This window comes from Acidovorax delafieldii (assembly GCF_007993815.1).
GTDB lineage: Bacteria > Pseudomonadota > Gammaproteobacteria > Burkholderiales > Burkholderiaceae_C > Acidovorax > Acidovorax delafieldii.
In genome coordinates, this window is sequence record NZ_VJWE01000018.1 from 1 (window position 1) to 114,727 (window position 114,727).

Consider the following 114,727-nt stretch of genomic DNA (forward strand, 5'->3'; position numbering starts at 1 on the left):
ACCGACACCACCTGCGCCAGGTGCTGTGCCTGGTCACGCATCGAGGCAGCTGCCGCCGTGGACTCTTCCACCAGCGCCGCGTTCTGTTGCGTCATCTGATCGAGGTGTGTGACGGCCTGGTTGACCTGCGCGATGCCATCGCGCTGTTCTGTCGAGGAGGCCGTGATCTCGCCGATGAGGTCGCTCACCCGCTGTACGCTGGCAACGATCTCTTGCATGCTTTGCCCTGCCTGCGCCACCTGGGCCGAGCCCGATTCCACGTTCTCCACGCTGGCGCTGATCAGGGTCTTGATCTCTTTGGCCGCCTCGGCGCTGCGCTGCGCCAGGCTGCGCACTTCGCTGGCCACCACCGCAAACCCACGGCCTTGCTCGCCGGCCCGGGCGGCTTCCACCGCTGCGTTCAGCGCCAGGATGTTGGTCTGGAAGGCGATGCCGTCGATGGTGCCGATGATGTCGCTGATCTTGCGGCTGCTGTCGGTGATCTGCTGCATGCTGGTGACCACCTGGCCCACCACTTCGCCACCCCGCGCTGCGGCCTGGGCTGCCGTGCCGGCGAGCTGGTTGGCCTGGCGGGCCGTGTCGGCCGACTGGCTCACGGTGGCCGTGAGCTGTTCCATGCTCGCTGCCGTCTCTTCCAGGTTGGAGGCCGTCTGCTCGGTGCGCGCCGACAGGTCGTGGTTGCCGTTGGCAATCTCCACCGACGCCGACGAGACCGAATCCACCCCCTGGCGCACTTCGCTCACCACACCACGCAGCCGTGACGACATGGCCGACAGCGCCCGGGTGAGCACGCCCAGTTCATCCTTGCGGTCATCTTGAATGTCTTGGGTGAGGTCCCCGGCCGAAATGGCTTCGGCCAGCACCACGGCCCGATCCAGCGGCCGCGTGATGGAGCGCACCAGCAGGGCCGCCAGCAGCATGCCCAGGGCCACCACCGCGATGGCTGCGGCAGCCCCGATCAGCACCAGGTTGCCGCGCGTGGCACGTGCGGCCTGCACCGCATCGTCACGCTGGCGCTCCTGCACGGCCACGAACTTGTCGATCGACTCCAGATAAGCCAACACCTTGGGCCGGTAAACCTTGTCCACATAGGCCTGCTTGGCGGCGGCATCGCCCGCATCGGTCAGCTCCTTGAGCTTGTCGGTCTGGCCCCGGACATCGGCACGCGCAGCGGCCACCGCGGCCAATGCCGCCTTGTCCTCGGGGGACACCGCCGCCTTGTTGATCTTTTCCTGCACCGGGGTGATGCGTGCGGTGAGTGCAGCCACCCGGGTATCAAAATCTGCCTTGAGCGCCTGGTCGGTGGTCACAAACCCGGCCATCGACATGGTGACAGCCACTTCCGCCAGGCCACGCCAGCTGACCGCCGTGGTGATGGCGGACTCGTATTTGTTGACGGACTCTTCGGTCGCAGCAGTGACCTGCCGCCCATACCACTGGGTCCAGACGGCGGCCACCAGCATCAGCGCCAGCAGACCAAGAATCACGCTCCACATCTTGTGGGCGACGCGCAGGTCATTGAATTTCATGGTTGCTCCTGATGCTCTGCAAAAACCCCGAGGTTCCGCGTTGTTGTATCTTGCCCAAGGAAAACCACCACACTGCCGGCGTTCGACCCGGCTGAACACCCGCCAGCCAGGCGAAATGTGCATGTAACAAGTGTTAATGGATTCCGTGGGGCGCGTTATCAGTACAAGCCCTAAAATGAATCGGTGACCTCCATACTCAACGCCGACCTGCACTGCCATTCCGTCGTCTCCGACGGAACCCTGACGCCCGAAGACCTGGCCGCGCGGGCCAAGGCCAACGGGGTGGAGCTGTGGGCGTTGACGGACCATGACGAGATCGGCGGCCAGCACCGTGCGGCCGCTGCCGCCCGCGCCCAAGGCATGGCCTACCTCACCGGGACCGAGATTTCGGTCACCTTTGCCGACACCACTGTGCACATCGTGGGTCTGGGCTTTGACCCTGACGACACCCAGCTGGCCCAGGGCCTGGCCGCCACACGCGGCGGGCGCGGCGAACGGGCGCAGGAGATGGCGGCCCAGCTGGCCCAGGTCGGCATCAAGGGCGCCTACGAAGGGGCGCTGCAGTTTGTGGGCAACCCGGCACTCATCTCACGCACCCATTTCGCGCGTTTTCTGGTGGAAACCGGCGTGTGCAAGGACACCTCCGAGGTGTTTCGCAAATTCCTGACCGAAGGCAAACCGGGCTATGTGCCCCACCGGTGGGCCAGCCTGGGGGATGCCGTGCGCTGGATCACACAGGCAGGGGGCATGGCGGTGATCGCCCACCCGGCGCGTTACAAGTTCAGCGCCAATGAAGAGTTCGCGCTGTTCTCCGAATTCAAGCAGCACGGTGGCCGGGCGGTCGAGGTCGTCACGGGCAGCCACAGTGCAGCCGAGTACGTGACCTACGCCGACATGGCGCAGGAGTTTGGCCTGGCCGCATCGCGTGGCAGCGACTTCCACAGCCCCGACGAGTCGCACACCGACCTGGGCACGTTGCCCCTGCTGCCCGGCGCATTGACCCCCGTGTGGGAACTGCTGTCCGACCGAATTTTGCGATGACCCCGCGCTGCCGCAGGCGCGCCAGCCGCCCTCTGGACGACCTGCCACCAGGCAAGGCACCCACGCGCAGCGCCACGCATCACTGAGAACCTGCCTCATGGCCCAGTATTTCGAAGCCCATCCCGACAACCCGCAGCCCCGGCTGCTCAAGCAAGCCGCACTGCTGCTGCAAAAGGGCGGCATCGTGGCCGTGCCCACGGATTCGAGCTATGCGCTGGTCTGCCACCTGGACGACAAGGACGCAGTGGACCGCCTGCGCCGCATCCGCCAGGTGGACGAAAAGCACCACCTCACGCTGCTGTGCCGCGACCTGTCGGAGCTGGCCAACTACGCACGGGTGGACAACCGGCAGTACCGCCTGCTCAAGCTGGGCACGCCAGGCCCGTACACCTTCATCCTCGAAGCCACCAAGGAAGTGCCCCGCCGCGTGAGCCACCCCTCGCGCAAGACCATTGGGCTGCGGGTGCCCGACCGCAAAGGCCTGCAGCTGCTGCTGGAGCTGCACGGCGCCCCGCTGCTGGCCACCACGTTGATCCCTGCGGGTGAGACCGAGCCCCTGAACGACCCGCAGGAAATCCGCGAGCGCTACGAAAAGCTGGTGGATGCCATCGTCGATGCCGGGGCCTGCCCCCTGGAGCCCACCACGGTGGTGGACCTGACCCCCATGGGCACGGGCGGCGACCCGGTGGTGGTGCGCGAAGGCCGGGGCAGCCTGCAAGCGCTGGGGCTGTAAGAGCCCGCCGAAGCGGCGCCACCCCCAATATATTCGCTGCCGTGCAGCGGGCTTCACTCAGCCGCCGGTAGCGCGCCTTGGAGGGGAGAGCCGCGCAGCGGCTCAGGGATTCGTCAGAGCTTGAACGCCCCCACCGCCTGCTCCAGGTCGCGGGCTTGTGCCGACAATGCCGACGCCGTGCTCACCGCATGCTGCACCAGCGAGGCCGTCTCCTGCGTGCTGCCGTCCATGTGCGACACGGCCACGTTGACATGGCTGATGGCTTCGCTCTGCTCGCGCAGGGCGGTGGAGATTTCGCCCAGCAGCGCGCTCACCTGGCCCACAGCGCCGACGATCTCTTCCATGGTCTTGCCCGCCTTGCCCACCTGACCGGCGCCGCTTTCCACCTGTTCGACAGACGCGCTGATCAGTGCCTTGATCTCACGCGCCGCCACCGCGCTGCGCTGGGCCAGGTTGCGCACCTCGCTGGCCACCACGGCAAAACCCCGGCCCTGTTCGCCGGCACGCGCGGCCTCCACGGCAGCATTGAGTGCCAGGATATTGGTCTGGAAGGCGATGCCCTCGATCACCTGGATGATGTCCACGATCTTGCGCGAACTGCCACTGATGGCCTGCATGGTCTGCACCACCTCGCCCACCACCGACCCGCCCTGCTCGGCAATCGCCGACGCCTGCACGGCCAAGCCGCTGGCCGAATGGGCGCGCTCGGCGTTCTGGCGCACGGTGGCTGTCAGTTGCTCCATGCTGGCTGCCGTCTCGGTCAGGGACGACACCTGGTCTTCCGCCCTGCGCGACAGGTCGGTGTTGCCATGGTCAATGTCTGCCGCAGAGGCCGTGATCGAATCGGTGCTTTGCTTGATGCGGGACACCAGGTCGGTCAGCGTGTCCTCCATGGTGCCCAGCGCGCCCAGCAGGCGGCCAAAGTCGCCCTCCAGGTCGGAGTTGAATTCCTGGCTCAGGTCCCCCGAAGCCACGGTTTCGGCAATCAGGATGGCCTGGTTGAGCGGCGCCACGATGCTGGCGCGCAGGCTGAGCGTGGCCACTAAAGCCAGCACAAACACCACCACACTGCAACCGATCACCCAGGTGCGCGCACTTTGCAGCTGCGCCAGCGCCGCCTGGGCGGGGGGCGTGGCGCCCTGCAGCGCCTGCTCGGCGCCGCCGATGCCGGACAGTGCCATCACCATCAGCAGCAGCACCACGAGTGCGAGGCCACCAAACGCCAGCAACAGGCGCGTTCCGATCTTCAAGTTGTTCCACATGGCTTCAATGTCTCCAGGCCTGTTGTATGTCGTTGTGGGAGGGGCCGCCGCGGAGCGCTGCGCGCCAAAGGGCACAAACTTGCACAAACTGGCACGGGCTGCGGGCAAGAGGTTGATGCTAGCAACGAACACCCAGCCTGGAGACCCATCGGCATACGTACAACCCACAATACGCGGTTGCCGCCGGGCGCCTGAACACCCGCCGGGTCACCCTGGCAACGCCGGGGACAGCGGGGCGTCTGAGACAATCCCGGCGTGGACACCTCCAATCTCATCCAAACCGTTCTGATCTACGCCCTGCCGGTGCTGTTTGCCATCACCGTGCACGAGGCGGCCCATGGCTATGCGGCGCGCCACTTTGGCGACAACACCGCGTACATGATGGGGCGCATCACGCTCAACCCTTTCAAGCACATTGACCCGGTCGGCACCATCCTGATGCCGCTGCTGCTGTACTTTGCAACCTCGGGCGCCTTCCTGTTTGGCTACGCCAAGCCGGTGCCGGTCAACTTCGGCAATCTGCGCAACCCCAAGAAGCACATGGTGTGGGTGGCCCTGGCGGGGCCCGCGTCCAACTTCATCCAGGCCATCGCCTGGGCCGTGCTGCTCGTGGTGCTGGTGGGCACGGGGATTGAGGAGCGCTTCTTCCTGGAAATGGCACGCGCCGGGGTCATGGTCAACCTGGTGATGTGGGCCTTCAACCTGTTTCCGCTGCCGCCGCTCGATGGCGGGCGCATTCTGGTGGGCCTGCTGCCCTGGAAACAGGCCCACATGGTGTCGCGCATCGAGCCTTGGGGCTTTTTCATCGTGATGGGCCTGGTGATCGCCGGGGTGGTGGGCACGCTGTGGCTGCGCCCCCTGATGGCCGTGGGCTACACCGCCATCAACCTGTTGCTCACCCCGTTGACGGCCTTGCTGCGCTGAGCGCAGCACAGCCTGTGAGCCCGCCACTTCCTGTTCATTTGATCTGCTGAGTTTTTGTTTCCCATGAGCACCACCCGTTTTCTCACCGGCATCACCACCACCGGCACCCCCCACCTGGGCAACTTCGTCGGCTCCATCCGCCCGTCGGTGGCGGCCAGCCTCACGCCCGGCGTGCAGAGCTTTTACTTTCTGGCCGACTACCACGCGCTCATCAAGTGCGAAGACCCGGTGCGCATCCAGCGCTCCACGCTGGAGATCGCGGCCAGCTGGCTGGCCGCAGGGCTCAACCCTGAAAAGGTCACCTTCTACCGCCAGTCCGACATCCCCGAGATTCCCGAGCTGACCTGGCTACTGACCTGCGTGACCGGCAAGGGCGTGCTGAACCGTGCCCACGCCTACAAGGCCAGCGTGGACAAGAACACCGCCGCCGGGCGCGAGCATGACGACGGTGTCACCGCAGGCCTGTTCATGTACCCGGTACTGATGGGCGCGGACATTCTGATGTTCAAGGCCCACAAGGTGCCGGTGGGCCGCGACCAGATCCAGCATATCGAGATGGCCCGCGACATGGCGGCCAGCTTCAACCACCTGTACGGCGAGCACTTTGTGCTGCCCGAGGCGGCCATCGACGACCACGTGGCCACACTGCCCGGGCTGGACGGCCGCAAGATGAGCAAGAGCTACGACAACACCATCCCGCTGTTCAGCTCGCGCGCGCAGCTTCAAAAGCTCATCGGTGGCATCCTGACCGACTCGCGCGCGCCCGGCGAGGCCAAAGAGGTCGAAGGCTCGGCCCTGTTCCAGATCTACCAGGCCTTTGCCACGCCCGAAGAGACCGAGGCCCTGCGCAAGGCCTATGCCGACGGCATTGCCTGGGGCGACGCCAAGCACCTGCTGCTGGAGCGCGTGGACCAGGTGATCGCCCCCATGCGCGCGCAGTACGAAGAACTCATCCACAACCCCGCCCGCATCGAACAGACCCTGCTGGCTGGAGCCGAGCGCGCCCGCGCTCTGGCCACGCCGTTCATCCGCGAACTGCGCAGCGCCGTGGGCCTGCGCAGCCTGGTGCAGGCCAGCACAGCCGCCAAACCGGCCAAGGCCGCCAAGGCCGCACTGCCCGCTTTCAAGCAGTACCGCGAGGCCGACGGCAAGTTCTACTTCAAGCTCGTGGCCGCCGACGGCCGCCTGCTGCTGCAGAGCACGGGATTTGACGCACCCAAGGAGGCCGGCCAGGCGATTGCCCAGTTGCAGAAGGACAGCGCAGCCCTGCAGACCCTGGCCCCGCGTTTGGCCCCCGTGGACGGCGTGGAAGCTGCCGAAGTGACGGCCGCCCTGCAGGCGCTGGCCGAGGCCGCCGCTGCATAAGCCGGCGCGCCACCGAGCGCAGCGTGCAAGACACACAGCCCGAGCCGCAAGGCTGCGGGCTCTTTTTTGTACGCCTTTCAACGCCTATTCGCTACATTTTTGATAGCTACTTGGGCATATCGCACTAGCGCTACCGGCCAAAAAGGCCTCACACACCCTTCCATCACCCGGTAAAGGCGCCCTCTGCACACTGGGCGCCCCTTCAGTCCCGGTACCGCACCAGGGCCCACAGCGTGGGCCGCTCCCCGGTGCGCAGCCCGGTCTGCACCGTGCCGGTGAAGCTCCAGCGCCGGTCCTGCGACTCCCAGCCATGGGCCAGGGCCAGGCTCCAGCCCGAGGCGCGTTGCACGGTGTTGGCCTCATCGCTGTAGCGCATGCCGCGCCAGGTCAGGCGCAGCAGCGAAAAGCTGCGCGCCTCGTGCCGCCACGTGGTCTGGCCCAGCACCACATGGCGCGCAAAGCCCGGCAGCCAACGCCCCTCCAGACCCGCCCCGGTGTTGCGCGATGTGGTGTGGATGTAGCTGCCCAACACGCTCCAGCGCGGGCCCAGCAAATGGTTGACAGACACCGTGGCCTGCGCCAGCTGCCCCTGCCCGAAGACAGGAGTTTCCTCATAGGTGTTGAGCGTGGTCTGGGCATTGAGCACCACGGGGGCGATGGTGGCCACGTTGTCGAACAGCGCCCCCGTGTTCTGCGCAAACAGGCGACCGTTGGCGGCCACCAGGTTGCTGATGCGCTGTCCCGACAGGCTGGCGCCCCAGAACGTGGTGGAGCTGGCCTCCCAGTCCAGTTGCACCGCGTGCTTGCGGGCGTAGCTGCCCGCCAGCAGGTACTGGTTGTCCACGGCAATGGCACCCGTGGCGACGGGCGACAGGGTGTGCGTGCCGGGCGCTCGCACGCTCTCCTGCCAGGCCCAGTGCAGGGCGCGGCCCGGGCCCAGGCGCAGGCTGGCGCCCAGGCGCGGCAGCAGCCGGTGGCGGTGCGCCGCGCCGTCGTCCTGCACGGGCAGCAGGTCTTGTCCCGTCGCTGTGTCGGCATAACGGTCGCGCTGCCGGGTGGTGAACCGGGGCCAGTACGCCTCGGCCATCCAGGTCCAGGCACCGCTGCGCCATTCGCCCGCCACCCAGGGCATGTGGTAGCGCTCGGTGTTGGTGCGCGGCGTGGTGATGCCGGGGTCAGAGATCGCGCTGACGGTATCCCTGTCCACGCCCTCCCAGCCCACGCTCAGGCGGTGCGCGCCCCACAACACGGTGTGGCGCAGGAACAGGCCCTGCTCGTCACTGGCATAGCGGTAGTCCTGGGGGCCCCAGCGCGCATCGTCCAGCACCAGGCCGGAGGTCTGGCGCCCGCTGTGCACCTTGAACCAGGTCTGGCTGTCGGCGGACCAGCGCCACGCAGCGCCCAGGTCGGTGCGGCGGGTGTGCGTCTCGGCGCCGCCGGTGAAGGTGATGCTGTTGCCGAAGTCCAGGCCTTGCGGAAAGCGATAGCGCAAGGTGGTGTCACCATGCAGCGCGAACAGCGTCAGGCTCTCGTTGGGCCGCGCACCCAGCGCCAGGTCCACCCCGGGCGACGACAGGCGGTACTGCGTGGTGGCGGGGCCTTCGCGGGGCCACATCTGCACGTCGTTGGCGCGCACCAGCCAGGCCACGGGCACGCTGCTGGAGGCAAAGCCGCGGTAGCCCACACCGGCCGTGGCGTTGTGGCGCAGCGGGTTGCGTTCAGCGCTCGCGCCCATCGACCATTCACTGCCTGCAGACAGCAGGAGCGGCGCGCGCTTGTCGCTGGCGCCAAACACGGTGGGGTCGGTGAGGTAGCCCTGGAACAGCTCGGAGCGGCGGCTGAAGTCGCTCTCGTACCGGTCGGCCAGAAAGAAGTGGCTGCCCGCCCACAGCGGGTAGTACGACGCGCTGGCGTAGGCCCGCGCCCAGTGCTCCATGCCGAAGTCGCCCAGCGCCTTGCCCAGGTTGGCCGAGCCCTGGCTGTCCGAGGCCAGCGGGTTGAGCGACTTCAGGTAGGGCAGCCGGGTGAGCGCCTCGCGCGCTGCGGCCATGGCCGCCACGGGCTCGCCGCTGTCGTTGCGCAGCATGGCCTCCACCTGCCAGGGCAGCGGGTCGCGCGCGTCGGCCAGGCGGGCGCGGTCCAGCGCGTCCAGCGCTGCAGCGCGCTCGCCCAGCGTGTATTCGGCCACCGCCAGCCACACCTGTGCGCGGGCGTATCGCGGCTCAATCACCAAGGCCTTGAGCAGCGCGGTGCGGGCAGCCTCGGCATCGCCTTGCCGCAGCGCCAGGAGTCCGGCAGCCGCCAGGGCCACGTAGTCGTCGCCCGACTGCGCCAGGGCGGCATCCAGGGCGGTGCGCGCCTCGGCAAGGCGCAGGGCTTCGATGGCCGCCGTGGCGGCTTCGCCCCAGTAGGCCGCTTGGTCTGGCGCCAGGGCCACGGCCTGCGCCAGTGCACTGCGGGCCGCACGCAGGTCTCCGCGCTCTTGCAATGCGCGGCCCAGCCCTGCCAGGGCGGCGGCCCGCTGCGCATCATCCTCCGCGTGGGCCACTGCCTGCTGGTACAAGACCAGGGCGGCGTCGCCCTGCCCTTGCAGCCGGTGCCAGTCGGCGTCGACCTGCAGCAATGGCGCAAAGCCGGGCGACGCGGCCCGCGTGGTATCCATCCAGGTGCGCGCTTCTGGCAGGCGGTCCAGCGCCATCAGCAGGGCGGCGCGGCCCGCAGCGGTACGGGGGTCTTGCGTGCGCCGCCAGGCCAAGGCCAGGCGCTGCTGCGCGGCGTCAGGCTGGCCGTCCAGCACCTCCAGGTCCGCCAGGGCCAGCTCGACCACGGCCCCACCATTCCCCTGAGCCGACAGCGTCTGCAACAGGGCACGCGCCTGGGCCCATTGCCCCGCGCGCAATGCGGTGCGAACCTCTGCCAGAGCGGGTGGTGCCGTCTGAACGGGCTGGAACTCGGTCCAACGCGTCAGGTCGCCCGGGTAGGCGGCCACCCACTGCACCCGCTCGCGGGGGTTGACCAGCAGGCGCTTGACAGGCGCCTGGCCGGGCTCGGCCACGCCCTGCTCGGCGGGTCCCAGTTGCACGCTGCCCAGGTCGTTGCGCAACTCCACAGCGCCGGACAGCACGGTGAGCGTGGTCCGCCCCGCTCCGTCCACCTCCACGTCCCAGTCGGTACCCCGCACTACGGCCAGCGCCGCAGGCGTTTGCAGTTGCAGGTTGGCCGGGGCCTTCTTGGTGCGCGCCCACAGCCGGCCCGCAGCCAGTTCCAGCAGGGTGCGCGCTGGCTGGGCCTCGCACAGCCGCAATTGCGCGTTGGCCGACATGCGGATCTGCGTGCGGTCTGCCAGCAGCAATGCGGCGGATGACAACGCCAGTGTGCGCATGTCTGCCCCCGGGCCCAACGGCTGGGCGAGCGTGGCACGCAGCCAGGGCTCGGTGCCGGGGGGGCGCGTTTCGCCTTGGCCGCTGAGCGCCACAATTTGCGCAGCCACTGCGTCAGGCGCCAGAGGTACACCGGCACATTGCGCGCTGGCACTGGCAGCACTCCAGGCCGACAGGGCGACACCCACCGGCGTAAGCCACACCAGGCGTGACGGGGATGACACAGGAGGGATGGGCATAGTGGGCCTCTCTGGGGGAGTCTTGCGCCGGGGAATCAGGTCTTGTCCAGCGCCTGCGCGGTGAATACGGCTGTGGCGCCCGCTACAGGGCCGTCCGCCAGCGCAGTGTCTGCCTGGGCATGCACCCGGGCATGCCAGCGTAGCGCCTGTCCGTGCCACTGCGGGGCATGTGCGGGCGCGTGCGCGCACGCATCAGCACAGCATTGCAGAGCCTGCGCCCAACGCGCAGCGTGAAGGTGGTCCCGCAGCGTGTGGCTGATGGAGGCCAGCGCGGGGTCGTCACACGGCGTGTACACGTCCACACCAGTGCTGCGCCCAGCCAGCACCACGGTGTCCAGCCACATCAGCGGGACCTTTGGGGCAGCACCCGCTGGCACTGCCTGCAGCGCATCGTGTGTGGCGCCCGACAGCAAGATGCCTGTGCCAAAGGCCTTGTTGGCGCCCTCCAGCCGCGCGGCGGTGTTCACCGCATCGCCCACAGCGGTGTATGTAAAGCGCTCATGCGACCCCAGGTGTCCCACCGCCGCCTCGCCCGTGTGCAGGCCAATGCGCAGTTGCACCTGGGCAAACGGTGTGCCCTGCCACTGGACCCGCAGGTCCACCATGTCGGCCTGCATGGCCAGTGCGCAGGCCAGAGCCCGGTCCGCATGCCGGGCATCAGGCAACGGTGCGTTCCAGAACGCCATGACGGCGTCGCCGATGAACTTGTCCAGCGTGCCACCGTGCTGGTGCACCGTGTGGGTCATGCGGGAGAAGTAGGCATTCAGCGCCTGCGCCACGGCCTCGGGCGGCAAGTGCTCGCTGGCGGCGGTGAAGCCTGCCAGGTCAGAGAACAGCAACGTCAGCACGCGGCGCTCGCCATGTAGTTGCGGCTGGGCTCCGTCGGCCACCAGGGCGTCGACCACAGCGGCAGGCACGTAGCGGGCAAAGTCCGCGCGCAGCTGTTCGCGGCGGCGGTGCTCGCGCCAGTAGCTCTCGGCTGCACCCACGTTCAAATGCAGCGCCACGCCCGCCAGCGTGGGCAGCGCCGTCCACCACACCCCTGCCAGGTAGGCCCAAAGCCCACCCAGCAGGGCCAGCACTGCCAATGCTGCGCTGAACAGCACCGCCCGCCCACCGCGCCAGCGCCGGGTCAAAGCGGCCACACAGCCCACGGCCAGAATGGCCTGCAGCCAAGGGCCTGCCGGGTGGGCGGGCACCACCCAGTCCCCCGCCAAGCCGTTCATCAGAGCCGTGGCGTGCACCAGCACGCCGGACTGCGTGCCCGCGCCCAGCGCACGCAGGGGCGTGGGGAACTGATCAACCCCGTCCACTGGCGTGTTCTGCCCCAGCAGCACCAGGCGCCCCTGCACGGCCGCAGCCGGTAGCGCCTGGCCGGCCTCCAGCGCCTGGGTGTAGTGGGCGTAAGGCAGCGGGACCTCGGGGGCGTAGTAGCGCAGCAGCGCGCCCGGCGGTGGGGGCTGAAAACTGCGCCTGCCGCTGCGCGCCAGCTCCTGCCACAGGGCATCGCTCCGAGCGGGTGCAAGGCGCAGCACGCCATCGTCGTCCGGCTGCACCGCCACACTGCCCTGGCGGGCCATGGGAAACACCGAGGGCACGGTCTGCCGGTATTGCGCCACCTGCGAGGTGTTCACCGCCACATCGGCCGCAGCCAGCACCACCGGCATACGCCCTTGCAAGGCTGCCGCAAGCGCCGCATCGTCCGCAGGGGACTGGGGTGCGGCAAACAGCATGTCGATGCCCAGCGCCGAGGCGCCCGCCGCAGACAAGGCCTGGACCAGTTGCGCGTGCAGGCGGCGCGGCAGGGGCGGGGTCAGGTTCAGCGCCGCCAGACTGGGTTCGTCCAGCCCGACCACTAGGACGCCCACATCGGGCGGCGGCGCAGCGGTCCAACTGGCCAGCAGGTCATGCTCCAGCCGCTGCAGCGGCGTCCACACCGGCAAGGCGGGCAGCAGCGCCAGCAAGCCCAGCGCGAGCAGTACCCGCAACGCCCAGGGCCGCCAGGCGTCTTGTGTAACCGGTGCTCGCGTACTTGCACTTGCCATCCCGCCCCTCCACCGCTGCATGCAGCCGAGCATGCAGCGCCCACTGTAGTGGCTGTGCCTGCGCGTGCACAGTGGGGGCTTACACGCATGCCCCACGCCACGGACGCCTCGCACAACGCCTATGGGCAGCCACCGGGCATGTGCGTAAACTGGCCTTTTGATCGGCTTGGGAGACTTCCATGAAACTGCTGTGTGCCTCCGTGTCCGTGCTGGCCCTGCTGGCGGGCTGCAATGCGACCAACCCCTACGGCCCCTCAGGCCCCATGGCCTCGGGCCGCGACCGCACCTTCAGCGTGCCGGTCTATGGGCCCGACACTTCCCAGGCGTATGCGGCGGCCAGCCGCGAATGCCAGCGCATGGCCTTGCACGCCAAACTGTTGCGCAACGATGGCTCGCGTCTGGTGTTTGAATGCGTGAGCGAGTTGCAGGACAAGCCTTGAGGCCAGCCGCCCCACCAGCGTGCCGCAGCTGGGCGAGCGGTGCGGCCTTGCTGGCGCTGTCCGCGCTGCTGGCAGGCTGCCAGCACACACCGTCCACCCAGGCGGGCACGGTGACGTCGCCCTGGGTCAACAGCCTGGGCATGGCCTTTGTCCGTGTGCCTGCGGGCACCTTCTGGATGGGGGGCGTGCCCCCCGTCGAAACGCTGGAAAAGAACTTCCCGCTGCTGGAGCGCAAGCGCCTGACCGACCTGGCAGATGAATCGCCAGCGCACGAGGTGCGGATCACCCGCGATTTCTACCTTGGCCAGCACGAGGTCACGGTGGGGCAGTTCCAGCGCTTCCTGGAGGCGTCCGGCTACCGGCCAGAGTCTGAGGCTGACGGCACTGGGGGTTATGGCTACAACCCCGCCTACGACCCGGCCACCACGCGGCGCGGCGATGCGTTCGAGGGGCGCGACCCGCGCTACTCGTGGCGCAACCCCGGCTTTGCGCAAGGGCCGGATCATCCGGTGGTGAACGTGACCTGGAACGACGCGCAGGCCATGGCCCAGTGGCTCAGCCGCACCGAGGGCCACCGCTACCGGCTGCCCACCGAGGCGGAGTGGGAATACGCCTGCCGCGCGGGCGGCCGCAGCCTGTACCCGCATGGTGACAACCCGCAAGAACTGGTCTCCGCAGGCAACACCTTCGACCAGGCCGCGGCACCTCAGTGGTCACGCTGGCGCCAGCATGCGCTGGCGGGCAACGACGGATACGCGTTTACCGCGCCGGTAGGCCGCTTTGCCCCCAATGCCTTCGGGCTGTACGACATGCTGGGCAACGCCTGGGAGTGGACGGGCGACTGGCATGGCGACACCTACTACGCCGAGTCTCCACGCAATGACCCCACCGGTCCGGCCGAGGGCAGTGTGCGTGTGCGCCGGGGCGGCTCGTGGCACACCTGGGCGCTCTATGCACGCTGCGGCTACCGCAACTGGAACAGCCCGGAGACCCGCTACACGCTGGTCGGCATGCGGCTGGTGCGTGAGACTACGGCAGAGCCCCCCGCGCAGTGACCACCACAGGCCGGGAGGGTTAACAAATGTCAAATCCCCTCGCGCTCCGCTCGGCGCGAGCCCGCGCCGTGGTAGTTATGGCCAATAATCCGCAGTTCGATTTTGGATGGGGAGAACCATGCGCATAGCCGCTTTGGACGACGATGCGCTTCAGCTGGATCTGATCAAGCAGGCCACGGAGGCGATGGGCCATGTGTGCCATACCCACCTGACGGGTGCGGAGCTGATGCGCACGCTGCGCCGCGAAACCTTTGACCTGCTGATCGTGGACTGGCACCTGCCCGACACCACCGGGCCCGAGGTGGTGCGCTGGGTGCGCCAGAACGTTGCAGCCCGCGTGCCCATCCTGTTCGTCACGCACCGCCAGGAGGAGCGCGATATTGTGGAAGGCCTGGGCAGCGGGGCGGATGACTTCATGGTCAAGCCCGTGCGCATCGGCGAACTCAATGCCCGCGTGGCCGCCCTGCTGCGCCGCGCCTACCCCGACAACACCGGCGGCGTGATGGAGTTTGGCCGCTACCGCTTCCTGCCCGAAACCCGGTCCATCGAAATGGACGGAGTGGCGGTGGAGCTGAAGAACCGCGAATACGACCTCGCATTGTTCCTGTTCCAGAACATGGGGCGACTGCTGTCGCGCGACCACCTCAAGGAAGTCGTCTGGGGCCAGGTAGCCGATGTGATGTCGCGCTCGCTGGACACCCACATCTCGCGCCTGCGCACCCTGCTCGACCTGCGCCCCGCCAACGGTTTCATCGTGACAGCGGTGTATGGCGTGGGCTACCGTTTTGAAGCCGTCGAAGCCCAGCACAAAGGCTGAAGGCCGCGACAGAGTCCGGCGGGCTCTGCCACCAGCACGCCTGCCCGTACCGTGCCCCATGAAGGAGACATGACTTGATCACCCCCCTGCCGTTTCGCATGCACTCGCTTGCTGCAGCCCTGTTGTGCCTGGCGGCGAGCACGGCCTTCTCGGCCCAGCCGGTCGCTACCCCGGCAGCCCCCCAACAAGGCGATGAAATTGCCCACGCCGTGAAAGAGGGCGACACCCTGGAAGGACTGGCCCGCAGCTACCTCGCCAACCCACGCCAGTGGCCGTTGCTGCAAGCTCGCAACAAGGTGGCCGACCCCAAGCGTCTGCAGCCAGGCTCGTTGATCTTCATCCCCGTGCGGCTGCAGCCCAGCGAATCGGCCACCGTACAGTTTGTGCAGGGCGAGGTCACGGCGCAGGCGCGGGGCAGCGGCACGCCCGCCCCCATTGCGACCGGCAGCAAGCTGGAAGAAGGCACCGAGCTGAAGGTGGGCCCCGAGTCGTTCGTGGCAGTGCAGCTGGCCGATGGCACCGTGGTGCGGGTGCAGGCGCAGTCCGAGCTGCAGCTGCGCCAGCTGCGTCGGCGGGGGCGCGCTGGCAGCGTGCAGTCAGTGCTGGAGATGCACAAGGGCGGCGTGGAATCGACCGTGCCCCCCAGCGCCGAGCCCCTGCGCCGCATGGAGATCCGCACACCGCTGGCGGTGACCAGCGTGCGGGGCACGCAGTTCAGCGTGGCACTGGCCGATTCGGGCCAGACCACGGCGTCGGTAGAGCATGGCTCTGTCGCGGTGCAATCGCGGCGTGACACTGACAGCGAGCCCGGCGCTGCACTCAAGGCACCGACCGCGCTGCTGGCTCCGGGCCAGGGTCTGGCAGTGGCCACGGATGGCACGGTGGGCGCCCCCCGTCCTTTGCTGCCCGCCCCCGATACCTCCGGCATGCCCACCACACTGGGCGATGCGGGACTGCTGGCCATCGACCTGCCCATGGCCTCCGGGGCCACCCGGTATGTGGCGCAGGTGGCGCAGGACCCGGCGTTCACCCAGGTGCTGCGCCATGGCAGCTTCCCCGACGGCCGCCTGCGCTGGAAGGCGCTGGACGATGGCCGCTACTACCTGGCCGTGCGGGCGCTGGACGATGCAGGCATCGCGGGCCTGCCTGCCGTGCAGCCGTTCACCGTGAAGACACGCCCGGTCGCACCGCTGTACCAGCACCCTGCGCCCGGCGCCGTCGTACCCAGTGGCGCGGCCGAGCTGCGCTGCACGGAAGTCCCCGGCGTGCGCTGGTACCGCGTGCAGGTGGCCGCCGACGCCCAGTTCACCCAGCCCCTGCGCGACGAGCAGCGCCTGACCGAATGCCGCCTGCCCCTGGGGGCGCTGCCCGCAGGCAGCTACTTCTGGCGCATCGCCAGCCTGCTGGCACTGTCCGACGGGCAGGCAGACCAGGGGCCGTTTGCACCGCCACAGCCGTTCACGGTGGCCGACCGGCCGACCGCCTTGTCCCTGCAAGCCCTGCAGGCGGAGGACGGAGACCCGACGGTGCGCCTGCACTGGCCCGCCCAGGCCGGCCAGCGCTTCCGGCTGCAGCGCACTGTGGCTACCGATCTGGACTTTGCCAAGGTCGCAGAGGACACCGTGCTCGACGCCCCGACCTGGACGGCCAGCAACCTCGCTGCCGGCGAGTACCTGGTGCGCATCCAGGTGCTGGACGCCAGCGGGCTGGAGAGCGATTTCTCCCCCCCGCGCAAGATCCGCGTGGGCACTGGCATCCGCACCGGTGCGGGTTTGCCGGTGTCCACCAGCAGCGGCACGCCCGTGGGGCGCCCTTGAGCGGGGCATGGAGCCCGTCCAGCCCAGCCGTGCGGGTCGCACCAGCACGCGCAGCGGCCCTGGCATGCGCTGAGCAGACGCCCCGCATCCCACCACCCCTTTCATGCTGACCATCGCCCACCTGCGCCGCCGCCGACGCCGCCTGGAATGGGCGCTGCTGGCCTGCGCGCTGATGGCGCTGGTGGCCTGGCTCAGCACCGCGGATAGTCTGAGCCGCGTCAACCACCTGGTGCAGGATGCAGGCATGCGACTGGTCTCGCGGCCCGCACACCCCGACATCGTGATCGTGGCCATCGACGACGCCAGCATTGCCGCCATCGGCCGCTGGCCCTGGCGCCGGGCGCTGCATGCCGAGCTGATCTCGCGCCTCACCGCCCAGAACCCCCGTGCCATCGGCATGGACGTGCTGTTCAACGAAGCCGACCTGGACTATCCCGAGGACGACGTGCTGCTCACCGACGCCATCCGGCGCAGCGCCCGTGTGGTGCTGCCCGTGCTGCGACGCGGCTATGGCCCGGTCAGCAACCAGACCGACCTGCCCTGGCCCGCCTTTGCCGAGGCCGCCGCAGGCCTGGGCCATGTGCATGTGGCGCCCGACAGCGATGGCGTGGTGCGCAGCCTGTACCTGCAGGAAGGCCCGGCAGCCGCCCCCTGGCACCACTTCAGCATGGCGCTGCAGTGCGTGGCAGACCGTCAATCTGTGGCCGCCTGCGCGCCCTCGCCTGCCAGCGCATCGGATACCAGCCCCTGGCAACGCAATGACCCCACGCTCATCGCCTACGCCGCCGGGCCATCGCCCTTCACCACCTACTCCTACATTGATGTGCTGCGTGGCCAGGTGCCAGCCGGAGCACTGGAGGGCAAGTACGTGCTGGTCGGCGCTGCAGCCTCGGGTCTGGGCGACATGTTTGCCACGCCCGTCAGCCAGCAGTCGCGCCTGATGCCGGGCGTGGAGGTGGTTGCCCATGTGCTGGATGCCCGCCTGGCCGGCGAACACATCGTGCGCGCACCGCAGGCCTTGAACATCGCCTTCAACCTGGTGCCTGTGGCCTGTGCGCTGGTGGCCTTGCTGCTCATCGGCCCCCTGGCCGCCTTGCTGACCAGCGCCGGGCTGGCCCTGGCCACCTTGCTGCTGAGCATGGCCCTGCCCTGGTGGGCAGGTCTGCAGTTCGCTCCGGCCGCCGCCTTGCTGGGCCTGGCGCTGGCCTACCCGCTGTGGAGCTGGCGGCGCCTGAGCGCGGCTGCGCACTTTCTGCGGCTGGAGATGGAGAACCTGCAGCGCCAAGGCCTGGCCATGCGGTTGCGTAGACGGCCCGGAGACTCCGCCGACTTTCTGGAACGCCGCATCAACGCCGTGGAGCGCGCATCCCGCCAGCTGCGTGACCTGCACCAGTTCGTGAGCGAGAGCCTGCAGCAGTTGCCCTCACCCACCATCGTCTGCGCCCCCGACGGTGAAATCCTGCTGGCCAACCAGGCGGCCCGCCAACACCTGGGTGGGCCCGCCCAGCCCTCCTTGCAGGGCCTGTCCGTGGTGGACCTGCTGGCCGACCTGGTGCAGACAGGGACTCAAGAGCCGATCGTTACCCAGGCAGCCTTGCACCATGCTGTCTTGCCAGAACAGACCGAGGGCACCGACGCCCGGGGCCGCAGTCTGCTGGTGCAGTGCAAGCCTTTCACCAACCTGGCCAATGCAGGCTGGCTGCTGACTCTGGTGGACCTGACCGAGATGCGCCGTGCGCTGCAACAACGCGACCAGGCGATGCACTTCATCTCGCACGACATCCGCGCGCCCAACGCGTCCATCCTGACGCTGCTGGAGATGCAGCGTGCCTACCCCGGCCGCCTGTCGGACCAGGAGTTGCTGGAGCGCATCGAACGTTATGCACAGGCTTCGCTGGGCATGGCCGAAAGTTTTGTGCAACTGGCCAGCGCGCAGACGCAGGAATACCGCATGGCGCCGCTGGACCTGGCTGCCCTGCTCTCTGAAACCACCGACGACCTCTGGACCCTGGCCCGCGACCGCAACGTGGACGTGCGCACGGTGTCCACCCCAGACACTGCGCCCTGCCTGGGCGACCGCGCCCTGCTGTCCCGCGCGCTGACCAACGTGATCCACAACGCCATCAAGTTCAGCCCCGATGGCGGCACGGTGCAGTGCGCCATCGTGGCGCGGGGTACGCACTGGGTGGTGTCGGTACGGGACCAGGGCCCGGGCATTGCCCCCGAGCAGCAAGGCCGCCTGTTCACGCCCTACCAGCGGTTGCACGACCACAGCCACCCGGCCATAGCAGGGGTCGGCCTGGGCCTGGCACTGGTGCAGACCGTCGTGCTGCGCCACGGCGGGGCGCTGGAGGTGGACAGCGACCTAGGGCGGGGGGCCGAGTTCCGGCTGGTGCTGCCGCAGCGGCTGGATGCGCCGCCGGACGACGACGAGCAATAGCTAGCGGCGAGGGGCTGACTGCGACTGCAGAAAATCGAGCACCGCCCGGTGGTCGCCCTGGAAAACGATGCGATCAGCCCGGCTTTGCCGCTGGTAGGCATACATCGGGTCGTAATAGTCGCGCATGAGTGCAGCAATCCAGCCGCGGTGCAGCGACAGGTCACCCTGATTGCGTTGCTGTACCAGCGCTGCCTGCATCGACCCACGAAGCGCCTGGTAGCGGTCGCCCCCAAGGCGCTTGGCGAGTTTGCCCAGGCTGTCGAGCAGCCGCGCTGCAAACAGGTTGAGACCCGCTACCTCGCCATGGAAGGCCACAAAATCTGCGCACTGCTGCCACACATAGTCGCGCAAGATGCGCTCCACACGGGCATCGAAAGCGTCCTCCAGGCAGACGATGGGCACCTGCTCCAGCCGCTGCCGCAGCTCCAGGGGCACCGAGCAGCTGCCCACATGGCGCCCCTCGTCCTCCAGCACAAAAGTCGCATGGCCCCGTGCTCGTTTCTTCAGCACGTCGATGGCCAGCCGGTTCTCAAAATCGATCTGCGTCGGCTGGCCGCTCACGCGCTGGCCAAAACTGGAGCCACGGTGGTTGGCATGGCCTTCCAGGTCCAAGCCGTTGGCCAGCTGCGCAATCACCTCGGTCTTGCCGGTGCCGGTCAGGCCACTGAGCACCACAAACCCACACTCCGCCGCCGCAGCCTGCGTGGTGCCGATGAGGAAACCCCGCATGGCCTTGTAGCCCCCCACCACGCGGGGGTAGTCCATGCCCGCTTCGTTCAGCAACCATTGCTGCACGATCTGCGAGCGCAGCCCGCCACGAAAGCAATACAGCACGCCTTGTGGATGCGCTTGCGCAAACTGCGCCCACGCCTCAATGCGCTGGCGCTTGATGCCGCCAGACACCAGCTGGTGCCCCAGCGCAATCGCGGCCTCCTGGCCCTTGTGCTTGTAGCAGGTGCCCACCTGCTGGCGCTCGCCATCGTCCATCAGGGGAAGGTTGGCAACCCCAGGAAACGCGCCCTGCCCAAACTCCACCGGCGCGCGCACATCCATCATGGGCACATCGTTCAGGAAGATGTGCCGGTAGTCCGTCAGGTTGTCGGGCATGAGCGCAACTCGACGGCAAAGGCCTGTCGCGGGGTGAGCTGGCCGATGGGCTGCAGCGCCAGGCCCAGTTCCGCGGCCACCTGCAGGAACTCGGCCTCGCCCTCCGGACTCACGGCCACCAGCAGCCCCCCACTGGTCTGGGGGTCGCACAGCAGGTGCTTTTGCACCTCCGTCAGGGGCGCAATCTTGGCGCCATAACTGTCAAAGTTGCGCACCGTGCCGCCGGGCACACAGCCCTGATCCATGTAGTAGTCCACCCCCTCCAGGCGGGGCACGGCTGCGTAGTCAATCACGGCGCTCAAGCCGCTGCCCTCGGCCATCTCGACCAGGTGCCCCAACAGGCCGAAGCCGGTCACATCCGTCATCGCTTGCACGCCGGCCAGCCGGCCGAATCGGCTCCCTGGCCGGTTGAGCGTGCACATCAGGTCGCGCGCCACGCCCACATCCTCGGGCCGCAGCTTGGCCTTTTTTTCTGCGGTGGTCAGGATGCCGATTCCGAGGGGCTTGGTCAGATACAGCCGGCAACCCGCCGTGGCCGTGTCGTTGCGTTTGAGATGGCGCTTTTCGACGATGCCCGTCACCGCCAGACCGAAAATGGGCTCCGGCGCATCGATGGAGTGACCGCCTGCCAGGGGAATGCCTGCTGCGTCGCACACCGCACGCCCCCCGCGCACCACCTCACGCGCCACCTCGGGCGGCAGCACATTCACCGGCCACCCCAAGATGGCAATGGCCATCAGCGGATCGGCACCCATGGCGTAGATGTCGCTGATCGCATTGGTGGCAGCAATGCGCCCGAAGTCGTACGGGTCATCCACGATGGGCATGAAGAAATCGGTGGTGGACACCACGCCGCGCTCGGCATCCAGGGCATACACCGCCGCATCGTCCCGCGAGGTGTTGCCCACCCAGAGCCGGGGGTCCAGGTGCTGCGCTCCACTGCCCGCCAGGATCACGTCCAGCACCTTGGGGCTAATCTTGCAGCCACAGCCCGCGCCGTGGCTGTACTGGGTCAGGCGGATGGGGGATGTTGTCAGGGTCTCAGGAAGCATGCGAGGTTCTTTCGTGGCGTCACGCGCGGGGCGCGCTACCCGTATTCTGGCGCTGCGCGGAACGCGGCCATGCATTGCAACGAATACCCTACCCCTCCTGCGCCCGCACAGCGATACGAACACCATGGCGAATCTGCGAGCCGCTTCACCTGGGACATCCGAAGCGGGCCAGCGAGCCGCCTGAGTTGTTCCAACGGACCCAAAGAAAAAGGCCCTGTGCTATTAATTAGATAGCTACAGGGCCTTGATGCTGGCGGAGAGGGTGTCTGCCTGATTGAGATTCAATGATACCCAATGACATCTAAAGATTTTCTGCAAGTCATTGTTTTATATAGGCAATTATCTAAAACGATCTAAAATCATCCAACAACAGCAATTGCTTGATGGCATACTGGATGGCATACCGGAACGTAACTCCAATGGCCACCATTACCGATACCAAAGCCAGGAACATCAAACCCTCTGACACGGCCATTCCCCATGGAAGCGTCACCGGTTTGGCTCTACATCCTTCCAACGTGAAGGGCCACGGAAAGTGGGTCCTCCGATACGTAAGCCCCGTTTCTGGCAAACGTCGAAACGCGGGTTTGGGTTGTTATCCAGAGATCAGCATCGCTGAGGTAGGCAAGCGTGCGACTGCCATGCGCATTGAACTAGCAGAGGGCAAGGATCCTCTCGAAGAAAAGGCAAAGCTTGCAGACAAGCCCAAAATTCCTACATTCAAAGAGGCTGCTTTGGATCTGCACAGTGACCTTCTTCCTGGCTGGAAGAACCCAAAGCATGGCCGACAATGGATCAACACCTTAGAGGAGTACGTTTTCCCAAGGCTTGGAGGGAAATTTCTTCATGAAATCCAACCAGGTGATGTCGCAGAGGTCCTGAAACCCATCTGGCTCACAAAGGCAGAAACAGCAAGCCGGGTCAAACAGCGCATTCATGCTGTGATTGCCTGGGGCTGGGCCCACGGATACTGCCAATCGAACCCTGTTGACGTGGTTGGACACCTGCTCGCGCAGCAGCCAGGCAAGGCTGTACGAACTCAGCATCATCCCGCTATGCCATGGCGCGAGATTCCGAAGTTTGTGCAGGAACACCTCTGGCAAAGTACTCGACCAGAGGTGACGCGCACAATGCTTGAGTTTGTGATCTTGACGGCCAGTCGCTCAGGGGAAGCACGAGGAATGCGCTGGAGCGAGCTTGATCTGAAGAACAAAGTATGGACGATTCCTGCGGAGCGAATGAAGGCAAAGCTTCCCCATCGCATTCCCCTCTCCCCACGTGCAATGACGTTAATTGAAAGGCAGAAGGGTCAACATGAGAACCTTGTCTTTCCGTCGATTCGCGATCGGGTTGAGCTCTCGGATATGGCTCTGACTTCACTACTTCGAAAGCTGAAAGCACGGAGCGACACGCCAGGAAGAGTCGCGACTACCCATGGGTTTCGGTCCAGTTTTCGGGATTGGTGCAGCGAGATGGGCTACTCACGAGATCTGGCCGAGCGGTCCTTGGCCCACACCATCAAAGATAAAGTCGAAGCGGCCTACCATCGCACCGATTTGTTGGAACAACGACGAGAGGTTATGAATGCTTGGGCAGCATTCGTATCTGGCAAGCTGTCTTTAGGAATTGCATCAGAAAGCCCGATTTGACAGCGAATTCGCGAGACATTTTGTCAACTTGAAAATTCTCCCAACCAGCTAGATCCGCCTCATTTTTGCCGGGAGTTCGTGGGAGGTTTGCAGTAAGCGCTCACGGAGATTCTGAGAAGCCAACGATTGGCCTGAGGGGATATGCGAAGGCGATACCAAAGTTGTGGGGTCAGGTTTAGGCTGGTTGCTGTCGTTCAAACTGAGCGTTTGAATGTCCGTTAAAGCGGATACCGGACATTGCTAAGTCACCGACCGCCTTGGCGGTGTAATCCCGGGTGAGCAGCTGTTCAGCCGTGACCTCGCCGTGGACCGATCACTTGCGAAACCTGTCCGCTTGACATGGATTTTGCAGGTGAGCATTCCAGTATAGCTATGATTGCGATCAGCTCCCAATAGCCCGTTATCTACTTCATGCGCCGACTGCTCGCAGTCATCCTGTTGCTCTCCTTCTTCTGCCAGGCCTTCGCAACGGCCCGCCAGACGGCTGCGTTCGACCACGATGGGGAGTTCCAGGCGATGCATGCTGAAATGCATCTGGAAGGCTCCGCGCACCACCATGACGAACACGGTGTGATGCACCAAGACGACTCTCTGGAGTCGATTCAGCACATGCTTGCAGAAGCAGGCCCAGGGACCGCAGCACTTTTCCACTTCCCCCAGCTGTCGCTTCCTCTCGACCGCTCGCCCGCACCGGCTGTGACCGCCGAATCCGTCAGCCCGTCCCCTCATCTGGACGGTTTACGACGACCTCCCCGACTGATTTCCTGATCCACCCTTAGCGCCGCGCTTTCCACACGAAAGCGGGGTTGTTCATCGGTGCGGTACTACTTTGATCAGGCGCTGATGCGTCAACGATCCTGGTTTGCCGCCTTTGATCGGTCAGGAATCACGTGCGTTTTGTTATTTCCGGGCTTGCGGTGCGTTGTGCCGCAGGCTGTGCTTTGAGCTGCGTCCTCGTTGGCGCTGCGGTTGCGCAGTCCAATACCGCCCCATCGCTTTCAGCCACGGCATCGCCCATGGCTCCCACACTGGCACAAGCTGTCGAGGCTGCATGGCAGCGCGCCACGCAGGCAAGAGAAGCCGAAGGTCAGACACAGCGGGCTACTGCCGAACGGGTGGCGATCTCCAGCCTGTGGGCGGCCCCCCCTGCAGTGGAGTTTTCCTACCGGGACGACCGCTGGCAAACGTCGGTAGGACGCAGAGAAGCCGAGGCCGGCCTGGCGTGGCCGCTGTGGTTGCCTGGGCAGCGCAATGCACGCGGCGCTGCTGTGGATGCCGACGTAGAGCTGTCACAGGCTGCCATTCAAGCGGGGCGCCTGCATTTCGCGGGACTGGTGCGGGAAGCCGCCTGGGGCATTGCCGCGCAAAAGGCCGAGTCCGACCTGGCGGACGCCCAAGTGCGATCTCTGCACGAGATCTCCGACGACGTACGGCGCCGTGTCAAAGCGGGTGATCTGGCCCACGCGGATGCGCTTGCCGCTCAATCCGAAGCTCTGGCGGCGCAATCTGCACAGTTGGCGGCACGCCAGCGTCTGAGCGCCAGCCAGTCTCAATGGATGACCCTGACGGGCATAGCCATAGCGCCTGACCTCACGTCTGTCTCGGTTTCTGATGGCGCTGCAGTTTCACCGGGCGAGGCGCACTTCGCCGTTGAAACCCACCCTGATGCGCGTGTTGCTGCACTGACGGTTGAGCGCGCTCGCAAGCGGCTGGACGTGGTGGCCGCCACTCGGCGCGACCCTCCAGAGCTCTTGCTGCGGATCCGACAAGACACCCCCGGGCGGGGTGAGTCGGCTCAAAACAGCATCGGCGTCGGCGTGCGCATTCCCCTGGGCACAGCGAGCCGCAACCAACCGCTGCAAGCTGCCGCACTGAGTGAGCTGGATGTAGCGCTGACCACGAAACAGCGAACTGAGGAGCGGCTGGCTGCTGATGCAGCGATGGCGCAGGCTGCGGTGCACACGGCCGAGCAGCAACTGGAGGCGGAGCGCCAGCGCTCGGCACTCCTGCGGGAGCGTGCCATGCTCATTGAACGGTCTTTCAAAGCCGGAGAAACACCGCTGCCGGAGTTGTTGCGCGCGCTCGCTGCAGCTACCCAGGCCGACACCAGCTTCGCGCGCCAGCAAGTGGCTCTAGGCCTGGCCCGCGCCCGCCTCCAGCAATCTCTCGGAATCCTTCCATGAATCTCTTGAATCTATTCCCCTCTCGTTCCCGCCTCTCATTGCTGGGGGCAGTCTTTGCCGTGCTGGTGCTTGCCGGTACACCCAGCTATGCCGCGCCAGGCGCGCACGGTCCCAATGGTGAGCACCTGGATGCCCCCGCTCAAGCAGGTGCCAACAGCGGCCCCGTGCCTAGTTTTGAAGCGCGCTCGGAAGCCTTCGAGCTGGTGGGCCGACTGCAGGGCGGAGAGTTGTCCATCCTGATCAACCGCTTTGCAACCAACGAACCTGTGCTCAACGCCACGGTCGAAGTGGAGACGGGTAATCTCAAGGCGCCTGCCAAGTTCCACGCGGACATGGGGGACTACGCGATCGACGATGCAAACATGCTCAAGGCCCTGGCTGCGCCCGGTGACCATCCCATGGTGGTCACCGTACTGGCGGGCAATGACTCCGACCTTCTGGACGGCACCCTCACGGTCGCGGGCGCCGTGCTCGATGACCATGGCCACTCCCACGACGACGGTCACGCCCATGGGCCCTCCCGAACGGTCTGGCTGGCTCTGGCCTTGGTCGTCTTGGCGGCGGTCGGTTGGTTCTTTGGTCGCACGCCAAAGGCTGCAGGTACGTCCTCCAAAGGAGGTGCGCTGTGAACTCATCGACGCAAAAAACCAAGGCAACCAGCATGCTTCATGTTTTCGGCTTGAGTGTCATCACGTGCATCGCGGCGATGTTCCCACCTGTTGCCGTCGCAGCGCCGGGTGCCCATGGTCCGAACGGTGAGCATCTGGATGCCCCCACGGCGGTCAACGCATCCGGTTTGATGCGGTTGCCAGACGGTAGTGTCAACGTTCCGATGCTCGCCCAACGGCGCCTGGGCATCCGCACGCAGTTGACCCCGGAAACCCAGGCCGCAGCCACCATCGAATTGTCAGGGCGGGTGGTGATGGACCCCAATGCGAGCGGTCGTGTCCAGGCAATCCATGGGGGCCGGATCGAAGCGGGCCCTCGCGGGCTACCGGTCGCCGGCCAGACCGTGCGCCAGGGGGAGGTGTTGGCCTATGTGGCTCACCACGCAGAGCCCTATGCCTTGGCAAACCAGCAGGCCCAACTGGCAGAGTTGCGCAGTGGCCGTGAACTGGCTGCACAGCGTGTGCAGCGGCTGCAGTCCCTCGAAGGCACGGTGCCGCGCAAGGAGATCGAGGCGGCACGTGCTGAGCTGCAGAGCCTCACCGCGCGCGAAAAAAGCATTGGCGCGAGCCTTGCTGCACGAGAGGCCTTGCTGGCCCCCGTCTCCGGGGTGCTTGCAAGGGCTGATGCGACCAAAGGCCAGGTGGTTGAGGCCCGCGAAGTGTTGTTCGAGGTGATTGACCCAGCACGCGTGCTGGTGGAGGCCACTACGGCAGATCCTGGCTTGCCCGCACGCACGGGTACAGCCCACTTGCAGGGGGTGCCTGGCGTCAAGTTGCAGCTGATCGGCGCTGCGCGTAGCTTGCGCGATGGCGTGCTGCCAATGACCTTCAGGGCGGTCCCTGAGCAATCGGGCAAGGCTTTGCCGCTGGCGGTCGGACAGCCCGTCACCGTCGTGGCCTCGTTGAACGAGCAAGTCAAAGGCTTTGTCCTGCCTGCGCAGGCCGTCGTGCGCAACAGCGCCAACGAACCGGTGGTCTGGATCAAGTCCGGCGCAGAGCGCTACATTCCCCAGCCGGTGCAGTACCGGTCCCTGGACGCCGCCACGGTGGTCGTCACACAGGGCCTGGGCGCTGACAACCGCGTGGTGGTGCAAGGTGCGCCGCTGATCGCACAGATCCGCTGAACGGAGCCCACGCAATGTTCAATTGGATCGTAAGGAACAGCCTTCACAACCGCCTGTTCGTCCTGGCGGTCGCGGCGCTGCTGATGGTCTACGGGGCTATCACCGCATGGCGCACGCCAGTCGATGTGTTTCCCGACCTCAACAAACCCCTGGTCACCGTCTTGACGGAAGCAGGAGGTATGGCGCCCGAAGAAGTCGAGCAGCTGGTGACCTTCCCTCTGGAGACCGCGCTCAACGGCATGCCGGGGGTCACGCGGGTTCGCTCTACATCTGGGGTTGGCCTGTCCATTCTCTATGCCGAGTTCGATTGGGGGACGGACATCTACCGCAACCGCCAGCTCGTGGCGGAGCGCCTGGCACTGGTGCGGGAGCAACTCCCAGGGGGCATCACGCCCGTCATGGGGCCAGTGTCTTCCATCATGGGCGAAGTCATGCTCATCGCACTGCCGTTGGCAGCAGGCGATGGTGAGGCCGCCGCAGCGACACCCATGCAGGCCCGTGAGTACGCGGACTTCGTGCTGCGCCCAAGACTGCTGTCGATTCCAGGGGTTTCACAGGTCATCCCCATCGGCGGCGAAGTGCGCCAGTTGCGGGTGGAGCCGGACACGGCACGCATGGCACAGTTCGGGGTGACATTGACGCAGATCGAGCAGGCCCTTCGAGGCTTTGCGGGGAATGCGGGAGGTGGCTTCATCGACCTCAACAGCCGTGAATTCCTCATCCGCCACATCGGCCGTACCAGCCGTGTCGAGGACCTGCAGGGTGTGGCGGTGGCCTGGAAGGATGGCCGAGCCATCTTGCTGGAACAGGTGGCCAATGTCCGGTTCGCTGCCGCCATGAAGCGCGGTGACGCCGGATACAGCGGCGTGCCTGCCGTCATCGTCAGTGTGCAAAAGCAGCCTGCGGCCGATACCGTCAAGCTCACCCACGCCATCGAAGCGGCATTAGGGGATCTCAAACAGGGGCTGCCCGTGGGCTTGGCTGCTCCGAAGGTGTTGTTTCGTCAGGCGGACTTCATCGAGGCGTCCATCGGCAACGTGACCGAGGCTTTGCGGGACGGCGCCATCATGGTGGCCATCGTGTTGTTCGCCTTCCTGTTGTCCGCGCGAACCACTTTGATCTCGCTCGTGGCAATTCCCTTGTCGCTGGCCGTGACGGCCATGGTCTTCCGGCTGCTGGACCAGTCCATCAACGTCATGACTCTGGGTGGCCTGGCCATTGCCATTGGCGAACTGGTGGACGATGCGGTGGTCGATGTGGAGAACATCCTGCGCAGGCTGAAGCAAAACCGTGCCCAGGGCAATCCACTGTCCACGCTGGAGGTCGTGCGCCGGGCGAGCGTGGAAGTCCGCTCGGGCATCGTCTACGCCACCGCTATCGTGGTGCTGGTGTTTGTGCCGCTCTTTGCGCTGCCGGGCATCGAGGGCCGCCTGTTCACGCCCCTGGGCATCGCCTACATCGTGTCGGTGCTGGCGTCGATGCTGGTCTCAATGACGGTTACGCCCGTGCTGTGCCTTTACCTGTTGCCGGGGATGAAACGGTTGGACCATGGTGACAGCACCCTGGTCGCCTGGCTCAAGCGGCGGGATGCGCAAGTGCTCAGCTGGTCGTTTTCTCGCGCCAAGGTGCTGATGGCTGTCGCTGCACTGGCGGTAGCTGCAGCATCTGCAAGCGTCCCGTTTTTTCCACGCGCCTTTCTGCCTGCCTTCAATGAGGGTTCGCTGGTGTTGGGCATGGTGTTCAACCCAGGCACTGCGCTGGCGGAAGCCAATCGCATGGGGGCGTTGGCCGAGACGCTGATCGCTGAGGTTCCCGAGGTCACCCAGGTGGGGCGCCGGACGGGGCGGGCCGAGCTGGATGAACATGCCGAAGGCGTGCATTCGGCCGAGATTGATGTGGACCTGAAGCGGTCCGCCCGGGACCGCGAGGCCGTGATGGCAGACATCCGTGCCCGTTTGGCCGTCCTTCCAGCCCAGGTGGCCATTGGCCAGCCTATCTCCCACCGCCTGGATCACCTCTTGTCAGGGGTGCGGGCGCAGATCGCGCTCAAGATCTTCGGCGACGATACGGACACCTTGCGGGGCCTGGCCGAACAGATGCGCCAGGGACTCTCGGGCGTTCCAGGGCTCGTGGATCTGACGGTGGAAAAGCAGGTGCTGATCCCCCAGATCACGGTACGGCTGGACCACCGCAAGGCCGCGCAGGTTGGGCTGTCTCCGGGCGAGGCGGTGCGGGTGCTGCAGGCCCTGACGGATGGTGCCCATGGTGCGCAGATTGTGGACGGCCTGCGCCGCTATGAACTGGTGCTGCGCCTGCCCGATGACAAACGCAGTCCTCAGGATCTGGCTCGCACGCTGATCGACACGCCTGCGGGGCAGATACCGGTGTCTGCCATCGCCACGGTCCAGGAAACCGATGGACCCAACCAGATTGGCCGAGAAAACGGTCGTCGGCGCATCGTCGTTTATGCCAACACGGACGGCTCCGACATGGGCCGCGTCATTGCAGACATTCGTGCGGTGATGGCAAAGACGCCATTGCCACCGGGGACCTTTCTGAGTCTGGAAGGCCAGTTCCAGGCCCAGGAGCAAGCGATGCAACTGATCGTCGGCTTGTCGCTGGTGTCTTTGGCAATGATCTTTCTCGTTCTGTATGTACGCTACAAGTCGGCTGTGTTGGCCGGGATCATCATGGCCAACATTCCGCTTGCGCTAATCGGCAGCGTAGTAGCGATGTGGCTGGCGGGGGTGAGCCTGTCTGTTGCATCCATGGTGGGCTTCATAACACTGGCGGGCATTGCCACGCGCAACGGGATTTTGAAGGTCAGCCACTACATCAACCTGTGCAAGTTCGAGGGAGAGGTCTTCGGCCAACCCATGATCGTGCGCGGCTCGCTGGAGCGGTTGACCCCGGTGTTGATGACGGCGCTGGTGGCTGCCTTTGCGCTGACCCCGCTGCTGCTAGCGGCCGATGCACCTGGTAAGGAAATCCTGCATCCGGTGGCGGTCGTGATTTTTGGTGGACTCGTCAGCTCGACCTTGCTGGACACGCTGCTGACGCCCGTGATGTTCTGGCTTTTCGGCGAAAGTGCCACCCGGCGCTTGATTGAGGGCAGCAGCGCGCAAGCCGAAAGCGAACCCATAGGCCAGGAGGCCTTCTGATCCCAGGCTCCAGCTTAATTCTCACCCACTTTTTGATAGGCCTTGGTGCGCTGCCTTTTGAAGCGCGCCAGTGAAACAAACTCAACGGAAGGAAACCCAAATGACCATGAAAAAGAACTTCTCCCAACTGCTGGCAGCCACCGCAATCGTGATGGCATCCCTGACAAGTGCGCCTGCTGTAATGGCCCATGGTGCAGCCGAGCCTGCTCACGGCGGCGTGGTGCAAACCGCCTCCGACCTGTCGTTCGAGTTGGTCGCCACCGCTGACGGCGCGGCAATCTACATCGTGGACCACGACGAGGATGCGGACGCATCCAAGTTTGGCGGCAAGGTCACCGTGCTGAACGGCACTGAAAAGGCAGAGGCGCCCCTGAAATCTGCAGGCGGCAACAAGCTGGAGGCCAAGGGCGTGAAGTTGGTCAAGGGCACAAAGGTGGTTGCGCTGATCACGACCAACAGCAAAAAGACCGTCACTGTACGATTCACGGTGAAGTAAGGCCCATGGCGCGCGGCTCTCTGTCCTTGCCTGCACTGCGAGGCGGTCTGCTGGCCTTGCTGGCCGCAGCCTTGTTTGGCATCAGCACCCCGCTGGTTCAACGGCTGGGTGCTGGGCTGGGGGCGTTCACGACGGCTGCGCTGCTGTATGCAGGGGCGGCTGTCGTTGGTGCCTTGTCCCTGCGGACCGCTGCCCACGAGGCAAGGTTGCAAAGATCCGACGCCTGGCGCCTCATCGGCATGGCGGGGTTTGGCGCTGCCCTAGGTCCTGTCGCCCTGTCCTGGGGTCTGCAACACACGAGTGGCGCCAGCGCGTCGCTCATGCTCACGCTGGAAGCGCTGTTCACAGCCACTCTGGCGTGGTGGTTGTATAGCGAGACCATGGACCGCCGTGTGTGGGCAGCCATGCTTCTTTTGCTGGCCGGTGGCATGGCTTTGGTCATGGACCAGGGCCTGCAGGGCGGCACGCAGCTGCTCGGTCTGCTTGCCGTGCTACTGGCGACGGTGGCCTGGGGCGTGGACAACACCCTGTCCCGGGGACTGGCCGAGCGCGATCCCAGCCAGGTCGTAATGGCAAAGGCCTCGCTGGGAGCCGCTGCGACAGCATGTCTTGCCATGGCGTGGGGCGAGCCTTTGCCCACCCTGACGGCAGCTCTAGGGCTCTTTGCCGTGGGGGCCACGGGGTATGGCTTGAGTCTTCGGTTCTACCTTCTAGCGCAGCGGGCTTTTGGGGCGGCGCGGACTGGCTCCGTGTTCGCCTTTGCACCTTTCATCGGTGCGGCTGTAGCGTTCGGCTTCGGTGAACGGTCTGCGGGGTGGCTGATGCTGCTCGGTGGTCTTCTGATGCTTGCGGGGGTGCTGCTGCATTTGGCTGAAAGTCACGGGCATGAACATGCGCATGACCCGCTGGAGCATGAGCATGCCCACCGTCACGACGATGGACACCATACGCACTCCCATGACGTGATGCCCACTGGGAGCCATAGCCATGTGCACTTTCACGAGCCGGTGACTCATGCCCATCCCCACGCGCCCGATGTGCACCATCAGCACAGGCATTGACTCATTGAGCGGTACCGAGACAGCGGCTAAGGAAATTTCATGATGAAAAAATCAATGCTCTTGTCAGCTGCTGCGCTGACATTCCTTGCGATCTCCGGCTGCAGCACACCTGTCTACGAGGACCGGTACGCTTGGTCCGAAGGCTGGAGGGTCGGCAAAGTTACCAAATTAATCCAAGCGGACGAATTCTTGAAGGTGAGCGGCTCTCGCTGCCGGCAAATGGAGCTCGGCCCCACCGACCAGATTGCAGTCATCCGATGGCGGGAAGTCACCCGAACCCGTGGGCACTTCGCCAGAGTTGACGCGGGCTCCGGCATGGCCGTGGGCGATGAGGTTTACTTCAACGCGTGGAAGTGTGACCAACCTCCAATAGTGCCGAAGGCCCCGCGTGGGGCCAAGGCGGGGCAAACGCCGTAGAGACTGACGAGGAGCCTCAACGAGACGGACTCTTTCTGACCGTGCCTGCGTACACCACACTGCCCGCATCGCGATACTGCAATTCCTCCCCCACGCGCACCACGTCAAAGCAGACGGGCGAGACCTTGCTGACCTCGGGCAGCAGCAGGCAGAGTTGGTTGTTCTGCGTGCTCCAGCGTCCGGCGCGTGTGCGGCCGTTTTCTGAACGCTCTAGGCGGCCGTCCAGGAAATAGTCATGCCCCCAATGGCGTCCGTCGGTGACATGGTGCCCGCCCAGCGTGGCGCGGATCTGCGCGGTGGTCAGTTTCGTTTCCGGGGGCGCCGCGCAGGCCAACGGAGCAAGCGTCATGCACAGGAAATGCGCTCACAACGCCTTGGTAAAGCGGCTGAGCCACCGCCTAGCACCCGCCGTCATGCGGCCATACTCGGGGGCCAATTGTGGGTTTCTGCCTAGCAGGACTTACACCAAGCATGGAGCGCGTTGTACATCACCATGCCATGCCCTAGCATCTCAAGGTCATCGCTGAAGGTCTTGCACAGGCCAAGCGACAGCGCCTAGAGGCCCGCAGACTGCGGCGCCAGGTCCAGCCTGGATGTGTCTGCGCCCCGCACGATCACGGTCAGTTGCTGTAGGACGGGATCGGTGAGTTCGTACTTCTTGAGAAAGGCGTCAAAGCTGCACAGGTCACCGTCGTGGGTCAATTCGACGCCGCGCACGTCGTAGGGGATCGCTCCCGTGTCCTGGGCCACCTGAAGCACCGAGGCTGTAGGCTTATAGAGGAATTCCGGCTCTTTGTCGATGAACCGGGCAATCAGCCAGGGGCAGGCAATGCGGTCGATCTTGGGCCGCTCGCGGGTGACCCATTTCATGCGGCACCTCCTTGCGTTTCCAGAGGCAGGGCAGCGGCTTGCCAGGCCTCGATGCCGCCCACGTGGTAGCGCGCGTTCATGCCGCGTGCCCGCAGCGCCAGGAACGTAGAGCGGCCAATGTCCTTGCCGCGCAAGCAATACAGCCGCACAGGTTTCGTGGCGTCCAGTTCCTGGCTCCACTCCAACACGCGCGACGGATCGCGCGAGGACACTCCGGCAATGACCTGCGGGCTCTGCAGATAGTCCTCCTCAAGTCGCAAGTCAAACGCACCTGCCGCACCGGCCAGCGCAGAGCCTGTGTCGATGCCAAATGCCAACGCATCCGCCTCGACAGCAGCGCCTTAGCGCTTGTAGACCTTGTCCCACTGGATTTCGCCATGTAGGCATCCACATAGGCGCCCGCCTTGGCCCCGAAGTCCAGTTGGTACGCATGCTCGTACATGTCCAGCGCCAGTACGGGCGTTGCGCCGGCCAGGAGGTGCGTGTGGGTCGGCCGCCCAGTGGTTGATGAGGCGGCTCTCGCGGGAGGACCAGGACAGCAAGGCCCATCCCGATCCGCCCCCCCATGGCCTTGGCCAGCCCAGTGAACTGGCTGCGCCAAGCGTCCACGGAGCCAAAGTCACGCGTGAGCGCAATGGACAACCCGCAGGAAGGCAATACACCGTTGCCCCCCAGATTGTCGAAATACTGCTCGTGCAGGAATGCTGAATTTGCGGCGATCAACTCCCCGCGCTTGAGGCCATTGATGGTGAAAGTTGCAGCATTGCTCCAGTCCAACGCTGCGAGTTCGTTGCGTATGGCATTCAGGCGCTTGACCGCACCCGAGTAGTTGTTTTCGTGGTGGCTGGTGATTAGACGGTTCGAAAAGCCAGAGAGTTGATCGGGGTTCAGCGTCAGCGGACGGATTTGGTAGTTAATGGGGTTCTCCGTCAAATGGTCAGGGTTGGACGTGGGCCACAAGCGGATACACGGCCAGACCCATCAAGGCAGCGGCAAGCAACACCACAGGCGCGGGCAGCTTCTTGAACCGCCACAGGACGGCAGCGGTGGCAAGAAACAGCGCAGCTGTGGGTAAATCCACAACGGATCGCTGGCCCAACACCACCACCGCACCGGCAATGGCGCCCACGGCAGCAGCAGTCACTTCGTCAACGAACGCCAGCACACCAGGATGTTTGCCATGCTTCTCGAAGTACGGCGCGGGAATCACGGTGAGCAAGTAGCAGGGCATAAAGGTTGCCAACGCCGCGACGACCGCGCCCCAGAAGCCGCTGATGAGGAAGCCGATAAATCCTGTCGTGATAACCACCGGGCCGGGGGTGATCATGGCCACGGCCACGGCGTCCACGAACTGGCGATCCGTGAGCCATGCGTACTCCTTAACCACGGGAGTGGTACTGCACTTGGCGGAAGGCCATGGTCACGAGCACACACACGAAGTGCTTGAGCATGAGCATGCCCACCGGCACGACGATGGGCACCATTCACATACGCACGCTGTGATGCCAAAGGGCAGCCACAGTCACAAGCACACCCATGAACCTATGACCCACGCCCATCCCCATGCTCCTGATGTGCACCATCAACACGTTCACTGAACCCCCGGTATTTTTTTGTCTGCTCCCCCGAGGTCACTTGACCGTCAGGTCGGAGACCAGGCGAGCCTTGTAAGCCCTTTCCCGAATAGCATCCTCGCCGTCAGTCGCCCATACAAACGTGCTCTTCCACGCCCAAACCGTTCCATCGATACGAAGAAATCGTAGGTCACCGGCTTTGCCATCCACAGTTGCGACTTGACGCTCTCCTTCGAAATCCAAGGTGAACGTATGCGTTCCTGGCTTCAACTTGAAGCGCACCATCGTGTTAGGGAGTGTCTCTGCGGTCATTTCGTTATCCGCGCTGATCTTGACAAAGCGCCCGCCATCTCCCCAGTTGCGCCGCACGACATAGACGGTGAGCGCATTCGGATCGGGATTAAAGCGCTTCGCCTGAGCGTCGGCATTCAGGCTGGGTGCGGGCACCCGAGTGCATGCGATTACTCGACCCTTCCTGGCTTTGTAACAGTATGGCGCTTCTGCGGAAGGATCGGCCCCAGTAGGGGTAGCACAACCCGCCAGCAAGCTAGCAGCCAGCACAGAAGTCAGGATCACGCAGAGGCGGCGGGTGCCGGAATGTGCAGGAGTTTTTGTCATGGATCTGATTCTTTGCTGTGGAGGTTGTTGATCAGCGACTGCAGGTTTGTCAGCGACTCCGGCACTTTTACCCACGGTCTGTTTCCTTGGATTGCATCTGGCGGTGCCGCGATTTCGGTGTTTTTCGGTATTTCAAACGCATTGCCTGCCGATCCCTCAGTCTCTTGGCCAAGCGTCGGCTGTACTTGAGTCTCACGTCCAATGGCGGGTGGCGTTTGAGCCAGATACGCCGCAACCTCCAAAACACAAACACGGAGGTCAACAAGCCGATCCAAATCCAGAACAGCTTGGCAAAAAGCGCGACCTGTGCCGCTGGCATTGACATGGATCGCTCCTTTTTGCCTTCGGCATAGGTATATTGCCGATGGGCGGATCGAACTCGTTGCTCTGTGGTCAGTTGTTTTGACGTGAACGGACTGCGAAAAATGGATCACCACTGGGGCGTCGCGAAGGCGATCCCCCCGGCCAGGCTTCGTACTACTTCAGCGTGAAACGCACGGAGGCAACCGACTTGCCGGCCTTCGAGACGACGATGACGGCTTTGGTACCTGCGGGAACCTTGAAGCTGCCAGACGCTTCCAGCTTGCCGTCGCCGGCCTGGAGCTGAACTTCCTGCTTCTCGCTGCCAGCCAGTAGAGTGACCTTTGCAGTCATCCCCGTCACAGCAACGGGCTTCCCGTGGTCGCGCATATAGAGCTGCAGCTTGTCGGCGCTGGCAACTAATTCGTATTCGACCTCCTTGGCTTCTGCAACAGCACCACCGTGCATCGGCTTTAGGTCGTGGCCGTGATTGTCCGCAGCGAAGGCTGCGCCCGAGATCGACACTGACAGGGCAAGAATGAGTTGTGAGAGTTTCATGACAGTTCCTTAGGGGTTGGAGAAAGGGGACGGTCCCGCAATTAGCGAGCGGGACCGTTTCAACTACACGGGCGCAGACACGTCCGGGGGATGCGATGGCTCAGCAGACACATCCTCATCTTCCTCATCGGGTCGGTGGGCCAGACGGTAAAGAATCGGCAGTACGAGAAGCGTGAGCAGCGTGGACGAGAGAATTCCGCCGATCACTACAGTGGCCAGGGGACGCTGGACTTCAGCGCCGGTACCTGTCGCAATGGCCATAGGAATGAAGCCCAGCGAGGCCACAAGGGCAGTCATCAGAACCGGCCGTAGCCGGGTGAGCGCTCCGTCACGGATTGCTTCGTCAAGACCCACACCGCCTTCCCTCAAGCTGCGGATGTACGAAATCATCACCAGACCATTGAGCACGGCCACCCCAGAAAGCGCGATGAAGCCGACCGCCGCAGAGATAGACATCGGAATGTCGCGAAGCCAAAGCGCCAGGATGCCCCCCGTCAAAGCGAATGGGATGCCGGTGAAGACCAGCAGACCATCCTTGACGTTGCCGAACATAGCGAACAGCAGCACGAAAACCAGCAGCAGGGACACCGGCACGACGATCTGCAGGCGCTGCGTGGCCGACTGCAAGTTCTCGAAGGTTCCGCCCCAGCTCGTCCAATAGCCGGTAGGAATCTTGATCTGGGCCAGGCCTTTCTCAGCCTCTGCGACGAAAGAGCCCACATCGCGCCCGCGCACGTTGGTGCTCACGACGATGCGGCGCTTGCCGTTTTCTCGGCTCACCTGGTTGGGGCCAGGAGCAAGCTCGAATGTTGCTACCTCGCCCAGCGGGATGAAGTTCGTTTTGGCCTCTGTCCCATTGGCAGAACGCGGCAGCGGGATAGGAAGGCGCTTCATCCCTTCGAGATCGTTGCGCAGGGATTCAGGCAGACGAACCAGGATGTCGAATCTGCGGTCGCCCTCGAACATAGTGCCGGCCTCGCGTCCACCGATAGCGGTGGCCACGGTGTCTTGAATGTCGGCAACGTTCAGACCATAGCGAGCAGCCTTCTGGCGGTCGATGTTCACGGTGAGCATCGGAAGCCCCGTCGTCTGCTCAACCTTCACCTCAGAGGAGCCCTGAATCTTCTGCAGCATTGCGGAGACTTCTTCTGCGGACTTGTTCAGGACATCCATGTCGTCACCGAAGATCTTCACGGCTACGTCACTGCGCACCCCGGAGATCAGCTCGTTAAAGCGCAGCTGAATGGGCTGGGAGAACTCATAGTTGTTGCCCGGGATTTTCCCGATGACTTCCTGAATCGCCGCGAGTAATTCGTCGCGGGTTTTTCGAGGTTCGGGCCATTCGGCCATTGGCTTGAGCATGATGTACCCGTCCGAAATGTTCGGCGGCATGGGGTCCGAGGCAATCTCCGCAGTACCGGTTCTGGCGAAGATGCGCTCGATCTCGGGGAATTTCTCTTTCAAGGTCCTTTCAATTTGCTGCTGCATTTGGACTGACTGGGAAAGGCTGGTGCCTGGGATGCGCAGCGCCTGGATCGCAAAGTCGCCTTCATTGAGATTGGGTACAAACTCGCTGCCCATACGCGTGGCGATCAACCCGCACAAGATCACCGCAACTGCAGCTGCGGTCAGTACGACCGCCTTGGCGGCCATGACACGGTCGAGCAGTGGACCATACAAGCGCTTGGCATGGCCCAGCAGGAAGTTTTCCTTCTCGCTGACCCGATTGCCGATGAACAGGGCCACCGCTGCGGGGATGAATGTCACCGACAGAACCATGGCGCCCAGCAGTGCCGCGACCACCGTGAATGCCATGGGGTGGAACATCTTCCCTTCAACGCCTGTCAGCGCGAAGATGGGCAGGTACACCACCATGATGATGAGCTGTCCGAACAGCAATGGACGCCTTGACTCCTGGGATGCCAAAAACACCTCATGGAAGCGCTCAGCCCGCGTCAGTGGCCGACCGTGGTGCGCTTGTGCATGGGCAAGTCTCCGTACGCAGTTCTCAACGATCACCACCGCTCCGTCGATGATGATGCCGAAGTCCAACGCTCCCAGGCTCATCAGGTTGGCGCTCACCTTGTACTGAACCATACCCGTGAAGGTGAAGAGCATCGACAAGGGGATGACCATTGCCGTGATGATGGCGGCACGGATGTTGCCCAGAAAGAGGAACAGGATCACGATCACCAGAACCGCGCCTTCCAGCAGGTTCTTCTTCACCGTACTGATGGCTTTGTCAACAAGCACGGTACGGTCGTAGACAGTCACCGCGTGCACCCCCTCTGGGAGGCTCTTGTTGACTTCCAACATCTTCTTGTCCACCGCCTGCGAGACAGTCCGGCTGTTCTCGCCGATCAGCATGAACACCGTGCCGAGGACCACTTCGCGTCCGTTGTCTGTTGCAGCACCTGTGCGCAGTTCCCGGCCAATGCCAACTTCTGCCACGTCGCGAACGCGCACAGGAACACCGTTGGCGCTGCTGAGGATCACGTTACCGATGTCTTCCAGCGACTTCACCTGACCAGGTGCACGAATCAGATACTGCTCGCCACGCTTTTCGATATAGCCCGCGCCCACATTGCCGTTGTTGCGGTCCAGCGCAGTGACCACATCCTGCAGTGTCACGCCCAGAGAAGCCAGGCGTTCAGGGATGGGCGCGATCTGGTATTCCTTGGCAAAGCCGCCAATGGAATTGATCTCGGTCACGCCAGGAACATTTCGCAGCTGTGGCTTGATGATCCAGTCCTGAATCTCGCGCAGGTCTGTTGCGGTATAGGGTGAGCCATCGGGCTTCTTCGCCCCGTCCTTGGTTTCGACAGTCCAGAGATAGATTTCGCCCAGCCCGGTCGAGATGGGCCCCAGCGCTGGCGTGATGCCGGCAGGCAGCTTGTCGCGCGCCTCCTGGATACGCTCGTTGACGAGCTGCCGAGCAAAATAGATGTCGGTTCCGTCTTTAAAAATGACGGTCACCTGCGACAGACCGTACCGCGAAAGCGACCTGGTCTGCTCCAGGTTTGGCAGGCCAGCCATGACCGTCTCAATGGGGTATGTAACCCGCTGCTCAGTCTCCAAAGGCGAGTAGCCTGCGGCCTGGGTGTTGATCTGAACCTGGACGTTCGTGATGTCAGGGACCGCATCGATAGGCAGCTTTTGGTAGCTGAAGACGCCAAGCGCCACCATGCCCAGGGCCGCTAGAAGCACCAACCATCGCTGTTCGATCGAGAATCGAATGAGTTTTTCAAACATGTATGCGCTCCGCGATCAGTGCGTGTGTTCGGCAGATCCCTTGCCGAGTTCAGACTTCACGACGAAGCTGCCGGTCGAGGCGTAGGGCATACCGGCTTTGAGACCCGAGAGGACTTCGACCCGCTTGCCATCGCTTCGGCCCAGCTTCACGGGTTGAGCGATAAAGCCTCCATCAACCTTGAGGAAGACCACCGGCTTTTCCCCGACGTTTTGGACGGCGTCGGCCGAGATGGTTACAGGCGCTGCCGCTTCTTCGGACACCACCTCAACATTGACGAACAGGCCGGGGCGCCAAGCGCCCTTGGGGTTGTCAAGAACCACGCGGGCTTTTGCCGTGCGGGTTTGCTCGCCAATGAGCGCTCCTACAAAAGCGACAGTGCCTGTGGCCGAGGCGTCAAAGGCTGTGGCCTTGATCGTGACCTTTTCGCCCACGCGCACCGATGGCAGATCTTTCGCAGGAACATTGATCTCAGCCCACACTTGGGAAAGGTCCGAGATGGTGAAAACCGCAGTATCTTCCTTCACGGCTTCGCCGAGACTGAGGTGCTTCTCGATGACAATGCCATCAAAGGGCGCTCGCAACTCGATACGGTTCAGTCCTGCTACCGACGAGGCGGACAGGCCCATCGCGCTCAGTTTCTGATTGGCGTTGGCTACTGCGACCTCTGCTTCGCTCAAGGCCTGCTTGGCCTGCAGGTAGTCCTGCTCGGCAGACACCTTCTGCTCCCACAGCTTTTTTTCTCGCTCGTAGGTGGTCTTTGCCAGCGTTAAGCGCTTTTGGGCCGTCTGCAGCTCGCTGCGTTGCTCGGAAGCAGTCGGGCTCGCGATCACCGCCAAAACTTGTCCTTTCTTGACCACTTGGCCCAAGCTGGCATTGACGCTTTCCACGACTCCCGCAAGCCGGGGAACAACGTGAGACGTGCGATCTTCGTTCAAGCGTATCTCCCCGGGAAGGAGCAACGCCGTCTTGATGTTGGCTTTGACCGCATTGTCCAGGCTGATGGATGCAGCCTTTATCTGGGCATCGGTCAGTTCGATCTTTCCTTCTTCCTTGCTCATCACGAACATGAAAGGCTCTGTGGCAGTCTGCGCAATGATCTCGATGTCGAACGAATGGGGTTCAGCAACGATCTCTCGGCTGACAAGACTGTCTTTCTCAGCGGCAAACGTCAGTTTCTGCTTTTCATCTGTCGGGCGGGTCACAGTTGCCGTGACCGTTGCAGCATTCAGGGGCAGCGGTTTATCTTTGTCGGACAGCCAGATTCGCAGTCGAGGCTCGCCACCGTCTTCAGACAACAATGCTTCCAAGCTGAAGTCGCCTTCCTTGAACACGGTACCGCCATGTGGTCCCTTGGCTTCGCTCTTTTCATGGTGTTCACCATCGGCATGCCCCTTGTCATCGTCGTGGCCCTTTTCGCTACCCTTGCCATGGTGCTCGCCGTCGCCGTGTCCCTTGGCCTCGGCATGGCCGCCGTGCCCGTGGCCATCGTCCTCGGTGGCTGCGGCTCTGGGCTTGCCGCCACCTTGCAAGATGAAGGTTCCCGCGCCGACCCCTATTGCGAGGACTACTGCAATGGCGATCAGGTGTTTTTTACTGATGGTGGATTTGCTGGAGTTCGTGTTCATGGTCATGCTCAGTGTTGCGTTGCGATCAGGCCGGGAACCATGCTGGCCCCGAGCAGGCGGTCGATATCAGCCGCTGCACGGTGTGCTTCGCCAAGGGCTTTGAGGTACTGGGATTTGGCTATGAAGTAAGTGCGTTGGGCATCGAGCACTTCCAGGAAATTGAACTTACCGTTCTCGAAACCAATGGTGGCGGCGTCATAGGCCGACTTCGCACCGGGCAGAACGTCCTGCTGCAGTGACTGAACCTCTGCGGTGATCGTGGAAAGGCGCTCTTGTGCCTGCGCCACTTCGCTGTGCAGGCGCACGGAGGCTGCTTGCAGCTCATCGCGGGCCTTGTCCTCAAGTTTCAGCGCCTCCAGGAGGTTGCCTTGGTTGCGGTCGAAGACGGGAAGAGGCACAGAGACCCCGAAAAGAAGGACGTTGCGCTGCGTTTCGTTGCTGCGCTGCATGCCGACGCTGACGGTGACATCGGGCACGCGCTTGCTTTGCTCCAGGGCGGTCAATGCCTTGCGCCGATCCACCTCGATTCGCGCAAGTACCACGCCTGGCGCAGAAGAAATCAAGGGCTGGAGATCGGCGAGGCTCGGGACCGAGGGCAGTTTCTCGGCCTTGCCCTCCAGCACGGTGTAAGGCGCATCGATCTGTCCCAACAGCGCGAACAGGCGGGACAGAGCATTGCGTTGTTCGCTCGCGGCCTGGGCGAGTTCGACGCGAACGCCGGCTTCTGCAACCCGGGCCTTGGACTCTTCCACAGGGGATACTTTGCCAGCGGCTACACGCTTTGAGACGGTATCCGTTGAGGATTTGGCCAGCGCTGCGCTGTCTCTGGCCAGTACCAATCGTTCCTGCGCAGTCAGAACATCAAAGTAAGCGGCAGCGACATTGGCCCGCACGGTGGCTTGCAGCTCGGCGAGTTGGGCTTGTGCTTGCTCGCGCGATTTTTCGGCCGCCTTGGTGCGCGCCGCACGTTTCCCACCCAGTTCCAAGGGAAGATTGAGTTGCCAGCTTTGCGTACGCGTCTTGGAGCGTGCGTCTTCCAGGGAGTACGCAAGCTCTGGATTGGGGCGCGAGCGTCCTTGAAGAACCTGTCCTTCGGTTGCCTCCAATTGGCGTTTCGCCGCAGCCACCTCCGGATTTCCCTCCAGGGCCAATTCGATGGCCTTGGCCAACGACAATGGCTCCGCAGTGGCGGCTGCAGCAGCCTGAGGTGCTCGTTCTCCAACGACGTGCCCTGGTGGCAAGCCCTGCGAAAAGGCACCGCCCGAGGCGCTCAGCCATATAGCTGCGGCGCCTGCCGCGAGCTTGATCTTCCTACCGCCGCGCCATGCGTGCGGCATCTCTTGAAGGTAAGTACCCTTGAACATCCGATTCTCCAGTGATTTCAAAACACGAGGGAATCGGCGGACTGGCAACCGTGCAGCTGCCTGGCAACTCGTCAGTCACTTCAGCTGCAACACACGCAACTGCTTCCGCCGCGATGGCGGACAAGACTGAAAAAGAAAAGTGAGATGCCCCCGCCGATCAGGCGAGGACGGACCACTGAGGGCGGTCTGGGGGCGTGGGGGTTACAGCCAGCAGGCGCTTGCCTGAAGGAGGCTCCACGCGGCTTTCATGGGCGAAGGCTGGCTTTGCATCTGACCAGTTCAAGGCCCCGATACCCGCGCCATGACAGACTGAACAGTCAACATCAAATGCATCGGTTCCCTGGCTGGACTTTTCGGCCTGACCATTCCCGCCCTTGGCTTCATGCTTGTGTTCGTGATGCCCAAGGTGCTGAGACTGCGCGGCTGAGCTCTCATGCATGCAATAGGCAGCCACCGCAGACCAGCTGAACTGGAACGGAAGCAATGCAAGCATAAGAACGGCGATCAATCGGCGCATTTTTGAAGTCTAGCATGCGTCATGAAGGGCGCACTGAGGCTTTGATGGCCGCTGAAGGGCACTGGGTTGGGAAATCAGCGAGCGCCGCCGTTCATGTCCAGAAGCGCCTTCTTTTCAGCTGCCGACATGTTGAGAAACTCCTGTTGAACCTGCTCACGCGTCTTTGTTGAGCCTGTTGCTTTGACTGGCAGCGCACCTCCGCGCGAAAGGATTGCCAGCGTGCCATCCTTGCGCGCTACTTCGACAGCCTGAAGCACATCGCCACGGGACATCGCGCTCTGCATGTGGTCGGGATGTGTGGTCATGCCCACTTCGCCACCAGCCGGATGGTACAGCGACGAGGCAGATGAAAATCCTGGAGCCGCAATTGCGAAGGCGATCAGAGTGAGTGCGAGGGGTTTGCGAGCAGTCATGGTGTTGTCCCTTGATATCAGTTAGCCCTCGGCGATCTGCCGGGACTATGCCTTTCGACACGGAGACACTGTAAAAATCCGCGCGCGACACGGCGCCAACAGCCAGATTACAAATTTGTAAACTACGAACTGACCGCATTCTTCGAGAATGGCAGCATGAAAATTCTGCTCATCGAAGACGAAGTCAAGCTGGCTGAGTACCTGCGCAAGGGCCTGGGAGAGGCCGGCTACGTGGTGGACATTGCGCACAACGGGGTGGATGGCCTGCACATGGCTCTGGAAGGCGTGCACGATCTGCTGGTCTTGGACGCGATGCTCCCAGGGATCGACGGCTTCAGCCTTCTAACGGCCTTTCGCAAGACCAAGCAGACCCCGGTCTTGATGTTGACAGCAAGGGTCAGCGTCGAGGATCGGGTGTTGGGACTCAAGACCGGTGCCGACGACTATCTGGTCAAGCCCTTTGCGTTTTCCGAACTGAGCGCCCGCATCCAGGTGCTGCTGCGGCGGACCCATGGCGCGCGGGATGCCGCAGAGCCCACGCAACTGCGGTTGGGCGACCTGGAATTAGACCTGGTACGGCGCAAAGCGTCCCGGTGTGGCCAGCGCTTGGAGTTGACTGCGAAGGAGTTTCTGCTGCTGACTCTGTTTCTGAGAAGAAAAGGCGAAGTGCTTTCTCGCACTGAGATCGCTGAGCAGGTGTGGGACATGAATTTCGATAGCGATACCAGCGTGGTGGAAGTCGCGATCCGGCGCCTCCGTACCAAGATCGATGTTCCGTTTGGCACTGCGCTGCTCCACACCATTCGCGGCATGGGATACGTGATGGAGGACCGCAACGGATGAAGGAGCTGGCCCAACATCGCTCATTGCGCCAGCGGTTGTCTTGGTGGCTGGCGCTGCAGAGCTTTGCCGGACTCGGGGTGGTCTGTCTGGCGGTGTATCTGGTGACCGAGTTCAACTTTCGTGATCGGCAAGAGGAAACGCTGGCGCAAAAGGAATACGTCATTCGGCATTTGCTGGGAGATGGCAAGGAGCATGGGGATTCGGAAGACCTTGCGCACAAACTTGATGACTTCCTTGTGGGGCACGGAGATCTGTCGCTCGAAGTCGCGCAGGCGGACGGGATGGTTATCTACGCCCACACCCGCAACCAGAATGCGAAGACGGTTTGGCGCCAACGGCAGTTCGAAGTAGCACAGACTGCGGACCAGACTCTCCCAAAGAACTTGCGCGTCCAGCTGTCGCTGGATATCCAAACCGACAACCAGTTGTTGCACCGACTGGCTCTTACTTTGCTGGTCGCGGCCATCGGTGGGGCCGTCGTCGTATCACTGGGCGGATTCTCCCTGGTCAACTTGGGCCTGGCGCCTGTCCGAAGACTGGCCAGCCAGACGCGTGCAGTATCGGCTGACAATCTGCATCAACGTCTCGACAGCGCCGAGCAGCCCCTTGAGCTCGTGCCTCTGATCGACCAGTTCAACGCGCTCCTAGCTCGCATTGAGAAGGCCTACTCCCAGATGGAAGGCTTCAATGCGGACGTGGCGCATGAGTTGTGCACGCCTTTGGCCACGCTCATTGCCAATAATGAACTGGCTTTGCTGCGCCCTGAGCAGGCGGATATTCGCGAGGTGCTGGCGTCCAATTTGGAGGAGCTGCACCGCCTGACGGGCATCGTCAATGACATGCTGTTCCTGTCCCAGGCGGATCGGGGTGTGGGAGCACGTCGGGCCCCCGTTGCGACTCTTGCATCGGTGGCTGCTGACGTACTGGATTACCACGAAGCGGCACTGGCCGAGGCTGGTCTCACCGCTAAGGTGGTCGGCGATGCGCATGGCGCTTTCGACGTGCCGTTGTTGCGTCGGGCCCTGTCGAACTTGCTCGGCAACGCCACCCGATACGCGAACCCTGGCTCAATCGTCCAAGTCAACCTCAGAACTATCGATGAGGGCCGTGTGTTGATCAGTGTCACCAACTACGGCAGCACTATCGATCCCGAGCTACTCCCGCAGCTGTTTGACCGATTTTTCCGTGCAGATCCTGCTCGCAGCCATGGGCAGAGCAACCATGGCCTCGGGCTGGCCATAGTCGCTGCTATTGCACGCATGCATCAGGGCAAGCCAGTCGCATCGTCAGAGAACGGGGTGACAAATGTAGGAATCGAAATCCGTCCTAACTGATGGCGATTTCGACAGACTGGGATCGCTTGTGACGCGGCCACGGAGCGCGGCGCGTCACAAGCGATCCGATTTACGTAGGACGAAGCAGCGATATTTTCATTGCCGCTTGACTTTAAAGTCACTTCAAGGTTTCCAATTGCGCTATGAAATCAGAAACAAGCATACCTCCCACCACTGTTGACACCTGCTGCTCCTCGGGCTGTTCCAGTTCCGCAGCAGTGGTCCCTGCCGCCACAAGCCGCCCGGGCCAGGGCAAGCTGTTCCGAATCGCCACCATGGACTGCAGTGCCGAAGAGTCGGAGATCCGGCGGGCGCTGGAGCCTCTGGATGGGATCCGCTCTCTGGGTTTTCAGCTGGGCGCGCGGACGCTGAAGATCGAGGCCGAGGAAGGCACCTACCCGTTGGCACTCGAAGCCATCCGCAATGCGGGTTTCGATCCGCAACCAGTGGCAGACGCGGGCGAAGCCAAGGGGGGACACGTGGTTGGATCCGCCGAAGGCGACGACCATGGACATGGTTTTGCAGGCGGCATCTCACGTTTGGTTGCCGCACTCGTGTTCGCCACGGGGGCTGAGGTTCTCGCGTTCTTCGCGCCAGACCAGATGGCTTGGAAAGTGGCCGGCATGGCGATTGCCGCTCTGGCTATCTGGCTGGCCGGCATCGACACCTACAAAAAAGGCATTGCGGCGCTGCTGCGCGGCAAGCTGAACATCAATGCGCTGATGTCGGTGGCCGTCACCGGCGCATTCCTCATTGGTCAGTGGCCAGAAGCCGCGATGGTGATGGCTCTGTACGCGATTGCGGAGCTCATCGAAGCCAAGGCAGTGGACCGGGCCCGAAACGCTATCAAGGGCTTGCTGGAACTGGCGCCCGAAGAGGCTTTGGTACTGGGCACCAACGGAGCATGGACCGCTACACCGGTGGCCTCGGTGGCCATTGGAGCGACCGTGCGCATCAAGCCTGGCGAACGCGTGCCGCTGGATGGTATGGTGACCAAGGGCAACGGCGCCATCAACCAGGCCCCTGTGACTGGCGAGAGCATCCCCGTGGACAAGGCACCTGGAGACCAGGTGTTCGCCGGCACGATCAACGAGACCGGTGAACTGGAGTTCGAGGTTACGGCCTTGTCGAGCAATACCACCTTGGCCAGGATCATCCAAGCTGTCGAACAAGCGCAAGGAACGCGCGCTCCGACGCAGCGATTTGTGGACCGGTTCGCCTCTATCTACACCCCCGCAGTTTTCGCCATTGCCGTGGCGGTAGCTGTCCTTACTCCTTTTCTGATGGGCCTTACCTGGCTGGAGGCGCTCTACAAGGCCCTGGTTCTGCTGGTGATCGCCTGCCCGTGCGCTCTGGTCATTTCCACGCCGGTCACGGTGGTCAGCGGATTGGCTGCAGGAGCGCGCCGCGGGATCCTGATCAAGGGCGGAACCTACCTGGAAGATGCCCGGCTCCTTAAGGCGGTGGCGCTCGACAAGACCGGCACCATCACCGAAGGCAAACCCAAGCTGGTGAAGTGGCAGGTGTGGGGTGGTGCTGATGAGACGGAAGTCCAGCAAATGGCTGCCAGCCTTGCGGTTCGGTCCGACCACCCTGTCTCTAAGGCAATCGTCCAGGGACTGGAGATCAAGGGGCCCGAGGCTGAAAACTTCAAAGCGCTGCCCGGGCGCGGCGTCGAAGGCATGGTCAATGGTGTGCGGTTGACGCTGGGCAATCACCGTCTGATCCATGAGCAAGGACTGTGCGGTCCGGAGTTGGAGGCGGAGCTGGCCATCCAAGAAAAACAAGGCCGCACGGTCACCCTCCTGGCGGACGAATCGCGCGTCCTGGCGCTGTTTGCGGTAGCGGACACCATTCGCGAGACGTCGAAACAGGCCATCGTCGACCTCAAGGCGCTGGGAGTGACGCCGGTGATGCTGACGGGTGACAACGCGGCCACGGCAAAGGCCATCGCTGCCCAGGCCGGGATTGATGAAGCCCGTGGCGATTTGCTCCCCGAAGCCAAGCTCGACGCCATCAAGGAAATGCAAAAGCGCTATGGCGCCACTGGAATGACCGGCGACGGCATCAACGATGCGCCGGCGCTAGCGCAGGCTGACATCGGTTTTGCCATGGGTGCGGCGGGAACCGACACGGCCATGGAAGCAGCCGATGTGGTCATCATGAACGACGATCTGCAGCGTGTAGCCGAGACGGTGCGACTGTCCAAACATACTCACGCCGTTCTGTGGCAGAACATTTCTTTGGCACTGGGTATCAAAAGCGTCTTCCTGGTGATGGCGGTGGTCGGCACCGCGACCATGTGGATGGCGGTCTTCGCAGACATGGGGGCCAGCTTGCTGGTCGTGGGCAATGGCCTGCGCCTTCTTCGAAGGGCACGAAGGTAGCCAGACCGCATAGCTGGCTGAACATGCTCACTTCCACTAGCTAGTTTCGGCGCTATGAGCCGACCGCCTTGGCTCTTGAGTGGAAGAGTTGGCCACACGAAAAATCCAAGACTTCATACTATCCACTGCAATACGCACCAAAATGACAACGGCCATTTCGGGAAGTCTGTTGCGGGAGGTCGCCCGTTTGTTCACACAATCGCAAAGTAGGTCAGTGGAACGCAACAGCAAGATGAACAGCCAATGCAATCTGCTCGCCGAACTGGAGCGCTCCGGGACGCTTGCGATGACTGAACTGGGCAGGCGGGTTGGACGCGAAAAAAGTTGGGTGTCGCGTTCTGTTGACGCACTGGCGACCCGTGGTCTGGTCGTCAAGGAGCCCAATCCCGCCGATTCCCGGAAATGGTTGGTCACGCTCACCGACGAAGGGTTTCAGTCAGTCAATCATTGGAATGCTGCCCTGGATGACCACGCAGTGCAATTGCTTGCCTGCCTGAGTGAGCGGGATCGTGCCGCAGTCGAGAAATCCCTTCTGTTGTTGTTGACGGCCCTGAGAGAAGACCAATCAGTCTACTGACTGATTCCTTCAATCAAGGATTTCGGATGCAAGCCGCCACCCCTGACCGATGCTGGCGCCTTTTGGACTGCGTACCTCGATGGTCGAGCCAGGGTGTGTGATTTTGGAGCGTGCCACTCATCACGGCCATTGGGGCGAATCGCATTTCCCGAGCCGCCACTCGCCATGCAAATAGGAGTGGATTTAGCCGGCTTATATTTCAATAATTGGTGTATTATTGAGAAATGAATGAGCCTGAAGTTGTCCGCTCGCTTGCAGCGCTTGCTCAAGAGGTACGCCTCCGTGTCTTCCGCGCACTCGTCGTGGCAGGCAAGGATGGTCTCACCCCTGGCGCAATCTCCGAGCAGCTGGGAGTAGCCTCCAACACCCTGTCGTTTCACCTCAAAGAGTTGGCCCATGCTGGCCTGGTGAGCCAGGAGCGCCACGGGCGCAACCTGGTGTATCGCGCCTCGTACCAGACCATGAACGGTCTGCTGGCCTACCTGACAGAAAACTGTTGCCAGGGTGCGCTATGCCTCACTGAAGAGGCCGCCTCCTGCAACTGCTGAGGGTTCCCTGTAGGGCAATCCATGCCCCAAGCGCCTGTGCGCTCAGCCCAGATTCACCTATCTCACCACCATTGACCCTGGAGTTCACCATGAGCGCAACCCCACAACCCTTGAAAGTTCTCTTTCTTTGCACACACAACTCGGCGCGCAGCATCCTGGCCGAAGCGCTGCTCAATGACATGGGTGCCGGTCGGTTCAAGGCCTACTCCGCTGGGAGCAGCCCACGCGACAACCAGCAGCCCAACCCCCTCGGACTGCAGGTGCTGCAAAAAGCAGGCATTTCCACCGAAGGCCTGCGCAGCAAGAGCTGGGATGAGTTCGCCACGCCCGACGCGCCCCAGATGGACCTGATCATCACGGTGTGCGACAACGCGGCGGGCGAGGTCTGCCCCATCTGGCTAGGCCACCCCGCCACAGCGCACTGGGGCTATGCAGACCCCAGCGAGGGCGACGGCACGGACGAGCAGCAACTTGAAGCCTTCCGCCAGACGCTGCACGCCATGAAGCGTCGGCTCGAACTGCTGGTTAGCCTTCCCGAAGACAAGCTGGCCAAGGCGGTGCTTCAGACCACCGCTCGCCAACTGGTCACAAACTGAGAAACGGGATGCAGAAATCCAGCATGAGCGTGTTCGAGCGCTACCTCACCGTTTGGGTGGTGCTGTGCATCGTGGTGGGGATCGGGTTGGGCCAGGTGTTTCCTGGAACAGCACGCGCGATTGGTGCGTGGGAAGTCGCCCGCGTGAACATTCCGGTGGGCCTGCTCATCTGGGTGATGATCATTCCGATGCTGCTCAAGGTGGACTTCGCCGCCCTGGGCGAAGTGCGCAACCACATGCGCGGCATCGGGGTCACCTTGTTCGTGAACTGGCTGGTCAAGCCGTTTTCCATGGCTTTTTTGGGCTGGCTGTTCATACGTCAGTGGTTTGCCCCATACCTGCCAGCTGACCAGATCGACAGCTACATCGCTGGCTTGATCCTGCTGGCCGCCGCCCCGTGCACCGCCATGGTGTTCGTGTGGAGCCGTCTCACGGGGGGCGACCCGCTGTTCACGCTGTCCCAGGTCGCGCTGAACGACAGCATCATGATCGTCGCGTTCGCGCCGCTCGTGGCTTTCCTGCTGGGCCTGTCGGCAATCACGGTGCCGTGGGACACGTTGCTCACCTCTGTCGTCCTGTACATCTTGATTCCCGTTGTGCTGGCCCAATGGTTGCGCCGGGCACTGCTGGCCCGAGGTCAAGCCGTGTTCGACGCTGCGCTGCATCGCATTGGTCCCTGGTCCATTGCTGCGCTACTGCTCACCCTGGTGCTGCTGTTCGCGTTCCAGGGCGAGGCCATCCTGCAGCAGCCCCTGGTCATCGCATTGCTGGCCGTACCCATCCTGATCCAGGTGTTCTTCAACTCGGCACTGGCGTATTGGCTCAATCGCGCAGCGGGAGAAAAGCATGCCATTGCCTGCCCATCAGCATTGATCGGTGCTTCCAACTTCTTCGAGCTGGCCGTGGCGACAGCCATCAGCCTGTTCGGTTTTCATTCGGGTGCGGCCCTGGCCACGGTGGTGGGGGTGCTCATCGAGGTGCCGGTCATGCTGCTGGTGGTCAAGGTCGTGAACTCTTCAAAGGACTGGTATGAATCCGGATCTTCCCAACGTTGATGCCACGCTCTTCGAGCAGGCCGATCTTGAGCGACTGGTGCCCGCACAGCGTTCTACCCATGCACCCCGCATCCTGCTGCTCTACGGCTCTGTGAGAGAGCGCTCCTATAGCCGATTGCTGACCGAAGAGGCTGCGCGACTGCTGCGCGCCCTCGGTGCTGAAACCCGCATCTACGATCCGCGAGGGCTGCCACTGCCGGACGCAGAGCCCGACAGCCATCCGAAGGTGGTGGAGTTGCGAGAGCTGGCCCAATGGGCGGAGGGCATGGTCTGGACCTCACCGGAGCGCCATGGCGCGATGACCGGCATCCTGAAGATGCAGATCGACTGGATACCTCTGTCCGTGGGGGCCGTGCGGCCGACACAGGGCAAGACCCTGGCGGTGATGGAAGTCTCGGGTGGCTCGCAGTCGTTCAATGCCGTCAATCAGATGCGGGTACTGGGTCGGTGGATGCGCATGATCACCATCCCCAACCAGTCGTCGGTCGCAAAAGCCTTTTTGGAGTTCGACGAAAGTGGCCGCATGAAGCCATCAAGCTACTACGAGCGTGTGGTGGATGTAATGGAAGAGCTGGTGAAGTTCACGCTGCTGACCCGCGATAGTGCAGACTATCTGGTGGATCGGTATAGCGAGCGACGCGAGAGTGCAGACGCGCTGTCAAAGCGGGTGAATCAGCGCAGCATTTGACTGGCAGTGCTCAGGGCGCCGGCAGGCAGCTGGAGTACAGCTCCTCCGTGCGAAGAATCCTTGTCATTTGCTTGATATTGCTGGGCAGCGTTTTCCTGACCCAGACGGTATCGGCAAATCGAACAACCTTAACACTCCAGGCCCCAGATCAAGGAGTGGATCGGCCAATGCAATGGGGTGACACACGCCGTCGGCAGTTAAAAGCGATAGCCGAGCGCCATTTGGCGGAAGCTACGGGAAATTGTCGAGATGAAATCGGCGTTAGAGCAGTTGGTTTCTGTGTGCGCAGGTGACGATCATGCCCATTGCGCGATTCTGGAAAACCTCGCCGCAGACAGTCCCTCGGCCCCCAATCACAGTGCTAGCTTTGTCAAACCGAAGCGTCGCGGTGCCAAGGCCGCCCCCGCTCACTCTGGGGTAACCAACAAGCCGACAACCAGTCATTTGGATCTCATGACATGGATGCGTGGCGTACACGTGCATCGGAGCGGGCATTGAACTAGGCCGTGAGGTGGCTTGCAGAGCCATCACCTTGCACCACGATTGCGGCCAGCCCGTACTTGGGCGGGCCACGCTTGTGGCCCACCTGTTTGCATTACTTAGGCGTGGAGCCCGGAGTGGCTTCCTTGTGCGGCATGGCTTCACGCGCATTGGCCTTTTCCTGACCACGGGCTTCGGCCTTGCTGGTGTCCGCAAGGCCAGAGCCTTCACCCCGCGCTGTACCGCCATCCTTGGTCCGCTTCACACCGGTTGCAGGACGGGCTTTCTTGTGGTCTTCGCCATGCGCTTGCGCCTTGGAGTTGGTATAGGGCGTGGCTTCCTGGGTGTCGCCAGCGGCGAATGCGGACGATGCGGCCGTCAGAGTCAGAGCAATAAGGAGCGTTTTCATGAATTTTGCTTGGTAGTTTGAGGTATGAGCGAAAGCGCACCCCCTTCTTGGGGCGCCGTGAAACACTTCTATCCCTACTTGGCAGGTTCGATGGCAGTGACGACCATCTTTCCACCCTCGTTGATCACCATGAAGCGGATCTTGTCGCCAACCTGAGCCTTGTCGAGCAGGGCCTTGTCCTTGGCTGTGAACACCATGGTCATCCCCGGCATCTCTAGATGTTTGATGTCACCATGCTTGATGGTGATTTTTCCAGCGTCCTTGTCGATCTTTCGTACCTCTCCATCAGTCATAGAGGCCGCAGCCATGGCAGCTGGCTTGCCAGCGTCGCCCGTGGCCTGTGCCGTGGCCGACAGCGGCATGAGGGTGATCAGCGACAACATCGCGCCGATTAAAAGACTGTTTGCGTTTTTCATAGGAACTCCTTGTTCAATCGCGTAGAAGACTTTTCCGCTTACTTCTTCACCACCGTGACCTGGCCTTTCATGCCCGCGTCGTAATGACCTGGGTAAAGGCAGGCAAACTTGACTTCACCAGCCTTTGTGAACTGCCAGATGATTTCCCCTTGCTTGCCTGGAGCCAGCGACACTTTGCTGGGTTCGTCATGCTCCATATCCGGGAACTTCTTCATCGTCTCGTAGTGTTCCTTGAGTTCGGCATCGGTACCTAGGCTGAATTCGTGTTTGACCTGACCACCGTTCTTAATTACGAACTTGATAGTCTCGCCCTGCTTGACGGAGATTGCCGCGGGCGTGAAGCGCATGGTGTCAGCCATGTCAACATTGATCGTGCGGCTTACCTTGCTTGCTGTACCTGGCTGTCCTATGGCTGACTCCTCGCTTCCGTGGCCGTGACCACCGCTGTGAGTACCACCTGCCAGGCTATTGAAAGACAGAGCCACCAGGGTTGAGGCAGCGATCAGGGAAAGGGTGCGTTTCATATTTACCTTGGGTTGTTGATGGGGAAAGCAGGCGATCAGTGGCCGCCGTGCGAGGACGGCTTTTTGACCTTGACGACGGTGTCCGAACTGGACTTCTCTTTGCGGGGCATGGATTGGCCGCCTTCCGCCTTGAAGCGGGCAGGCTCCGCCATCGGACCGGTGTACTCGTAGGCCACCGTGCCCTCCGGGTTTTTGTACCAACCCGGGTTTTTGTAGTCGCCCGGCTTCTGGTCGCGGCGTACTTTGAGGACGCTGAACATTCCGCCCATTTCGACCGAGCCGAACGGGCCTTCTCCGGTCATCATCGGGATGGTGTTGTCCGGAATGGGCATTTCCATTTCCGTCATGTCTGCCATGCCGCGCTCGCCCATGACCATGTAGTCGGGGATCAGGTTGTTGATCTTCTTGGCAACGCCGCGGTGGTCCACGCCAATCATGGTGGGAATGTCGTGACCCATTGCATTCATGGTGTGGTGGCTCTTGTGGCAGTGGAACGCCCAGTCGCCTTCTTCGTCCGCGAGGAACTCAATCTGGCGCATCTGGCCCACGGCCACGTCGGTTGTCACTTCATAGAGACGGGTGCTCTTGGGCGTGGGACCGCCGTCCGTGCCCGTTACCAGAAACTCGTGTCCGTGCAAATGCATCGGGTGGTTGGTCATGGTGAGATTACCGATGCGAATCCGCACCTTGTCATTGAGCCGGACGTTCAAGGAATCGATGCCAGGAAAGATGCGGCTGTTCCAGGTCCACAAATTGAAGTTCAGCATTTCCGCGACCTTGGGCGTCGCGGCGCCGGGCTCGATGTCGTAGGCGCTCAGGAGGAAACAGAAGTCCCGGTTCACTTCGTCGATCAGCGGATGTTTGGTCTTGGGATGCGTGATCCAAAAACCCATCATGCCCATGGCCATCTGGGTCATTTCATCGGCATGCGGGTGGTACATGAACGTACCGGGACGGCGTGCAACGAACTCGTAGACGAAGGTTTTGCCGGACTGGATCGCTGGCTGGTTCAAGCCCGCCACGCCGTCCATGCCGTTGGGCAAACGCTGTCCATGCCAGTGGATGCTGGTGTGCTCGGGCAGCTTGTTGGTCACAAAAATGCGGACGCGATCGCCTTCCACGACTTCAATGGTGGGACCGGGACTCTGGCCGTTGTATCCCCACAGGTGGGCCTTGAAGCCAGGAGCCATTTCGCGCACGACGGGTTCTGCTACCAAGTGGAACTCTTTGACCCCCTGGTTCATGCGCCAAGGCAGCGTCCAGCCGTTGAGCGTGACTACCGGGTTGTAAGGACGCCCGGAATTGGGCACCAGCGGCGCCATGGTGTCTGCACTCGTCTGGAACACTGGCTCTGGCAGAGCGGCCATCGCCACCCGGCTCACACTCGCTGCGGCCACAGCCCCCCCAGCAATGCCAGCAAATCGGAAAAAATCTCTTCTTGAATTCATGTTAGTTTCCTTGAGGGATCAGTGACCTGCACCAGCTTCGGCTGCGGTTGCGCCACCGCCCGAGACACCTGCGCTGGTGGGCTTGCCGATGAGGGAGGCTTGAAGCGCCGCGTCCGCCAGCCAAAACTGTTGTTCTGCATTCAGAGCAGCCATCACCGAGCTGACCTGATCGCGGGAGTCCGCCAGCAATTCGAAAACGCTGATCAGCATCCCGTTGTAGCGAAGCTGGTTTTCTTCGGAGATGACTTTTCGCAGTGGGATCACCTCATCGCGGTAGTGGCGGGCGATGTCGTAGGCAGTGCGGTAGGCCGAGTAGCTTTCGCGCAGATTCGACCCCGCAGCGCGGGCGGTGGCCTCCAGGCGGCTGGCTGCCGCCAGCGTCTGTGCATTCATGGCGTCGCGCCGCAAACCGCCCCAGTCGAAGATCGGAAGCTGCAGGCTGATCTCAAAACCACGACGTGTCGAGTGGGTGCCCTCTGTCCCATCGAACACAGAGTCTCGCCGCACTCCCAGTTCGATGTCCGTGTATGTCGTGACCGTGTTCCAGCCTTGCGCGCGCGCAGCTGCGTCATAGTCGGCCCTGGCGATCTGTAGGTCGAGCCGTCCCTTGGACGCCTGGCGGCCTGCATCCAACGAAGACAGCGGCTCCTTGGGCAGCGCAGGCAAGCGCTCCGGCAGCTTGAGTTCTTTCGCCTGGCTATCGTCCAGGCCCAGCAGCCGGACCAATTCCTCGCGTGCTGCGGTGACCTGGTGCTGGGCGCTGGCCAACTGGGTTGCCGTGTCGGCATAGAACGCTTGCTGGCGGGCACGCTCAAGCTTGTTGAAGTTACCCACCGCCTGCATGCGCTTGGACAGCTCTGCACTGGCCTGGGCGCTGGCAACGACCTGCTGGGTATAGGTGAGCGTCTGTTGTGCCGCAACGGCGCGCACCCACGACTGCCGGACCTGCGTGACTTGGTCCACCACGTCGCTGCTCAGGCGCAACTGGGCTTGTTTGATGCGCTGATCAGCGATGCCTTTGCGCATGGGCAGCGTCAGCAGGTCCAGCAGGCCGAACGACAACAGGCGTCCGATCTCAGTTTCGCTGCCCAGGCGAACGCGCTCCAAGGTCAAAATCGGGTTGGCAATGCGGCCCGATTGCGCTGCGTTAGAGGCATCTGCCCAGTTTTGCGCGACGATCGCTTGCAGCGACGGGCTGTTGACCAACGCGAGCTGCACGGCATCTTTTTGGCTGAGCGGCTTGGCCAGCAGATCGGAGGCGCGCTGGCGCAAGGCATCTCGTTCGTTCTGACCCCGTGCCAAAGTGAGCTGACCGTCCGTGAAGCCGCCTGTAGCTGCGTTGGCGCTGGAGAGGTTTTGCTCCAGATTCACACTGGCGCAGCCAGACAAAACGGTGACGGCGGCCACAACGACCATTAATTTGGCGCGGGGCATGCGCAAGGGGCGGCTCATTGCTTGCCTCCATGGTGTGCGTCATGCCCTTGTGCGGGCTGCTCCTGGCCAGACGCGGAAGGTGCCTGGCGCATTTCCTTGGCGTAGGTGCGCCATCCACCGATTTCGCCGACCTTGTCGTTGGCTGCCTTCCAGGGCTGTACGGGTTGGTCTTTGTACGCGTCAAAGCCAGCCAGGGCTGATCGGTACGACAGCTGATACTCCACCTTGGCGGAGTCTGCCTCGGGCATTTGGGCAAATGCCATGGACGGCGCCACCAGCGCTGCGGCCAGCCAGCGGCTTGAGATAGGTCGTGAAAGCCAGGAATTTTTCATAGGTTCACCATGCGTTCTTGATGCAACGCATTGTGTGAGCCCACGGCTTCCGTGGACATAACGGCTTCATTACATCTTTGTCATGTGCACGAAAGCCTGTGATCTGGAGGCACACTTGCGGCCATTCGCAGTGCCAGGGGGACCCCGTGAAGATTTTGGTCGTTGAAGATGAAGTCAAAACCGGCGAGTACCTGCGCCAGGGGTTGCGCGAAGCTGGCTTCAATGCCGATCTGGTCCATAACGGGGTGGATGGTCTGCACCTTGCCCAGGAAGGTGACTACGACCTGGTGATCTTGGATGTCATGCTCCCTGGGATGGACGGCTGGCAGGTGCTCACGAATCTGCGCCGCCACGGCCAGGAGATGCCGGTGCTATTCCTCACCGCCAAGGATCAGGTACAGGACCGGATCAAAGGTCTGGAGCTGGGTGCGGATGATTACCTGGTCAAGCCGTTTTCCTTTGCGGAATTGCTGGCACGGGTGCGGACCATCTTGCGGCGCGGACGAAACGGCACCGAGGTGACTTTGCTGCAGGTGGCTGATCTGGAACTCGACCTCCTGCGCCGGCGGGTCATCCGCTCAGGCAAGCGTATCGACCTGACTGCCAAGGAGTTTGGACTGCTGGAGCTGTTGATGCGCCGCCAAGGGGAAGTGCTGCCCCGTTCCTTGATCGCATCACAGGTCTGGGACATGAATTTCGACAGCGACTCCAATGTGATCGAGGTGGCGATGCGACGGCTGCGCGCCAAAGTGGATGATGCCTACGAAGTCAAGCTGATCCAGACGGTCCGAGGCATGGGGTATGTGCTTGAGGCTCCCGAGGAGAGTGCGTGAAGGCAAGGTACTCGCTCACCACGCGGCTGACGGCCTTTTTCACTTTGGCGTCCGCCCTGGTGCTGATCGGCCTGGGGACTCTCGTGGCAATTTCCATCGACCGACATTTTGTGGAGCTTGACCGCGATGCATTGCGTGACAAGGTTCACCTGACGCGTGAAGTCATCGGCAAATCGAAGTCGCCGCAGGATCTGAAGACGCGGCTGGATGACGTTTTGCACAGCCATGAGGGCCTCTTCGTCACCGTGCTTCGCAATGGTCAATCGCTGTACTCGACGGAGGACTTTGAGTTTCCTGCGGAATTGAGCGTGCGGACCCAGCATTCCCGCTTGGGGGTTGCCTCGTGGCGAATCAAGGAGCGTGAGTACCGGGGGATGACCGAAGCCGTGACGCTGCCAGGTTCCGCAGAGCCTCCGCTGCAGGTCTGGGTGGCGGTGGACATTGCCCACCACAAGCACTTCATGTACGAATTGATTTGGGTGCTTGTGGGCTACGTGGCATTGGCAACACTGGTGGCTGGGGTCCTGGGCTGGTGGGCCGCAAAGAATGGATTGGCCCCCCTTCGCGCCATGCGGTCCCGCGCTATGGCCATCACGGCACAGCGACTGGATGAGCGGATGCCAACCCAGGAGTTTCCGGTGGAGATGGCCGACCTGGCGACCACCCTCAACGAGATGCTCCGGCGCCTGAAGGAGGAGTTCGACCGCCTGTCCGAGTTTTCTTCGGACCTGGCTCACGAGCTGCGTACGCCGATCAACAATCTGATGACACAGACGCAGGTCACGCTCAGCCAGGCTCGTTCTTCCGAGGAGTACCAGGAAATATTGGCCTCCAACGCCGAGGAGTACCAGCGCTTGGCCCGCATGGTGGCTGACATGTTGTTCCTGGCCAAGGCTGACCACGGGCTCATTCTTCCCAGCACGGAGAGAATTGCGGTCCATGACGAAGCACAGGCTTTGTTTGACTTCTACGAGGCCCTTGCCGAAGAAAAGCAGGTCCGACTGCAATTGGTCGGGGCGGCGGAGATCGTTGGCGACCGGTTGATGCTGCGCCGGGCGCTCAGCAACCTCCTGTCCAACGCCATTCGCTACACCCCACCTGGCGAGCAGGTGGTCGTGGACATTCAAGGGGACCTGCACGGAACCACCGTGGATGTCGTCAACACCGGACCTTCCATCGATGCTCAGATGATCCCCCGCCTGTTCGACCGCTTCTTTCGGGCGGACAAGTCGCGCAAGCAGCTGGACTCGGACGGCGCGGGCCTGGGCTTGTCCATTACCCAGGCGATTGTTCATGCGCACCGGGGGCGGATTTCCGTGAGTTCGGCCGATGGCAGGACTTGTTTTTCGATGTATTTCCCCAGTGCACAGAGCATTGGCAAGCACCTCACGACAGATGCATGACCCCCTGGCAACCCTCATAGACTGCTGGAAGGCACATCCAAGCAGCACCTACAACACCTGGTTCCTGTGGGATCAGCGGATCAAGAACTTCCGCTCCATTCGCCGAGGCATCGCGCAGGTGGTGGAGGACATCCGGGGCGGAACGTTTGGCAACGCCTACCGAGGCTCCTCGCTGGAGACGATCGTGGGTTCCGTGGCAGAGCAGCGCCAGATTTTCAAGGGAGCGGACCACGCGTTCCTCTGGAAGCCCAAGCTGCGGATTCCGGACATCTACGAGAACACGAGCAACCAGCGCGCCTTTGCGGACCTCCTGCACACCTGCGATCACTGTGACTGCGCAGAAGACGTAGTGGCCGCCATACAGCGCATTGATGCGATTGGCATCAAAGGCTTGGGCCCAGCGGTCGCCAACTTGCTGTATTTCATCCACCCAACGCTGGTCTCTCCCTTCAACACGGCCATCGTCAATGGTTTCAACGCGGTGACCGGGGGGCGCGTGAAGCTTGGGCGCTGGGACCACTATCTCTCCATGCGGGAGGGCTTGCTGCGCTTGAACGCGCGGTACCGGCTAAAACTGTCGAACGATCTGGGCGCGATTGCAGGACTCATGTTTGACATTGGCAGTGGCCGATATGAAGCGCCGCCACAATCAATGGATGTAGCGGCGACAGCTCTCTGGCAAGAAGACCTTGAACGTGTGCGGCAGGAATCCACCGCATTGCAACGAGAACTGTCCCAAGCGACCGAGAGCGATGCGACCCACACGGGTGTCCAGGCTTCGCTGCGCGACCTGGGCAAGGCCCTCGGCTTTGAGGTCTGGATAGCGTCCAACGACCGGGGCCGCGCCTATGGCGGGGGGCTGCTGGGAGATGGATGCATGGCGCAGTTGCCCGCCAGCCTGGACCGAGGACTGGAGTCCGTGCGACTGATCGATGTCGTATGGGTTGATCCCCAGACCTCGCAATTCGCCGCCGCATTCGAAGTCGAACACACCACGTCCATCTATTCGGGCATCGTACGCATGCTCGATCTGGCCCTGGGAACGCCGGTTGCGGGCAACTGCGCCCTGTTTCTGGTGGCTCCAGACAATCGCAGAGACAAGGTCGCTGAGCAACTTCAAAGGCCCGCCTTCTCCAGGGTGTCAGAGCTGGGAATCCGGTATTTGCCCTACAGCCAACTGGAGCAGAACCATGCCTCCATGAGCCGCTTTGGGTCCAGCATCAAGCCACTGCTGGAGATTTCGCAGCGGCTGTGAGCCACGGCTATTTCGTGCGGCGCGCTTCGCTTGGGCTCGGCTCTTTGGGCCCCAGGGATGCGGCGACCCACGGCGATGTCGGCAAGATGAAGTTTCTGTTATCCCGAACGGCGGGATTGACGGGTGGCGCCTTGCGTTGCGAAAGCTACAGATCGAACTCCAATCTCTACGATTGGGCATCGCCTCGGTACAGATTTCGAGGCAGAACTTCGCAAACTCTTCGCCACCAGAAAGCCTCGGCATGAACGTCACGACAAAGCCATTGGATGCACTATTGCCTGTCAGTTCGCTGGGAAACTCTGTGCCCAAAGCACCGAGCATCCAGGGAGGCGGTTTTCTGGACGCGATGAAGCAGGCGCTTTCAACCACAAGCCAGTTGCAGAGTGAGTCTGGTCGCCTGAGCCGCGAGGTCACATTCGGTAATCCCACGGTCAGTCTGGAAGAAACGATGCTCGCTGGCGTCAAGTCGAACATCGCGTTTCAGGCCACGCTTCAGAGTCGCAACCGCATTGTTCAGGCCTACACCGATGTGATGAACATGCAAGTCTGATGCGCGGTGGGCATAGCGATACAAAAGCAGATGTCGCACGCACTTGCTGCTGGCGATGCAGACATGCACGGCGCGCCAACTGGAGAAGGGCCTGTTTCGAAAGGCCCCTCCAGATCAGCAGCCGACTGCCCGGAGAACCTGTTTAGAAACGAGGGGCCTTGGTGGATTCGTCCGAGGTGGCGGCCACGGCAGCATGTTGCGCAGCATGGTAGCGGTCAGGATAGATTTCGTTGAGCTTGCGACCGTCTTCGCCCACAGCGACGATTTCTCCTTCGCGGATGGCGCGTGCCAACTCACTTTTGACTTGTTCCCGCGTCTTCAACGACTTGCCTGCCACGATCGGATAACGACCAGACATCAACTCATTGCGTTTGACCCCGAATTCACCCGCCACCATGATGTCACCCGTACGGATAGCCTGCTCCAATTCTTCCCGCACTTGCTCGCGGGATTTGCGAGCCTGAGTCGAAGTAGCCGAGCGATAGGCTCCGGGGTTGATTTGCTTGAGAGTCATCCCCGAATCGCCAGGAGCAAGCATCTCGCCGTTTTGCTGAGCCTGCGCCAATTCAGCCAGCACTTGTTCGCGCGTCTTGCTGACCGTTTGGTCTGATGCGAACGCGGGAGCTGCGATGAGGGAAAGGATGATGAGCGTGGACTTGAGTTTCATGATGGGGTTTCCTTTTTGGATAAATGGTGATGGTTGAAGTGCAACCGCAGGCCGGTTTTGGAGCGAACGCGGGTGCCGGTGATCGTTGAGAGGGTTCAGGGCAGTTGGCGGGCGTTGACCCAACCTGCCTCGCCGCCGATGTCACGCAGGCCATCACTGGTCACGGGATTGCGCTTGGAGGTTTGCAGCTCATCCAGAACTTGCTGGCGGGTCTTGGTCAGCTTGGGGCCCGGAACGAGCGGATAAGTGGCTGGATAGCCACGGCTGATCCAGTACAGCGAACCGTCCTTCTGAGCGGCCAGTACGGTGTTTTCAACCGCTTGGCGACTGACTGCGTTGCCCAAATGGTCTGCGGCCAGGCTGACGCCTTCTTCCTGGCTAGGGCTTGCGTGATAAACGGATGTCGCAAACGACGCTGTAGCGGATGCAGCAAGGCTGGCGACGAGGATTGCGGTACGAACTTTCATGATGGTCTCCTGTGACGCCGGATGCCCGGTATGGTCCATCCAGGTGGCGTTTTGTGCACCACGGAAAGAAGTCTAGAAACCGCACGCCGACTTAGAGGTGACGGACGGATTACGCTTTTGACAGCAACTGGCAATGCATGCGCATCCGAGCACATGGCAGCATCGCTCTCGTATCAACCCGGAGTGCTCTCACAGCGGTGGTTCTTTGCATTACAAAAATGTCATCCACCCATCATCTTCCGGTGATTGACCAAGATCGAAACTGCCCCTCAACACGACGCGCACGGATTTCTTCAGGCTGCGTGACGTGAGGTCGTCAGCCAGGCTGACGTTTCAATGACCTATGCGAGGGCCAAAATCATGTCCAACAATCTATTTGCGTCTGTCTTTGCAGTTGCTCTGTCCCTGGCTTCCGCAGCCTCTTTCGCGACGCCCACTGGCGTTGACGTGCGAGATCAAGTGCTGCCAGTCAAAGCGCAGGCTGAAGAAGGAAGGACGCGCTACTGGAGTCATCCGAGGCTGGGCATGGTCAAGGTTGACGCTGCGGGCCACATGCTCACGCCTCGCTCAACCACGGCTGACGTTGGGCGCCCCGCCGTTCCTTCTGGACAACCATCGACCCGCACACCTTGAAGAGCTTGGCTGAGGCAATAAAACATTCGTTCGACACCTGGACTGTGCAGGTGTTCGGAGGGCCGTTGACACGACAGAAGGCCAGTAGCAGCTATTCGCGCTGGTAGGCATGACGTTTGTGTATTCGCGGGTGCAATCCAGAAGCACGCCACGTGCTTGGCCGCTCGTTCATGTTTTAGGCCTGTTTCCCGTCCTCCTTGACGAACTCTGAAAGGCCCCTTTTGCCAATGAACTGCACAGTGCGAAACCAGGATGCGTAAGGGTGCCGCCAGCTAGAGCATTTCTATTTTCAGGCTTGACATTGCCACCGTGTTAAGCCCTATTGTTTTCACCGGGACCATCATTGTCTCGATGGCCACTTCTTGGAGATCGCCATGAACCACGACCACACCACAGGGCATGCAGAAGCTGCCAACGCCAGCGGAGGCAGCCGCAAATTGATTGGCGCAGTGATCATGCTTGCACTCATCGGGGCATTCTTCTTGCTCAGGGAACACTGGTCGCACATTGCGGGTTATTGGCCCTATCTGCTCTTGCTGGCTTGCCCGTTGATGCACCTCTTCCATGGGCACGGGGGGCACGGCTCTCACGAAGGCGATTCGAGCAAAAAGTAATCTTGCAGGCACACAACACATTTGCAGGGAGGTCATTCATGTCCAACGCGGAACCGCACGATCACACCCACCATGGCCAACAGCATCATGAGGGGGTCCACGGGGATACACCGCCGCCCATGACGAAACTGAAAGATCCAGTCTGCGGTATGGACGTGACGGAACAATCGCATCACTCGGCGGAGCATGAGGGGCTGCACTACTACTTCTGTAGCGCCAAGTGCCAAACGAAGTTTGTTGAGGACCCGGACAAGTACGCTGTCACGCCTCCCGGTACCGACAAGGTTGCGCGTGAGCCAGAAACAGCTCAGCCCGGCACCATCTACACCTGCCCCATGCACCCAGAGGTGCGGCAAGACCATCCCGGAAACTGCCCTAAATGCGGCATGACACTGGAACCCATGCTCCCCACGCTGGATGAGGGAGAAAACGCCGAGCTCGTGGATTTCCGGCATCGCTTCTGGTGGACGCTGCCTCTCACTGTGGTGGTTACCGTCCTGGCCATGCTTGGGCACCGGTTGCAGTGGTTCGAGATGGTCACACAGAGCTGGATTGAACTGGTGCTGACGGTACCCATCGTCCTGTGGGCGGGCTGGCCCTTCTTCTTGCGCGGTGCGCAGTCGGTCGTGAACCGCAGTCCCAACATGTGGACGCTGATTGGTCTGGGAACGGGCGCAGCATTTGTCTATAGCGTGGTCGCGACCGTTGCGCCGGGGGTGTTTCCCGCCTCGTTCCAGGCCATGGGGCGCGTGGCGGTGTATTTCGAAGCTGCAGCGGTCATCATCTCGCTCACGCTGCTGGGTCAGATGCTGGAGCTCAAGGCGCGCTCGCAGACTTCGGCCGCCATCAAGTCGCTGCTGGGCCTGGCCCCCAAGACCGCGCGGCGTATTGACGCCAACGGTCAGGAGAGTGATGTTCCCTTGTCCCATGTCCATGTGGGAGACCTCTTGCGCGTGCGGCCTGGCGAGAAGGTTCCTGTGGATGGTGTGGTGGTCGAGGGGAGCAGCGCGGTGGACGAAGCCATGCTCACTGGCGAGCCGGTGCCCATCGTCAAAGGGCCTGGTGATGCCGTCATCGGTGCCACGCTCAATACCAACGGGGCACTGGTGATCCGGTCCGAGCGGGTGGGCTCCGCCACCATGCTGTCGCAGATCGTTCAAATGGTTGCGCAGGCACAGCGCTCACGGGCCCCCATGCAGCGCATGGCCGACCAGGTGGCGGGCTACTTCGTGATGGCTGTGGTGGGTATCGCGTTGCTCACACTCTTCGCGTGGGGCCTGTTCGGTCCGGAGCCACGCTGGGTCTACGGCCTGGTCAATGCAGTTGCGGTGCTGATCATCGCGTGCCCTTGTGCGTTGGGCCTGGCAACTCCCATGTCCATCATGGTGGCCACAGGCCGGGGGGCGACCAGCGGCGTGCTGTTCAGGGACGCGGCAGCCATCGAGAACCTGCGCAAGGTGGACACGCTGATCGTGGACAAAACAGGCACGCTCACCGAAGGCAAGCCCTCCTTCGAACGTGTAGTGGCCATGCCCGGTCTGTCCGAGGATGAGGTTCTGCGCCTGGCGGCCAGTCTGGACCAAGGCAGCGAGCATCCGCTGGCCGATGCCATTGTCCAGGCAGCTCGCGCCAAGGGGCTCGCCCTGGACAAGCCCGAGGACTTTGAGTCCGGCTCGGGCATCGGTGTACGCGGGCGTGTCTCCGGGCGCCAACTCGCCCTGGGCAACACGGTCCTCATGGAGCAGGTGGGGGTTTCTGCAGATCCGCTGCTTTCGCAGGCAGAGGCCTTGCGCGCCACAGGCGCCAGCGTGATGTACCTGGCGGCCGATGGCCAGCTTCAAGGCCTGCTGGCGGTCTCGGATGCCATCAAGGCCAGCACGCCGGAAGCGCTGGCGACCTTGCATGCGGCGGGACTGCGCATTGTCATGGCCACGGGCGACGGCATGACCACCGCCAAGGCGGTGGGGGCCAAACTGGGGATTGATGAGGTCCATGGCGAAGTCAAGCCTGCGGACAAGCTGGCCCTGGTGTCGCGGCTGCAGGCCGAAGGCCGTGTTGTCGCCATGGCGGGGGACGGGATCAACGACGCGCCCGCCCTTGCCAAGGCGGATGTGGGGATCGCGATGGGCACCGGCACCGACGTGGCGATGAACAGCGCACAGGTCACCCTGGTCAAGGGCGATCTGCGAGGGATTTCCACTGCGCGGGAATTGTCGGAGGCGACGGTGGGCAATATGAAGCAGAACCTGATGTTTGCCTTCCTCTACAACGCGCTGGGCATCCCGATCGCCGCAGGGCTGCTGTATCCCTTCACCGGATGGCTGCTGTCGCCAATGATTGCGGCCCTGGCGATGAGCCTGAGTTCTGCGTCGGTGATCACCAACGCGCTGCGGCTGCGCAAGGGCTGAGGAGGGGCCGCTTGCACGGACTTGATCTGGGTTAAGTCCGTGACTGGCATTCTGGATACCATTCGCACCATGATCGCTGTCAGGAACACCGTGTTGCGCCAAAGACGCTGGATAACCAGCGTTCTGGTCGCGGTGTTGCTTCTGATGCAGTTCGCGTTGGCGGCCTATGCCTGTCCCAAGCTGGACTCCGCAGCCCATGCGGCATCGATGCAAAAAGCGGGCATGGCCATGGAAGACTCAGTCGGCATGCCCTCCATGCCCGATTGCCACGCTATGGCGGGAACCATGGATGAGCAAGATCCTCAGCTGTGTCGAGCCCATTGTGATGGCGACAGCTTGTCCTCCCCCTCGCTACAAGGTCTCGATCTGCAGGCGCTCGCGGCTCACGCCATCTGGGTTGCTTATGTGCTGCCCGTGATCCTGGACTCAGAACGCCATATTGACCCTCGGGCTGTCTACGCAGAGCTGGACAGTCGAGCGGGCTCTCCCCCCATCTATCTGACCCATCAGGTCTTTCGGAATTGAACGTGCACGGCGTGTGCGCTGCCTTGCAGCGTGCGCGCAGGTCTGACTTCGTGCCCCTTCATTTCGAGGACTATCATGCCCAACATCTCCTTCGGCGCTCCCTGCGAGCGCCTGCCTGCGCAACTGCGCATTCATCCTCTCTCGCCGCGCATCCGTGTGCGCAACCTCAACCATCTGCGCCTTTGCGCTCTCGGATTCCTGCTGGCCGGCATCGGCCTTGCAGGCAACCAGGCCCACGCCCTGGGGTTTGCCGAAGCCTTGGATCTGGCGGAGCAGCACAGCCCTCGTATCACGGCCCAGCGGCTGCAGATTGACGCAGCCAGCAGTACCCAGAAGTCGGCGGGAACTCTGCCGGATCCAAAGCTCTCGGTCGGGGTCGAGAACTTTCCCATCAGCGGCATGGATCGCTTCAGCCTTACGCGCGAGTCCATGACCATGCAACGCCTGGCGCTGATGCAGGAGGTTCCCAACCGTGCCAAACGAGATGCGCAGATCGCCAGCGCCCAGGCCAAGGTGGAGCGCGAACGCGCCACTCTGGGGGTCCAGCGTCTGCAGATCCGCCAGGAGCTGAGCCAAGCCTGGATCATGGCCCAGGCCATTGAACAGCGCGACCAGGTGCTTGCCGGTCTACTGAGTGAGAACCAGCGCCTGCAGGACAGCCTGCCTGCCCGCATCGCAGGGGGGACGGCCCAGGCGGGCGATCTTCTGATGGCCAAGCAGGAGGCTCTTGCGCTGTCGGACCGCAGGGACGATCTGCAGCGGGACCGATCCAAGGCCAGGGCGATGTTGCGGCGCTGGGTTGGCGCCCGCGCCGACGAGGCGCTGCAGGGAGTTCCCGGGCCGCTGAGCCGCCCTTTGGACCAGCTTCGGTCAGAGGTACACCGCCACGCGGAACTCGCGCAGTACCCCGCCATGCAAGCCATGGCCTTGGCGGAAACGCGCGAAGCCCAGGCAGAAACCAAGGGTGATTGGTCCTGGGAAGTCGCCTACAGCCGCCGCGACCGCCGCTGGGGCGACATGGTGTCTTTCCAGGTGACCTTTGATCTTCCCTGGCAACAGGAGCGGCGTCAGGGACCCCAGATCAAGGCCAAGCAGCTGGAGCTGCAGCGCCTGGAAGCCGAGCAGGAGGACGTGACCCGCAGGCACCTACAGGAGCTGGAGGACAGCGCCTCAGAGCTGGCGGCACTGAACAGTCAGATCGAGCGGCTGCAATCGGCTGGCATCGGCTTGGCACAAGGGCGCGCCGAACTCGCGTTGGCCAACTACCAGTCTGCCAAGGGCGATTTGAGCGCCGTGCTGGCTACAAGGGCCCAGGTGCGGGAGGCGCACTGGCGACTCATTGAGCTGCAGGCACAGCGGGACACCGTGATTGCCCGCCTGAACAGCCTGATCGCGGACTGAAGGGAGAACAACATGACCAATACCGTTTTCAGGAAAACAGTTGTGGCTGTGGCACTGGTTGCTGCAGGCATTGCCCTCGGCTGGGGAGTCTCCCAATGGCGCATCGCAAGCAGTCATGCACCTGGCGCTACGCCCGCATCTGCAGAAGCTGCGAAGACCGACCGCAAGGTGCTGTACTGGTACGACCCCATGGTGCCGACGCAGAAATTCGACAAGCCTGGCAAATCGCCCTACATGGACATGGCCCTGGTTCCCAAGTACGCCGATGAGGACACTCAACAAGGCGCAGGATTGAGCGTCTCCGCCCAGGCGGTGCAAGCCCTCGGCCTGCGCACCGCCATGGTCGAGCAGCGCGACATTGGGTCCGATGTGGACGTGCTGGGCACGGTCCAGCTCAATGACCGGGATGTGAGCATCGTCCAGGCGCGCTCAGCCGGGTTCGTGGAGCGGGTCTACGCCCGGGCCCCGGGCGACGTGGTGGCCGCAGGCGCGCCATTGGCCGATCTACTGCTGCCAGAGTGGGTGGCTGCGCAGCGCGAGTTTCTCGCGGTCCGGGCGCTCAAGGACGAGTCGCTGACGACAGCAGCGCGCCAGCGGCTGTCGCTGCTGGGCATGCCTGCCTCGCTCGTGGCCCAGGTGGAGCGCACGGGCGAACCTCAGGGCCGCTACACGGTGACCTTCCCGCAGGCCGGCATGGTGGCTGAACTGATGGTGCGCCAGGGCATGACGGTCTCTTCGGGGGGCAGTCTGGTGCGCGTAAACGGCCTGGCCAGCGTCTGGATCGAAGCGGCCGTTCCTGAAGCGCAAAGCGGTCCCTTGCAACTGGGGCAGGACGCCCAGGTCCGATTGGCCGCGTTTCCGGGCGAAACCCTCAACGCCCGGGTCGTGAGCATCCTCCCAGAGGCCAACCGGGACACCCGCACGGTGCGCGTGCGCCTGGAGCTTCCCAACCCCACCCAGCGCCTGAAGGCGGGCATGTCCGGGCAGATCGTCCTGGCCGGACGCACACAACCAGCGCTGCTGGTGCCCAGCGAAGCGGTGATCCGCACCGGCAAGAGGGCGTTGGTCTACGTGGTGGACGGTCCTGGCAAGTACCACCCCGTCCAGGTGCAACTCGGCGGGGAAATCGATGACCGCCTCGTCATTCAAGGCGGCCTCACCGCAGGACAACAGGTGGTCGCCTCGGCACAGTTCCTGATCGACTCGGAAGCCAGCCTGCGAGGCATCATGCCCGCACAGCCTCCAGGCAGCAGCGCGCAACCCATCGCTGAACAGGGTTCCTCGGCCTCTGCGGCTCCGGCGTCCAAGAGCTTTACGGTGCGAGGGGTGGTCGATGAGGTCACGCCAACCGAGCTGACCCTTACCCACGAGGCCGTGCCTGAACTGAAGTGGCCCGGCATGACCATGCCATTCAAGTTGGCAAACCCAGAACTGGCAAAAGCACTGAAACCCGAGCAGCAGGTGAAGTTCACCTTCCAGCAGCAAGGCAAGGACTTCGTGATCACTGCCGTGGAAAGGATCAAGCCATGATCGCGCGTCTGATCCGCTGGTCGGTGGCGAACCGACTCCTGGTTCTGCTGGCGACCGTGATGCTTACGGCCTGGGGCGTGTGGGGTGTGCGCAGCACCCCCGTGGACGCTCTTCCCGATTTGTCGGATGTCCAGGTCATCATTCGCACTTCCTATCCCGGCCAAGCACCGCAGATAGTGGAGAACCAGGTCACATACCCGCTGTCCACCACCATGCTGTCCGTCCCGGGCGCCAAGACGGTGCGAGGTTTCTCGTTCTTTGGCGACTCATTCGTCTACATCCTGTTCGAGGATGGCACGGACCTGTACTGGGCGCGCTCGCGGGTGCTGGAGTACATGAACCAGGTGCAGGGACGACTACCCGCTACGGCCAAGTCGTCGTTGGGCCCAGATGCCACCGGGGTGGGCTGGATCTTCCAGTACGCCCTGGTAGATCGCACCGGCAAAAACGACCTGGCCCAGCTTCGCGCCTTGCAGGACTGGTTCCTGAAGTTCGAACTCAAGAGCTTACCCAACGTGGCCGAGGTGGCATCGGTCGGTGGCATGGTCAAGCAGTACCAGGTCGTGCTCGACCCCATCAAGCTTGCGTCCCAAGGCCTCACTCAGGGGCAGGTGCGCGAGGCCATCATGAATGCCAACCAGGAAACGGGGGGATCGGTGCTGGAACTGTCCGGCGCCGAGTACATGGTGCGCGCCAGCGGCTATCTCAAGACGCTGGACGACTTCCGCGCCATCCCGTTGGTGTCGCGCGCAGGGGTGCCTGTGCGCCTGGGGGATGTCGCCACCGTCCAGATCGGGCCGGAAATGCGGCGCGGCATCGCTGAACTCGACGGCGAGGGGGAAGTGGCTGGAGGCGTGGTCGTGCTGCGATCTGGCAAGAACGCCCAGGAAACGATCCAGGCCGTAAAGGCCAAACTCAGCGAGCTGCAAAGCAGCCTGCCCCAGGGCGTGGAGATCGTCACCACCTACGACCGCAGCGCACTCATCGAGCGGGCGATCCAGAACCTCAGCACCAAACTCGTAGAGGAGTTCATTGTGGTGGCGGTGGTCTGTGTCTTGTTCCTCTGGCACCTGCGTTCTGCGCTGGTCGCCATCATTTCTCTGCCGCTGGGGATCATGGCGGCGTTTCTGGTGATGCGCTACCAGGGCATCAACGCCAACATCATGTCCCTGGGCGGGATTGCAATCGCCGTGGGCGCCATGGTCGATGCAGCAGTGGTGATGATCGAGAACGCCCACAAGAAGCTGGAGGCCTGGCAGCACAAGCATCCCGACCGCCAACTGGTGGGGGAAGAACGCTGGAAAGTGATCACCGAAGCTGCCGAGGAGGTGGGCCCCGCGCTGTTCTTCTCGCTGCTTATCATCACGTTGTCCTTTGTGCCCGTTTTTACGCTGGAAGCACAGGAAGGCCGCTTGTTTGGACCGCTGGCGTTCACGAAGACCTACGCGATGGCCGCAGCTGCGGCACTCTCGGTCACGCTGATCCCGGTCCTCATGGGCTACTGGATCCGGGGGCGTATCCCTGACGAGCAGAAAAACCCCATCACCCGCGCGCTGATTGCCGTGTACCGACCTTGCCTTGAGTGGGTCTTGCATCGTCCCAAATCCACCCTGGTCATCGCCGTGCTGGCGCTGACGACCACGATCTGGCCCCTGTCGCGGTTGGGGGGCGAGTTCCTGCCCAGGCTGGATGAAGGCGATCTGCTGTACATGCCGTCAGCCCTGCCGGGCCTGTCGGCACAGCGAGCCACGGAGCTTCTGCAATTGAGCAACCGGATGATCAAGACGGTGCCCGAGGTCGAGCGCGTCTTCGGCAAGGCGGGCCGCGCAGAGACCGCCACCGATCCGGCCCCGCTGGAAATGTTCGAGACCACGGTGAAGCTCAAGCCCAGAGACCAATGGCGTCCAGGAATGACGCCCGAGGGCCTGATCGAAGAGTTGGACAAGGCCGTCAAGATCCCCGGCCTGTCCAACATCTGGATTCCACCCATTCGCAACCGAATCGACATGCTGGCAACCGGCATCAAGAGCCCCATCGGTGTCAAGGTGACGGGCAACGACCTGCAGGTGATCGATGGGATCGCGGCACAGGTCGAGCAGGTCGCCAAAGGCATTCCGGGAGTGGCCTCGTCACTGGCCGAGCGCCTGACAGGGGGCCGCTACGTCGATGTCCGCATCGATCGCACGGCCGCGGGGCGCTACGGGCTGAATGTGTCCGATATCCAGGCCGTGGTCTCCGGGGCCATCGGTGGAGAAAACGTCTCGGAAACGGTCGAGGGCTTGGCCCGCTTCCCGATCAACCTGCGCTATCCGCGTGAGTGGAGAGACTCGCCCGAACGCTTGGCCCAATTGCCCATCTCCACCCCCATGGGGCAGCAGATCACGCTGGGTACGGTGGCCAGCATCGCCATCACCGATGGGCCACCCATGCTCAAAAGCGAGAACGCCCGCCCATCGGGCTGGGTATATGTCGATGTGCGGGGACGAGATCTGGCATCGGTGGCCAATGACCTGCGCGACGCGGTGAGCCGACAGATCAAGCTGCAGCCAGGAGTCAGCATCACGTACTCTGGCCAGTTCGAGTACCTAGAGCGGGCCAATGCTCGCCTCAAGGTGGTGGTACCAGCCACCTTGCTGATCATTTTCGTGCTTTTGTACTTGACCTTCTCGCGCATGGGTGAGGCGGGACTGATCATGGCGACGTTGCCATTCGCGTTGACCGGGGGCATCTGGTTCCTCTACCTGATGAACTACAACCTGTCCATCGCCACCGGTGTGGGCTTCATCGCCCTGGCGGGGGTCGCGGCAGAGTTCGGGGTGGTCATGCTCATCTACCTCAAGCAGGCACTCGCAGAGAGATGTCCAGACGGCAGGCAGCCCACACTGGAAGAGCTGCTGGACGCGATTCGGGAAGGTGCCGTGCTGCGCGTGCGACCCAAGGCCATGACCGTGGCAGTCATTCTGGCGGGCCTGGTGCCCATCGTGTGGAGCAGCGGGACAGGCTCGGAGGTCATGAGCCGCATCGCGGCTCCCATGCTGGGCGGTATGGTGACCGCACCGCTGCTTTCTTTGTTCGTGATTCCTGCAGCCTATGTGCTGATGCGAAAGCCAAGGAGAGTGAAAACAGAGGCATCTGGAGGCTGAACGCTGCGTTGCGCAAGCTGGTGCTAGCGATAAACCAGTTGTTTCTCACTCCCAATCGCGCACGCTTGCATGCTATTTTGCGCACGGTGCAAGCGTCAGGCGTGCAAAATCTGCGGACTGACCGCCCGGAAAGAACAACAGTGGAAATTCGTAAGCGCAACAACGTGCATGTGATCGATGCAATTCGCCCGGACGTCCCCGTGCTCGTCTATGCGCACGGCTTTGGGTGTAGCCAGCATATGTGGCGACACATCACTCCGGCCTTTGAAGGTAAGTGCCACCAGGTCTTGTTCGACTACGTCGGCTGCGGCCAATCAGACTTGGCCGCCTTTGACCCCGTGAAGTACGCAAGTCTGAAAGGCTACGTGCAAGATCTGCTGGATGTATGCGACGCATTGGGCATCGAGCGCGGAGTGCATTTTGTTGGACATTCGGTCAGCGCCAGCATCGGCCTGCTGGCCTCCATCGAGCGACCTATGCTTTTTGATCGCCTGATTCTGGTCGGCCCGTCGCCTTGCTACATCAATCACGCTCCGGACTACCTTGGAGGGTTCGAGCGCCAGGATTTGGAGGGCCTATTGGACCTCATGGACCAGAACTTCATGGGCTGGTCCAGCTACCTCGCACCCATTGTGGCGGGAGCGCCGCAGGCAGACAGTCTGGGCGGAGAGCTGTCCGAGAGTTTCTGCTCAACCGATCCTACGATGGCTCGTATCTTTGCGCAGGCAACCTTCTTTGCGGATACCAGAGAGGAGCTGTCGCGCGTGACCCGGCCGAGTCTGATCTTGCAGCATGGCAACGATGCGTTGGCGCCCCATTCGGTGGGGGAATACATGCACAAGAAGCTCAGGGACAGCACGCTGGAAGTGCTGGACGTGACCGGACACTGCGCCCACATGAGTCATCCTCACTTGGTGACGGCCGCCATGCAGCGATATCTCTCCTTAGCGTGAGCGAAACCGAGAGGGCGGAACATGCTGGCGGTTGATGACATCCCTTGCGCGATGATGATCACGGACCCGGTGGGGCACATCGTGCGGATGAACAGGGAGTTCCTTGTCCTGATCGGGGGCACGGAGGCGTTTTGGCTCGGCCACTCCATGGATGAACTGTTGACACCAGCTTCTCGAATTTTCAGCCAGACCCACCTGTTTCCCACGCTGCATCACGCCAAGAGTGCGCGCGAAGTATTCCTCCACCTGCGCGGTGTTGGCGGCGAGACTGTTCCTGTCATGGTCAATGCGGTCAGCAAGCGCCTGGAGACGGGCGACCACATCGTATGGGCCTTTTTTGTGGCCCGCGAACGCAGCCGTTTCGAAGGCGAGTTGATCAAGGCCCGTGCAGAGGCCCAGGGTCTTGCCCAGCGCTTGGCCGCCAGCAATGAACAGGTTGAATTGCAGAATCGCCAGCTTTCGGAACTGAGTCTCTCTGATCCGCTTACAGGTCTTAAAAACCGCCGTGCGCTGGAATTGACCGTGCAAGAGTGGCAACGGACGGCCTCTCGACAGAGTTCCGTGTCGTTGTTGATGGTGGACGTGGACTACTTCAAACGGATCAACGATGCGCATGGCCATCCCGAGGGCGACCGGGTGCTGGTGAACTTTGCTCGCCAGTTACAGGCAGGCGCCCGTGGTTCGGACCTGGTGGCGCGATACGGCGGGGAAGAATTCGTCCTCTGGTTACCTGATGCGGACGCAGAAGCCGCTGCCCGAATCGCGGAGCGGGTGCACAAATGCGCCAGACGGGTTCGCTCATTGGCGGGGCCAGTAACGGTCAGTGTCGGGCTGGCATGTGCAGTACACCAAACCGGAGCGGATTTCCTCGCCCGGCTGCTAAAACGCTCTGATGAAGCTGTTTACAGGGCAAAGGCGCTCGGGCGCAACTGCACAGTGGTTAGTGACTGAGTCACCAAGCCTCGCGCAGCTCACCAGCGTTTGGAATAGTGATAGCTTCCCCCGCAAAGAACGTTCGCGGTGAGACTACTTGGATGGCATGGCTGCTTGGCGGTCCACCATCATTTGCATCATCTGCTCCATCATGGCCATACGGCGCTCCATTTGAGCGTGCATGCCCATCATGCCTCCCATACCCGAGTTTCCGGAGGCTGCAGGCATGGCAGGTTTGGTCTGCGCCCCTTGCTGCATCATTCCCATCCCCATGCCACCAGAACTAGCCGCGCCCATCGTGGCCATGCCTGACTGCATGAGCTTCATGTGCTCCTCCATCAGCGCTGAGCGTTCGGCGGGAGTCTTGGCCGCCTGCATTTTTTTGTGCATTTCCTGCATCGCCTTCATCTGACGATCAAAGGCGTCCGGTGCAGACGCGGCAGTGGCTGCCGGGGCAGACTGGGTTGTGACGCCGCCGCTCTGTGCATCTCCGGGGTGGTGGCCTGCGTGTTCGTCCTCAGGTTTTGGCGATTGCGCGACGGCACAGCCTGCCACGAATAGGGTTGTCAACAGCCCAGCGACGATGTTCAGACGCATGATGGTCTCCTTGGTAGTTCAACTGCAGCATGACGACGTCTGCCTTGCACCGTCTTGATCCACATCAACAGGGGTTACGGGCCGAGACGCACAGCAGCAGCCACCGGTTGTTCGGCGAGATGCAGGACTCACCGCCGCGTCTGCTTTGTATCCAGCACGCTCAATTGCGGAGCGGACAAGCTCCACAGTGTCGTCTTCGGCTTGCCCAGGAACGCGGACCTGCCGCGCGGCCACATCGATTTCTACTTCGACGCCCGCTGGCATTTGAGCCTGAGCGATTGCCCGACGAATGCGCTTCGCGCAACCGCCGCATGTCATATCAGGAACATTGAAATGGACCATGTGAGCCTCCTTTGGTTGATTCACTGTTTGACTATGAACCTTTCCACGATGAGAAGGTCAAGCTCATTCGCAAAGATCAACCGGGCATCAAGATCGAGAGCGGCACTCGCTCAGGCAGACAAGGCTATGCCGATTCGATCATGCTTGGCGAGCTGCATGCTGAGAGGCACTTAACGTCTTTCCGAGTCGACTGCGAAGCTCGCGAACCTGCTTGAACTGGCTTCAAGGCGCAACACGTGTCAGGAGCCAACGTATTGGTGTTCTCCATCTCCATCCAAAAAAATGGCCCACCGCTCCGAACGTCCGATGAGAGTTCGTCAGCGGACTTCCATGGTGGCTGGACGAGCGACCGCAACCGCTGCACTGCAGTCCATCACCCGCAAAGCGGCGCGTCTCTATCACCTCCATCTAAACACGCGCAGGAGGCAACACGAGTCCTGTCCTGAGCACTCGGCCCAACTGCGGCATAGCCACCCTCACGAGCAGGTCTCGTTTGGCCAGATAGTCAGCAACCCGTTGGAACCCCGCAATCGTTGCATCATCAAGTCCGCTGAAAACGCCAACACCGCAGTAAGTAAAACGAGACTTGTATGTTGGCTCGTTGCAGTTGTGGTACAGCCCCGCTCCCTTCGTCACTTTGTTCTTCCACAGCTCCCCGATGAGTCGAGCGATCGTCACATCCTGGCGAACTTTCGATCCATTAAAGAGCAGCATCAGATGCATGTGCGGGCCCTTTCGTACCCCGTACTCAATCTTGGCGGCATAGCCAAGAAAGCTCGTTTCAAAACCCTCCTTGATGGCGTCCAACAGATCACTCCAGTGGTCTAGGATTTCGTGTCTTGAATCGACTTGGGCTGCGTATTGTTTACCGTAGCCCACATCGAGTCTGATCACCATGAGCTTGGGGTATCTTCTTTTGAACGCGAGCATTCGTTTGACCAATGCCCCACAGGCACGTTCCCGCTCTCGTCGCGCGTTGTCAATTTTTGATCTGCCGAACCAGCTCCCATACACAACCATTAGCCCGTCAAGGATCTCCATTGCCAGAGTCAGTGCCGCACCACTCGACAAATGCTCAGTCATGCTTCTTCCAATTAAGACTGGCGGAAGCGCCCGATCCAGGCATGCGATGTGCGGATCGCTCTTTCCGAGTCGAACCCACTCGATCACCTCAGAGAGAGCCATACCCTCTAGAAGAGCTGCTAGCTTCTGGGCTCTTCGCACACGAGCATGAGGAGCCATAGAGAGCTTTTTCTTACCTCTTCCAATCGGGCAAGTGGATTGCAATGCCGATTGCAATTGCGTCATCCATACAAGCGATCCCTTGTCTACAGTGACCAAGCAATCTGATGTTTCGCTCACTCCACCAACATGTGAGTCCAATAGGTCTACAAACATTTCACTTACTCCATTGCTCATTCATTCGAATGAATATTGATTTGCCATTTCCAAGTCAACTACACTCACTGTACAGAAGAGAGATGAGAGACTTATCCGATATCGAACAATAGCCTTATGAGAGGTATCTCAGCACTGAGAGACTGACCTTATAGAGCAGTCAATAGATAACACAGATACCACATCACCTATCACCTATCACATATCACATATCACATAACATATACTCCACCCATAAAAACTATCTACGCAATAAAAACCCCCAGCATATCCCGACGCTTTAGGCAAAAAAATTGAATTTAACTCATACAAATCGCATCTGAGTTACATCCGTTCGAAACCCGCTTTACGCACCCACAAGGCCTCTTGTCGAGATGCCCAGAGCTATTAACGAATCACAGAAGGCTGAGATGGTGTTCAGCCAATCATTCAATTAAACCCAGTCATGTTCTTTCGCCAACTCGACAACAGCGACTCCATTGCCAGGCCTTTCAAAAACTCCTCACCACGACTAGTGGAAGTACTGGCATGGGTACACGAAAGGTCACTACTCCTATCCCACGACTTCGAATCAAAGAAGTGGACCTATGCTGAGGCGATTGACGTTCTCCAAAAGATACTTTTTGATGGAGTGCCATTGCCTCCTTTTCTCTTCCTGCAAGAGAAGAGTTCAGAGCGCAATGAACAAAACCCGGCAGTCGCTCTGAACGGATACCGATTACTCAATCTTCTCTATCAGGTTTTCTATCGAAGGTCACCGATAGACTGCATCGAAAGAGAGGGAGAGGGAGAGAAATCCATCGGCTTTCTCGCACTCGACTTGAAACATTGGAGGCAAAACAACCAGCGCTTTACCGGTGGCTCTATTGTTGATATCCCATTCCTTCCGGACTCAGAACTAGAACCTACGTACAGCAGCAAACTAATTCCGGAGGAGGCAAGCTACCTGATTAGGCAAGGCCTTTTCCCATTACGAGCTCTTTGCCACCCAGGTGATCTATTGGCATGGCAGGTTGCGATGAAAGACTACTTGGAGTTGCGATCGCTTTTTGGCTACAAAAAAGACTTCTCATCTGGAGATTTCTCTCCTTGGGAGCCTCGGGATTCGCACAATTCCGACCATTCAGACCCACAGGTTATTGCCAACGATTCCAAGCAGCCGCACTTGAATGAGAACGGATTCGCAAGAGTGGACCTTCAGAACGATAGTGTTATTGGCAACTACTCGAAGCGGATCGCACTCATGGGCGACATGCTTGAATTGGTAGAGATCCGCACCAAGCAATGGATGGCCTTTCAGCAATACGAGCTCAATGTCGTCTGGGTCGCGTCTAGAGAAGTAGCAGCATCCATGCAACCATGGGAGCCGTTCGAAATCAAAGACGAAAGTGACAGGTGACGCTCAAACGCAAGCCCCCTCTAAAGGAGGCATTGCGATGGCTTTTTCGGGGGGTGTGGTTCACCAAGCTCAGCTGATGAGGCACGCATCTGGGCCGTGCTGCATCAACCAATTGGGGCGCTTCCCATGGCCCGTCCAAATCTTTCCAGTTGTCGGATCACGGTAACTGCGGCGGGTAGTTGACCCAACCTTCTGAAATGAATTCGAGGGTGTCGGAAGCGGCAACACCTCTTTCAGGTCTTCAGCCGTTAGCTGATACCTCTCAATGCACTGAGCGACTACTTTGAGTCCTTCCGCGACCATTGCTCTGCGTAGATTGGACAGCTTGTCATCCACATTTCGCTTCTCTTCAGCGACGGCCAAGTATTGGTCCAACACAGATTGCTTGGGCGGGTTGGATTGAGCCGTGTGGGCTGCCAACATTTTTTCAATTGTCATTTTGATCCTCTTTCTCAATCAGTTTTTTCGGGGAAGGCGATCTTTGCGGGCAGGGCGGAGGCCATATTTGTGACTTTTTTTGACGGAGGGGGCCTGCAAACCTGCTGAACTAGCGGGTTTGCAGGGGGGTCTCCTATCAAATCGAAGCCACTTTCGTGATGGTGTTGACCGCCACCGATCCGCGGCAAGATTCACGGTGACTTAAAACGACGGCCGGTAGCCCGTGAACGGCCCAAGCTGGCCAGGTTGCTGGAAGCCAAGGCCATTCGGCAAACTGGAGATTTGAGGTTCGTGCTGCGCCATGGAAAATGAATGGACCAAGGGCCTGAAGTACTCCCGCACCAATTGGATACGGGCGCCGCCCTTAACGCGCTCTTCAGTCAAGGCACCCTGGCGCACCAAATAGTCGATGGCTGCGTCAAAGCGCTTTGGCAAGCGCGATGCATTCGGCCCATAAGTACGGAGTTGACTCCTTGGAAAACTGCTCATCCGAAACCAGCCGTGCGCATTGATTTGCTCCACCAGAAAGTTCTGAAGCTTAATTGCGTCCTCAAACGCATGCGAGTACTGGTTCGGCTCACCAAAGAGTCGCTTGTACTCCTCCAAGTGCCATCGCATGAGAGAGATTGCATCGTGCATCGTGCCCTCGTCGATGTCACCATCGAGCTGAAAGAAACAATGCATCACACCGGCCATTCGGGTTGCAATCTCGACTGCCTTCGATGCCTGATCACGAACATCCGCATAAGCGCCGTCCGGACGCAGACTCAACTCCATTTCAGCGGCAAACTGTTGCCGCAGACGAGTAGCCCCGGCTGTCAGTCGAAGAAGCCGTCGAGTCACATCAGGGTCCCGAAGAATCTCATTGCTGCGGGTTTCACCCTCATGTCTAAGACGCTGAAATCGCCTGACTGCCGAGTGAGACCTGTTGGGACTATGCCCCCCCACTCCTCGGTATCCTTGCGTGCTCTCCACATAAGCCCACACGCCTCTGCAAGCAAATCCCGATTCGCGCGCCATGTAGTGATTCTTCTCAAAGAAGCGCCGGAACGGCTCCGGTTGAATCGCGAGAAAGACCACAACCCTTGGGTTTTCGACAACGATGGATCCGCTACTCAATCGATCATGGTTTAAGGTGGTTCCATCCCACGTCTTATTCCACACGGCAAGGTGTGCGAGCGTTTGACCGCCGGTAACAGTCCCCCCCTCGTCGGCCATGACGATAGCGGTGCCACCAGATGATGCAAGCCCCTCCAAAAAGGCGGCTGTGGTCGTATCGCCAAATTCGCGAAGACCTGGCATAAATGGCTTGGGGCGTAATCCGACATGTAATCGGTACTGCTCCTGAAGCAGCTTGGCCTTTTCGTCACAAGAGGTCTTAGTGATCTTTTTCAGGAGGCGCTTGCATTCGGCCGCCCAAGCTGCTTGTTCCGGGCTTTTAGGCTTCATGGTTGGTCTCCTCGATCTTCTTCATCAAGATCTTCGTGACCGTGGTCTTGCGCTCTCCTTTGTCCGCAACTACTGCCACGATCAGGCTACAGGGTGTTGCCTCACCGGTCAGTCCTTCCACGTCGACCTGGGCTTGTGTCACTGACGCCATGACGGCCATCATTGCGCTGCCGATGAGCGGCGCAGGCGCTTGGGTCATGTCCATGACATCGTTAAAGATTTCGTTCAATTCTTGGTTAGCGAAGGCACCGAATGGATAAGCCTTCGTGTGCTCTGACTTGGGTGGAATAAAAAACATTTGTTGTCTCTGTGTGGGTCTATCGATGGGGGACTTTTGTCCCCCCGCTGGTTGAGTAGAAAAAAGAAGCTAGCTGTGGGCACCTCCTTTTCTGACCGGCTGTCGCGACAAAGCAACCTGCTTTGCCAGCCAAACCCGGACTTCCTCCTCGATCCAGTAGTTGCCCCTGCCCATTCCCAACTTGATCGGCCGTGGGAAGTCGGGATCGAAGTACGGGCCTTTCGCATTGAGCGCGTTGTGGATGGAAGCTGGGCACTTGTGCGTCAGTTGCTGGACCGTCTTGCGGTCAATGAGCGTGCCTTCAAAAGCAGGAGAGTGGTTCATGGTGTCTTCCGTGTTGGGAAGACTGAACTTTCCTTTTTTGATTTCTTGGGTTCTATTGCTTTCTCACGCGAAAACAATAGAAGTTGTCACTCACTTTTTATAAAAACGCAGAAAAATGGGGCAATTTTTTGTGGCACAGCTTCACGATTTCGAATTCAGGGCCTCTTTTTGGGCGCAATTTGCGCGTGCAGAAGCCTATTGCTGAATAGCTTTAAAACAGCTGTTTTGACCACCTACGACAGGAGGCAGCGCAGTCGAAGCGCGCTCACAATGGCCCTAGAGGCAGTCGATAGAGGTGCCTGCACTGGGCACTTGATGGGAGTGCATCGATTGCAGTGGTGTGTGAGAAATGCCAGTGAATGACACGGATCGCTAGCCCAAGCGAAGGTCATAGAGCAAACCTTTGTCGCAATGGCTATCGCTTTGCAACCAAAAGCGCCGACTGCACTGTGTTTGCGAACGCGCCAATGATGAGAGGCGCCAGCGCAAAGATCTAGCCGTGTCTCAGCAGCAGACACAGGAGCGCTCTGCGCGTGAGAGCGCCAAGGGCGCAATTGATGCCCCCATAACCGAACCTTGTCGCCACTTGTCGCGACAGGACGTTGGAGCCTTACCTAACGAACGGAGAGAAGCGCTTCTCGGAACGCCACTCCCCAACTCTGCTTGGGAACAAGGATCAACGCACCCGGAGAAGACTTTGCCGGAGGAGAAGCCAACAATTGACTGAAGCAGGTACCGTTTGAGCCCGAGTCCGAGTCAGTGAGAGCCGAAAGCCCAAGAGACACACTCAAAAACGAGGTTGGTTGAGTCAGTGCGCACTACCTCGTCTACTCCCGAAACCACGCTCGGCCCCCATCGAGAACATTGGGCGCGATTGGTGCGCGAAGCCGAGCTAAATCGACTTGCACCTTTCGGCCCTTCACCTATGGAACAAAGAATTGCTTACCTGCTTTGGTTGGTTTAGGCCCGGTTGTCGCATCATGAAGCGCAAGTATTTTTTTAATGACCGGCATGTTGTTCGCTGAGATGCCGAGATCTATAAAGCTCTTATCTAGCACCGAGGCACTAACAGGGGAGTCCTGACCAATATATTCCGCAGCCACGGAAATAATGATAAGCAGACCTTTGCTCACCTGCAAATCATCAAGCTGCTTCATTATCCTCGTTCGAGCCAGATGGGTCCCGAGCCTTTTTCTATTTCCTTCGGCAAATACACTTTTTGCAATCAACACATGAAATAACTTGTGTTTGTAATTTGCGGAAAACTCCATTGCAGAGAAGCATCTCTCCTTGAATAAATATTCGTCAAAACGCTCAAAAGTTCTTGGTCCTTTCGGATAACGCACCATAAAACCGCAGTACACCTTGACCAACTCTCGAAGGCCAGCTCCACGATCCACTGTAAAGTGCGATATCGAAGCAGTTTTCTTTTGATAAAGCAAATTTAGCAGTTCATCGACTAATTGGATAACCTGCTGCGCCCATGGCTCGTCAAATGAAATCCGTCGGTTCGCTTCTTCCTGTTGTTGAGACGTTGGTGATTTACTCCCGCTCTTTGTCAAGAAATTATGGCGATCTCTGGGGAAGCGAGGGTACCGGCCGGTTGAATCGTAACCAGCATACCCCATCCACCTCGCTAGATCGGGACCCGAAACCAGAAGATGTGATTTTTTAATGACATAAAAATCGAGCGAATATTTTTCATCCAGACGAATGATCGGACTAATGAAGCAACCAGTGGCCTCATAGGTAGGATCTCTCCATCGAGCCTCATCCTCAACGCTCTTGAAATCTGAATGAAACTCAGGTGCTGGAGCAGAGCGCCTGAAATCCCAGAAACGCTGTTGCCATGACACTCCGGATTGCTTTATTGCCCTCAGGACTTCAGATCCGACACGCAACTGAAAAGCGGCGCCGTAATAATTCAAACTGTACCCAGAGAAATTTCCATCTTCGGTCGCCAGAGCACCAAAATCATCGTGTTTGAACGCATCTAACGCACGCCTTGAGGAATTGAGATAAGTTGCCGCCAGTGGGGCACCAATAGGCACTTCGATGTAGATCCAAATATCGAAGCGGATCGCCTCATCGATGAATTTTGACGGGTCAATGTCAAGAAAACTTGCAGCCTCTTCGACAGTTACTGCCGACATCTTTTCCGCTGCGTCTACCGTAAAGCTGCTTTTCATTTCTAGGGTTCTGGTGCTATTCGTCGAATTCTTAAGAATCAGTGAAGGAATTACGAGCGACCGTTAAGAACAACGTGCTCAATGCAATCCGATCACTTCTCTCAGCATGTTAGCCCCAATACTGTGAGTGGTTCACAGTAGACCGGGGCCACTCCGCTTGTTCAATGACAACGGTCCCCGCGACCCGTGGAGTTCCCATGCCATCCAGAATCCCCGTCCATATCGACGGCCAAGACTTTCCCAGCATCAACAAAGCCAGCCTCTTCTACCGAGAGATCCTGCACCGCCATCAGCCTGGCCAATCGATCTCTGATCCCGATCAGCACGAGATCAGGCGCCTGATTCAGAGCGCCCAGCAAACCCCTCAGCATCCAGCATCTGATGCACAGATCCGCGTGATCCAGGGCAAGTACGGCCGCCATTGCTTTGCCGTCCGCGATAAGGAACGGTCCTTGCAGACCATCTCCATCGTGCGTTCCGTGCGGCAATGCGTTTGCACCAAAGAGGTACCTTCATCAAACGCCCAGTCGCAGCCCTTCGTGGCTTGACTCCTTTTGGCAGAGTCCTTGGAAGGCCGCATTTGGGCCTGAGGAGATCTCCTTTCCTTCGATCCTAAATTTCTTCAGTCACATATCACCCCTGTGACCTGACCAACGTCTGCCCCTTGGCAGTCGCACAACGCCCATAAAGCCCGGCACGCTCATCTCGAGCTGCCGGGCTTTATGCCGTCATGGTCGGAGTTTGCTGTCTTTCTGCTGGTCTGCTCTCCGGTCTACCGGCCCTCTTCAGCCCCGTGTGTTCACGCACCCGGGGCTTTTGCTTTGGTGCTGCCGGTTGGTCTTTCTGTCTCGGTTCCCTGGTTCTTCAACCCGCATGTTCTTTCAAGGAGATTTCCATGCTCACCTGTCCCCAATGCCAATCCCCACGATTGGAATCCCGCGACCTCGGTCGCAATACCGGTTGTGCCGTCGGTGCTCTCGCAGGCGCTGCCAGCGGTGCAGCGAGTGCACTGCGCGGCGCCCGACTGGGCGCTACTTTCGGCGCATTCGCCGGTCCTGCAGGGTCCGTCCTTGGCGGTCTCGCCGGTGCCGCCCTCGGTGGCCTGGTGGGCGGCGCAATCGGTTGCGAAGTCGGCAGCAAGATCGGTGAAGCCGTCGATCAGAACTGCCTCGCCAACTACCGCTGCCTGGAGTGCGGACATACCTTTAGCCCTCCACGCGACTGAGGTGCATGGACGGTACTCGTCCTGCTGACTCCTCGGCCCCGCGCGTCCTTTCTCTCTTCCTCTCTCACCCCCCTCCCCTGGTTCCGTGCCCTTGCTGTGCGCTCTTCGGAGTCCGCAGTGGCGCAGCCGTGGGTGGGTGTTTCTTTCTCTTCTATCTCTTTCTTCAATTTCACAAGGAGTATTTCAATGGCACATCTCGTTCAAACCATGGCCTATGTCGGTGAGACCCCTTGGCACAACCTGGGTCAGCAACTGCCCGCCAAACAACCCATCGATGTCTGGGCCCGTGAAGCGGGCATGGACTGGACCATCCGTGAGACCCCGGTGCGCTACATGGCCACGGAATCTGCTTCTGCAGCCGGTACGTCATCTTCCGTTTCAGACCTCTATGGCGAACCCATGGAGTTCCCCGATCAGAAGGTGCTGTACCGCAGCGATACCAAGGCCCCTCTCTCGGTGGTCAGTGCCCGCTACCAGGTGGTGCAGCCCAAGCAGGTGCTGGAGTTCTATCGGGATCTGACGGAAGTCTCTGGTTATGAACTGGAGACCGCCGGGGTTCTGAAGGCCGGGCGCAAGTTCTGGGCCCTGGCCCGTACCGGCAAGTCCTCGGCGCTCAAGGGCAACGATGTGGTCAATGGCTATCTGCTGCTGGCCACTTCCTGCGATGGGACGCTGGCCACCACGGCCACACCGACTACCGTTCGGGTGGTCTGCAACAACACGCTGTCTATTGCCCTGTCCGGAACATCGAGTGCGATCAAGGTGCCCCACAGCACCAGCTTTGATGCGCAGGCGGTCAAGAAGCAGTTGGGCATTGCGGTCTCGCAATGGGACGGTTTCATGTACAGGATGAAGACCCTGTCCGAGCGCAAGGTCAAGAGCCATGAGTCCATGAACTACTTCCTCAAGGTGCTGTGCCAGACCGATGGGCATGCGGATGCGTCGGCAGGTCTGACCAATGAACGCGCGCTCAAGAAGGTGCAGGCCATGTACGAGGGACAGGGCCGGGGCGCGGAGTTGGCTGCTGCGAAGGGCACGGCCTGGGGCCTGCTCTGCGCCGTCACCGAGTTCGTAGACCACGAGCGCCGGGCGCGCAGTCAGGAGTACAGGCTGGACAGTGCCTGGTTTGGCCAGGGGGCGACCCTCAAGCAGCGGGCACTGGAGCAGGCGTTGCAGTTGGCGTCGTGAGTTCGGGGCGAGGTTTTTTACAGAGAGAGTTCTTCTTCGTCTGGGTAGCCTTCTCTGCTATCGCTTCACTATTTCCACGCGGCATAGGCCCCGGCTCCTTTGAGAACCGGGGCTTTTTGCTTTATGGGGTGTGAGGAGTGACGTGCGAGACGGCTTTCATTCATTTCACATTCAAGGAGTCAGCATGGTTCAACCTGTTGTTTCACCGGTGGGAACTTCCTCCACCAAACCCCGCCCTGCCCTTCGGCTGGTCAAGACCCAAGACCTGGATCGCGATCAGTGGTTGCAGGTGCGCAAGGGTGGTATCGGCAGTTCAGATGCGGCAGCGGCCGTGGGGCTCAACCCCTACCAGTCGCAGCTGGAACTGTGGATGGAGAAGACCGGTCGTGCTCCCACCGCCCCACCAGGGGATGGGGGTGCGGATGATCTGAGTCCGATGTACTGGGGATCTCTCCTGGAGCCCATCGTGGCGGCGCACTACACCCGCCGCACAGGCAATCGGGTGCGGCGTATCAATGCGGTGTTGCAGCATCCCGAGCACCCATGGATGTTGGCCAACATCGACCGGGAGGTCCTTGGGGCACCCGATGTCCAGTTGCTGGAATGCAAGACCGCAGGCATTCAAGGCGCCTGGCTCTGGCGGGATGGGGTGCCGGAGTATGTGCAGTTGCAGGTGCAGCACCAGTTGGCCGTGACGGGCAAACAGGCTGCAGACGTGGCTGTGCTGCTCGGGGGGCAGGAGCTGCAGATTTTCCGGATCGAGCGGGATGAGGAGTTGATCACCCAGCTCATTACCCTGGAGCGGGAGTTCTGGGGCTATGTGGAGCGGGGCCAGGCGCCGCCTGCCGATGGGTCGGATTCGGCAGACCGGGCTTTGCGGGCGCTCTATCCCCGGGACACCGGCTTCACCCTGAACCTCAAACATGACCTGGTGATGGGAGCGGTGTTTTCTGACCTGTTGGCGGTGCGGGAGGTGTTGGCGACCAACACGGCTCTGGAAGCACAACTTAAGCAAACCATTCAGCAGCGCATGGGGGATTCGAGCCGGGCGGTGTTTGAGAACGGGGAGGTCAGCTTCAAACGCAGCCGGGATGGGACGCAGCTCGATACGGCGCGGCTGGCCAAGGAGCAGCCGGAGATCGTGAAGGCCTACACAGTGCCCAAACCTGGGAGTCGGAGGTTCTTGGTGCAGACCTGAAGTGGGCTATCGAAGACATCTTGGCCATCTGCACCAACAGCTTCATTCATTTCAATTCATTCAGGCATCCCCAGACGGGCTTCATCGGTGACGGTGAGGCCCGTTGTGTTTTGGGGAGTGTTTTCACAATCAACAAGGAGATTCACATGCTCAAAGGTTTGGCTTTGACACCGCCCGTGATCGGGCGCATTGCAATTGGACGGGTAGTCGAGAAGGCGGGACGACGTCTTCCCGAGAAGGACGATGAGTTCACGCTGACCAGCCAGGTTCAGAACAAGGAGGGGTGGGTTCCCCATCCGGTGGATGCCCAGTTGCGCAAGGATCCAGGGGCCAAGCTGCGCAGCATTCCGGTGCGGTTGCTGTTTGACGATCCGAGCCTGAGCCTCAGGGCGAACTACACGATGTTTGACCGGGCCACCGGAAGGCCTCTGTGTATAGGGGATGGGGAGAGCTGCAAACGAGTGACCATGTCGGGAATGCAGTCCCTGCCCTGCCCTTCGCCTGCGGTGTGTCCGCTCGCCCAGGATGGGAACTGCAAGCCGTATGGTCGGCTGCATGTGCGGGTGGAAGCAGAGGGGAGTATCGAAGCAGGTATGGAGGGTATGGCTGGCGACGAGTTGGGCAGCTTTGTGTTCAGGACCACCGGGTTCAACAGCATCCGGACCCTCTCAGCTCGGCTGCGGTATCTGTTTGCGGTGTCGGGTGGCCTGCTAGCCGGGTTGCCTCTGGAGCTCCGGTTGCGGGGCAAGTCCACGACGCTGTCGCACCGCACGCCGATCTACTACGTGGATCTGACGCTGAGAGCGGGAAGCAGCCTGGCCCAGGTCGTCGCTTTGGCACGGCAGGAGCGGGAGCAGCAGGCGGCGTTGGGGCTGGATCAGGCAGCACTGGATGAAGCGGCGCGGCAGGGTTTGGCGCTGGGTGAGTTCGAGGAGTCGGAAGAGGAAGGTGTAGAGGTCGTCGAGGAGTTCTATCCAGATGCGGGTGCGGATGGAGATAGCGATGGTGGAGCAGAGCAAGCACCTGCGCCGATCTCGCTGCGCGGCAAGCTACATCGCAAGCAGGAGGCAATGGGCGTGCGTGCCACCGCAACAGGTGATCCAGGGGCTTCCCATGCGGGCACCTGAAGGGCTGGTTCGGCGCTATGCGATGGGACTGGTGATGGAAACGGTGCCGTGTTATCGATACGGTCCAGATGCAGAACCATGTGCCAAGGTCCTTCCCGGGATCCTGGTGAGGCATCGAGCACCACCCCATCGCACGGGGGCAGTGGTACTGCAGCAGGCGGTGGCCTTGCTCACTGGCCAGCGGGTGGCAGTACCCACGGTGACCAGAGCGGCCGGGGTGTTGCGCCATGCGCAGCAGCTTCTGCCGGGGTTTCATGCTCAGCTCGTCTGGGAGCAGGCGCCTTCGGACTTGCTGGCGTTGTGTCACGACATGGTTCACCGGGGTGGCCTGGTGCTGTTGCTATGGCAGTCGATTGCCAGGGAGTTGCGGGGCGTTCCTCGCAGGCCCTGCCCTCCTCCTCAATGGATGTTGGTAGTGGGGGTGGAGGGACCTTGGAGTCCGGTGGGCGATGGATCAGGCAATGCAGTGTGCACGGGGGCCGCAGGGCTTCTGATCCTGAATACCCAAGTGCATCCCGGGTGGGGATTGGGGCACAACCAGTGTCTGGTTCCGGGGGCCTATCCATTCCACGAGGCGGCTGTACGGGTGGCGGAGTGTCGTAGCGTGTGGTCGGCGCGTACGTTGGAGGGCAACCTGGACTGCGGGATCGTCCTCTCGGCGATCGCGCTGTCTCCCGGCAAGGCCCAGGGCGCCCGGTGATCTTGCGGGATGTCAGGCAGTGTCTGCGCATTGCCTGGCTCTCTTGCGATGCCGATCAGGCAATCACAAAGGGCGTGCGGTCCTTGCCTGCAATCCACTGGGGCGGCTTACCTCGGCCGGACCAGGTGGCACCGGTGTCGGGGTCCCGGTACTTGGCAGCGACCTTCTTGGGCTGGGGCTTCCAAGGGAAGACTTGCTGGGCGGTGAAGCCGAATTCCTGAACGAGTTGCAGGACGGTTTGGAGGGCCTGTTCGGACTCGGCCTTCTTGGCGTTGGCGATTTGTTCGTCGAGAAGTGTTTTCTGGGCGAGGAGTTCTGCGTAGCTGGACATGAGGGTGCGTTGGGAGTGAGTGCTGGGGTGTTGTGATTGGGTCCAAGGAGGACCTTTTAGGCACAGGAAGCACTCTACGCGAACCGGAGCCCAGGAATGCTCAGTTGGCAGTTGCAACGGGGGGAGTCGTGGCGTCTTGGGTGTCGCCCTGGCGCCATACCTGCAGGTTGGCGTATTCCCGGCCGCAACCGGTGCAACGCAGGGCTTCGGTGTAGCGCATGACTCCGGCGTCATCGCGTGCGAGCACGCGGTGGTAGCTGGTGGCCCGGCAGTAGCCGCAGCAGTTCCTGGCGGTGGACGGGTTCATCGAGATGGAGGCGCTCAGGTTCTTCACTCAGGGGATCTGTTCTTGGTGGGGGGTTTCGTTCCGTGCGCTTGGGATCGTACCAAGGCAACGGAGTTTGTGCAGGTCCACGGGGGGAGCTGGTCACGGGCAGGGATGTTCTCGCTCCATATGGAACATCTCACACGGTAGCGGCTGAGCTGCGGCAAAGATCTCGCAGCCACTTCCCCATCCCTGCCCGTTCAGCAATCGGTCAACCGATGGTCTTTGGTTGGCGTTCAATTGATGCATTTGCATCACATATCATTTACCAACAGAGAGGGAGTTTTATGCAATCCATGAGAGGAAGCTTGCGGCTTACGCGCAGCCTGGTGGCGGGTTCGTTGGTGGCGCTGGGTGTGGCAGGCGTGCTGGCCGGTTGCCAACGCAAGGAGGCCGAGGCGCCGGAGTTGCCGGTGCAGACGGTTTCCGGGTTCCTGGAGATCGCAGGGGTGCTGGATCGCCGGGGTGAGCAGGGGGCGGTGTTCGAGGTCAGCCCGGAGACGGGGGATCTCGTGGCGTTTGTGTTCGATCCAAAGAGTGCTCTGGGACTGCGGCTTTTGTCGCAGTGTGTGCAGAACATGCCGTGTCTGGTGGAGGGGGTACGGGCCAGACCACTGGATAGCCAGGCACCAGCCACGAAGGTGTTGACTGAACTGGGGTTCAGTGTGTCTCCGTCGGCTTGGCTGGGGATGATCGATGCAGGCCCTGCCCGGGTGGAGTCGGCGCTCGAGGAGCCTGAGAAGCAGGTCAAGACCCGGTTTGGGGTGGTGGCTGTGCAGGAAGGGGATTCTTCGGTTGTTTTGAACGGGCAGACTGTTCTACCCGCTCAGGAAGAGCCTGTGAGCATCGTGCGTAATGCCCCGGTGGGTGCAGAGGATGTGCTGTTGCTCCAAAGCGGATCGGGGACCGCCTGCCCTGCCCTGTTCCAGATGCTGGTGGTGTCTGCGCAGGGGGTACAGGTGTCTCCGAAGTTTGGGTCCTGCTCGGACCGGGTGTTTGCGGTAGTCGAGGAGAAGCCCAATCAGGCTCCCAGGCTGTCCATCCGGATGCTGGGGTTTGCCGGGCCGTTCGAGCCAGAGGAAGAGCAGCGCAAGGCGGCTCAGAAGCTGGTGGAGTTTGTCTACCAGCGGGGGGCGCTCACGCAGGATGGGAAGCCGGTGACTTCGCAATGAAGGGGCTGGGCTCCTATCTCTTGTCCGCAGGATCAAACCTTGGCGGGGGTCTTTCGGACGGCCTTGCGCGCTGGCTTGATCGCTTGCTATGGGGGTTTGAGCAGGGTCCAGGGCTCTACCCCCAGGGCCTGCGCCAGGCGCTCGATGTTGGCCAGGGCGATGTTCCAGCGGCAGCGCTCTACGGCAGAGACGTAGGTGCGGTCGAGTTCGCATTCGTGGGCAAGACGCTCTTGGGACCAACCTTTTTCTACACGCAGTAGCCGAATCCAGTACGCGAGGACTTCGCGCACATTGCCCGAGTCGGGCAGATGGGTCGGGGGCGTGGGTTTGGCAGACACCGCAGGAGGATGCGGTTTTGCCTTCTTTGCATCTACGGAGTTTGCTTCACTTATGAAGCTCCTCCATGTAGGAATGGGGATTTTTTAGTGCTTCAACTTTAGGAGGAATTGCCATGAAGCGGGTTTCTTGGGGTCGTTGGGTGTTGGTGGGGTATTTCTTGATCGGGCTGCTGTATGCGGTGTATGCGAACAACTGGGGGGATGAGCCCTACCGGAGTTTTGCGTACCACCTGGGTCAGGGGCTGGTGTGGCCGGTGGTGGTCTTGCCGGGTCTGGGCAAGTTCATTGGGGGCTTGCTGATCGTGGCCATGGTGGCGTTTGTGATGGCCAGTTGAGAACCAGCAAGGAGCGAGTGCCATGGCTTTCTTGGCTCAGCTGATTCTGGGTGGGTTGATGGTCTATCTGTTCTTTGCCTCGCTGGGCTTCTGGTTTGGGCTGGGAGTGATCGTGCTTTGGCTGCTGATTGGGATGGCCAATAGTGGCAAGCGGTGAGGGGCTTTGAGCGGGTAGGCAAAACGACGAGCGCGCCTGGGAGACCGGGTAGGCGCTTTTTTGACACAAGGAGGGGTTATGCGATTGGGAATGACGGGGACGAGGCTAGTGGGTCTGCAAAGCAGGGTCCGTGGGCCCAGGAGTGCAATCACAGCTGTCACCTTGGGTGCCGCACTGGCTTTGGCCGGGTGTTCTGGCTCCAAGACCGAACGGATGATGGTCAAGGGCTGTACCGATGGGGGTAACAGCAAGAAGACCTGTCAGTGCGCGGTGGACAAGATGGGCGAGCGCTACGACCTCAAGAACCTGGATGAGTTTGCGGAGAGCCGGGGTGGGATTCCGCTGCAGACCCTGCAGGCGGATTTTGTGAAGGCTTTGGTCGAGTGTGTGCAGAAACATGGGCGCTGAGGACGCGCAGAAAGGAGATACGCGATGAAGGCAGTGAGGAATAACCAAGTACAAGGTCTTGGACTGGAAGCGCTCTCTGGGCACTTTCGGAGAGTCAGCCGCCCTCCCCTACGGTTGGCAGTCGGCCTTTTGTGTGCGGTGCTGGTGCAAGGCGCATGGGCGCAGTCACCGCAGCCACAGACATCAGCCTGCGTACGGCCACTGAGCAAGGAGGTGAAGAACCGTACGGTGTTTGTGGGCACGCGTGTGTATGACACGGCTGTACCGCACGAGGACACCAAGCCCAAGATGATCCTGATGAAAGGGTTCACCTTGCGGGTGGTGGGACGGTTTCAGGAGTGGGTGCAGTTGATGGGAGTCAATGACAAGGAGTTCGGTCCGGACTCGACCCTCGGGTGGGTTCACGAGTCGGAGCTCGTCAAGGTGAACATGGAGTTGTGCAGGCTGGGGTGAAGCCTGGCGAATGTGGCGTTGGCCACCACTGTGAAAGAGCCTGTCAGATGTTTTGTGTGTGAGGCATAGCATGTCAACAAGGAGCATGAATGCCACGCAAGACGAAGACAACCGCAGCAGCGGACAAGGCGGCGCAGCCGCAATTCTCAGCCGCAGCGCTTGAGCAACTGATCCCCGGGCCGGTGACGCCAGCCGAGCTTGAGGGCATCTTCCAGCAGTTCAAGAAGGCCGTATTGGAGCGCGCACTGGGCGCCGAGATGAGTCACCACCTGGGCTACGCGCCCGGTCAGGCCAAACCCGAAGGGGCTACCACCAATCACCGCAATGGCAAGAGCGCCAAGACCGTTCTCACCGATGTCGGCGCTTTGCGCATCGACGTCCCCCGCGATCGCGAGGGCACCTTCGAGCCGCAACTCATTGGCAAGCATGAGCGCCGCTTTACGGGCTTTGATGACAAGATCATCGCCATGTACGCGCGCGGCATGACGGTGCGCGAGATCCAGGGCTTTCTTTCCGAGATGTACTCGGTGGACGTCTCGCCCGACCTCATCAGCAGCGTCACTGACGCCGTGATGAGCGAGGTCACGGCCTGGCAGAGTCGCCCGCTGGAGTCGATGTACCCGGTCGTGTTCTTTGACGCGCTGCGGGTCAAGATCCGCGAGGAAGCCGTGGTTCGCTCCAAGGCCGTTTACCTGGCCCTGGGCGTACTACCCGATGGCAGCCGCGACATCCTGGGCATCTGGATCGAAAACACCGAAGGAGCCAAGTTCTGGATGAAGGTCTTCAACGACCTGAAGACGCGCGGAGTCCATGACATCCTGATCGCCGTCACCGACGGGCTCAAGGGCATGCCAGAGGCGCTGGGCGCAGTGTTCCCGGCCACGACGCTGCAGACCTGCATCGTGCATCTGATCCGGGGCAGCCTGGACTTTGCGTCATGGAAGGACCGCAAGAGCCTGGCCACGGCCATCAAGCCGATCTACACGGCGGTGAGCGCCGAGGCCGCTGAGGCCGAGCTGACTGCGTTTGAAGCCGGGCCCTGGGGCCAGAAGTTCCCCACTGTCGTGGGCGCCTGGCGCAGGGTCTGGGACAAGGTCATACCGTTCTTTGCCTTCCCGCCCGAGGTGCGCCGCGTGATCTACACGACCAACGCGATTGAGAGCGTGAATGCGAGGCTGCGCAAGATCATCAAAACCCGAGGGCACTTCCCCAGCGACGATGCAGCCACCAAGCTGATCTGGCTGGCACTGCGCAACATCACCGAAGACTGGGGGCGGGCTGCCAACAACTGGAAGTCAGCAATGAACCAATTTGCGATCCTCTACGAGGACCGGTTCACGAAATCGAGCACGTAAGATATTCATTCACCTTCGCCAAATCGGTGAAGGCTCAGTGAGCCTCACACACGGAAACTCGGACAGGCCCCTGTGAAAGGGGACTGGGCTGGGGCCTGGTCCCCTTTATGTTGTGGTTCCTTTTTTGGTCCAAGCAGATGTGAACGCGGCTTGCGTGCGGCATTCGGGCTAGTCGCATCCATAAAGCAAGGACACCCAGTGACGTGATTTGTTTGGATGGGATGATACGAATGAGTGCAGCTGAGCAAATGGCCTATACGGCTACTTCAGGCTGATCGGAGTCACTCAAGGTCGGCGGCTGGAGTGACTGCTTTGACTACTACCACCCCCCTCGACATTCTGGAGTAGGAGTTGAAAATGCCCAACAGGCAACTTCCGCCTTCCTAGGCCGCAATTTTTTCGCACCTCATCAATCAGAACAACAGTACGGGGTATATGAGAACGCCATCGTTGACGTTCCATGTATAGGTGGCAACGTTTCACCATCGACGGTCCCTCAATGTCAGTAGTACTTGGCTCCGCTTGCGCGCTGGTAAATCAGACATGGATAGGCACATGCACAGGCAGGTTGGTGCGCACCCAGTTGGAGGCGTTAAGGGCCTGGATGCCCTGAGTGTGGACATTGGGGTTTCCGTCCAGTGCACGCAAGGTCACGATAATGGCTACGCGCATGGTCTCGTCTGGCTTCAGCTCGAAAGCACGCTGCACCATCTTGGCCTGCAGCGCCCAGGTGTCACCGCCCTGTATGCCTTCGGCAAACACCTTTCGTTGAGTCTTCACGGGTGCCCACTTGCCACCGTGCTCCACCTGCTGGATCTCCAAGCCCGTCGTTCCTTTTTCGCCTTCCCAAGGCACGCGCCCTTTGAAGCTGTCTCCCTCCAGAAAGCCCCAGTTCAGCTCTAGGTTGGCGCGCACGTACTCGGCCCCGAAATTGCCATTGAGCGGCGGCGCATATGCGGCGGTGATAATGACCTCGCCGCGAAACTTGCCTCCCGGCAGCAGTGCATTTGGCACCGGGTATGGCGCCTTACGCCAGCGCATGCGCCCTGGGGTGAGATGGGCTTCAAAGGCCAGCGTAAAGCTGTCGTCACGGTCGTACAGCACGTCCAGCACATTTTTCGGTAGGCCCGATCCATAGTACTTGCGCTCAATAGGGGTGAATTCGGGGCTGGTGATCTGCGCCGCATGGATGAGCAGCGCCTTCACCAAGTGCGGAGAAGGGGGTAGTGCCGCATTGTTTTGCAAGGCCGCCCAGGTGTGCGCTGCCATGGCAGACGCCAGCGGCGCGGCATAGCTGGTGCCATAGCCAAGCCCATAGGCATTGGCGGCTGTCAGCACCCCGGTGCTGGCCGGGCCTGCTTGCCAAGGTTCTGCCGGGTCGCCAGTGTGGTGCGCATTGCCACCAAAGTGAACAATATCCGGCTTGGACGTGAACACCGGGCCCATGCCACGCCTACTGTAGGGTGCGGGCTCCAAGGCTTTTACCACCGTGTCGTCGGCATCTGCGTGGGCTAGCGACCCCACGGTTAGTGCGCGCACCGAGTCGGCGGGGCTCGAAATGCGGTCCTCGCCCCCCGCCAGCTCCATGGGCCAGGCGCGTCGTGGATCCTTCAAATGGTTGCCGGCCGCCACGACAAATAGCACTTGGAAGCGGTCGCTAAGCTCGTCCAGCTTTTGGGCAAAGTCGCTGAATTGCTGTTCGGCACAGGGTATCTCTCCACCGAGGGACAAGTTCCACACCTTCACATCTGGCCGGTTGGTCACTGCGGCCTCCAAGTCAACCATCAGGTCACTGATTCTTGACTTGCTGGACTTCAGTCCGGGCACGTTGTGCACCAGGCATGGGTAGTGGGGAAAGTTCGGGTTCAGTGCGCCACCTCCCGCCACCAGCGAGGCCACGTTGCTGCCATGTTCAAAGTCTGTGTCTGGTGGCAGTACGTAGGTGTCGGTGCTGGCCACCCACGGCTGCAGGGTGGCATGGCCTGGTGCCACACCGGTGTCAAACACCGCCACCGTGGGCAGACCTGCCGGTGGTGGCGGGAAGTGAAAGGTGGCGGGTATCGCCGTGGCCGGAGTGCCGGTGGCCACAGCGCTCACCAGTGGGTCGGCACTCAGGGTGCGTACCGCTGGGTGCTCCAGCACCGCGTCCAAGCGTTCATCGTCCACAGCGTCCAGGTCTGGAAGTACCAGAACCTCAGACATGCCCAGCCGCACAGTACGCACCGTAACGTTCATATGCGCAAGCAGTTCGAGCACAGATGCGCGGGTTCGCAGGTTGGTTTCGCTGTCGTGAAAATAGTGCGGTCGTAGAAGGGCTCGGCCACGTTGGCGCAGGATTAGCGTCCCTTCTGGGTTGCGTCTAGCACGGCCCCAGGGTTCAATGCGCAGCAGTGTGCTCAGGTTGGCCTTGAACTTGCCAGCGGGGCCATCTGCAATCAGTTGGCGCAGTGTGGTCAGCGCTGCACTACTCGCGCCCACCAGCATTTCGTCAATGTCGGCGTGCCCCGCTGGTTGCAGGCCGGCGGCTTTCAGCAGGTTTAGGGGGCGGTGGCTTTTGGCAATACCGAGTTCCCGCAGCCGAAGTATCAAGCCGGCGGGCAGGCTTGGGTACCGTATCAGCGTGGGTGATAGTTCGGCACTGGTGGTCGCCAGGGTTTCGTTTAGCTCTGCGCAAAAGGCCTGATCTACAGGCACCAGTTCTTTGCTGGGGCCGCTGCCCCCGCCATGCCCCTGTAGATCGGTCGCCGCGTGCGAAATGACGATGAACGGGTTTTCAATGCTGGCGGAGAGGTTATTGGGGTTGCCGTTTCTTCTTTCCTGGTTGCGCTTTTTCTTTGATGCCATCCCTCGGTCCTTTGTTTTCGTTTAAGGTGTTTTGAACCTGCCGCATAGACAGGTTGTACAAGGCAACTAGCGCACGCAAAGTAAAGTGCTTAGGCGCCCATACTCTGAGCCAACGAATTTCCTGTTCTGTGGTGGTCAGCCGTTCGCCCTTGGCAAGTGCCAGTGTCAGACCCAGCCTACGCAGCAAGTCGAGTTTTTGTGCATTCGCTTGGCCGGCCAGCACTGCTTTGCGTTTGGCGTCTTGGCTCACGTGCTCTATGGTGGCTCCAGTAGCGCCATCGGACAGTGCGGCCAGCTCCGACCAATCCAAGTCTTCAGGGGCAAAGCGGCCCAGTAGTTTGCGCCACAGCGCTTCACGCAGTGCGGCGTCGGGCAGTGGCAAGGGGATATGGAAGGGAAAGCGTCGGTCAATAGCCGGGTCCAGCAGTTGCTCGTGGTTAGTAGAGGCCACAAGCACAGTGCTGTCCGGCAATGCGTCCATGTTCTGCAGCAAGGCGATAACCACACGCTGCAATTCGCCTACGTCGCGCTCGTTGCCGCGAGCACCTGCTAGGGCGTCAAATTCATCCAAAAAAAGCACGCAGGGCAACTGCTGCGCATAGTCAAACACACGGCGAAGATTGCGGCTGGTCTGGCCCAGCAGGCTGCTCACCAGCGTGTCGCAGCGAACAGTGAGCAATGGACGCTTCAGACGAGAGGCGATCCAACGAGCCGTCTGCGTCTTACCGGTACCGGGGGGGCCGTAGATCAGGATCCGGCTGGCCACGGAGGCACCGGCACTTTGCAGAGCGTCGTGATGCTCCACGCACTGGATGAACTCATGCAGCCGTGCCTCTATAGCATCTGGAAGCAGTACTTCGCTGTTATCCAGAGTGGGCTGACTGTAGTCTACGGTGTTGAGTCGGCTGTCGTTGTCAGTGGGCATTTGCCCTAACAAGTGGCCATGGCCCGCACCTTGGGCACTGGCCACGGCCATGGGGGCGCGGGCCAGCCGCTCACGAATCAGGCGAGCTTGTTGCTTCTCGCCATCACTCTCCAACTTGTCTGCCAGCAGCCCAGCATAGCTGGTGGCCATGCTGGAATTGGCCTTAAGAGCGCCGTCAAGAATTTTCAGGACTTCGGAGAGGTGTTGCACGTTCTGAAACAAAAAGAATAGAATTTATTTCAGTTTATCCTACTCCTGTTTCGGAAAATAAAGGTTCTGCACCGATTATTGGGCTTCTTGTTCCGTGGTTGCGCGTGGCCGCGTCATGGTTTCTGGACCGTCTGGTAGGTCTTGACGTTTGGATTCGTCGTAGGGTACGTCAGTAGTCCACAGCAGGGTAGAGCTCTCCAGCAAGCGACCAACCATGAAACTCCGGTAGCAGACCACGAAATCGGCGTCGGCTGTTTCTGAATTTTTGTATAGGCAGTTCGGACTGATGTTACGCAGAGCCTGATAGAACAGTTTAGGCCGCTTGCTTAGGCTCATATCGATGGCGTTGGTGGTGTAGGTGACTTTGCGGATGTGCGGTGGTAGTCGAAGAACGTGATGAGCCGGCCCCAGTTCCTGCGTCAGGACTGGTCGATGGGCAGGTACTGCTCGTCTCACTTGGTCCTGAACTCACCAGTTCACGCAATACCTGCTCTCCAATTGAGCTACGTGCGCGTGCGGCGAATGACTGCTAACCGTTGGTCACCTTGCTGTGGAAGCGCATTAGGGAACGGCGGCACCCGCTGCAGAGCCGACCTCAAGCGTGCGAGTGCCCCCACTCTCAGGCCCTAGCCACCGGCACATCCTCCCACCGCGTCGTGTACTGCGGCGTGCGCCTCTCCTGCTTCATCCCCCAGTCCTTGCCCTTGTTGCTGCCGCCCGTGGCACCCGAATGCACGGTGCCCTTGCCATACCGCTGGTTGAGAGCATCCAGCGCCACCATCAGCTGCGTGCGATCCCGGTGGTCTTCATCCTCCAGATCCAGCTCGCCCTGCAGCACGTTTCCGGGCATCAGGTCCAGCAACATCACCCCGGCCTTGGCCATCTTGTAGCCAGGCTCATACACGCGGCGCATGCCGGCAGCTGCCGCCCACACCAGCTTGCCGGTGTCGGCCGTAGGCCGGCGCAGGGGCACCACCACCGACTTGTTGAAGCGCGGGCCGGGGCGGAAGGGGGAGGTGTGGCAGAACACCAGCAGCTGGCTGGCCAGACTGCCTTGCTTGCGCAGCTTCTCGGCCGCACGGCTGGCGAACTCGCTCACAGCCTCCACCAGCGGCGGCAGCTCGGTCACCGCCTGGCCGAACGAGCGCGTGCAGGCAATCTCTCTCTTGGGCTCGGGCGCGTCATCCAGCTCGATGCACTGCATTCCCTGCAGCTCGCGCACTGTGCGCTCCAGCACCACGCTCCAGCGCCTGCGTACCATGGCCGGGTCCAGCCGGGCCAGGTCCAGGACGGTATGCACTCCACACTGATGCAGCTGCGCGCCGATCTTGCGGCCCACACCCCAGACTTCTTCCACCAGCGTGCTGGCCAGCACGTCGTCCAGGTCCTGGGCAGGAAGTGCGGTCAGGTTGCACACCTGGGCCAGCTCGGCGGGATAGCTCCCCGGTTTGCGCTCGGCCGTCTTGGCGATGTGGTTGGCCAGCTTCGCCAGCGTCTTAGTGTGACCAATGCCGATACCGCAGGGGATGCCCGCCCATTGGTGGATGCGCGCACGGATGGCGTGGCTGCGGGTGGTCAGGTCGCCCCGCATACCCTGCAGGCCGATGAACGACTCATCGATGCTGTAGATCTCCTGCGAGGGCCCCAGGCCCGCCGCCAGGCTCATCATCCGGTTGCTCATGTCGCCGTACAGGGTGAAGTTGGCACTCAAGGCCACCAGGCCGTGGGTCTCTTCCATGTGCCGTATCTGGAACCACGGCGCCCCCATCTTGATGCCCAGGGCCTTGGCCTCATTGCTGCGGGCGATGGCACAGCCGTCGTTGTTGCTGAGCACCACCACCGGGCGGCCGTTCAGGCTGGGGCGGAACACTCGCTCACAGCTCACGTAAAAATTGTTGCCATCCACCAGCGCATACATGCTGGCCTCCGTCCATCAGATCAGGTGAGAAACAACTTCACGCACCCACTCACCACGCCCCACACCTCAATGGTCTGGCTGTCGCGGGGAATGATGTCGGGATAGGTAGGGTTGGCCGCGCGCAGCTTGATGCGGCCGGCACGCTGGTGCAGAAACTTCACCGTGCATTCGCCGTCCACAATGGCCACGACGATGCTGTTGTGCTTGGGCTTGATCGCCCGGTCCACCGCGATGATGCTGCCGTCTTCAATGCCCGCATCGCGCATCGAGTCGCCCCGCACGCGCCAGAAGTAGGTAGCCTGGGGATGCTTCACCAAGAGCTTCATGATGTCCAGCCGCTCCACCACAAAGTCATCGGCAGGCGATGGAAACCCCGCACGCACGCTCACCCCACAGAGGGGCAAGGCGAGCGACTGCGCCGCCGTGTCGTACGGCACCGGTAGCGGGGAATTCCAAAGACTGTACATATTTACAGTATAGCTCCCTGCTGCCAGAATGTTGCCATGTGTACCTACTACGAGGTCCCGGGCCGTGAGCAGCTGGTGCTGCACTTCGGTGACGTTCCCGAGGAAGAGTGGCGCGACAAGATGAGCCCGCTGTACCGGGGACCGTTCCTGCGGGCCAAGGGCGAAGCTGGGCGAGAACTCGTGGTGGGACAGTGGGGCATGATCCCGCCACACTCCAAGACGCACATCCCCACCGGCAAGGACGGCAAACGCCTGAGCACCGTCAACGCTCGGCGCGAAGGGATGGCCAAGTCATGGACCTACGGCGGCCCCTGGCGCAAGGGGCAGCGCTGCATCATCCCGGCGCAGCGGTATGTCGAACCCTACTGGGGCACTGGCAAGCACATACCCTGGCAGTTTGAGCGCGCCGACGGCGAGCCTTGGGGCCTGGCAGGCCTGTGGAGCGATTGGACCGACCCGGCCACGGGCGAGGTGCTGCCCAGCTACACCATGATCACGCAGAACTGCGACGATGTGCCGGTGCTCAACCTCATGCACAGGCCCGACCCCAAGCGCGCGCCCGAGATGCAGGATAAACGCACTGTGGTGCCGCTGGAAAAGGGGGATTGGGATACCTGGCTGCACGGCACGATTGAGCAGGCGGAGGCGCTGGTCAAGGTGCCGCCACTGCAGCTGTTTGTGCACCGGGCGAAGGATCGGGCGCAGCAGGTAGCGTTATCGGTCGGGTCGGCGGGACGCATGAAAAAGCCCTCGCCCTTTGGCGAATTCAGCACCGCGTAACTTGGTAGACCAACTGCTTGAGTTGACTTGAAGCAGTTGCTGGACTTCCCGCGGTGGTGGCACTTTGCATTTGCATTTGCGGGTGCTGCTGCCATGGAGTGCATCAACTGAACCGCAGGGGTGGGCAGTCAGACCGTACTCCCTTTTGGGGCCTTTTCTGTTTGTAGACCCCATCTCTGCAAGCAGGTGTAAAACCCTGCGACATCCGAGCATTCGGCTCATGAGAGAGACATGAACGGTGCTCCAATCGGGCTCCGTTTTGTTCGACCCCAATGCTCCTTCTGTGAATCGTTTGTTCTATTGGCCAGGCCGTGTGCGCCTGGCGGCTGTGCTGGCCCTGTCTCTTGCCAGTGTTGCTCTCCCGAATCTCTCCTGGGCGCGGTTTCCGCAGTTCGACAGTGCAGCCCTGCTCACACCAGAGCCCACCTCCTTTGCGCAATGCCCGCAGTTCTTTGCGAATGGCATACCACCGGCCATCACGCCCAGGCCGCAGCTGCGCGAGCTTTGCTATGAGGCCTTTGCGGTGCTGCACTCCGGCACCACCAAGACACCGGTGTTTGTAGCCCAACGGCTGAATCGGCAGATGCTGGATGGGGCCAACGAGAAACGGGCCAAGCGGTTCTTCGCGGATGCGCGCCTGCCCAGTGGCGAGCGTGCGGAGCTGGAGGACTACAAGAACTCAGGTTACTCCCGAGGCCACATGGCGCCTGCTGGAGATATGGCCACGCCCACTTCCATGGCCCAGAGCTTCAGTCTGGCGAACATGGTTCCGCAGAACGCTCAGCACAACGGTGGCGCCTGGAACAAGATCGAGCAGGACACGCGGCACTATGTGAAGCGGGCCAAGGGAGACGTGTTTGTGATCACGGGGCCGGTGTTCACGGATGCGGGGCCACGCATTGGGGCCAATGGGGTGAAGGTGCCGACCCATCTGTACAAGCTGGTCTATGACGCCACGACCAATAAGGCCTGGGCGCATTGGCAAGCGAACCGCGAGGGGGAGATGGTGGATCGGCCGATCAGCTATCAGGAGCTGGTGAAAAGGACCGGAGTGGAGTTAATGCCGGTAGCAACTGTTCGGCACTGATTGCAGCCCTATGGCGTCGATTCCGAAAAGCGCTCACACCGAGTCGGCCGGCATCATTACTTGAGTCGCGACGGGGAGCCCACAACATGGCGTGCTGGGCAATGGTGAATGCAGCTAGGTCTTAGACGTTGTATGGGCTCCAACAATGCCCAAACAGATGTAAGAATAAACAATGCGCCATGGCATACCAGATGGCATACCGCACAGGGCAAAAAACAAAAAACCCCAAGTGAATCAATCACTTGGGGTCATGTACTGGCGGAGAGGGTGGGATTCGAACCCACGGTAGTGTTGCCACTACGCCTGATTTCGAGTCAGGTACATTCGACCACTCTGCCACCTCTCCTATGTGTCGAAGCCTTCGATTATAGCCAGATTTTCAGGGCTTGAGCACAGCGGTGCCGCCCAGGTAGGGGCGCAGCACCTCAGGCACCGTCACGCTGCCGTCGGCCTGCTGGTAGTTTTCGAGCACTGCCACCAGCGTGCGGCCCACGGCCAGGCCCGAGCCGTTCAGGGTGTGCAGCAGCTCGTTCTTGCCTTGGGCATTCTTGAAGCGGGCTTGCAGGCGGCGGGCCTGGAAGGCTTCGCAGTTGCTCACCGAGCTGATCTCGCGGTAGGTGTTCTGCGCGGGCAGCCACACTTCCAGGTCGTAGGTCTTGGCGGCGCCAAAGCCCATGTCGCCGGTGCACAGGCTCATCACGCGGTAGGGCAGGCCCAGTTTTTGCAGCACGGCTTCTGCGTGGCGGGTCATTTCCTCCAGCGCTTCGTAGCTCTTGTCGGGGTGCACGATCTGCACCATCTCGACCTTGTCGAACTGGTGCTGGCGGATCATGCCGCGCGTGTCACGGCCGTAGCTGCCCGCTTCGGAGCGGAAGCACGGCGTGTGGGCCGTGAGCTTGATGGGCAGGTCGGCCTCGGCCACCACCACGTCGCGCACAAAGTTGGTCAGCGGTACTTCGCTGGTGGGGATGAGGTACAGCGCTGCGTTGTCCGGCACGGGTTCGCCGTCCTGGCCGCCCTTCTTGGCGGCAAACAGATCGCCTTCAAACTTGGGCAGCTGGCCGGTGCCCTTGAGGGAATCGGCATTCACAGCGTAGGGCACATAGCACTCGGTGTAGCCGTGCTCTTGCGTCTGCACGTCCAGCATGAACTGGCTCAATGCGCGGTGCAGGCGGGCGATAGGGCCCTTCATCACTGTAAAGCGCGAACCTGAGAGCTTGACGCCCATGTCGAAATCGAGGCCCAGGGGCGTGCCGACATCGACATGGTCTTTCACCTCGAAATCAAATTTGGCAGGCGCGCCCCAGCGGCGCACTTCCACGTTGCCAGCTTCGTCGCTGCCCACCGGCACGGACTCGTGCGGCAAGTTGGGCACGGCCACCAGCATGGCCAACAGTTCGGATTGGATCTGCTCCAGGCGCGCGGCGGATTGCTCCAGCTCCACCTTGCCTGCGGCCACCTGGGCCTTGACGGCTTCGGCGCCGTCCTTGTCACCCCGGCTCATCAGCATGCCGACCTGCTTGGACAGCTGGTTGCGCTGGGCCTGCAGCTCTTCGGTTCGGGTCTGCAGCGTCTTGCGCTCGGACTCCAGGGCCTGGAAAGCGGAGACGTCCAGGAAGGCCTGGGGCTTTTTGCGGGTTTCCAGCCGCGCGATGGCGGTGTCGAGGTCTTTGCGGAGGAGAAGAATGTCAAGCATGGGGTCGATTTTAGAGGGCTGGCAGAAAAGCCAAGTTCAGAGCAACGGCACAGCTGTCGCGCAGAGCCCTGGCAACTGGCACGCACCAGAGCAGGGCCCCCGCGCAAGGGCCGCCCCACCGCGCTGGGGGCGTCCGCCTTGAGGGGGAAGACGCGCAGCGGCTCAGGGGCTATAGATTTGCCGGATCAAAGTTGGCGCCGCAGAGAATCAGGGTCACCGCTTCTTGTGGCTGGGGCTTGTAGGCGCCGGTTTGCAGTGCGGCCAGGCCCAGCGCGGCGGCGGGTTCCACAGCCAGTTTCAACTCCTTCCACAGCCACAACTGGGCAGCGCGGATGGCATCGTCGGGCAGCAGCAGTGCATCGTGCACATGGCGCTGGCTCACCTCCCAGCCAATGGCGCCGATGCGCTTCGCGCCCAGCGAGTCGGCAGCCACGCCGCCCACCTCCACATCCACCGGCTGGCCAGCAGCCCGCGCGGCGTACAGCGTGGGCGCGCGTTCGGGCTCCAGTGCCACCACATGGGCGCGACTCTCCACCCACGCGGCCACACCGCCAATGAGGCCGCCACCACCCACGCTGACCAGCACCGAGTCGGGCAGGCGGCCACCCTGCTCTTCCATCTCCAGCGCCAGCGTGCCCGCACCCGCTACCACTTCGGGCTGGTCGTAGGCATGGGCCTGCAGCGCACCCGTGGCCTTCTGGCGGGCCACGCAGGCTTCAAACGCTTCGGAATATGCGGCGCCAGTGACAACCACCTCGGCCCCCAGCGCGCGCAGGCGGGCACGTTTGGCCTCGGGCGAGACCTCGGGCACAAAGACCTCGCAGCGCACCCCCAGGGCCTGGGCGGCCGCCGCCACGGCAATGCCGGCGTTGCCGCCGGAGGCAATGATCACGCCGCTCTCGGGCACCGGGTTGGCCAGCAGGCGGTACAACATGCCCCGCGCCTTGAAGCTGCCGCCCACCTGCAAATGCTCCAGCTTGAGCCAGACCTCGGCACAGTCCACGCCCAAGGACTTGCCGGACAGGCGCATCAGCGGCGTGGTGCGCAGAAAGTCGGGCTGGGTGGCCAGTTGGCGGCGGGCAGCGGCAATGGCGGCGCGGTCGATCATGCAGGGGCTCCGAATGGCAGGTGATGTCAAAAGAAGGGGGCAGTGTAGGGGCTGCCCGCAACATGCAGACACAACGCTGACTGCACGCGCGCCGCACAACTGCCGATAACATGGGCAGAGCAGTCCCCACCCCACCGCGCTGGCCGGCCTGCGCGCAGGAGAAAAACCATGTTCTTTGTGTTCGGCCCGTCAGGCCAGATGTACCGGGGCGGCCCCGAAAACCTGGCACGTATTTCTGCGGTGCGCAGCGTGCAGCGCCCGCAGGCCCTGCGCACGCGGGCCATGGACGCACAAGATGGCCAGCCAGGGCCCGTCTTCACGGCCCCGCCCCGCCCCACTGCGGCCGACACCAACGCTGCTGCGCCTGCAGCCATCGTCAACCTGCGCATGCACGACGCGGTGAGCGCCTACGCACAGACAGAGCAAGGCCCCCAGGCCACCGCCCGCCAGCCGCTGACCAAGGTGAGCGACGTGATGACCACCGTCGGCGTGAGTGTGGCGCCCGGTGTGCGCGTGAACGATGCCTGGCAGACCCTGGCCGAGCACAAGGTGGCGCAGGCGCCGGTGGTGGATGCGCTGGGCCGCGTGATTGGCCTGCTGCTGCGGGCCGACATGGCGCCGCTGGACCTGCTGCCCGAGCCCGGCGCCGTCAAGCAGGCCATCGACCTGGCCCGCCGCCCGGTGGCCGAGGTGATGGTGAGCCCCGTGCCCACGGTGTCCCCAGACACCGAACTGCGCCGCGTGGCCGCCGTGCTGCTGGACACTGGCCTGCCCGGCCTGCCGGTGACGGACGAGGCGGGCGTGCTGTCGGGCTTTATCTCGCGCACCGACATCCTGCGCGCCGTGGCGGCAGACCCGCCGCTGGACCTGTGGAGTGGGCCCGCCGTGCCCTTGTAAGGGAATATTTGAATAAAAATGGCCGCTTGCGCTAAAAGAATATGCGCCGGCCGCTATCGATTCAGGAGTAAATAAAAAGGGCGCCTGTTGGCGCCCTTGCACGATCACCGGCTGCCCTTCACGCCACCGTCAGTGGGCCGATGGACCTGTCTCTGGCGTGCGCTCACGAATCTCCAGCCCCGTGGCCGCGTCGATCTTGAGCCCCTTGGGCAGCGGGAACTTGATGGTTTCCTCGATGCCCGCCATGGTGCGGACCGACACAGCGCCCAGCGCCTTGATGCGGTCGATGACCTGCTGCACCAGGATTTCAGGCGCGGAGGCACCCGCAGTGAGCCCCACGCGCGAACGGCCCTTGAACCACTCGCCCTGCAGCTCGTCCGCACTGTCCACCATGTAGGCGGTGGTGCCCAGCTTGGCGGCCAGCTCGCGCAGGCGGTTGCTGTTGGAGCTGGTGGGGCTGCCCACCACAATCACCACATCCACCTGCGGGCTCAGCACCTTGACGGCGTCCTGCCGGTTCTGCGTGGCGTAGCAGATGTCCTGCTGTTTGGGTTCGCGCACATTCGGAAAGCGCGCCCGCACGGCGGCAGAGATTTCGGCAGCGTCGTCCACACTCAGCGTGGTCTGCGTGACCACCGCCAGCTTCTCGGTCTGCGCGGGCTGCACGCGGGCCACGTCCTCCACGTCTTCCACCAGGTGGATACCGTGGTCGAGCTGGCCCATGGTGCCCTCCACCTCGGGGTGGCCCTTGTGGCCGATCATGATGAACTCGTAGCCCTCTTTGGCGAGCTTGGCCACTTCGACATGTACCTTGGTCACCAGCGGGCAGGTTGCGTCAAAAATGCTGAAGCCACGCGCCTCGGCCTCCTGCTGCACGGCCTTGCTCACGCCGTGGGCGCTGAAGACCAGCGTGGCGCCGGGTGGCACGTCAGACAGCTCTTCGATGAAGATCGCGCCCTTGGCCTTGAGGTCGTTCACCACGTAGGTGTTGTGCACGATTTCGTGGCGCACATAGATGGGGGCGCCAAACTTCTGGATGGCGCGCTCCACGATCTCGATGGCGCGGTCCACACCGGCGCAAAAGCCACGCGGCTCGGCCAGCAGGATTTCTTTCGGCTCCAGCATCACAGGATCCCGATCAGCTGCACTTCGAAAGTCACGGGCTGGCCCGCCAGCGGGTGGTTGAAGTCGAACAGCACGGCGCCGTCGTCACGCACCTGCATTACGGCCCCGGCGTAGCTGCCCTGGCCGTCGGGCGTGGGGAACTGCACCACGTCGCCCACGTTGTATTTTTCGTCGGGGTCACCCAGCTCGTTCATCAGCTTGCGCGCCACCCACTGCTGCATGTCGGGGTTGCGCTCGCCAAAGGCCTCGCCCGCGGGCAGCTCGAAGGTGGTGCGCGTGCCCTCGGCCAGGCCCAGCAGGCGCTGCTCCATGGCGGGCGACAGCTCGCCCGTGCCCAGCGACAGGGTGGCGGGTTTGTCGGTAAAAGTGTTGATCACATCCCCCGCCGGGCCGGCCAGGCGGTAGTGCAGCGTGAGGAAGGAGCCCGGCTGAACAGTGGGAAGGGAGGTGGAAATAGAGGTCATGAGAGTCCCGATAAACTGCCGCGATTGTAGAAAACCGGGCAAACCCCTACCGCAGCCACCGCTGCTGGCGCGTTCCACCTCCTCTTCCATGGCCATCAAAGACCTGCCCGCCGACGCCCAGCCCCGCGAAAAACTGCTGGCACGCGGCCCCGCCGCCCTGGCCGATGCCGAGCTGCTGGCCATCCTGCTGCGCACAGGCATCGTGGGCAAGGGCGTCCTGCAGATGGCGCAGGAGCTGCTGGACCCGCCCGGCATTGACCCGGACACGGGCGCCGTCACCGGCGGCTTTGGCGGCATTGCCGGGCTGTTGCACACCAGCGCGGCCGACCTGGAGCGCATCAAGGGCCTGGGCCCGGCCAAACGTGCCGAACTGGTGGCCGTGCTGGAGCTGGCGCGCCGCGCCCTGGCCCAGCAACTGCGCGAACGCGAGGTGTTTGACTCGCCCGACACCGTCAAGCACTACCTGCAGCTGCACCTGGCCGCCAAGGGGCACGAGGTGTTTGCGGTGCTGTTCCTCGATGCGCAAAACCGCCTGCTGGCGCTGGAGGAGCTGTTTCGCGGCACGCTCACGCAGACCAGCGTGTACCCGCGCGAAGTGGTGCTGCGCGCCCTGCACCACCAGGCGGCCGCCGTGGTGCTGGCCCACAACCACCCGAGCGGCAGCGTACAACCCAGCCGCGCCGACGAGGCGCTGACCCAGAGCCTGAAGACCACGCTGGCCCTGGTGGATGTGCGCGTGCTCGACCATGTGATCGTGGCGCCGGGCCAGGCGCTATCGATGGCAGAAAAGGGCCTGGTATGAGCCCTCGGCCATCTCGTTCCTCCATCGCTGACACCTCGGTGACCAATGCTGCCAATGTCATACATTCGCTGCAAGACCTGAAGCAGATCCGCAAGCAACTGGAACAAGACCGCGCCGAGGCCGCCGCACACGAGAAGGCCCGTCAGGAGGCCGATCGCCGCGCCCGCGATGCCCACCGCTTTTTCGAACTGGCCGTGGGCCCGGTGCACCGCATGCGCCCCCCCGGCACCGTGGAGCATGAGCCCAAGTTGCCCCCTCCCATCCCCGTGCAACACCAGTTGGACGAACAGCGCGTGCTGCTCGAATCCATCAGCGACGACTTTGATGTGAGCTCTCTGCTCGAAACTGACGAGGCCCTGAGCTTTCGCCGCCCCGGCGTGGGGCCAGACATCACGCGGCGGCTGCGCAAGGGAGAGTGGACACTGCAGGCCCAGCTGGACCTGCACGGGCTGCGCACCGACGAAGCCCGCGAGGCCCTGGGCCAGTTCCTGCGCGACGCGCAAAAGCAAGGCAAGCGCTGCGTGCGCGTGGTGCACGGCAAAGGCCTGGGTTCACCGGGGAAAAGTCCGGTGCTCAAAGGTCGGGTACACAGCTGGCTGGTGCAGAAAAACGAAGTCCTGGCCTTTGTGCAAGCCCGGGGGGATGAAGGTGGGGCAGGTGCGTTGGTGGTGCTGCTACGCTCAGCGCGGAAGATGTTGCGAAATAGGCCCTAGCGCTTGCCATAAAAGCACTGATCGCTATATATTTCAGAGCAACCGTACGGCATCACCCGCACGATACTCTTCTAAGATTTGACCGTAAAGCTTCCGCTTAAACCGGACCACCCTGAACCCGGACGTAGCAAAAGGGAATGGCGCTATGGGCTGGGATCTTCATTCCTACTTGGCATTGGGGCAGCGTATTGGGCGTCACGACCGTATAACCGGGAGTCGCCTGAATGCTCAGGATAAACACATCTTTATCCCCGGCGTTGTAGACCACCTCGTCAATATTGGCCGGGAAGTTGTACGAGGACCCAATGTAGTTGGCAGCATTGATGCTGCCATTCGAGTAGGCATTGCGTGCGCCAAAGACACTACCCAATACCAGGGTCACCGCCACCGCCGCAGCCAACAGAGAGTAGAACTTGGCTCCGTGCCCCGCACGGCGGAAGGCATTCCAGGCAAACAGTCCCAAGGCACCGACCAAAGCCATCATCCCCCAATCCGACAAGGTGGGAATGGAGGAACCTAATCCGAAGCTGATGACTCCGCCGGAAGCCGGCTGGGCCAGCACCGCAAACGAGGAAAACAGCCCCAACCCTGCGCAGGCCGATTGGCGGATGGCGATTCGGTTCATAGTGACTCCAAAAGAGAATGGCGGGAGACGGGCCCCGATGGGGAGCCATGGTTCACCCATGACAGTCACTCTAACACGTAACACTTTGTCTCCAAGATACGGTATTTGTGCCCATCATCAGCCGCCGCTGACAACACCGTCAAGGAGATTCCGTGCACCGAAGCTGCCGTTCGGCCACCCATAGGCAGTCGCAGAACAGCCCCGCCCTCGGCCAACCCGGAAAGCGGGAACTGTGGATAGCGCCCGCCCCTTAACTCCCGCATTACTTCGAGAGGTCGATCCCGTACTTAGACGTGCCCTTGCCCGAGCCGTCATCGGCCGCCAGCAGCGACACGTTGCCCAGCCCGGCCGCCTGCGCCACGCTGAGGGCATTGGCGCCCGAGCTGAACACCACTGGACCCGCCACCGTGGCCTTGGCAAAGCGCCAGCTCTTGGCAGCGCCGCTGGCTGCGCGGGTCACCGCCGGGTTCTTGCGGATGTAGTCGATCACCACGTCGCGGTTGGCGTCGGGCGAAGCCCAGATGGTGCCTGAGCCGTCGAGCTTGTCGATGAAGCTCTTACCGCTGGTCGCGCGGTAGTTGTTGGTGGCGATCACGAACTCCTGCGCCGCGTCGATGGGCTTGCCCAGGTACGTCAGGTTCTTGATGCGGCTGCCCACGGGCTGGGTCACGTCGATCTCGTACTGCATGTCCGCCGTGGTGAACATGTCGAAGTTGTACCCAGGGAAGGTGCTGATGAGCTGTTGCTCGGTGGTCTTGGCCGGGTCGATCTGGTTGAAGCGCTTGGCAGCGGCTTCGAGCCAGTTCTTGATGTCGCCACCGTTGACCTTCACCGCGTAGACGGTGTTGGGGTACAGGTACAGGTCGGCCGCGTTGTTGATGGCCAGCGGGCCCACGGCCACGTCGGTGTAGTCGGCCCCGCCCTGGAAGCCGCTCTTGAACGGTGCGCTCACCGACAACACCGGCAGCTGCGCGTACTGCGGCAGGCTGGCCTTGATGTAAGCCGCCACATAGGCCTGCTGCGCCTGGTTCACGATCTGGATCGCGCCGGGGTCACCTACATCGGCAAACAGCGTGCTCATGCGGAAGTCGGTCTGGCCGATGGGTGTCTTCACGTACTTGATCGCGGCCTGGTGCTGTGTCTCGATCAGCGGGGCGATGGCGGGGTCGGCGTCCACGGTCACCGTGGCGCCTGCGGCATTCTTGTTCTGGATGTTGCGCAGCTCGCTCTTGCTGGCGGACTTGTTGACCACCCACTTGCTGCCGTCCCATTGCAGCGCCAGCTGCACCACCCCCAGGGCCTTGCCCCAGGAGCTGGCCATGACGGCAGGCACGCCGTTGATGGTGCCCGCCTTGTGGTCCACGCCTGCCAGGTTGAAGCTGGGCGTGGCGGCCGTGTCGGGGAACACGCCATGCTGGTGGCCCATCACCATCGCGTCGATACCTGCCACCTTCGACAGGTACAGGCCGGGGTTCTCCATGGTGGCCGAGTAGGCGGCACTGTCGAGACCGCCGTGCAACAAAGCCACCACGATGTCAGCCCCCTTGGCACGCAGCTCGGGCACGTACTTGTTGGCGGATTCGACGGCGCCTTCGGTATAGACCTTGCCTTCCAGGTAGCGCTTGTCCCAGTTCATGATGCCGGGTGTGGTGAAGCCGATCACGCCGATCTTGATCGGCAGCTTCACTTCCTTGCCATCCGTACCCTTGGCCACCAGCGTGCGCTCCAGCAGCGTGTAGGGCTGTACCAGCGGCTTCTTGGTCTTATTGCTGTACACGTTGGCCAGCACGGCGGGATAGCCAGCGCCTGCGCATTTCTTGGAGGGGTCCACGCCGTCCACATCCAGCCCGCCGCCCAGCACCTGGTTCAGGAAGGGCAGGCCGTAGTTGAACTCGTGGTTGCCCAGCGTGCCCGCATCAAAGCCCAGCGCGCCCATGGCCTTGTACATGGACAGCTGCTGCGTGCAGGGGATAGGGCTGATGGTGGCCTCGTAGTCGGCCAGTGCGGTGCCCTGGATGGTGTCACCGTTGTCCACCAGCAGCGTGTTGGCAAACTCCTTGCGGGCCGCGCGCACCAGCGTGGCCGTGCGCTCAAAGCCGTAGCTTTTGTCTTCGGCCAGCTTGAAGTAGTCGTAGCTGCGCACGTTGAAGTGCAGGTCGGTGGTCTCCAGCACGGCCAGCGTTGCCGTGGCGCCCGCGTTGCTGCTGGCGTTGTCGCTACTGCCGCCGCAGGCAGCCAGCGACGCGGCCAGCGCCACCATGCCCCATGCAGCCATGCGGCGTGAAACATGCGAAGGAGAAATCAGAAAGCCCAGAGTGCGTTCAGACATGAACAGTCCCGAATTGAAACAAGGGACCGAGTGTCTGGGCCGGGTTTGACAGCGGTGTGACGTGGCAACATGGCCGCAACACTTGTGCCTCGTGCTGCGGTCAGTGCGCCTTGCTGCGACTCAATCGATACGGTACACGTCGCCGTTGTGCGGCGAGGCGCTTTCGTGGAACAGGTCTTCCAGAAACTGTGCCAGCTCATGCTCTTGGACAAAGTCGGGGATCACAAAGCCCGACGGCGAGCGCTTGCCATCTGCGCCCACTCGGTAGGCCTGCCACAGCGCACCTTCGCGGCGCACTTCGACGATGCGGCCGAAAACATTAAAACGGGGGTGAGCGTTCAACGGTGCTGCCATGGGGTACCGATCTATCCTTCGGCCTCTTGCCGAAAACCATCACAGATCACTACCCATGCGGCTTTGGAGGCCACATGGATGTGCTTTTGGGGCGGGGTCTCGTAGGCGGTGTCCAAGGTACCCAGCGGCACGGCCACCCACTCGCTATAGGGGCCTTCGCTGTGCCACAGCAAGGGCGAGCCACACACCGAGCAAAACGTGCGCGTGACCAGGGGCGAAGACCGGTAGGTGCGCGTCAGCCCTTGCCCAGACACGAAGCGATGGTGCACACGCAAAACGCTGCCATAGCTGCCAAACGCCGCACCATGCGCCTTGCGGCACATCGAACAGTGGCAGTGCGATGCACCCTGCAATGGCGCCGTGGTTTCGTAACGCACGCCTCCACACAGGCAGCTGCCTCGCTGCACAGCAGCAGGCGTCGTCATGGCGCCACCGACGCGATCAAGTCCACCTCCACCGTCGCGTTCTTGGGCAGCTGCAGCACACCCACCGAGGTGCGGGTGTGCGCACCAGCCTCGCCCAGCACGGCAAACAGCACCTCGGAGGCACCGTCGGCCACCTCGCTTTGCTGCGTGAAGGCAGGCGCCGACTGCACGTACACGGTGATGCGCAAAATGGATTGCACGGCATCGAGCGAACCCAGCGAGCGCTGCAGCAGGGCCAGCGCCCGCATCACACACACCTTCGCGGCTTTTTGCGCATCGGCCAGAGTGGCGACCGCCCCCGCAGCGCCCGTGACCATCACGGTATCGCCCACGCGCGGGATCTGCCCGCTCAGGTAGATGTGGTGGCCGTCCCGCACGAGCGGGACGTAGTTGCCACCAATCTTGATCTCGCCATCAAAGCGGTAGCCCAGCGCCTGGGCTTGTTCCTCAAAACGGGCATCGCGTGACATGGACATGGGTCTCCTGAAAAAACTGCGGCCTTCGCAGCGGGCTACATGAAGCGCGCAAAAGGGTCTACCAGCGAGGCGATCGACACGGTGCCGGGCGCCCCACCCTCGTCACGCCGCGCCGATTCATGCCCTGCATGTACGGGCACGGCGGGCAAAGGCTGCATGCGGCGGCCATACACGCGCTGCACGCGGTCGTCGAGCGTGGGGTGGGTATCCAGCCAGCGCTCCATGCGACTGCGGCCGGGTACGTCCACCAGCAGCATGTGTTGCACGGCCGGGTGGGCCAGGCCGGTGTGGACGGGGTTCTCGGCATACCCGGCCGGGGTGTCACGACGCTGGGCCATGACCTTGCGCAGTACGCCACCCAGGCCATCGCGGCTGCGGGTCCATTGCACCGCGCGTGCGTCGGCCAGGTATTCGCGCTGTCGCGATACTGCGGCCTTGAGCATGCGGCCGGTGAGCCAGCCCGCAAAGCCCGCCACCATGATGGCCGACCCGAACCACCAGGCCAGGCCCCGACGCTCGCGCATCGTGTCGCCAAAGTTGTAGACCAGCTCCAGCCCGAACACCATGCCCGCCAGGCGCATCTTCAGGCGGGTGTCGCCCTCATGCAGATGGCTCAGCTCGTGCGCCACCATGCCCTGCATCTCTTCGCGGGTGAGGTAGTCCAGGGCACCCTGCGTCACGGCAATGACGGCGTCGCTCTCGTCCCACCCGGCAGCGAACGCATTGATGGCATCGGTGCGCGGCATGACCATGATCTGCGGGCGCGGCATGTGCGCGGCAATGCACAGCTCGTCCACGATGTTGGACAGCCGCTGCTCGGCGTGCGACAGCGACGGGCGCAACTCGCGCGCGCCCACACGCTGCGCCAGCTTGACACCGCCTGCGCGCAAGTTGGACGTCTCCACCCACCAGCCGCCCAGCACCAGCATCAGCGAGACCCCCACATTGGCGGCCAGAAAACCTTGTGGAAAGGGCAAGTGCACGGGCAGCACCGCCACCATCAGCCACCAGGCCAACGCCAAGGCAGCGTGCACAGCCGCTACCAGAACGACCACAGCGAAGGCAAAACCCAGCAGCAGGCGGCGCGTCTCGCTGCGCGCGTTGTGCTGGTGATCCCAGAACTTCATGCGAATGGAAGCGGAAGGGTCAGAACTTCACCCGGGGCGCGGCGCGCTCTTCGTCGGACTGCGTGGATGCCAGCATGGGCGCGGGCGCAAAACCCAGCAGGCGCGCGACGATGAGGTCCGGGAACTGCGCCGCCGCGTCGTTGAACTCCAGCGCCTGGTCGTTGTAGGCCTGACGTGCAAACCCCAGGCGGTTTTCGGTGCTGGTGATCTCTTCGGACAGCGACTGCATGGAGGCGTCGGCCTTGAGTTCAGGGTAACTCTCGGCCACCACCATCAGGCGGCCCAAGCTGCCGCCGAGTACACCCTCTGCCGCCGCCAGCGCGCCCATGGCGCTGGCGCTTTGCGGTGCGGCACGCACCGCTGCAGCCGCGCCCTGCGCCTGACTGCGGGCCTTGATCACGGCTTCCAGCGTGGCGGCCTCGTGCGCCAGATAGCCACGCGCCACCTCTACCAGGTTGGGGATCAGGTCATAACGGCGCTTGAGCTGCACGTCGATCTGGCCAAACGCATTGGCAATGCGGTTGCGCAACTGCACCAGCCGGTTATAGACCGCCACCGCCCACAAGCCCAACGCGACCAGCACAACGACCACGACCCATGCGGTTGCCGACATACCCCACCTCCTGTATTTGTTGGAGGGAGCATCTTAGAGCCTGTGGAGGCGGCTCCCAGGAAACATACCAGGGCGCCATTCAACGGCGCAAACGGGCACCACCTCGCGGGCGGGCTACACCCCTTTGTTGCGCATCCAGTCCGCCGTGCCCATGAAGCTTTCCTTCAGCCGCACGCGCAGGTCGGAGGGCACGCCGGTCTCGCCCATGGCCTGGTCCATGCAGGCCACCCATTGGTCGCGCTCCTTGATGCCGATGGCAAACGGCATGTGGCGCGCGCGCAGGCGCGGGTGGCCAAACTGGTCGGTGTAGTACGACGGCCCACCCAGCCATCCGCACAAAAACATGAACAGCTTTTGCCGCGCCTGGCCGAGGTCGTTGCCATGGGCGGCACGCAGCTCGGTGTAGCCGGGCTCCAGGTCCATCAGGTCATAGAAGCGCTCGGTCAAGGCGCGCACGCGTTCTTCGCCGCCGATCCATTCAAAAGGGGTGGTGGCCACGGGGGCATCTGCGGCGGAGGACGAGGGGGTGGATTCCATGGGGTTGGCAAGGAGAGGTTGCCAGGCGGTGTCGGGAAGCCTTTGATTATAGAAATCAAGGGCCCTTCATTCGCCTTGTGGGACCTTGGGACAGCCGCACTCCGACACCCGATGCCCTGCCCTGCTACTCCAGCACCGCCCGCAGCTGCCGCGTGGTCACCGCCAAGCGCCGGGCGCCAATCTGGGCCAGGTTGTTCATCACTGTGAGGGCCGCCTCGGGGTACTGCCTTGCCCAGGCATCAAAATGTGCGCGCGACAAACGCACCAGATGCGCCGGGCCACGTTCCGCACCCGCGCAGGCACTGCGGGCCGCACCATTGAGGAAGGCCATTTCGCCAAACGCCATGCCCGGACCGACGGTGGCCAGGCGCAAGCCTTTGTCGGGCGGCCACTGGGTGACCAGCGTGATGTGGCCGGACTTGACCACGAGGAGGTCATGGTCCGTATCCCCCGCATGGAACACTACGCCATGGGGCGGGACAGCCTGGGACACCAGCAGCGCCTGCAAGGCCTCGGCGGCGGCCTTGGGCACGCCCTCGCCCACCTCGCCCAACACATCGCGCTCGGGGTGCGCGGGGCGTTGCTCGATGGGTCGCTGCGACAGGATGCCCACCTCGGCCCATTCCAGCGCCCGGTCCAGGTCGGCAAAGGCGCGCACATGCTCCCCCGCATGCTCGGCGGCCATGGGGTCCAGGGCTGCCACGGCCGCGGCGATGCCCTGCTGGTCCAGATCGCGCACCAGCGCTCGCAGTTGGGCCATTGCCGTGCTGTCCCACGCGGGCACGCGGCCCGCGTCCAGAATGACCCAGCGATGGCGCGGCAGCAGCAGCATGCGCACCTGCTCGGCCAGGTGGGCAGCCACGCCAAAAGACATCACGCCTTGCAGTTCAAACACCGCCACCTGGTTCATGCGCGGCGTCAGCCAGCTGTCCGACCCGGCACGGCGCAAGCGCCGCGAGCGCAGCTCGCCATCCAG

The 114,727-nt window shown here is 62.0% G+C and carries 103 protein-coding genes, 1 tRNA gene and 4 pseudogenes (1 of these 108 cut by a window edge); 54 read left to right on the forward strand and 54 right to left on the reverse strand.

Annotation, left to right across the window (positions count from 1 at the left end):
• Positions 1-1,529, reverse strand: a 1,529-nt coding sequence (locus tag ATF69_RS20850; RefSeq protein WP_146872151.1) for a methyl-accepting chemotaxis protein, incomplete at its 3' end; no start/stop codon positions are given.
• A 183-nt stretch (positions 1,530-1,712) separates the two neighbouring features.
• Between ATF69_RS20850 and ATF69_RS20855 the strand changes: the two genes are divergently transcribed.
• Together ATF69_RS20855 and ATF69_RS20860 are read left to right on the forward strand one after the other, a co-directional pair.
• On the forward strand, positions 1,713-2,570 hold the full coding sequence (locus ATF69_RS20855) for a 3',5'-nucleoside bisphosphate phosphatase (protein WP_056060904.1): 858 nt from the start codon (positions 1,713-1,715) through the stop codon (positions 2,568-2,570).
• A 97-nt stretch (positions 2,571-2,667) separates the two neighbouring features.
• Positions 2,668-3,303 carry an L-threonylcarbamoyladenylate synthase gene (locus ATF69_RS20860; RefSeq protein ID WP_056060901.1) on the forward strand — a complete coding sequence of 212 codons (636 nt, stop codon included), beginning with the start codon at positions 2,668-2,670 and terminating at the stop codon, positions 3,301-3,303.
• A 113-nt stretch (positions 3,304-3,416) separates the two neighbouring features.
• Here ATF69_RS20860 and ATF69_RS20865 read toward each other — a convergent pair whose 3' ends face one another.
• Entirely contained in the window at positions 3,417-4,565 is a 1,149-nt protein-coding gene (locus tag ATF69_RS20865; protein ID WP_099729567.1) for a methyl-accepting chemotaxis protein, read from the reverse strand.
• Between the two features lie 255 nt (positions 4,566-4,820).
• Here ATF69_RS20865 and ATF69_RS20870 point away from each other — a divergent pair, with 255 nt between their 5' ends.
• Together ATF69_RS20870 and ATF69_RS20875 are read left to right on the forward strand one after the other, a co-directional pair.
• Positions 4,821-5,489, forward strand: a complete 669-nt coding sequence (locus ATF69_RS20870) for a site-2 protease family protein (protein WP_056060897.1) — start codon at positions 4,821-4,823, stop codon at positions 5,487-5,489.
• Between the two features lie 63 nt (positions 5,490-5,552).
• A complete protein-coding gene (locus ATF69_RS20875) occupies positions 5,553-6,854 on the forward strand; it encodes a tryptophan--tRNA ligase (protein WP_056060893.1) in 1,302 nt (433 codons plus the stop codon).
• A gap of 202 nt (positions 6,855-7,056) precedes the next feature.
• Here the strand turns inward: ATF69_RS20875 and ATF69_RS20880 are convergent, their stop codons facing one another.
• Together ATF69_RS20880 and ATF69_RS20885 are read right to left on the reverse strand one after the other, a co-directional pair.
• Complete coding sequence (locus ATF69_RS20880) at positions 7,057-10,473, reverse strand: FecR domain-containing protein (RefSeq protein ID WP_146872152.1); 3,417 nt, start codon at positions 10,471-10,473, stop codon at positions 7,057-7,059.
• A 35-nt stretch (positions 10,474-10,508) separates the two neighbouring features.
• On the reverse strand, positions 10,509-12,518 hold the full coding sequence (locus tag ATF69_RS20885) for a CHASE2 domain-containing protein (RefSeq protein ID WP_158641499.1): 2,010 nt from the start codon (positions 12,516-12,518) through the stop codon (positions 10,509-10,511).
• A 179-nt stretch (positions 12,519-12,697) separates the two neighbouring features.
• On the opposite strand from ATF69_RS20885, the gene ATF69_RS20890 reads away from it, so the two are divergent.
• The 5 genes from ATF69_RS20890 to ATF69_RS20910 all read left to right on the forward strand — a co-directional run bounded on the left by ATF69_RS20890 (position 12,698) and on the right by ATF69_RS20910 (position 19,087).
• Complete coding sequence (locus ATF69_RS20890; RefSeq protein WP_015013035.1) at positions 12,698-12,958, forward strand: hypothetical protein; 261 nt, start codon at positions 12,698-12,700, stop codon at positions 12,956-12,958.
• 47 nt (positions 12,959-13,005) lie between these two features.
• Positions 13,006-14,013 (forward strand): formylglycine-generating enzyme family protein, encoded by a 1,008-nt coding sequence (locus ATF69_RS20895; protein ID WP_192418948.1) that lies wholly within the window; start codon positions 13,006-13,008, stop codon positions 14,011-14,013.
• Between the two features lie 118 nt (positions 14,014-14,131).
• A complete protein-coding gene (locus tag ATF69_RS20900) occupies positions 14,132-14,830 on the forward strand; it encodes a response regulator transcription factor (protein WP_056060880.1) in 699 nt (232 codons plus the stop codon).
• Positions 14,831-14,904: 74 nt separating this feature from the next.
• Entirely contained in the window at positions 14,905-16,647 is a 1,743-nt protein-coding gene (locus ATF69_RS20905) for a FecR domain-containing protein (RefSeq protein WP_146872155.1), read from the forward strand.
• A gap of 103 nt (positions 16,648-16,750) precedes the next feature.
• Positions 16,751-19,087: a CHASE2 domain-containing protein gene (locus ATF69_RS20910; RefSeq protein ID WP_146872156.1), complete on the forward strand. Its 2,337-nt coding sequence runs from the start codon at positions 16,751-16,753 to the stop codon at positions 19,085-19,087.
• Here ATF69_RS20910 and mnmH read toward each other — a convergent pair whose 3' ends face one another.
• Positions 19,088-20,194 (reverse strand): tRNA 2-selenouridine(34) synthase MnmH, encoded by a 1,107-nt coding sequence (gene mnmH / locus ATF69_RS20915; RefSeq protein ID WP_146872157.1) that lies wholly within the window; start codon positions 20,192-20,194, stop codon positions 19,088-19,090. It lies immediately after the preceding gene.
• Positions 20,179-21,246 carry a selenide, water dikinase SelD gene (selD, locus tag ATF69_RS20920; protein WP_146872158.1) on the reverse strand — a complete coding sequence of 356 codons (1,068 nt, stop codon included), beginning with the start codon at positions 21,244-21,246 and terminating at the stop codon, positions 20,179-20,181. Before selD ends, mnmH begins: the two co-directional genes overlap by 16 nt.
• Before the next feature lie 419 nt (positions 21,247-21,665).
• Here selD and ATF69_RS20925 point away from each other — a divergent pair, with 419 nt between their 5' ends.
• From ATF69_RS20925 to ATF69_RS20960, 8 genes are all read left to right on the forward strand, one after another.
• Positions 21,666-22,895 carry a tyrosine-type recombinase/integrase gene (locus tag ATF69_RS20925; protein WP_146872159.1) on the forward strand — a complete coding sequence of 410 codons (1,230 nt, stop codon included), beginning with the start codon at positions 21,666-21,668 and terminating at the stop codon, positions 22,893-22,895.
• A 411-nt stretch (positions 22,896-23,306) separates the two neighbouring features.
• Positions 23,307-23,663: a hypothetical protein gene (locus tag ATF69_RS20930; protein ID WP_056423431.1), complete on the forward strand. Its 357-nt coding sequence runs from the start codon at positions 23,307-23,309 to the stop codon at positions 23,661-23,663.
• A 347-nt stretch (positions 23,664-24,010) separates the two neighbouring features.
• Positions 24,011-25,078: a TolC family protein gene (locus tag ATF69_RS20935; RefSeq protein ID WP_483189348.1), complete on the forward strand. Its 1,068-nt coding sequence runs from the start codon at positions 24,011-24,013 to the stop codon at positions 25,076-25,078.
• Positions 25,075-25,707, forward strand: coding sequence for a hypothetical protein (locus ATF69_RS20940; RefSeq protein WP_146872161.1), 633 nt, complete (start codon positions 25,075-25,077; stop codon positions 25,705-25,707). Before ATF69_RS20935 ends, ATF69_RS20940 begins: the two co-directional genes overlap by 4 nt.
• Positions 25,708-25,784: 77 nt before the next feature.
• On the forward strand, positions 25,785-26,870 hold the full coding sequence (locus ATF69_RS20945) for an efflux RND transporter periplasmic adaptor subunit (protein ID WP_146872162.1): 1,086 nt from the start codon (positions 25,785-25,787) through the stop codon (positions 26,868-26,870).
• Positions 26,871-26,884: 14 nt separating this feature from the next.
• The gene (locus tag ATF69_RS20950; RefSeq protein ID WP_146872163.1) at positions 26,885-30,031 is read left to right on the forward strand and encodes an efflux RND transporter permease subunit; all 3,147 of its coding nucleotides are present in this window, start codon (positions 26,885-26,887) and stop codon (positions 30,029-30,031) included.
• 100 nt (positions 30,032-30,131) lie between these two features.
• A complete protein-coding gene (locus ATF69_RS20955; RefSeq protein ID WP_425291796.1) occupies positions 30,132-30,527 on the forward strand; it encodes a hypothetical protein in 396 nt (131 codons plus the stop codon).
• A 5-nt stretch (positions 30,528-30,532) separates the two neighbouring features.
• Complete coding sequence (locus ATF69_RS20960; RefSeq protein ID WP_015013010.1) at positions 30,533-31,588, forward strand: DMT family transporter; 1,056 nt, start codon at positions 30,533-30,535, stop codon at positions 31,586-31,588.
• A 433-nt stretch (positions 31,589-32,021) separates the two neighbouring features.
• Here ATF69_RS20960 and ATF69_RS20970 read toward each other — a convergent pair whose 3' ends face one another.
• From ATF69_RS20970 to ATF69_RS20985, 4 genes and pseudogenes are all read right to left on the reverse strand, one after another.
• Positions 32,022-32,354 carry a hypothetical protein gene (locus tag ATF69_RS20970; RefSeq protein ID WP_015013008.1) on the reverse strand — a complete coding sequence of 111 codons (333 nt, stop codon included), beginning with the start codon at positions 32,352-32,354 and terminating at the stop codon, positions 32,022-32,024.
• 101 nt (positions 32,355-32,455) lie between these two features.
• Positions 32,456-32,875, reverse strand: a pseudogene (locus ATF69_RS20975) (chromate resistance protein ChrB domain-containing protein).
• Positions 32,872-33,192, reverse strand: coding sequence for a rhodanese-like domain-containing protein (locus tag ATF69_RS23355; RefSeq protein ID WP_051022504.1), 321 nt, complete (start codon positions 33,190-33,192; stop codon positions 32,872-32,874). Before ATF69_RS23355 ends, ATF69_RS20975 begins: the two are co-directional and overlap by 4 nt.
• A 620-nt stretch (positions 33,193-33,812) precedes the next feature.
• A pseudogene (locus ATF69_RS20985) lies at positions 33,813-34,262 on the reverse strand (chromate transporter); the annotation flags it as partial.
• A 1-nt stretch (position 34,263) separates the two neighbouring features.
• Here ATF69_RS20985 and ATF69_RS23365 point away from each other — a divergent pair.
• Positions 34,264-34,473: pseudogene (locus ATF69_RS23365) on the forward strand (EamA/RhaT family transporter); the annotation flags it as partial.
• Between the two features lie 33 nt (positions 34,474-34,506).
• Here ATF69_RS23365 and ATF69_RS20995 read toward each other — a convergent pair.
• From ATF69_RS20995 to ATF69_RS21030, 7 genes are all read right to left on the reverse strand, one after another.
• Complete coding sequence (locus ATF69_RS20995) at positions 34,507-35,067, reverse strand: hypothetical protein (RefSeq protein WP_146872164.1); 561 nt, start codon at positions 35,065-35,067, stop codon at positions 34,507-34,509.
• Between the two features lie 477 nt (positions 35,068-35,544).
• Entirely contained in the window at positions 35,545-35,925 is a 381-nt protein-coding gene (locus tag ATF69_RS21005; protein ID WP_146872166.1) for a hypothetical protein, read from the reverse strand.
• 63 nt (positions 35,926-35,988) lie between these two features.
• Positions 35,989-39,177, reverse strand: a complete 3,189-nt coding sequence (locus tag ATF69_RS21010; RefSeq protein WP_146872167.1) for a CusA/CzcA family heavy metal efflux RND transporter — start codon at positions 39,175-39,177, stop codon at positions 35,989-35,991.
• Positions 39,178-39,192: 15 nt separating this feature from the next.
• Positions 39,193-40,809, reverse strand: coding sequence for an efflux RND transporter periplasmic adaptor subunit (locus ATF69_RS21015; protein WP_146872168.1), 1,617 nt, complete (start codon positions 40,807-40,809; stop codon positions 39,193-39,195).
• A gap of 2 nt (positions 40,810-40,811) precedes the next feature.
• Entirely contained in the window at positions 40,812-42,167 is a 1,356-nt protein-coding gene (locus ATF69_RS21020) for a TolC family protein (RefSeq protein ID WP_146872169.1), read from the reverse strand.
• A 157-nt stretch (positions 42,168-42,324) separates the two neighbouring features.
• Complete coding sequence (gene czcI / locus ATF69_RS21025) at positions 42,325-42,684, reverse strand: cation efflux protein, CzcI family (protein WP_082437643.1); 360 nt, start codon at positions 42,682-42,684, stop codon at positions 42,325-42,327.
• Positions 42,685-42,758: 74 nt separating this feature from the next.
• Positions 42,759-43,097: a hypothetical protein gene (locus tag ATF69_RS21030; RefSeq protein WP_015012999.1), complete on the reverse strand. Its 339-nt coding sequence runs from the start codon at positions 43,095-43,097 to the stop codon at positions 42,759-42,761.
• Between the two features lie 156 nt (positions 43,098-43,253).
• Between ATF69_RS21030 and ATF69_RS21035 the strand changes: the two genes are divergently transcribed.
• The 8 genes from ATF69_RS21035 (at position 43,254) to arsH (ending at position 51,125) form a co-directional block, all read left to right on the forward strand.
• Positions 43,254-43,940, forward strand: coding sequence for a heavy metal response regulator transcription factor (locus ATF69_RS21035; protein ID WP_146872170.1), 687 nt, complete (start codon positions 43,254-43,256; stop codon positions 43,938-43,940).
• A complete protein-coding gene (locus tag ATF69_RS21040) occupies positions 43,937-45,274 on the forward strand; it encodes a heavy metal sensor histidine kinase (protein WP_146872171.1) in 1,338 nt (445 codons plus the stop codon). Before ATF69_RS21035 ends, ATF69_RS21040 begins: the two co-directional genes overlap by 4 nt.
• Before the next feature lie 143 nt (positions 45,275-45,417).
• Positions 45,418-47,661, forward strand: coding sequence for a heavy metal translocating P-type ATPase (locus ATF69_RS21045; protein ID WP_244303782.1), 2,244 nt, complete (start codon positions 45,418-45,420; stop codon positions 47,659-47,661).
• Between the two features lie 142 nt (positions 47,662-47,803).
• A complete protein-coding gene (locus ATF69_RS21050; protein WP_024815622.1) occupies positions 47,804-48,238 on the forward strand; it encodes a MarR family winged helix-turn-helix transcriptional regulator in 435 nt (144 codons plus the stop codon).
• A gap of 224 nt (positions 48,239-48,462) precedes the next feature.
• Positions 48,463-48,786: an ArsR/SmtB family transcription factor gene (locus tag ATF69_RS21055; protein WP_063459325.1), complete on the forward strand. Its 324-nt coding sequence runs from the start codon at positions 48,463-48,465 to the stop codon at positions 48,784-48,786.
• 89 nt (positions 48,787-48,875) lie between these two features.
• A complete protein-coding gene (locus tag ATF69_RS21060; protein ID WP_063459417.1) occupies positions 48,876-49,382 on the forward strand; it encodes an arsenate reductase ArsC in 507 nt (168 codons plus the stop codon).
• 8 nt (positions 49,383-49,390) lie between these two features.
• Positions 49,391-50,437, forward strand: a complete 1,047-nt coding sequence (gene arsB, locus ATF69_RS21065; RefSeq protein ID WP_197506379.1) for an ACR3 family arsenite efflux transporter — start codon at positions 49,391-49,393, stop codon at positions 50,435-50,437.
• The gene (gene arsH, locus ATF69_RS21070) at positions 50,412-51,125 is read left to right on the forward strand and encodes an arsenical resistance protein ArsH (protein ID WP_055396770.1); all 714 of its coding nucleotides are present in this window, start codon (positions 50,412-50,414) and stop codon (positions 51,123-51,125) included. Before arsB ends, arsH begins: the two co-directional genes overlap by 26 nt.
• A gap of 595 nt (positions 51,126-51,720) precedes the next feature.
• Here the strand turns inward: arsH and ATF69_RS21075 are convergent.
• The 6 genes from ATF69_RS21075 to ATF69_RS21100 form a co-directional block, all read right to left on the reverse strand.
• On the reverse strand, positions 51,721-52,014 hold the full coding sequence (locus tag ATF69_RS21075) for a hypothetical protein (RefSeq protein ID WP_055396768.1): 294 nt from the start codon (positions 52,012-52,014) through the stop codon (positions 51,721-51,723).
• Positions 52,015-52,088: 74 nt separating this feature from the next.
• Complete coding sequence (locus ATF69_RS21080) at positions 52,089-52,430, reverse strand: copper-binding protein (protein WP_146872172.1); 342 nt, start codon at positions 52,428-52,430, stop codon at positions 52,089-52,091.
• A gap of 38 nt (positions 52,431-52,468) precedes the next feature.
• Complete coding sequence (locus tag ATF69_RS21085; RefSeq protein ID WP_146872173.1) at positions 52,469-52,954, reverse strand: cupredoxin domain-containing protein; 486 nt, start codon at positions 52,952-52,954, stop codon at positions 52,469-52,471.
• Positions 52,955-52,989: 35 nt separating this feature from the next.
• Positions 52,990-54,402, reverse strand: coding sequence for a multicopper oxidase family protein (locus ATF69_RS21090; RefSeq protein ID WP_069103144.1), 1,413 nt, complete (start codon positions 54,400-54,402; stop codon positions 52,990-52,992).
• A gap of 18 nt (positions 54,403-54,420) precedes the next feature.
• Positions 54,421-55,854 carry a TolC family protein gene (locus ATF69_RS21095; RefSeq protein ID WP_146872174.1) on the reverse strand — a complete coding sequence of 478 codons (1,434 nt, stop codon included), beginning with the start codon at positions 55,852-55,854 and terminating at the stop codon, positions 54,421-54,423.
• The gene (locus ATF69_RS21100; protein WP_235510534.1) at positions 55,851-56,099 is read right to left on the reverse strand and encodes a hypothetical protein; all 249 of its coding nucleotides are present in this window, start codon (positions 56,097-56,099) and stop codon (positions 55,851-55,853) included. Before ATF69_RS21100 ends, ATF69_RS21095 begins: the two co-directional genes overlap by 4 nt.
• Before the next feature lie 215 nt (positions 56,100-56,314).
• Here ATF69_RS21100 and ATF69_RS21105 point away from each other — a divergent pair, with 215 nt between their 5' ends.
• From ATF69_RS21105 to fliE, 4 genes are all read left to right on the forward strand, one after another.
• Positions 56,315-57,001, forward strand: a complete 687-nt coding sequence (locus ATF69_RS21105) for a heavy metal response regulator transcription factor (RefSeq protein WP_056637568.1) — start codon at positions 56,315-56,317, stop codon at positions 56,999-57,001.
• Complete coding sequence (locus ATF69_RS21110; protein WP_146872175.1) at positions 56,998-58,404, forward strand: heavy metal sensor histidine kinase; 1,407 nt, start codon at positions 56,998-57,000, stop codon at positions 58,402-58,404. The genes ATF69_RS21105 and ATF69_RS21110 overlap by 4 nt, the downstream gene beginning before the upstream one ends.
• Entirely contained in the window at positions 58,397-59,659 is a 1,263-nt protein-coding gene (locus tag ATF69_RS21115) for a type II restriction endonuclease (protein WP_146872176.1), read from the forward strand. Before ATF69_RS21110 ends, ATF69_RS21115 begins: the two co-directional genes overlap by 8 nt.
• A gap of 241 nt (positions 59,660-59,900) precedes the next feature.
• Positions 59,901-60,209 (forward strand): flagellar hook-basal body complex protein FliE, encoded by a 309-nt coding sequence (gene fliE, locus ATF69_RS21120; protein WP_015012923.1) that lies wholly within the window; start codon positions 59,901-59,903, stop codon positions 60,207-60,209.
• Between the two features lie 142 nt (positions 60,210-60,351).
• Here fliE and ATF69_RS21125 read toward each other — a convergent pair whose 3' ends face one another.
• Both ATF69_RS21125 and ATF69_RS21130 read right to left on the reverse strand, forming a co-directional pair.
• Positions 60,352-60,876 carry a DUF4148 domain-containing protein gene (locus ATF69_RS21125; protein WP_056637575.1) on the reverse strand — a complete coding sequence of 175 codons (525 nt, stop codon included), beginning with the start codon at positions 60,874-60,876 and terminating at the stop codon, positions 60,352-60,354.
• Between the two features lie 95 nt (positions 60,877-60,971).
• Positions 60,972-61,343 carry a hypothetical protein gene (locus ATF69_RS21130; protein WP_082493285.1) on the reverse strand — a complete coding sequence of 124 codons (372 nt, stop codon included), beginning with the start codon at positions 61,341-61,343 and terminating at the stop codon, positions 60,972-60,974.
• Between the two features lie 1,007 nt (positions 61,344-62,350).
• Here ATF69_RS21130 and ATF69_RS21135 point away from each other — a divergent pair.
• From ATF69_RS21135 to ATF69_RS21170, 8 genes are all read left to right on the forward strand, one after another.
• Positions 62,351-62,590, forward strand: coding sequence for a DUF2933 domain-containing protein (locus ATF69_RS21135; protein WP_208758758.1), 240 nt, complete (start codon positions 62,351-62,353; stop codon positions 62,588-62,590).
• 119 nt (positions 62,591-62,709) lie between these two features.
• Complete coding sequence (locus ATF69_RS21140) at positions 62,710-64,998, forward strand: heavy metal translocating P-type ATPase (protein ID WP_146872177.1); 2,289 nt, start codon at positions 62,710-62,712, stop codon at positions 64,996-64,998.
• Positions 64,999-65,037: 39 nt separating this feature from the next.
• The gene (locus ATF69_RS21145; RefSeq protein WP_231940668.1) at positions 65,038-65,523 is read left to right on the forward strand and encodes a hypothetical protein; all 486 of its coding nucleotides are present in this window, start codon (positions 65,038-65,040) and stop codon (positions 65,521-65,523) included.
• Between the two features lie 75 nt (positions 65,524-65,598).
• On the forward strand, positions 65,599-66,924 hold the full coding sequence (locus ATF69_RS21150) for a TolC family protein (protein WP_121420042.1): 1,326 nt from the start codon (positions 65,599-65,601) through the stop codon (positions 66,922-66,924).
• Positions 66,925-66,936: 12 nt separating this feature from the next.
• Positions 66,937-68,454, forward strand: a complete 1,518-nt coding sequence (locus ATF69_RS21155) for an efflux RND transporter periplasmic adaptor subunit (RefSeq protein WP_146872178.1) — start codon at positions 66,937-66,939, stop codon at positions 68,452-68,454.
• Positions 68,451-71,597 carry an efflux RND transporter permease subunit gene (locus tag ATF69_RS21160; RefSeq protein ID WP_146872179.1) on the forward strand — a complete coding sequence of 1,049 codons (3,147 nt, stop codon included), beginning with the start codon at positions 68,451-68,453 and terminating at the stop codon, positions 71,595-71,597. Before ATF69_RS21155 ends, ATF69_RS21160 begins: the two co-directional genes overlap by 4 nt.
• A gap of 140 nt (positions 71,598-71,737) precedes the next feature.
• Entirely contained in the window at positions 71,738-72,550 is an 813-nt protein-coding gene (locus ATF69_RS21165; RefSeq protein WP_056419582.1) for an alpha/beta fold hydrolase, read from the forward strand.
• Between the two features lie 21 nt (positions 72,551-72,571).
• Positions 72,572-73,501 carry a sensor domain-containing diguanylate cyclase gene (locus ATF69_RS21170; protein WP_056419579.1) on the forward strand — a complete coding sequence of 310 codons (930 nt, stop codon included), beginning with the start codon at positions 72,572-72,574 and terminating at the stop codon, positions 73,499-73,501.
• A gap of 75 nt (positions 73,502-73,576) precedes the next feature.
• On the opposite strand, the gene ATF69_RS21175 is transcribed toward ATF69_RS21170, so the two are convergent.
• From ATF69_RS21175 to ATF69_RS21185, 3 genes are all read right to left on the reverse strand, one after another.
• Complete coding sequence (locus tag ATF69_RS21175; RefSeq protein ID WP_100409511.1) at positions 73,577-74,080, reverse strand: hypothetical protein; 504 nt, start codon at positions 74,078-74,080, stop codon at positions 73,577-73,579.
• Between the two features lie 18 nt (positions 74,081-74,098).
• Positions 74,099-74,422 carry a heavy-metal-associated domain-containing protein gene (locus ATF69_RS21180; protein ID WP_083235238.1) on the reverse strand — a complete coding sequence of 108 codons (324 nt, stop codon included), beginning with the start codon at positions 74,420-74,422 and terminating at the stop codon, positions 74,099-74,101.
• Between the two features lie 408 nt (positions 74,423-74,830).
• The gene (locus ATF69_RS21185; protein ID WP_158641500.1) at positions 74,831-75,505 is read right to left on the reverse strand and encodes a YagK/YfjJ domain-containing protein; all 675 of its coding nucleotides are present in this window, start codon (positions 75,503-75,505) and stop codon (positions 74,831-74,833) included.
• Between the two features lie 760 nt (positions 75,506-76,265).
• Here ATF69_RS21185 and ATF69_RS21190 point away from each other — a divergent pair.
• Positions 76,266-77,219: a hypothetical protein gene (locus ATF69_RS21190; RefSeq protein ID WP_146872181.1), complete on the forward strand. Its 954-nt coding sequence runs from the start codon at positions 76,266-76,268 to the stop codon at positions 77,217-77,219.
• Between the two features lie 69 nt (positions 77,220-77,288).
• Here the strand turns inward: ATF69_RS21190 and ATF69_RS21195 are convergent, their stop codons facing one another.
• The 4 genes and pseudogenes from ATF69_RS21195 to ATF69_RS21215 form a co-directional block, all read right to left on the reverse strand.
• Positions 77,289-77,657, reverse strand: coding sequence for an H-NS histone family protein (locus tag ATF69_RS21195; protein WP_146872182.1), 369 nt, complete (start codon positions 77,655-77,657; stop codon positions 77,289-77,291).
• Positions 77,658-77,858: 201 nt separating this feature from the next.
• Positions 77,859-79,404: pseudogene (locus ATF69_RS21200) on the reverse strand (YfjI family protein).
• A 69-nt stretch (positions 79,405-79,473) separates the two neighbouring features.
• Positions 79,474-79,728, reverse strand: a complete 255-nt coding sequence (locus tag ATF69_RS21210; protein WP_146872185.1) for a helix-turn-helix transcriptional regulator — start codon at positions 79,726-79,728, stop codon at positions 79,474-79,476.
• Positions 79,729-80,651: 923 nt separating this feature from the next.
• Entirely contained in the window at positions 80,652-81,917 is a 1,266-nt protein-coding gene (locus ATF69_RS21215) for a hypothetical protein (protein ID WP_146872186.1), read from the reverse strand.
• A 197-nt stretch (positions 81,918-82,114) separates the two neighbouring features.
• On the opposite strand from ATF69_RS21215, the gene ATF69_RS21220 reads away from it, so the two are divergent.
• Entirely contained in the window at positions 82,115-82,465 is a 351-nt protein-coding gene (locus ATF69_RS21220; protein ID WP_146872187.1) for a hypothetical protein, read from the forward strand.
• A gap of 251 nt (positions 82,466-82,716) precedes the next feature.
• Here the strand turns inward: ATF69_RS21220 and ATF69_RS23115 are convergent, their stop codons facing one another.
• Positions 82,717-83,118, reverse strand: coding sequence for a hypothetical protein (locus ATF69_RS23115; RefSeq protein ID WP_158641501.1), 402 nt, complete (start codon positions 83,116-83,118; stop codon positions 82,717-82,719).
• Between the two features lie 210 nt (positions 83,119-83,328).
• On the opposite strand from ATF69_RS23115, the gene ATF69_RS21230 reads away from it, so the two are divergent.
• The 3 genes from ATF69_RS21230 (at position 83,329) to ATF69_RS21240 (ending at position 86,655) form a co-directional block, all read left to right on the forward strand.
• Positions 83,329-84,330: a DUF932 domain-containing protein gene (locus tag ATF69_RS21230; RefSeq protein WP_146872189.1), complete on the forward strand. Its 1,002-nt coding sequence runs from the start codon at positions 83,329-83,331 to the stop codon at positions 84,328-84,330.
• 184 nt (positions 84,331-84,514) lie between these two features.
• Positions 84,515-85,528, forward strand: coding sequence for a YqaJ viral recombinase family nuclease (locus ATF69_RS21235; RefSeq protein WP_146872190.1), 1,014 nt, complete (start codon positions 84,515-84,517; stop codon positions 85,526-85,528).
• 146 nt (positions 85,529-85,674) lie between these two features.
• Positions 85,675-86,655, forward strand: a complete 981-nt coding sequence (locus ATF69_RS21240; protein ID WP_146872286.1) for a recombination directionality factor — start codon at positions 85,675-85,677, stop codon at positions 86,653-86,655.
• Between the two features lie 755 nt (positions 86,656-87,410).
• On the opposite strand, the gene ATF69_RS21245 is transcribed toward ATF69_RS21240, so the two are convergent.
• Positions 87,411-87,686: an H-NS histone family protein gene (locus ATF69_RS21245; RefSeq protein ID WP_146872191.1), complete on the reverse strand. Its 276-nt coding sequence runs from the start codon at positions 87,684-87,686 to the stop codon at positions 87,411-87,413.
• Positions 87,687-87,786: 100 nt separating this feature from the next.
• Positions 87,787-88,020, reverse strand: coding sequence for a hypothetical protein (locus ATF69_RS21250; RefSeq protein ID WP_124511455.1), 234 nt, complete (start codon positions 88,018-88,020; stop codon positions 87,787-87,789).
• A gap of 278 nt (positions 88,021-88,298) precedes the next feature.
• Between ATF69_RS21250 and ATF69_RS21255 the strand changes: the two genes are divergently transcribed.
• Positions 88,299-89,183, forward strand: a complete 885-nt coding sequence (locus tag ATF69_RS21255; protein WP_146872192.1) for a hypothetical protein — start codon at positions 88,299-88,301, stop codon at positions 89,181-89,183.
• Between the two features lie 86 nt (positions 89,184-89,269).
• Here the strand turns inward: ATF69_RS21255 and ATF69_RS21260 are convergent, their stop codons facing one another.
• Positions 89,270-89,521, reverse strand: a complete 252-nt coding sequence (locus ATF69_RS21260; RefSeq protein WP_146872193.1) for a helix-turn-helix domain-containing protein — start codon at positions 89,519-89,521, stop codon at positions 89,270-89,272.
• A gap of 113 nt (positions 89,522-89,634) precedes the next feature.
• Here ATF69_RS21260 and ATF69_RS21265 point away from each other — a divergent pair, with 113 nt between their 5' ends.
• The 5 genes from ATF69_RS21265 (at position 89,635) to ATF69_RS21280 (ending at position 92,229) form a co-directional block, all read left to right on the forward strand.
• Positions 89,635-89,856, forward strand: coding sequence for a hypothetical protein (locus tag ATF69_RS21265; RefSeq protein WP_146872194.1), 222 nt, complete (start codon positions 89,635-89,637; stop codon positions 89,854-89,856).
• Positions 89,857-89,878: 22 nt separating this feature from the next.
• The gene (locus ATF69_RS23445) at positions 89,879-90,013 is read left to right on the forward strand and encodes a hypothetical protein (RefSeq protein ID WP_280179011.1); all 135 of its coding nucleotides are present in this window, start codon (positions 89,879-89,881) and stop codon (positions 90,011-90,013) included.
• 162 nt (positions 90,014-90,175) lie between these two features.
• On the forward strand, positions 90,176-90,421 hold the full coding sequence (locus ATF69_RS21270; protein ID WP_146872195.1) for a hypothetical protein: 246 nt from the start codon (positions 90,176-90,178) through the stop codon (positions 90,419-90,421).
• Between the two features lie 213 nt (positions 90,422-90,634).
• Complete coding sequence (locus tag ATF69_RS21275; RefSeq protein ID WP_146872196.1) at positions 90,635-90,874, forward strand: hypothetical protein; 240 nt, start codon at positions 90,635-90,637, stop codon at positions 90,872-90,874.
• Between the two features lie 89 nt (positions 90,875-90,963).
• The gene (locus ATF69_RS21280; RefSeq protein WP_146872197.1) at positions 90,964-92,229 is read left to right on the forward strand and encodes an IS256 family transposase; all 1,266 of its coding nucleotides are present in this window, start codon (positions 90,964-90,966) and stop codon (positions 92,227-92,229) included.
• 537 nt (positions 92,230-92,766) lie between these two features.
• Here ATF69_RS21280 and iteS read toward each other — a convergent pair.
• From iteS to ATF69_RS21300, 4 genes are all read right to left on the reverse strand, one after another.
• Positions 92,767-95,073 carry a S8 family anti-phage peptidase IteS gene (gene iteS, locus ATF69_RS21285; RefSeq protein ID WP_146872198.1) on the reverse strand — a complete coding sequence of 769 codons (2,307 nt, stop codon included), beginning with the start codon at positions 95,071-95,073 and terminating at the stop codon, positions 92,767-92,769.
• Positions 95,021-96,208, reverse strand: a complete 1,188-nt coding sequence (gene iteA, locus ATF69_RS21290) for an anti-phage ATPase IteA (protein ID WP_244303783.1) — start codon at positions 96,206-96,208, stop codon at positions 95,021-95,023. The genes iteS and iteA overlap by 53 nt, the downstream gene beginning before the upstream one ends.
• 619 nt (positions 96,209-96,827) lie before the next feature.
• Positions 96,828-98,126, reverse strand: a complete 1,299-nt coding sequence (locus tag ATF69_RS21295; RefSeq protein ID WP_146872199.1) for a Y-family DNA polymerase — start codon at positions 98,124-98,126, stop codon at positions 96,828-96,830.
• 20 nt (positions 98,127-98,146) lie between these two features.
• Positions 98,147-98,593 (reverse strand): LexA family protein, encoded by a 447-nt coding sequence (locus tag ATF69_RS21300; protein WP_146872200.1) that lies wholly within the window; start codon positions 98,591-98,593, stop codon positions 98,147-98,149.
• Between the two features lie 36 nt (positions 98,594-98,629).
• Here ATF69_RS21300 and ATF69_RS21305 point away from each other — a divergent pair, with 36 nt between their 5' ends.
• Both ATF69_RS21305 and ATF69_RS21310 read left to right on the forward strand, forming a co-directional pair.
• Entirely contained in the window at positions 98,630-99,373 is a 744-nt protein-coding gene (locus ATF69_RS21305) for an SOS response-associated peptidase (protein WP_146872201.1), read from the forward strand.
• Positions 99,374-99,701: 328 nt separating this feature from the next.
• Positions 99,702-100,460 (forward strand): DNA/RNA non-specific endonuclease, encoded by a 759-nt coding sequence (locus ATF69_RS21310; RefSeq protein WP_244303784.1) that lies wholly within the window; start codon positions 99,702-99,704, stop codon positions 100,458-100,460.
• A 256-nt stretch (positions 100,461-100,716) separates the two neighbouring features.
• Here ATF69_RS21310 and ATF69_RS21315 read toward each other — a convergent pair.
• From ATF69_RS21315 to ATF69_RS21325, 3 genes are all read right to left on the reverse strand, one after another.
• Positions 100,717-100,806: transfer RNA gene (locus ATF69_RS21315), tRNA-Ser, on the reverse strand.
• Between the two features lie 33 nt (positions 100,807-100,839).
• Positions 100,840-102,156 carry a serine--tRNA ligase gene (gene serS / locus ATF69_RS21320; RefSeq protein ID WP_146872203.1) on the reverse strand — a complete coding sequence of 439 codons (1,317 nt, stop codon included), beginning with the start codon at positions 102,154-102,156 and terminating at the stop codon, positions 100,840-100,842.
• Positions 102,157-102,325: 169 nt separating this feature from the next.
• Positions 102,326-103,264 carry a threonine/serine dehydratase gene (locus tag ATF69_RS21325; RefSeq protein ID WP_146872204.1) on the reverse strand — a complete coding sequence of 313 codons (939 nt, stop codon included), beginning with the start codon at positions 103,262-103,264 and terminating at the stop codon, positions 102,326-102,328.
• Between the two features lie 168 nt (positions 103,265-103,432).
• On the opposite strand from ATF69_RS21325, the gene ATF69_RS21330 reads away from it, so the two are divergent.
• Entirely contained in the window at positions 103,433-104,161 is a 729-nt protein-coding gene (locus tag ATF69_RS21330) for a CBS domain-containing protein (RefSeq protein ID WP_146872205.1), read from the forward strand.
• A gap of 129 nt (positions 104,162-104,290) precedes the next feature.
• Here the strand turns inward: ATF69_RS21330 and ispH are convergent, their stop codons facing one another.
• The gene (gene ispH / locus ATF69_RS21335; RefSeq protein WP_146872206.1) at positions 104,291-105,286 is read right to left on the reverse strand and encodes a 4-hydroxy-3-methylbut-2-enyl diphosphate reductase; all 996 of its coding nucleotides are present in this window, start codon (positions 105,284-105,286) and stop codon (positions 104,291-104,293) included.
• A complete protein-coding gene (locus ATF69_RS21340; protein WP_056060856.1) occupies positions 105,286-105,750 on the reverse strand; it encodes an FKBP-type peptidyl-prolyl cis-trans isomerase in 465 nt (154 codons plus the stop codon). The genes ispH and ATF69_RS21340 overlap by 1 nt, the downstream gene beginning before the upstream one ends.
• Before the next feature lie 88 nt (positions 105,751-105,838).
• On the opposite strand from ATF69_RS21340, the gene radC reads away from it, so the two are divergent.
• Both radC and ATF69_RS21350 read left to right on the forward strand, forming a co-directional pair.
• Complete coding sequence (gene radC, locus ATF69_RS21345) at positions 105,839-106,552, forward strand: RadC family protein (RefSeq protein ID WP_146872207.1); 714 nt, start codon at positions 105,839-105,841, stop codon at positions 106,550-106,552.
• The gene (locus ATF69_RS21350; RefSeq protein WP_146872208.1) at positions 106,549-107,265 is read left to right on the forward strand and encodes a Smr/MutS family protein; all 717 of its coding nucleotides are present in this window, start codon (positions 106,549-106,551) and stop codon (positions 107,263-107,265) included. Before radC ends, ATF69_RS21350 begins: the two co-directional genes overlap by 4 nt.
• A gap of 97 nt (positions 107,266-107,362) precedes the next feature.
• Here the strand turns inward: ATF69_RS21350 and ATF69_RS21355 are convergent, their stop codons facing one another.
• The 9 genes from ATF69_RS21355 to ATF69_RS21395 all read right to left on the reverse strand — a co-directional run.
• Complete coding sequence (locus ATF69_RS21355) at positions 107,363-107,890, reverse strand: midcut-by-XrtH protein (protein ID WP_158641502.1); 528 nt, start codon at positions 107,888-107,890, stop codon at positions 107,363-107,365.
• 262 nt (positions 107,891-108,152) lie between these two features.
• A complete protein-coding gene (locus ATF69_RS21360) occupies positions 108,153-110,165 on the reverse strand; it encodes a bifunctional 2',3'-cyclic-nucleotide 2'-phosphodiesterase/3'-nucleotidase (protein WP_244303792.1) in 2,013 nt (670 codons plus the stop codon).
• Positions 110,166-110,339: 174 nt separating this feature from the next.
• Positions 110,340-110,573 carry a DUF7661 family protein gene (locus ATF69_RS21365; RefSeq protein ID WP_015012904.1) on the reverse strand — a complete coding sequence of 78 codons (234 nt, stop codon included), beginning with the start codon at positions 110,571-110,573 and terminating at the stop codon, positions 110,340-110,342.
• 11 nt (positions 110,574-110,584) lie between these two features.
• Positions 110,585-110,998: a GFA family protein gene (locus ATF69_RS21370; RefSeq protein WP_167514381.1), complete on the reverse strand. Its 414-nt coding sequence runs from the start codon at positions 110,996-110,998 to the stop codon at positions 110,585-110,587.
• Complete coding sequence (locus ATF69_RS21375) at positions 110,995-111,468, reverse strand: RidA family protein (RefSeq protein ID WP_146872290.1); 474 nt, start codon at positions 111,466-111,468, stop codon at positions 110,995-110,997. The genes ATF69_RS21370 and ATF69_RS21375 overlap by 4 nt, the downstream gene beginning before the upstream one ends.
• 41 nt (positions 111,469-111,509) lie before the next feature.
• Positions 111,510-112,601, reverse strand: a complete 1,092-nt coding sequence (locus ATF69_RS21380; protein WP_015012901.1) for a M48 family metalloprotease — start codon at positions 112,599-112,601, stop codon at positions 111,510-111,512.
• 19 nt (positions 112,602-112,620) lie between these two features.
• Positions 112,621-113,214 carry a LemA family protein gene (locus ATF69_RS21385; protein ID WP_056060837.1) on the reverse strand — a complete coding sequence of 198 codons (594 nt, stop codon included), beginning with the start codon at positions 113,212-113,214 and terminating at the stop codon, positions 112,621-112,623.
• 114 nt (positions 113,215-113,328) lie between these two features.
• Positions 113,329-113,751, reverse strand: a complete 423-nt coding sequence (locus tag ATF69_RS21390; protein ID WP_146872211.1) for a group II truncated hemoglobin — start codon at positions 113,749-113,751, stop codon at positions 113,329-113,331.
• A gap of 124 nt (positions 113,752-113,875) precedes the next feature.
• On the reverse strand, positions 113,876-114,727 hold the end of the coding sequence (locus ATF69_RS21395) for a cyclic nucleotide-binding domain-containing protein (protein WP_146872212.1). The gene runs 1,338 nt beyond the window's last position; only the last 852 of its 2,190 coding nucleotides appear in the window; the start codon falls outside the window, past its right edge; it ends in the stop codon at positions 113,876-113,878.

Excerpts from the sequence above, each read along its gene's own strand:
- ATF69_RS20860 (WP_056060901.1), top strand. The coding sequence starts at position 2,668 with ATGGCCCAGTATTTCGAAGCCCATCCCGACAACCCGCAGCCCCGGCTG.
- ATF69_RS20865 (WP_099729567.1), bottom strand. The coding sequence starts at position 4,565 with ATGTGGAACAACTTGAAGATCGGAACGCGCCTGTTGCTGGCGTTTGGT.
- ATF69_RS20875 (WP_056060893.1), top strand. The coding sequence starts at position 5,553 with ATGAGCACCACCCGTTTTCTCACCGGCATCACCACCACCGGCACCCCC.
- ATF69_RS20880 (WP_146872152.1), bottom strand. The coding sequence starts at position 10,473 with ATGCCCATCCCTCCTGTGTCATCCCCGTCACGCCTGGTGTGGCTTACG.
- ATF69_RS20885 (WP_158641499.1), bottom strand. The coding sequence starts at position 12,518 with ATGGCAAGTGCAAGTACGCGAGCACCGGTTACACAAGACGCCTGGCGG.
- ATF69_RS20890 (WP_015013035.1), top strand. The coding sequence starts at position 12,698 with ATGAAACTGCTGTGTGCCTCCGTGTCCGTGCTGGCCCTGCTGGCGGGC.
- ATF69_RS20900 (WP_056060880.1), top strand. The coding sequence starts at position 14,132 with ATGCGCATAGCCGCTTTGGACGACGATGCGCTTCAGCTGGATCTGATC.
- ATF69_RS20910 (WP_146872156.1), top strand. The coding sequence starts at position 16,751 with ATGCTGACCATCGCCCACCTGCGCCGCCGCCGACGCCGCCTGGAATGG.
- mnmH (WP_146872157.1), bottom strand. The coding sequence starts at position 20,194 with ATGCCCGACAACCTGACGGACTACCGGCACATCTTCCTGAACGATGTG.
- selD (WP_146872158.1), bottom strand. The coding sequence starts at position 21,246 with ATGCTTCCTGAGACCCTGACAACATCCCCCATCCGCCTGACCCAGTAC.
- ATF69_RS20925 (WP_146872159.1), top strand. The coding sequence starts at position 21,666 with ATGGCCACCATTACCGATACCAAAGCCAGGAACATCAAACCCTCTGAC.
- ATF69_RS20930 (WP_056423431.1), top strand. The coding sequence starts at position 23,307 with ATGCGCCGACTGCTCGCAGTCATCCTGTTGCTCTCCTTCTTCTGCCAG.
- ATF69_RS20940 (WP_146872161.1), top strand. The coding sequence starts at position 25,075 with ATGAATCTCTTGAATCTATTCCCCTCTCGTTCCCGCCTCTCATTGCTG.
- ATF69_RS20945 (WP_146872162.1), top strand. The coding sequence starts at position 25,785 with ATGTTCCCACCTGTTGCCGTCGCAGCGCCGGGTGCCCATGGTCCGAAC.
- ATF69_RS20950 (WP_146872163.1), top strand. The coding sequence starts at position 26,885 with ATGTTCAATTGGATCGTAAGGAACAGCCTTCACAACCGCCTGTTCGTC.
- ATF69_RS20955 (WP_425291796.1), top strand. The coding sequence starts at position 30,132 with ATGACCATGAAAAAGAACTTCTCCCAACTGCTGGCAGCCACCGCAATC.
- ATF69_RS20960 (WP_015013010.1), top strand. The coding sequence starts at position 30,533 with ATGGCGCGCGGCTCTCTGTCCTTGCCTGCACTGCGAGGCGGTCTGCTG.
- ATF69_RS20970 (WP_015013008.1), bottom strand. The coding sequence starts at position 32,354 with ATGACGCTTGCTCCGTTGGCCTGCGCGGCGCCCCCGGAAACGAAACTG.
- ATF69_RS20995 (WP_146872164.1), bottom strand. The coding sequence starts at position 35,067 with ATGACAAAAACTCCTGCACATTCCGGCACCCGCCGCCTCTGCGTGATC.
- ATF69_RS21005 (WP_146872166.1), bottom strand. The coding sequence starts at position 35,925 with ATGAAACTCTCACAACTCATTCTTGCCCTGTCAGTGTCGATCTCGGGC.
- ATF69_RS21010 (WP_146872167.1), bottom strand. The coding sequence starts at position 39,177 with ATGTTTGAAAAACTCATTCGATTCTCGATCGAACAGCGATGGTTGGTG.
- ATF69_RS21015 (WP_146872168.1), bottom strand. The coding sequence starts at position 40,809 with ATGACCATGAACACGAACTCCAGCAAATCCACCATCAGTAAAAAACAC.
- ATF69_RS21020 (WP_146872169.1), bottom strand. The coding sequence starts at position 42,167 with ATGTTCAAGGGTACTTACCTTCAAGAGATGCCGCACGCATGGCGCGGC.
- czcI (WP_082437643.1), bottom strand. The coding sequence starts at position 42,684 with ATGCGCCGATTGATCGCCGTTCTTATGCTTGCATTGCTTCCGTTCCAG.
- ATF69_RS21030 (WP_015012999.1), bottom strand. The coding sequence starts at position 43,097 with ATGACTGCTCGCAAACCCCTCGCACTCACTCTGATCGCCTTCGCAATT.
- ATF69_RS21035 (WP_146872170.1), top strand. The coding sequence starts at position 43,254 with ATGAAAATTCTGCTCATCGAAGACGAAGTCAAGCTGGCTGAGTACCTG.
- ATF69_RS21040 (WP_146872171.1), top strand. The coding sequence starts at position 43,937 with ATGAAGGAGCTGGCCCAACATCGCTCATTGCGCCAGCGGTTGTCTTGG.
- ATF69_RS21045 (WP_244303782.1), top strand. The coding sequence starts at position 45,418 with ATGAAATCAGAAACAAGCATACCTCCCACCACTGTTGACACCTGCTGC.
- ATF69_RS21050 (WP_024815622.1), top strand. The coding sequence starts at position 47,804 with ATGACAACGGCCATTTCGGGAAGTCTGTTGCGGGAGGTCGCCCGTTTG.
- ATF69_RS21055 (WP_063459325.1), top strand. The coding sequence starts at position 48,463 with ATGAATGAGCCTGAAGTTGTCCGCTCGCTTGCAGCGCTTGCTCAAGAG.
- ATF69_RS21060 (WP_063459417.1), top strand. The coding sequence starts at position 48,876 with ATGAGCGCAACCCCACAACCCTTGAAAGTTCTCTTTCTTTGCACACAC.
- arsB (WP_197506379.1), top strand. The coding sequence starts at position 49,391 with ATGCAGAAATCCAGCATGAGCGTGTTCGAGCGCTACCTCACCGTTTGG.
- arsH (WP_055396770.1), top strand. The coding sequence starts at position 50,412 with ATGAATCCGGATCTTCCCAACGTTGATGCCACGCTCTTCGAGCAGGCC.
- ATF69_RS21075 (WP_055396768.1), bottom strand. The coding sequence starts at position 52,014 with ATGAAAACGCTCCTTATTGCTCTGACTCTGACGGCCGCATCGTCCGCA.
- ATF69_RS21080 (WP_146872172.1), bottom strand. The coding sequence starts at position 52,430 with ATGAAAAACGCAAACAGTCTTTTAATCGGCGCGATGTTGTCGCTGATC.
- ATF69_RS21085 (WP_146872173.1), bottom strand. The coding sequence starts at position 52,954 with ATGAAACGCACCCTTTCCCTGATCGCTGCCTCAACCCTGGTGGCTCTG.
- ATF69_RS21090 (WP_069103144.1), bottom strand. The coding sequence starts at position 54,402 with ATGAATTCAAGAAGAGATTTTTTCCGATTTGCTGGCATTGCTGGGGGG.
- ATF69_RS21095 (WP_146872174.1), bottom strand. The coding sequence starts at position 55,854 with ATGAGCCGCCCCTTGCGCATGCCCCGCGCCAAATTAATGGTCGTTGTG.
- ATF69_RS21100 (WP_235510534.1), bottom strand. The coding sequence starts at position 56,099 with ATGGCATTTGCCCAAATGCCCGAGGCAGACTCCGCCAAGGTGGAGTAT.
- ATF69_RS21115 (WP_146872176.1), top strand. The coding sequence starts at position 58,397 with ATGCATGACCCCCTGGCAACCCTCATAGACTGCTGGAAGGCACATCCA.
- fliE (WP_015012923.1), top strand. The coding sequence starts at position 59,901 with ATGAACGTCACGACAAAGCCATTGGATGCACTATTGCCTGTCAGTTCG.
- ATF69_RS21125 (WP_056637575.1), bottom strand. The coding sequence starts at position 60,876 with ATGAAACTCAAGTCCACGCTCATCATCCTTTCCCTCATCGCAGCTCCC.
- ATF69_RS21130 (WP_082493285.1), bottom strand. The coding sequence starts at position 61,343 with ATGAAAGTTCGTACCGCAATCCTCGTCGCCAGCCTTGCTGCATCCGCT.
- ATF69_RS21135 (WP_208758758.1), top strand. The coding sequence starts at position 62,351 with ATGAACCACGACCACACCACAGGGCATGCAGAAGCTGCCAACGCCAGC.
- ATF69_RS21140 (WP_146872177.1), top strand. The coding sequence starts at position 62,710 with ATGACGAAACTGAAAGATCCAGTCTGCGGTATGGACGTGACGGAACAA.
- ATF69_RS21150 (WP_121420042.1), top strand. The coding sequence starts at position 65,599 with ATGCCCAACATCTCCTTCGGCGCTCCCTGCGAGCGCCTGCCTGCGCAA.
- ATF69_RS21155 (WP_146872178.1), top strand. The coding sequence starts at position 66,937 with ATGACCAATACCGTTTTCAGGAAAACAGTTGTGGCTGTGGCACTGGTT.
- ATF69_RS21160 (WP_146872179.1), top strand. The coding sequence starts at position 68,451 with ATGATCGCGCGTCTGATCCGCTGGTCGGTGGCGAACCGACTCCTGGTT.
- ATF69_RS21170 (WP_056419579.1), top strand. The coding sequence starts at position 72,572 with ATGCTGGCGGTTGATGACATCCCTTGCGCGATGATGATCACGGACCCG.
- ATF69_RS21175 (WP_100409511.1), bottom strand. The coding sequence starts at position 74,080 with ATGCGTCTGAACATCGTCGCTGGGCTGTTGACAACCCTATTCGTGGCA.
- ATF69_RS21180 (WP_083235238.1), bottom strand. The coding sequence starts at position 74,422 with ATGGTCCATTTCAATGTTCCTGATATGACATGCGGCGGTTGCGCGAAG.
- ATF69_RS21185 (WP_158641500.1), bottom strand. The coding sequence starts at position 75,505 with ATGACTGAGCATTTGTCGAGTGGTGCGGCACTGACTCTGGCAATGGAG.
- ATF69_RS21190 (WP_146872181.1), top strand. The coding sequence starts at position 76,266 with ATGTTCTTTCGCCAACTCGACAACAGCGACTCCATTGCCAGGCCTTTC.
- ATF69_RS21195 (WP_146872182.1), bottom strand. The coding sequence starts at position 77,657 with ATGACAATTGAAAAAATGTTGGCAGCCCACACGGCTCAATCCAACCCG.
- ATF69_RS21210 (WP_146872185.1), bottom strand. The coding sequence starts at position 79,728 with ATGAACCACTCTCCTGCTTTTGAAGGCACGCTCATTGACCGCAAGACG.
- ATF69_RS21215 (WP_146872186.1), bottom strand. The coding sequence starts at position 81,917 with ATGAAAAGCAGCTTTACGGTAGACGCAGCGGAAAAGATGTCGGCAGTA.
- ATF69_RS21220 (WP_146872187.1), top strand. The coding sequence starts at position 82,115 with ATGCCATCCAGAATCCCCGTCCATATCGACGGCCAAGACTTTCCCAGC.
- ATF69_RS23115 (WP_158641501.1), bottom strand. The coding sequence starts at position 83,118 with ATGTCCGCACTCCAGGCAGCGGTAGTTGGCGAGGCAGTTCTGATCGAC.
- ATF69_RS21230 (WP_146872189.1), top strand. The coding sequence starts at position 83,329 with ATGGCACATCTCGTTCAAACCATGGCCTATGTCGGTGAGACCCCTTGG.
- ATF69_RS21235 (WP_146872190.1), top strand. The coding sequence starts at position 84,515 with ATGGTTCAACCTGTTGTTTCACCGGTGGGAACTTCCTCCACCAAACCC.
- ATF69_RS21240 (WP_146872286.1), top strand. The coding sequence starts at position 85,675 with ATGCTCAAAGGTTTGGCTTTGACACCGCCCGTGATCGGGCGCATTGCA.
- ATF69_RS21245 (WP_146872191.1), bottom strand. The coding sequence starts at position 87,686 with ATGTCCAGCTACGCAGAACTCCTCGCCCAGAAAACACTTCTCGACGAA.
- ATF69_RS21255 (WP_146872192.1), top strand. The coding sequence starts at position 88,299 with ATGCAATCCATGAGAGGAAGCTTGCGGCTTACGCGCAGCCTGGTGGCG.
- ATF69_RS21265 (WP_146872194.1), top strand. The coding sequence starts at position 89,635 with ATGAAGCGGGTTTCTTGGGGTCGTTGGGTGTTGGTGGGGTATTTCTTG.
- ATF69_RS23445 (WP_280179011.1), top strand. The coding sequence starts at position 89,879 with ATGGCTTTCTTGGCTCAGCTGATTCTGGGTGGGTTGATGGTCTATCTG.
- ATF69_RS21280 (WP_146872197.1), top strand. The coding sequence starts at position 90,964 with ATGCCACGCAAGACGAAGACAACCGCAGCAGCGGACAAGGCGGCGCAG.
- iteS (WP_146872198.1), bottom strand. The coding sequence starts at position 95,073 with ATGGCATCAAAGAAAAAGCGCAACCAGGAAAGAAGAAACGGCAACCCC.
- ATF69_RS21295 (WP_146872199.1), bottom strand. The coding sequence starts at position 98,126 with ATGTATGCGCTGGTGGATGGCAACAATTTTTACGTGAGCTGTGAGCGA.
- ATF69_RS21300 (WP_146872200.1), bottom strand. The coding sequence starts at position 98,593 with ATGTACAGTCTTTGGAATTCCCCGCTACCGGTGCCGTACGACACGGCG.
- ATF69_RS21305 (WP_146872201.1), top strand. The coding sequence starts at position 98,630 with ATGTGTACCTACTACGAGGTCCCGGGCCGTGAGCAGCTGGTGCTGCAC.
- serS (WP_146872203.1), bottom strand. The coding sequence starts at position 102,156 with ATGCTTGACATTCTTCTCCTCCGCAAAGACCTCGACACCGCCATCGCG.
- ATF69_RS21325 (WP_146872204.1), bottom strand. The coding sequence starts at position 103,264 with ATGATCGACCGCGCCGCCATTGCCGCTGCCCGCCGCCAACTGGCCACC.
- ATF69_RS21330 (WP_146872205.1), top strand. The coding sequence starts at position 103,433 with ATGTTCTTTGTGTTCGGCCCGTCAGGCCAGATGTACCGGGGCGGCCCC.
- ispH (WP_146872206.1), bottom strand. The coding sequence starts at position 105,286 with ATGCTGGAGCCGAAAGAAATCCTGCTGGCCGAGCCGCGTGGCTTTTGC.
- ATF69_RS21340 (WP_056060856.1), bottom strand. The coding sequence starts at position 105,750 with ATGACCTCTATTTCCACCTCCCTTCCCACTGTTCAGCCGGGCTCCTTC.
- radC (WP_146872207.1), top strand. The coding sequence starts at position 105,839 with ATGGCCATCAAAGACCTGCCCGCCGACGCCCAGCCCCGCGAAAAACTG.
- ATF69_RS21350 (WP_146872208.1), top strand. The coding sequence starts at position 106,549 with ATGAGCCCTCGGCCATCTCGTTCCTCCATCGCTGACACCTCGGTGACC.
- ATF69_RS21355 (WP_158641502.1), bottom strand. The coding sequence starts at position 107,890 with ATGAACCGAATCGCCATCCGCCAATCGGCCTGCGCAGGGTTGGGGCTG.
- ATF69_RS21360 (WP_244303792.1), bottom strand. The coding sequence starts at position 110,165 with ATGGCTGCATGGGGCATGGTGGCGCTGGCCGCGTCGCTGGCTGCCTGC.
- ATF69_RS21365 (WP_015012904.1), bottom strand. The coding sequence starts at position 110,573 with ATGGCAGCACCGTTGAACGCTCACCCCCGTTTTAATGTTTTCGGCCGC.
- ATF69_RS21370 (WP_167514381.1), bottom strand. The coding sequence starts at position 110,998 with ATGACGACGCCTGCTGCTGTGCAGCGAGGCAGCTGCCTGTGTGGAGGC.
- ATF69_RS21375 (WP_146872290.1), bottom strand. The coding sequence starts at position 111,468 with ATGTCACGCGATGCCCGTTTTGAGGAACAAGCCCAGGCGCTGGGCTAC.
- ATF69_RS21380 (WP_015012901.1), bottom strand. The coding sequence starts at position 112,601 with ATGAAGTTCTGGGATCACCAGCACAACGCGCGCAGCGAGACGCGCCGC.
- ATF69_RS21385 (WP_056060837.1), bottom strand. The coding sequence starts at position 113,214 with ATGTCGGCAACCGCATGGGTCGTGGTCGTTGTGCTGGTCGCGTTGGGC.
- ATF69_RS21390 (WP_146872211.1), bottom strand. The coding sequence starts at position 113,751 with ATGGAATCCACCCCCTCGTCCTCCGCCGCAGATGCCCCCGTGGCCACC.